This window comes from Rhizobium sp. SJZ105 (assembly GCF_007828365.1).
GTDB lineage: Bacteria > Pseudomonadota > Alphaproteobacteria > Rhizobiales > Rhizobiaceae > Agrobacterium > Agrobacterium tumefaciens.
Genome location: NZ_VIUP01000008.1, coordinates 1 through 114,645, shown reverse-complemented (window position 1 = coordinate 114,645; position 114,645 = coordinate 1). Strand labels below are relative to the sequence as shown.

107 protein-coding genes (1 of these 107 only partly in view) are annotated in these 114,645 nt (G+C 59.8%); 62 read left to right on the top strand and 45 right to left on the bottom strand.

Annotated features, from left to right (window positions below; translation table 11 throughout):
- The 6 genes in view from FB593_RS20830 to FB593_RS20805 are tightly spaced (at most 14 nt apart) and all read left to right on the top strand, a layout consistent with a single transcriptional unit that may run on beyond the window.
- Positions 1-904, top strand: the 3' end of a protein-coding gene (locus tag FB593_RS20830) for a hypothetical protein (RefSeq protein WP_145166879.1). Its footprint begins 1,622 nt before the window's first position; 904 of the gene's 2,526 nt are visible here — the last part of the coding sequence; the start codon falls outside the window, past its left edge; it ends in the stop codon at positions 902-904.
- Between the two features lie 13 nt (positions 905-917).
- Complete coding sequence (locus tag FB593_RS20825) at positions 918-2,012, top strand: glycoside hydrolase family 88 protein (protein ID WP_065663319.1); 1,095 nt, start codon at positions 918-920, stop codon at positions 2,010-2,012.
- On the top strand, positions 2,009-3,361 hold the full coding sequence (locus tag FB593_RS20820; protein WP_145166878.1) for a glycoside hydrolase family 28 protein: 1,353 nt from the start codon (positions 2,009-2,011) through the stop codon (positions 3,359-3,361). The genes FB593_RS20825 and FB593_RS20820 overlap by 4 nt, the downstream gene beginning before the upstream one ends.
- Positions 3,361-4,467, top strand: a complete 1,107-nt coding sequence (locus FB593_RS20815) for an ABC transporter ATP-binding protein (protein WP_111799931.1) — start codon at positions 3,361-3,363, stop codon at positions 4,465-4,467. Before FB593_RS20820 ends, FB593_RS20815 begins: the two co-directional genes overlap by 1 nt.
- A 1-nt stretch (position 4,468) precedes the next feature.
- A complete protein-coding gene (locus tag FB593_RS20810) occupies positions 4,469-5,464 on the top strand; it encodes a carbohydrate ABC transporter permease (RefSeq protein WP_004431062.1) in 996 nt (331 codons plus the stop codon).
- 14 nt (positions 5,465-5,478) lie between these two features.
- Complete coding sequence (locus FB593_RS20805; RefSeq protein ID WP_004431060.1) at positions 5,479-6,525, top strand: carbohydrate ABC transporter permease; 1,047 nt, start codon at positions 5,479-5,481, stop codon at positions 6,523-6,525.
- 10 nt (positions 6,526-6,535) lie between these two features.
- Here FB593_RS20805 and FB593_RS20800 read toward each other — a convergent pair whose 3' ends face one another.
- From FB593_RS20800 to FB593_RS20760, 9 genes are all read right to left on the bottom strand, one after another.
- The gene (locus FB593_RS20800; RefSeq protein WP_013762382.1) at positions 6,536-7,582 is read right to left on the bottom strand and encodes a LacI family DNA-binding transcriptional regulator; all 1,047 of its coding nucleotides are present in this window, start codon (positions 7,580-7,582) and stop codon (positions 6,536-6,538) included.
- A 220-nt stretch (positions 7,583-7,802) separates the two neighbouring features.
- Positions 7,803-8,588 (bottom strand): TIM barrel protein, encoded by a 786-nt coding sequence (locus FB593_RS20795; RefSeq protein WP_145166877.1) that lies wholly within the window; start codon positions 8,586-8,588, stop codon positions 7,803-7,805.
- Positions 8,589-8,597: 9 nt separating this feature from the next.
- Positions 8,598-9,608 (bottom strand): Gfo/Idh/MocA family protein, encoded by a 1,011-nt coding sequence (locus FB593_RS20790; RefSeq protein ID WP_145166876.1) that lies wholly within the window; start codon positions 9,606-9,608, stop codon positions 8,598-8,600.
- Positions 9,609-9,617: 9 nt separating this feature from the next.
- Positions 9,618-10,517, bottom strand: a complete 900-nt coding sequence (locus FB593_RS20785) for a sugar phosphate isomerase/epimerase family protein (RefSeq protein ID WP_004431052.1) — start codon at positions 10,515-10,517, stop codon at positions 9,618-9,620.
- A 142-nt stretch (positions 10,518-10,659) separates the two neighbouring features.
- Entirely contained in the window at positions 10,660-11,601 is a 942-nt protein-coding gene (locus tag FB593_RS20780; protein WP_013762379.1) for a sugar ABC transporter substrate-binding protein, read from the bottom strand.
- A gap of 282 nt (positions 11,602-11,883) precedes the next feature.
- On the bottom strand, positions 11,884-12,912 hold the full coding sequence (locus tag FB593_RS20775; protein WP_019567007.1) for a LacI family DNA-binding transcriptional regulator: 1,029 nt from the start codon (positions 12,910-12,912) through the stop codon (positions 11,884-11,886).
- A gap of 403 nt (positions 12,913-13,315) precedes the next feature.
- The gene (gene pcaF / locus FB593_RS20770) at positions 13,316-14,521 is read right to left on the bottom strand and encodes a 3-oxoadipyl-CoA thiolase (RefSeq protein ID WP_019567006.1); all 1,206 of its coding nucleotides are present in this window, start codon (positions 14,519-14,521) and stop codon (positions 13,316-13,318) included.
- 10 nt (positions 14,522-14,531) lie between these two features.
- The gene (locus tag FB593_RS20765; protein WP_145166875.1) at positions 14,532-15,227 is read right to left on the bottom strand and encodes a CoA transferase subunit B; all 696 of its coding nucleotides are present in this window, start codon (positions 15,225-15,227) and stop codon (positions 14,532-14,534) included.
- On the bottom strand, positions 15,224-15,931 hold the full coding sequence (locus tag FB593_RS20760) for a 3-oxoacid CoA-transferase subunit A (protein ID WP_145166874.1): 708 nt from the start codon (positions 15,929-15,931) through the stop codon (positions 15,224-15,226). Before FB593_RS20760 ends, FB593_RS20765 begins: the two co-directional genes overlap by 4 nt.
- Positions 15,932-16,067: 136 nt before the next feature.
- Here FB593_RS20760 and FB593_RS20755 point away from each other — a divergent pair, with 136 nt between their 5' ends.
- The gene (locus tag FB593_RS20755; protein WP_004431042.1) at positions 16,068-16,829 is read left to right on the top strand and encodes an IclR family transcriptional regulator; all 762 of its coding nucleotides are present in this window, start codon (positions 16,068-16,070) and stop codon (positions 16,827-16,829) included.
- On the opposite strand, the gene FB593_RS20750 is transcribed toward FB593_RS20755, so the two are convergent.
- Positions 16,799-17,722, bottom strand: coding sequence for a helix-turn-helix domain-containing protein (locus tag FB593_RS20750; protein ID WP_145166907.1), 924 nt, complete (start codon positions 17,720-17,722; stop codon positions 16,799-16,801). The two genes, FB593_RS20755 and FB593_RS20750, sit on opposite strands and share 31 nt — an antisense overlap.
- 119 nt (positions 17,723-17,841) lie before the next feature.
- On the opposite strand from FB593_RS20750, the gene pobA reads away from it, so the two are divergent.
- Complete coding sequence (gene pobA / locus FB593_RS20745) at positions 17,842-19,014, top strand: 4-hydroxybenzoate 3-monooxygenase (protein WP_145166873.1); 1,173 nt, start codon at positions 17,842-17,844, stop codon at positions 19,012-19,014.
- On the opposite strand, the gene pcaQ is transcribed toward pobA, so the two are convergent.
- Positions 19,011-19,952, bottom strand: coding sequence for a pca operon transcription factor PcaQ (pcaQ, locus tag FB593_RS20740; protein ID WP_019567002.1), 942 nt, complete (start codon positions 19,950-19,952; stop codon positions 19,011-19,013). The two genes, pobA and pcaQ, sit on opposite strands and share 4 nt — an antisense overlap.
- 95 nt (positions 19,953-20,047) lie before the next feature.
- Between pcaQ and pcaD the strand changes: the two genes are divergently transcribed.
- From pcaD to aroQ, 12 genes are all read left to right on the top strand, one after another.
- Positions 20,048-20,845 (top strand): 3-oxoadipate enol-lactonase, encoded by a 798-nt coding sequence (gene pcaD, locus FB593_RS20735; protein ID WP_145166872.1) that lies wholly within the window; start codon positions 20,048-20,050, stop codon positions 20,843-20,845.
- A gap of 3 nt (positions 20,846-20,848) precedes the next feature.
- Positions 20,849-21,271, top strand: a complete 423-nt coding sequence (pcaC, locus tag FB593_RS20730; protein ID WP_004431033.1) for a 4-carboxymuconolactone decarboxylase — start codon at positions 20,849-20,851, stop codon at positions 21,269-21,271.
- On the top strand, positions 21,268-22,008 hold the full coding sequence (pcaH, locus tag FB593_RS20725) for a protocatechuate 3,4-dioxygenase subunit beta (protein WP_004431032.1): 741 nt from the start codon (positions 21,268-21,270) through the stop codon (positions 22,006-22,008). The genes pcaC and pcaH overlap by 4 nt, the downstream gene beginning before the upstream one ends.
- Before the next feature lie 2 nt (positions 22,009-22,010).
- Positions 22,011-22,631, top strand: coding sequence for a protocatechuate 3,4-dioxygenase subunit alpha (gene pcaG / locus FB593_RS20720; RefSeq protein ID WP_025595017.1), 621 nt, complete (start codon positions 22,011-22,013; stop codon positions 22,629-22,631).
- An 18-nt stretch (positions 22,632-22,649) separates the two neighbouring features.
- Complete coding sequence (locus FB593_RS20715; RefSeq protein ID WP_065688498.1) at positions 22,650-23,711, top strand: 3-carboxy-cis,cis-muconate cycloisomerase; 1,062 nt, start codon at positions 22,650-22,652, stop codon at positions 23,709-23,711.
- A 368-nt stretch (positions 23,712-24,079) separates the two neighbouring features.
- Positions 24,080-24,748, top strand: coding sequence for an amino acid ABC transporter permease (locus tag FB593_RS20710; RefSeq protein WP_004431026.1), 669 nt, complete (start codon positions 24,080-24,082; stop codon positions 24,746-24,748).
- Between the two features lie 10 nt (positions 24,749-24,758).
- Complete coding sequence (locus FB593_RS20705; protein ID WP_004431025.1) at positions 24,759-25,409, top strand: amino acid ABC transporter permease; 651 nt, start codon at positions 24,759-24,761, stop codon at positions 25,407-25,409.
- 43 nt (positions 25,410-25,452) lie between these two features.
- The gene (locus tag FB593_RS20700; RefSeq protein WP_004431022.1) at positions 25,453-26,289 is read left to right on the top strand and encodes a transporter substrate-binding domain-containing protein; all 837 of its coding nucleotides are present in this window, start codon (positions 25,453-25,455) and stop codon (positions 26,287-26,289) included.
- Positions 26,290-26,323: 34 nt separating this feature from the next.
- Positions 26,324-27,163 (top strand): transporter substrate-binding domain-containing protein, encoded by an 840-nt coding sequence (locus tag FB593_RS20695; RefSeq protein ID WP_013762366.1) that lies wholly within the window; start codon positions 26,324-26,326, stop codon positions 27,161-27,163.
- Positions 27,164-27,192: 29 nt separating this feature from the next.
- Positions 27,193-27,954: an amino acid ABC transporter ATP-binding protein gene (locus tag FB593_RS20690; protein WP_004431018.1), complete on the top strand. Its 762-nt coding sequence runs from the start codon at positions 27,193-27,195 to the stop codon at positions 27,952-27,954.
- Between the two features lie 58 nt (positions 27,955-28,012).
- Positions 28,013-28,900 carry a shikimate dehydrogenase gene (locus tag FB593_RS20685; RefSeq protein WP_013762364.1) on the top strand — a complete coding sequence of 296 codons (888 nt, stop codon included), beginning with the start codon at positions 28,013-28,015 and terminating at the stop codon, positions 28,898-28,900.
- Positions 28,897-29,340, top strand: a complete 444-nt coding sequence (gene aroQ, locus FB593_RS20680; RefSeq protein WP_004431014.1) for a type II 3-dehydroquinate dehydratase — start codon at positions 28,897-28,899, stop codon at positions 29,338-29,340. The genes FB593_RS20685 and aroQ overlap by 4 nt, the downstream gene beginning before the upstream one ends.
- On the opposite strand, the gene FB593_RS20675 is transcribed toward aroQ, so the two are convergent.
- Positions 29,312-30,007, bottom strand: coding sequence for a TetR/AcrR family transcriptional regulator (locus tag FB593_RS20675; RefSeq protein ID WP_004431011.1), 696 nt, complete (start codon positions 30,005-30,007; stop codon positions 29,312-29,314). The genes aroQ and FB593_RS20675 overlap by 29 nt on opposite strands.
- A gap of 121 nt (positions 30,008-30,128) precedes the next feature.
- Here FB593_RS20675 and FB593_RS20670 point away from each other — a divergent pair, with 121 nt between their 5' ends.
- Entirely contained in the window at positions 30,129-32,030 is a 1,902-nt protein-coding gene (locus FB593_RS20670) for a bifunctional sugar phosphate isomerase/epimerase/4-hydroxyphenylpyruvate dioxygenase family protein (RefSeq protein ID WP_060642792.1), read from the top strand.
- 80 nt (positions 32,031-32,110) lie between these two features.
- Here the strand turns inward: FB593_RS20670 and FB593_RS20665 are convergent, their stop codons facing one another.
- Positions 32,111-32,404 carry a putative quinol monooxygenase gene (locus FB593_RS20665; protein WP_013762362.1) on the bottom strand — a complete coding sequence of 98 codons (294 nt, stop codon included), beginning with the start codon at positions 32,402-32,404 and terminating at the stop codon, positions 32,111-32,113.
- 523 nt (positions 32,405-32,927) lie between these two features.
- On the opposite strand from FB593_RS20665, the gene FB593_RS20660 reads away from it, so the two are divergent.
- From FB593_RS20660 to FB593_RS20640, 5 genes are all read left to right on the top strand, one after another.
- Entirely contained in the window at positions 32,928-34,748 is a 1,821-nt protein-coding gene (locus FB593_RS20660) for an ABC transporter ATP-binding protein (protein ID WP_145166871.1), read from the top strand.
- A 41-nt stretch (positions 34,749-34,789) separates the two neighbouring features.
- Positions 34,790-36,325 carry an ABC transporter substrate-binding protein gene (locus FB593_RS20655; protein ID WP_038495069.1) on the top strand — a complete coding sequence of 512 codons (1,536 nt, stop codon included), beginning with the start codon at positions 34,790-34,792 and terminating at the stop codon, positions 36,323-36,325.
- Positions 36,326-36,401: 76 nt separating this feature from the next.
- Positions 36,402-37,325 carry an ABC transporter permease gene (locus FB593_RS20650; protein WP_003499197.1) on the top strand — a complete coding sequence of 308 codons (924 nt, stop codon included), beginning with the start codon at positions 36,402-36,404 and terminating at the stop codon, positions 37,323-37,325.
- 6 nt (positions 37,326-37,331) lie between these two features.
- On the top strand, positions 37,332-38,180 hold the full coding sequence (locus FB593_RS20645) for an ABC transporter permease (protein WP_004430999.1): 849 nt from the start codon (positions 37,332-37,334) through the stop codon (positions 38,178-38,180).
- A 5-nt stretch (positions 38,181-38,185) separates the two neighbouring features.
- A complete protein-coding gene (locus tag FB593_RS20640) occupies positions 38,186-39,919 on the top strand; it encodes a M14 family metallopeptidase (RefSeq protein ID WP_111828794.1) in 1,734 nt (577 codons plus the stop codon).
- 193 nt (positions 39,920-40,112) lie between these two features.
- Here FB593_RS20640 and FB593_RS20635 read toward each other — a convergent pair whose 3' ends face one another.
- On the bottom strand, positions 40,113-40,484 hold the full coding sequence (locus FB593_RS20635; protein ID WP_019566989.1) for a hypothetical protein: 372 nt from the start codon (positions 40,482-40,484) through the stop codon (positions 40,113-40,115).
- A 379-nt stretch (positions 40,485-40,863) separates the two neighbouring features.
- Here FB593_RS20635 and FB593_RS20630 point away from each other — a divergent pair, with 379 nt between their 5' ends.
- The 11 genes from FB593_RS20630 (at position 40,864) to FB593_RS20580 (ending at position 53,458) form a co-directional block, all read left to right on the top strand.
- Positions 40,864-42,036: an ABC transporter substrate-binding protein gene (locus tag FB593_RS20630; protein WP_065688496.1), complete on the top strand. Its 1,173-nt coding sequence runs from the start codon at positions 40,864-40,866 to the stop codon at positions 42,034-42,036.
- Positions 42,037-42,118: 82 nt separating this feature from the next.
- A complete protein-coding gene (locus FB593_RS20625) occupies positions 42,119-42,982 on the top strand; it encodes a branched-chain amino acid ABC transporter permease (protein WP_013762353.1) in 864 nt (287 codons plus the stop codon).
- A gap of 1 nt (position 42,983) precedes the next feature.
- Positions 42,984-43,991: a branched-chain amino acid ABC transporter permease gene (locus FB593_RS20620; protein ID WP_065660228.1), complete on the top strand. Its 1,008-nt coding sequence runs from the start codon at positions 42,984-42,986 to the stop codon at positions 43,989-43,991.
- Positions 43,988-44,752 (top strand): ABC transporter ATP-binding protein, encoded by a 765-nt coding sequence (locus tag FB593_RS20615; RefSeq protein ID WP_065660227.1) that lies wholly within the window; start codon positions 43,988-43,990, stop codon positions 44,750-44,752. The genes FB593_RS20620 and FB593_RS20615 overlap by 4 nt, the downstream gene beginning before the upstream one ends.
- Positions 44,733-45,449 carry an ABC transporter ATP-binding protein gene (locus tag FB593_RS20610; RefSeq protein WP_065688495.1) on the top strand — a complete coding sequence of 239 codons (717 nt, stop codon included), beginning with the start codon at positions 44,733-44,735 and terminating at the stop codon, positions 45,447-45,449. The genes FB593_RS20615 and FB593_RS20610 overlap by 20 nt, the downstream gene beginning before the upstream one ends.
- Before the next feature lie 187 nt (positions 45,450-45,636).
- Positions 45,637-46,452 carry a MurR/RpiR family transcriptional regulator gene (locus FB593_RS20605; protein ID WP_004430982.1) on the top strand — a complete coding sequence of 272 codons (816 nt, stop codon included), beginning with the start codon at positions 45,637-45,639 and terminating at the stop codon, positions 46,450-46,452.
- Positions 46,453-46,622: 170 nt separating this feature from the next.
- Positions 46,623-48,539: a bifunctional 5-dehydro-2-deoxygluconokinase/5-dehydro-2-deoxyphosphogluconate aldolase gene (locus FB593_RS20600; protein ID WP_019566984.1), complete on the top strand. Its 1,917-nt coding sequence runs from the start codon at positions 46,623-46,625 to the stop codon at positions 48,537-48,539.
- Positions 48,536-50,362 (top strand): 3D-(3,5/4)-trihydroxycyclohexane-1,2-dione acylhydrolase (decyclizing), encoded by a 1,827-nt coding sequence (gene iolD / locus FB593_RS20595; protein ID WP_145166870.1) that lies wholly within the window; start codon positions 48,536-48,538, stop codon positions 50,360-50,362. The genes FB593_RS20600 and iolD overlap by 4 nt, the downstream gene beginning before the upstream one ends.
- Before the next feature lies 1 nt (position 50,363).
- The gene (gene iolE / locus FB593_RS20590) at positions 50,364-51,272 is read left to right on the top strand and encodes a myo-inosose-2 dehydratase (protein ID WP_065660225.1); all 909 of its coding nucleotides are present in this window, start codon (positions 50,364-50,366) and stop codon (positions 51,270-51,272) included.
- A gap of 100 nt (positions 51,273-51,372) precedes the next feature.
- Positions 51,373-52,185 (top strand): 5-deoxy-glucuronate isomerase, encoded by an 813-nt coding sequence (gene iolB / locus FB593_RS20585; RefSeq protein ID WP_065663300.1) that lies wholly within the window; start codon positions 51,373-51,375, stop codon positions 52,183-52,185.
- Positions 52,186-52,330: 145 nt separating this feature from the next.
- Complete coding sequence (locus FB593_RS20580; RefSeq protein ID WP_060642661.1) at positions 52,331-53,458, top strand: Gfo/Idh/MocA family protein; 1,128 nt, start codon at positions 52,331-52,333, stop codon at positions 53,456-53,458.
- Between the two features lie 139 nt (positions 53,459-53,597).
- On the opposite strand, the gene FB593_RS20575 is transcribed toward FB593_RS20580, so the two are convergent.
- Positions 53,598-54,554: a 2-hydroxyacid dehydrogenase gene (locus FB593_RS20575; RefSeq protein WP_065688492.1), complete on the bottom strand. Its 957-nt coding sequence runs from the start codon at positions 54,552-54,554 to the stop codon at positions 53,598-53,600.
- A gap of 48 nt (positions 54,555-54,602) precedes the next feature.
- On the opposite strand from FB593_RS20575, the gene FB593_RS27585 reads away from it, so the two are divergent.
- The gene (locus FB593_RS27585) at positions 54,603-54,821 is read left to right on the top strand and encodes a hypothetical protein (protein WP_162632988.1); all 219 of its coding nucleotides are present in this window, start codon (positions 54,603-54,605) and stop codon (positions 54,819-54,821) included.
- 33 nt (positions 54,822-54,854) lie between these two features.
- Here FB593_RS27585 and FB593_RS20565 read toward each other — a convergent pair whose 3' ends face one another.
- Positions 54,855-55,877 carry a LacI family DNA-binding transcriptional regulator gene (locus FB593_RS20565; RefSeq protein ID WP_004430963.1) on the bottom strand — a complete coding sequence of 341 codons (1,023 nt, stop codon included), beginning with the start codon at positions 55,875-55,877 and terminating at the stop codon, positions 54,855-54,857.
- A gap of 131 nt (positions 55,878-56,008) precedes the next feature.
- Positions 56,009-56,518, bottom strand: a complete 510-nt coding sequence (locus tag FB593_RS20560; protein WP_004430960.1) for a MarR family winged helix-turn-helix transcriptional regulator — start codon at positions 56,516-56,518, stop codon at positions 56,009-56,011.
- Between the two features lie 79 nt (positions 56,519-56,597).
- Here FB593_RS20560 and FB593_RS20555 point away from each other — a divergent pair, with 79 nt between their 5' ends.
- From FB593_RS20555 to FB593_RS20545, 3 genes are all read left to right on the top strand, one after another.
- Complete coding sequence (locus FB593_RS20555; RefSeq protein WP_060642662.1) at positions 56,598-57,398, top strand: creatininase family protein; 801 nt, start codon at positions 56,598-56,600, stop codon at positions 57,396-57,398.
- A gap of 115 nt (positions 57,399-57,513) precedes the next feature.
- The gene (locus FB593_RS20550; RefSeq protein WP_004430957.1) at positions 57,514-58,638 is read left to right on the top strand and encodes a CobW family GTP-binding protein; all 1,125 of its coding nucleotides are present in this window, start codon (positions 57,514-57,516) and stop codon (positions 58,636-58,638) included.
- A gap of 244 nt (positions 58,639-58,882) precedes the next feature.
- Positions 58,883-59,875, top strand: a complete 993-nt coding sequence (locus FB593_RS20545) for a WD40 repeat domain-containing protein (RefSeq protein ID WP_013762340.1) — start codon at positions 58,883-58,885, stop codon at positions 59,873-59,875.
- Between the two features lie 216 nt (positions 59,876-60,091).
- Here FB593_RS20545 and FB593_RS20535 read toward each other — a convergent pair whose 3' ends face one another.
- The 3 genes from FB593_RS20535 to FB593_RS20525 all read right to left on the bottom strand — a co-directional run bounded on the left by FB593_RS20535 (position 60,092) and on the right by FB593_RS20525 (position 62,883).
- Positions 60,092-61,273 (bottom strand): MFS transporter, encoded by a 1,182-nt coding sequence (locus FB593_RS20535; RefSeq protein WP_013762339.1) that lies wholly within the window; start codon positions 61,271-61,273, stop codon positions 60,092-60,094.
- Positions 61,274-61,463: 190 nt separating this feature from the next.
- Positions 61,464-62,111: an outer membrane protein gene (locus FB593_RS20530; RefSeq protein WP_145166869.1), complete on the bottom strand. Its 648-nt coding sequence runs from the start codon at positions 62,109-62,111 to the stop codon at positions 61,464-61,466.
- A gap of 484 nt (positions 62,112-62,595) precedes the next feature.
- The gene (locus FB593_RS20525) at positions 62,596-62,883 is read right to left on the bottom strand and encodes a hypothetical protein (protein ID WP_004430950.1); all 288 of its coding nucleotides are present in this window, start codon (positions 62,881-62,883) and stop codon (positions 62,596-62,598) included.
- Positions 62,884-63,153: 270 nt separating this feature from the next.
- Between FB593_RS20525 and FB593_RS20520 the strand changes: the two genes are divergently transcribed.
- From FB593_RS20520 to FB593_RS20510, 3 genes are all read left to right on the top strand, one after another.
- Positions 63,154-64,332 carry a hypothetical protein gene (locus FB593_RS20520; RefSeq protein WP_065688489.1) on the top strand — a complete coding sequence of 393 codons (1,179 nt, stop codon included), beginning with the start codon at positions 63,154-63,156 and terminating at the stop codon, positions 64,330-64,332.
- A 103-nt stretch (positions 64,333-64,435) separates the two neighbouring features.
- Complete coding sequence (locus FB593_RS20515; protein ID WP_065688488.1) at positions 64,436-65,077, top strand: DUF1007 family protein; 642 nt, start codon at positions 64,436-64,438, stop codon at positions 65,075-65,077.
- Positions 65,071-66,132 carry a nickel/cobalt transporter gene (locus tag FB593_RS20510; RefSeq protein WP_060642665.1) on the top strand — a complete coding sequence of 354 codons (1,062 nt, stop codon included), beginning with the start codon at positions 65,071-65,073 and terminating at the stop codon, positions 66,130-66,132. Before FB593_RS20515 ends, FB593_RS20510 begins: the two co-directional genes overlap by 7 nt.
- Here the strand turns inward: FB593_RS20510 and FB593_RS20505 are convergent.
- The 4 genes from FB593_RS20505 to FB593_RS20490 form a co-directional block, all read right to left on the bottom strand.
- A complete protein-coding gene (locus tag FB593_RS20505) occupies positions 66,123-66,362 on the bottom strand; it encodes a hypothetical protein (RefSeq protein WP_003516247.1) in 240 nt (79 codons plus the stop codon). The genes FB593_RS20510 and FB593_RS20505 overlap by 10 nt on opposite strands.
- A complete protein-coding gene (locus FB593_RS20500) occupies positions 66,349-67,041 on the bottom strand; it encodes a GNAT family N-acetyltransferase (protein WP_019566970.1) in 693 nt (230 codons plus the stop codon). The genes FB593_RS20505 and FB593_RS20500 overlap by 14 nt, the downstream gene beginning before the upstream one ends.
- A 100-nt stretch (positions 67,042-67,141) precedes the next feature.
- Positions 67,142-67,837, bottom strand: a complete 696-nt coding sequence (locus tag FB593_RS20495) for a tellurite resistance TerB family protein (protein ID WP_003516244.1) — start codon at positions 67,835-67,837, stop codon at positions 67,142-67,144.
- Between the two features lie 110 nt (positions 67,838-67,947).
- A complete protein-coding gene (locus FB593_RS20490; RefSeq protein WP_003516242.1) occupies positions 67,948-68,586 on the bottom strand; it encodes a 2-dehydro-3-deoxy-phosphogluconate aldolase in 639 nt (212 codons plus the stop codon).
- Positions 68,587-68,757: 171 nt separating this feature from the next.
- On the opposite strand from FB593_RS20490, the gene FB593_RS20485 reads away from it, so the two are divergent.
- The 3 genes from FB593_RS20485 to FB593_RS20475 all read left to right on the top strand — a co-directional run bounded on the left by FB593_RS20485 (position 68,758) and on the right by FB593_RS20475 (position 71,196).
- On the top strand, positions 68,758-69,246 hold the full coding sequence (locus tag FB593_RS20485; protein WP_003516240.1) for a CYTH domain-containing protein: 489 nt from the start codon (positions 68,758-68,760) through the stop codon (positions 69,244-69,246).
- Positions 69,230-70,138 carry a CHAD domain-containing protein gene (locus FB593_RS20480; RefSeq protein WP_065688487.1) on the top strand — a complete coding sequence of 303 codons (909 nt, stop codon included), beginning with the start codon at positions 69,230-69,232 and terminating at the stop codon, positions 70,136-70,138. Before FB593_RS20485 ends, FB593_RS20480 begins: the two co-directional genes overlap by 17 nt.
- A gap of 101 nt (positions 70,139-70,239) precedes the next feature.
- Entirely contained in the window at positions 70,240-71,196 is a 957-nt protein-coding gene (locus FB593_RS20475; RefSeq protein ID WP_065688486.1) for a rhodanese-related sulfurtransferase, read from the top strand.
- Between the two features lie 110 nt (positions 71,197-71,306).
- Here the strand turns inward: FB593_RS20475 and FB593_RS20470 are convergent, their stop codons facing one another.
- The 11 genes from FB593_RS20470 to FB593_RS20410 all read right to left on the bottom strand — a co-directional run bounded on the left by FB593_RS20470 (position 71,307) and on the right by FB593_RS20410 (position 87,018).
- On the bottom strand, positions 71,307-73,556 hold the full coding sequence (locus tag FB593_RS20470) for an EAL domain-containing protein (RefSeq protein WP_003516234.1): 2,250 nt from the start codon (positions 73,554-73,556) through the stop codon (positions 71,307-71,309).
- A gap of 196 nt (positions 73,557-73,752) precedes the next feature.
- Positions 73,753-74,532 carry a MetQ/NlpA family ABC transporter substrate-binding protein gene (locus FB593_RS20465; protein ID WP_003516232.1) on the bottom strand — a complete coding sequence of 260 codons (780 nt, stop codon included), beginning with the start codon at positions 74,530-74,532 and terminating at the stop codon, positions 73,753-73,755.
- Between the two features lie 53 nt (positions 74,533-74,585).
- Complete coding sequence (locus FB593_RS20460; protein WP_003516230.1) at positions 74,586-75,254, bottom strand: methionine ABC transporter permease; 669 nt, start codon at positions 75,252-75,254, stop codon at positions 74,586-74,588.
- Entirely contained in the window at positions 75,244-76,344 is a 1,101-nt protein-coding gene (locus tag FB593_RS20455; protein ID WP_025595046.1) for a methionine ABC transporter ATP-binding protein, read from the bottom strand. Before FB593_RS20455 ends, FB593_RS20460 begins: the two co-directional genes overlap by 11 nt.
- A 295-nt stretch (positions 76,345-76,639) precedes the next feature.
- Positions 76,640-77,269, bottom strand: a complete 630-nt coding sequence (locus FB593_RS20450) for an NAD(P)H-dependent oxidoreductase (RefSeq protein WP_025595047.1) — start codon at positions 77,267-77,269, stop codon at positions 76,640-76,642.
- A 285-nt stretch (positions 77,270-77,554) separates the two neighbouring features.
- Positions 77,555-78,934 (bottom strand): GH1 family beta-glucosidase, encoded by a 1,380-nt coding sequence (locus tag FB593_RS20445; protein ID WP_025595048.1) that lies wholly within the window; start codon positions 78,932-78,934, stop codon positions 77,555-77,557.
- Between the two features lie 769 nt (positions 78,935-79,703).
- Positions 79,704-81,014 (bottom strand): xylose isomerase, encoded by a 1,311-nt coding sequence (gene xylA / locus FB593_RS20435; RefSeq protein WP_003516221.1) that lies wholly within the window; start codon positions 81,012-81,014, stop codon positions 79,704-79,706.
- A gap of 235 nt (positions 81,015-81,249) precedes the next feature.
- A complete protein-coding gene (xylB, locus tag FB593_RS20425; protein ID WP_145166906.1) occupies positions 81,250-82,704 on the bottom strand; it encodes a xylulokinase in 1,455 nt (484 codons plus the stop codon).
- Positions 82,705-82,807: 103 nt separating this feature from the next.
- Positions 82,808-83,830, bottom strand: a complete 1,023-nt coding sequence (locus FB593_RS20420) for a LacI family DNA-binding transcriptional regulator (protein ID WP_145166868.1) — start codon at positions 83,828-83,830, stop codon at positions 82,808-82,810.
- A gap of 368 nt (positions 83,831-84,198) precedes the next feature.
- On the bottom strand, positions 84,199-85,782 hold the full coding sequence (locus FB593_RS20415; protein ID WP_013762324.1) for a DHA2 family efflux MFS transporter permease subunit: 1,584 nt from the start codon (positions 85,780-85,782) through the stop codon (positions 84,199-84,201).
- 30 nt (positions 85,783-85,812) lie between these two features.
- A complete protein-coding gene (locus tag FB593_RS20410; RefSeq protein ID WP_019566960.1) occupies positions 85,813-87,018 on the bottom strand; it encodes an HlyD family secretion protein in 1,206 nt (401 codons plus the stop codon).
- Between the two features lie 160 nt (positions 87,019-87,178).
- Here FB593_RS20410 and FB593_RS20405 point away from each other — a divergent pair, with 160 nt between their 5' ends.
- From FB593_RS20405 to FB593_RS20380, 6 genes are all read left to right on the top strand, one after another.
- On the top strand, positions 87,179-87,865 hold the full coding sequence (locus FB593_RS20405; protein WP_003516212.1) for a TetR/AcrR family transcriptional regulator: 687 nt from the start codon (positions 87,179-87,181) through the stop codon (positions 87,863-87,865).
- A 182-nt stretch (positions 87,866-88,047) separates the two neighbouring features.
- Positions 88,048-88,806, top strand: a complete 759-nt coding sequence (locus FB593_RS20400) for a TerC family protein (RefSeq protein WP_003516210.1) — start codon at positions 88,048-88,050, stop codon at positions 88,804-88,806.
- Positions 88,807-89,045: 239 nt separating this feature from the next.
- Positions 89,046-90,818, top strand: coding sequence for an SLC13 family permease (locus FB593_RS20395; RefSeq protein WP_003516208.1), 1,773 nt, complete (start codon positions 89,046-89,048; stop codon positions 90,816-90,818).
- Positions 90,819-91,030: 212 nt separating this feature from the next.
- A complete protein-coding gene (gene gltX, locus FB593_RS20390; RefSeq protein ID WP_035200649.1) occupies positions 91,031-92,488 on the top strand; it encodes a glutamate--tRNA ligase in 1,458 nt (485 codons plus the stop codon).
- A gap of 203 nt (positions 92,489-92,691) precedes the next feature.
- Positions 92,692-94,191: a lysine--tRNA ligase gene (lysS, locus tag FB593_RS20385; RefSeq protein ID WP_065663286.1), complete on the top strand. Its 1,500-nt coding sequence runs from the start codon at positions 92,692-92,694 to the stop codon at positions 94,189-94,191.
- Between the two features lie 496 nt (positions 94,192-94,687).
- The gene (locus FB593_RS20380; protein ID WP_414896265.1) at positions 94,688-96,388 is read left to right on the top strand and encodes a patatin-like phospholipase family protein; all 1,701 of its coding nucleotides are present in this window, start codon (positions 94,688-94,690) and stop codon (positions 96,386-96,388) included.
- Positions 96,389-96,417: 29 nt separating this feature from the next.
- Here the strand turns inward: FB593_RS20380 and FB593_RS20375 are convergent, their stop codons facing one another.
- Positions 96,418-97,296, bottom strand: coding sequence for a hypothetical protein (locus FB593_RS20375; protein WP_035200179.1), 879 nt, complete (start codon positions 97,294-97,296; stop codon positions 96,418-96,420).
- Between the two features lie 314 nt (positions 97,297-97,610).
- Here FB593_RS20375 and FB593_RS20370 point away from each other — a divergent pair, with 314 nt between their 5' ends.
- The 5 genes from FB593_RS20370 (at position 97,611) to FB593_RS20350 (ending at position 101,381) form a co-directional block, all read left to right on the top strand.
- Positions 97,611-98,501 carry a metal ABC transporter substrate-binding protein gene (locus tag FB593_RS20370; protein WP_013762318.1) on the top strand — a complete coding sequence of 297 codons (891 nt, stop codon included), beginning with the start codon at positions 97,611-97,613 and terminating at the stop codon, positions 98,499-98,501.
- Positions 98,498-99,406: a manganese/iron ABC transporter ATP-binding protein gene (locus tag FB593_RS20365; protein ID WP_186447943.1), complete on the top strand. Its 909-nt coding sequence runs from the start codon at positions 98,498-98,500 to the stop codon at positions 99,404-99,406. The genes FB593_RS20370 and FB593_RS20365 overlap by 4 nt, the downstream gene beginning before the upstream one ends.
- The gene (locus FB593_RS20360; RefSeq protein WP_003516197.1) at positions 99,387-100,247 is read left to right on the top strand and encodes a metal ABC transporter permease; all 861 of its coding nucleotides are present in this window, start codon (positions 99,387-99,389) and stop codon (positions 100,245-100,247) included. The genes FB593_RS20365 and FB593_RS20360 overlap by 20 nt, the downstream gene beginning before the upstream one ends.
- The gene (locus FB593_RS20355) at positions 100,244-101,098 is read left to right on the top strand and encodes a metal ABC transporter permease (protein ID WP_019566953.1); all 855 of its coding nucleotides are present in this window, start codon (positions 100,244-100,246) and stop codon (positions 101,096-101,098) included. The genes FB593_RS20360 and FB593_RS20355 overlap by 4 nt, the downstream gene beginning before the upstream one ends.
- A 109-nt stretch (positions 101,099-101,207) precedes the next feature.
- A complete protein-coding gene (locus FB593_RS20350; RefSeq protein WP_003516193.1) occupies positions 101,208-101,381 on the top strand; it encodes a DUF1328 domain-containing protein in 174 nt (57 codons plus the stop codon).
- A gap of 58 nt (positions 101,382-101,439) precedes the next feature.
- Here FB593_RS20350 and FB593_RS20345 read toward each other — a convergent pair whose 3' ends face one another.
- A complete protein-coding gene (locus FB593_RS20345) occupies positions 101,440-102,171 on the bottom strand; it encodes an SDR family oxidoreductase (protein WP_013762314.1) in 732 nt (243 codons plus the stop codon).
- A 216-nt stretch (positions 102,172-102,387) separates the two neighbouring features.
- On the opposite strand from FB593_RS20345, the gene FB593_RS20340 reads away from it, so the two are divergent.
- Positions 102,388-103,161 carry an IclR family transcriptional regulator gene (locus FB593_RS20340; protein ID WP_003516189.1) on the top strand — a complete coding sequence of 258 codons (774 nt, stop codon included), beginning with the start codon at positions 102,388-102,390 and terminating at the stop codon, positions 103,159-103,161.
- Between the two features lie 105 nt (positions 103,162-103,266).
- Here FB593_RS20340 and tal read toward each other — a convergent pair whose 3' ends face one another.
- Entirely contained in the window at positions 103,267-104,232 is a 966-nt protein-coding gene (tal, locus tag FB593_RS20335; protein WP_013762313.1) for a transaldolase, read from the bottom strand.
- Positions 104,233-104,438: 206 nt separating this feature from the next.
- Between tal and FB593_RS20330 the strand changes: the two genes are divergently transcribed.
- On the top strand, positions 104,439-105,425 hold the full coding sequence (locus tag FB593_RS20330; protein WP_003516185.1) for a sugar-binding transcriptional regulator: 987 nt from the start codon (positions 104,439-104,441) through the stop codon (positions 105,423-105,425).
- 66 nt (positions 105,426-105,491) lie between these two features.
- On the opposite strand, the gene FB593_RS20325 is transcribed toward FB593_RS20330, so the two are convergent.
- The gene (locus FB593_RS20325; RefSeq protein WP_003516183.1) at positions 105,492-106,364 is read right to left on the bottom strand and encodes a methylated-DNA--[protein]-cysteine S-methyltransferase; all 873 of its coding nucleotides are present in this window, start codon (positions 106,362-106,364) and stop codon (positions 105,492-105,494) included.
- A 131-nt stretch (positions 106,365-106,495) separates the two neighbouring features.
- Positions 106,496-106,975 (bottom strand): DUF2244 domain-containing protein, encoded by a 480-nt coding sequence (locus tag FB593_RS20320; RefSeq protein WP_003516181.1) that lies wholly within the window; start codon positions 106,973-106,975, stop codon positions 106,496-106,498.
- Positions 106,976-107,012: 37 nt separating this feature from the next.
- On the opposite strand from FB593_RS20320, the gene nth reads away from it, so the two are divergent.
- Entirely contained in the window at positions 107,013-107,795 is a 783-nt protein-coding gene (gene nth, locus FB593_RS20315; protein ID WP_035200173.1) for an endonuclease III, read from the top strand.
- Here nth and FB593_RS20310 read toward each other — a convergent pair.
- Complete coding sequence (locus FB593_RS20310) at positions 107,757-108,494, bottom strand: sulfate transporter family protein (RefSeq protein ID WP_003516176.1); 738 nt, start codon at positions 108,492-108,494, stop codon at positions 107,757-107,759. The two genes, nth and FB593_RS20310, sit on opposite strands and share 39 nt — an antisense overlap.
- Before the next feature lie 295 nt (positions 108,495-108,789).
- Between FB593_RS20310 and FB593_RS20305 the strand changes: the two genes are divergently transcribed.
- The gene (locus tag FB593_RS20305) at positions 108,790-109,623 is read left to right on the top strand and encodes a MurR/RpiR family transcriptional regulator (protein ID WP_025595058.1); all 834 of its coding nucleotides are present in this window, start codon (positions 108,790-108,792) and stop codon (positions 109,621-109,623) included.
- Positions 109,624-109,688: 65 nt separating this feature from the next.
- Here the strand turns inward: FB593_RS20305 and FB593_RS20300 are convergent, their stop codons facing one another.
- From FB593_RS20300 to FB593_RS20285, 4 genes are all read right to left on the bottom strand, one after another.
- Positions 109,689-111,263 (bottom strand): FGGY-family carbohydrate kinase, encoded by a 1,575-nt coding sequence (locus FB593_RS20300; protein WP_035200171.1) that lies wholly within the window; start codon positions 111,261-111,263, stop codon positions 109,689-109,691.
- Positions 111,264-111,323: 60 nt separating this feature from the next.
- Positions 111,324-112,043: an HAD family hydrolase gene (locus FB593_RS20295; RefSeq protein ID WP_003516170.1), complete on the bottom strand. Its 720-nt coding sequence runs from the start codon at positions 112,041-112,043 to the stop codon at positions 111,324-111,326.
- Between the two features lie 6 nt (positions 112,044-112,049).
- Positions 112,050-113,534: a mannitol dehydrogenase family protein gene (locus FB593_RS20290; RefSeq protein ID WP_145166867.1), complete on the bottom strand. Its 1,485-nt coding sequence runs from the start codon at positions 113,532-113,534 to the stop codon at positions 112,050-112,052.
- A 91-nt stretch (positions 113,535-113,625) separates the two neighbouring features.
- The gene (locus FB593_RS20285; protein WP_013761442.1) at positions 113,626-114,624 is read right to left on the bottom strand and encodes an ABC transporter ATP-binding protein; all 999 of its coding nucleotides are present in this window, start codon (positions 114,622-114,624) and stop codon (positions 113,626-113,628) included.
- Positions 114,625-114,645 lie beyond the last annotated feature (21 nt).

Below are 114,645 nucleotides of genomic sequence, written 5' to 3'. Positions count from 1 at the left end.
CGGGCCGCTGACGGAACTTGCACCTTTTGCGCAAGTTGCCTTCGGTCAGGGCTGGCTCAACAATGGCGTCGCCTCGCTGCCGATGTTCTGCTGTGGAGATTACCTGCCGCCTCCGCATCTTGCCGCCCTGTCGCAACTGGCAGGCGGCCGCATGGTCGAGGCGCGTTATGCGCAGGGACTGGAGCCGGGCAAACTCGTGCTTTTCAAGAACGAAGCAGCCCAGCTTTCCACTGTGGTGGACCACAAGACAGGTCGCAAGGGCCACCAGCAGCACGTCATGGACATCAAGCTTGCCGGCCATCCGATGGCGCGGCTGTGGGTCAACCATCCCGGCGAAGATGATCCGTGGGGCACACAGCGCCCCTCTTATTGGGCCGGCAGCGGCATCCTGCCGCGCGTGGCGCAGCACCGGGATATCGCCATGATGATCTTCGATACGGATGATCACCGCAATGATTGGACCCATGCCTATCTCGGTCGCGACGGGCTGGACGAGGTGGTGACGAAGGGTAACTGGCTCATCACCCGCGCGGGCCGCGGCTTCGCAGCACTTTACGCGACCAATGGGCTTGAACCTGTAACAGCGGGTGCCACCGCCGACCGCGAGATCAGATCACCTGGCCGCCGCGCTGGCTGGCTCGGCATTATCGGCTGCGGAGATACGAACGCATTCGCGCACTTCCGCGAAAGAATTCTCGCCACGCAGGTCATGTTCGACGCCGACAGGCGCCTGCTGTCTGTCACACCGCCCGGTGGCCCCGAACTCTCCCTCAACTGGGAGGGCACCTTCACCATCGGCGGGCAAGGCATGGCCTTCGACCACGAGCAGCCACAGCCACAGATCACCTTCGACAGTGCCAAAACCGCCGCAGGCAACGGCGTGGCGCAGCCATTTTACTCCTAAGCGGAATGACCAGATGAACCAGCAAAGCATCGAGAAAGACACTCTCAGAGCGACGATCGACAGCGTCGCCGCCGCCTTCAGCCGCCTCAAGGGCATACAGGAAGGCCTGGCAAGCGGTAGTTCCGACGGCAAGATCCAGTTCGATGAATGGGATTGGGAAGTGGGCGTTGGGCTTTACGGCTTCCTGCGCCGGGCGCTTGCCGCGAACGACCAGAAAGCTCTGGACGATCTCGTGACCTGGTACGGCTGGCAGATCGATCGTGGCCTGCCGCCACGCCAGATCAACAGTTCCGCGCCAATGCTGCCGCTCGTCATCCTCACGGAACATGTCGACCGGCCGGATTTCCGGGCGCTGGTGGAAGACTGGGCCGACTGGCTTGTGCACAAATTGCCGAAAACCGAAGATGGCGGCTTCCAGCACGTGGTCAAGGAACGGCTTAACGAGGGTGAACTCTGGGACGACACGCTGTTCATGGCTTGTCTGTTCCTTGCACGCGCCGGTGTGGTCTGCAAACGTCAGGACTGGATCGATGAGGCAGTCTACCAGTTCATGATCCATGCGCGTTACCTGTCAGACCCCGTGACCGGGCTGTGGTATCACGGCTGGACCTTCATCGGACGCCACAATTTTGCGCATGCCTTCTGGGCACGCGGCAATTCCTGGATCACCGTTGCAATCCCCGAACTCTTCGAACTGGTGCCGACGCTTGCCGAAAAGGACAAACGTTTCCTCGCCAATGTGCTTGCAAGCCAGGTGCGTTCGCTGCGCCAGTATCAGCGCGAGGATGGCATGTTCCACACGCTCCTCGACGATCCGACTTCGCCGGTCGAGACGTCGGCAACCGCTGGCATCGCCTACGGCATTCTGCGCGGCATCGAGGCAGGTATTCTCGGCGAAGAAAACCGCGCCCATGCCGAGCGGGCGCTGAAGGCGGTGCTGGGCAATATCGATGACGAAGGCGTCGTGCACGGTGTGTCGGACGGAACGCCCATGGGCCACGACCTCGATTTCTACCGCCGCATTCCCAATTTACCGACACCCTATGGGCAGGCGCTGACGATGCTGCTCCTGATCGACGTCTTTCTGAAAAGGCCGCAGGCATCATGAGTGCTCACACCAATATCACCATAGCCGCCGAGGGCCGTGACGCCACTGCCGATATCCAGCAGGCAATAGATACAGCATCGGCTGCAGGCGGCGGCGTCGTGTCGCTCTTGGCCGGACGGCATGTCAGCGGCGGCCTTCATCTTAGAAGCGACGTGGAACTTCACCTTGCACAAGACGCTGTGCTCGCGCCGATTTCCGACTACGACGCCTATGCCCATACGTCCGTTTCTGTCATCGCCGAGGATTCCGATCGCGGCATGATCGTCGCAAAGGGCGCGAGCAACATCGCCGTCACCGGCCCCGGCCGTATCGAGGCTGGCGGTGAGAACTTCATCATCGGTGACGACGAAGCCATGGGAACCTATGTGCCCGCGAAAAAGAGGCCGCGTGTCATGGTTCTGGAATCCTGCCGCGACGTTCGCCTTGAAAACCTCGTCGTCAGCGGTTCGCCAATGTGGACCCTGCACATGGTCGATTGCGAAGATCTGAGTTTCAGCAACATCCGTGTCGAAAACGATCGCCGCCTGCCCAACACCGACGGCATCGTGCTGGATGCCTGCCGGCGCGCACTGATCGAGGATTGCTCCATCTCCACCGCCGATGACGGTATCTGCCTGAAGACCAGCGCCGGACCGGATGGCAAGGCTGTTGGCGCCTGCGCCGATATCACGGTTCGCCGCTGCACTGTCTCAAGCATGAGCTGCGCCTTGAAGCTCGGCACGGAATCCTTCGGCGATTTCACCGATGTGGCGTTCGAGGACTGCAAAGTCATCGCATCCAATCGCGGCATCGGCCTTTTCTCCCGCGATGGCGGCGCCATGCGCAATATCCGCTTTTCGCGGATCGAGGCGGAGTGCCACGAAACACCCGGCGGGTTCTGGGGATCGGGCGAAGCCGTGACTGTCACCGTGGTAGACCGCCGGCCGGAACGTCAGGCCGGTAAGGTTGAAAACCTTGTGGTGGAAGACCTGAGCGGTTCGATGGAAGGGGCGATAAACCTCGTCGCCACCTCGAGCGCCGGCATCCACAATGTCACGCTCGCGCGCATTTCACTGTCGCAGCAGCCCGGCAAACTCGGCACCGGCCTGCAATATGATCTTCGCCCGACCAATGCGGACATTGCACCAAGCCCGGAAGCTGCCGGCCGCGCCAATGCCTGGACACGCAGCCCCGACGGCAGGATCGTCGGACTTGAAGATTACCCCGGCGGCATGCCTGCGGTCTATCTGTCCGGCGTTCACGGATTTTCTGCGCGCGACGTTGCCATTGGAAGAACGATGCCCTTACCCGAGGGCTGGAATGCAAAAGAGATCGTCGCAGAGACGACCTTGCCCGAAGGGAGCAGGTAATGGGAAGTCTAAAGCTGGAAAACCTCAATAAGGCATTCGGTGCCGTTCATGTCCTGCATGATATCGATCTTCAGATCGAGAACGGGGAATTCGTCGTTTTCGTCGGTCCTTCCGGCTGCGGAAAATCCACGCTGCTGCGCATCATCGCCGGCCTTGAGGATGTGACGTCAGGCACCATCGGCATTGGCGGACGCGATGTCAGCGCGCTCTCGCCGGCCGAGCGCAAGATCGCCATGGTCTTCCAGTCCTATGCGCTCTATCCGCATATGAGTGTGCGCAAGAACCTCGCCTTCGGCCTTGAAAACCTGCGTTTCAAGCGGGCGGAAATCGAAAGCCGCATCAACGAGGCAGCGCGCATGCTGGCCATCGAACCCTATCTCGACCGCAAGCCGAAACAGCTTTCCGGCGGCCAGCGCCAGCGCGTCGCCATCGGCCGTGCCATCGTGCGCGAGCCTGACATTTTCCTGTTTGACGAGCCGCTGTCGAACCTCGATGCAGCGCTGCGCGTGCAGACCCGCGCCGAAATCACAAGGCTGCATCGCGATATCAAGACGACAATGATCTATGTGACCCACGATCAGGTGGAAGCCATGACCATGGCCGACAAGATCGTGGTGCTGCGTGCAGGCCGCATCGAACAGGTTGGCAGCCCGCTCGAGCTTTTCGACAATCCGCGCAACCTCTTCGTCGCCGGCTTCCTCGGTTCACCGCGCATGAACATACTAAAGGGCACATTCGTCGCCGGCAGCGACGGCGGTTTCGCAATCGACTCCGGATACGGCGTGTCCCTGCCCTGCCTCGTCGATCCCGCCGTGGCTACCCCCGGACAGGCAGTTCTGGCGGGCATCCGCCCCTCGCATTTTGTCATCACGCAGGAAAAGGGCCTGCCCTTCGAAGTGCAGTATCACGAGAGCCTCGGCACCGAGACCTATCTCTACGGCAATCTTCAGGGCCAGAAAGAGCAGATCATCGTGCACCAGGCTGGCCACTTCGCACCCGCTTCAGGCTCAGTTCTGAACATCATGCCGGCGCGCGAAAGGGTGCATGTCTTCGACCCCGAAACCGAACTGGCGCTGCCGCGCCTTGACAGCCACGGGAGAGATTAGCATGGCCAATCCGACGCTTGCGAGACTGTCCGACCGCGTGCTCGACGCCGTGATGGCAATCGCCGAAGTGCCGCTCAACCTCATAGAGCGGCTGATCGGCAAAAGACGCATGCCCTATATTTTCCTGATGCCGAACCTCGTTCTCTTCGGCATCTTCACCTTCCTGCCGATTGCCATTGCCGTCGGTTACGCCTTTACCGGCGGCACCGAGCTGCTGATCACAGACCGCCCCTTTGTCGGTCTGGAGAATTTCGGCAAGCTACTCGATTGCCAGAGCTATATGGACCCCGGAAGCTGCCGGGAATCGCTGTTCTGGACAGCGATCTGGAACACGCTCTGGTTTGTCGGCTTCAACGTTGTCGCCACGCTGTTCGTCGCGCTGGTCACGGCCCTCATTCTTAACAGGGCGATTGCCGCGCGCGGCTTCTTCCGCGCCATGTTCTTTTATCCCGTGCTGCTGTCACCTGTCGTCATCGGCCTCATCTGGAAATGGTTTCTTGACCGCAACGGACTGCTGAACGCCTTCTTCCAGATGCTCGGCGTGCCGCCGGAAATCTTCCTGCTGGATGTCGGCTGGTCGCGCTTCTTCGTCGTGGTCGTATCCGTCTGGTTCCACATGGGCTTTTACACGCTCATCTTGCTGGCAGGGCTGCAGGCCATTCCCAAAGACCTTTATGAAGCAGCCGCAATCGACGCCGCTTCGCCCCGACGCACATTGCTGCGCATCACCCTGCCACTGCTGGCTCCCAACCTTCTCGTCGTACTGATCCTTTTGATGATCCGCTCAGTGCAAATATTTGATGAAGCATGGGTTTTGACCAATGGCGGCGGGCCGGGCACGGCCAATACATTCGTGGTGCAATATATCTACCAGATGGCCTTCGGCAGCGATCTCAGGCTCTTCGGCCTCGCATCCGCCGCATCGGTTCTGATGGGCCTTGTTCTTCTCGCGCTGACGCTCGTGCAACTGCGCCTCGGCAAAAAGATGGAGTCCTGATCATGTCCGGCAATATGAACGCAGTCACTTTCCTGACGCGAACCCGCCGCCCCGGCAGGATCGGCCTCACCGATATTCTCTCCTGGGTGTGGCTCATTGGCGGAACGCTCGCGGTGCTCATACCCGTTGTCTGGGCCGCCATGTCTTCGCTGAAGCCGGAAGCCGAGATCACACGGTTTCCGCCGAGCCTTCTGCCCCGCGCCGCCGTGCAGGTGGAAGTTCCAGGTTATGACAGGCCGCTCAGCCTCTGGACCGTCACCATCGACGGCATGGAGCGGGAGATGGCCATGGTCCGGCGCGTTGGCATCAAGGCGCAGATGGTGGATCCGGCCAATCCCGGCCCGCCGGTTAGCGTCGACACGCGCGAAATGTCGCCCGTCCAGAAACTGACGATCGCGACACAGAATTTCACCGATCCCTTGACCCAGTTCAACTTCCTGACTTTCCTTAAAAACTCGGTCTTCGTCACTGTTGTCGCGACGGTTTTAACCTTGATCGTCAACGCCATGGCGGCGTTTGCTCTATCGAAATACCGCTTCCGCGGCGAGAAGGCGATTTTCGTGCTGATCATCTCCACGCTAATGATCCCACTTACCGTCGTCATGGTGCCAGCCTATCTTGTTATCGTCGGTGTCGGCCTCGTCGACAATCTCTGGGGTGTCATCATTCCCACCGTCGCGACGCCAACCGGCGTGTTCCTGCTCAGGCAATATATGCTGACGATCCCGGACGAACTGATCGAAGCAGCGCGCGTCGATGCGGCCAGCGAATTCCGCATCTTCTGGCGCATCATCCTGCCGCTGACGGCACCTGCACTAGCGGTTCTCGCAATCTTCTCGGTGCTTTGGCGCTGGAACGACTTCCTCTGGCCGTTGATCGTCCTCAGCAGCCGCGAGAACTTCACACTGCAGGTGGGCCTGAACGCCTTCCAGGGCGAGTTCTCGGTGCAATGGCACTATATTCTCGCCATGACCTTCCTCAGCCTGGCGCCGGTTACCGTCGTGTTCCTTTTCCTGCAACGCTATATCACGACAGGCATTGCTGGGACGGGCATGAAGTAAAAGCTCGGTATCACTTGGGGGGCGGTGCGATGCTGCCCCTCAGCACAAGTCGACAGCCAAGTTCCAGCCGGTGCGCAGGCCGGGTCGGGTCGGCGGCGACAAGCCGCTGCTCCAGCAGGGAAAGTGCCGCACCACCCAGCCTGTCGGCGGGCAATTGAATGGTGCTGAGCGGCGGCGCACTGAAGGCCGCCGGCATGATATCGTCAAAACCCAATACCGAAACGTCATCGGGAACCCGGACACCGGCTTCCGTCAGTGCTTTCAGACAGCCGAGCGCCAGATTGTCGGCAGCGCAGAAAATCGCCGTTGCATTTCTGAGCGGGCGCTCCTCGGCCAGCAGGCGACGAATGGCGGTTTCGCCCCATTGGGGTTCATAACTCTCCACCTCAATGACCATATCCGCAGGCACGGGAAACCCCGCCGCAAGAAATGCGTCGCTATAGCCGTCGTAACGGCGGCGGATCGTCGTGCGCCCCTTCCAGGTAATGTGCAGAATATTGCGATGCCCAAGGGAAAGCAGGTGCTCGATGCCGAGGCGGGCGCCGAAACGGTTCTCGGCCGTAACGGTATCGACGATCATGGCCGGGTCCTCGCCATTGATCAGCACCACCGGTTTGCCGAGCGCCGAAAGCGCCTGAACCAGTTGCGACCGGTCATCGTTCAACACCACGATGCCATCCACATTGTCGGCATCCGCCGCCTGCGCCACCGCGACAGGGTCAAGCCGGCTTGTGGCGCTGACGAAGGGCACGATGCGAATGCCGCGCCGTTCGCATTCGCGCCGGAAGCCGTTCAGCATCGTCCAGCTGACCATGTTGAGATCACTTTGCGGAGCCGCATCGTTGGTCATTGCCAGCAACACCACGCGCAGGGTCGCAATCGTCGCCTTCTGTCGGCGGTTTTCGAGATAACCGAGCGAACGAGCCGCTTCCAGCACCCGCTCGCGCACCAGCGTGGTCAGGGGGGCCGTGCCGTTTAGGGCGTGCGAAGCGGTGCTAAGCGAAACATTTGCCTGCTGCGCCACATCCTTAAGCGTCGTTTTCCTGTCTATTTTCATAAAAGGGAAATTCACCCACTCTTTTAAGGATGGGGCGGGCAAGAAACCGGCACAAAGCAGTTGATTTCAAGAATACCCGAGCCCGATTGCTGCTCTGTTCTGTCATGCAAAGATTACAGCATCATCCGTAAAAGCGGAATTGATTTCTCCGTGTTTTCTACCAATCAGCCTGTATTCGAACGCAAGCACCGCCTGCAGCAAACCGCAGGCGGTGAGGCGGTCATAGCGCCTTGGAGATATGGTCGATACTGTCTCTGACGGCAGCAGCCGGGTCTTTCAACTCATGCACCTCAGCCGCGAAAGGCTCGAAGCTGTAAGGCCCCTTGTAGCCAGCTGCCTCCAGCGTCCTGATCTGGGCAAGATTCTCCAGCCGGTCGTCGCTATCCACCAGAACGCGGTGGGCGTCCAGCATGTCGGCGACGGAGACAGCGGGGTCTGTCACGCCTGATATGTGGACGAGGCCGGTGCGTTCGGGGAAAAACACCGTCTCTCCTGCCAGATGATGATGGAAAGTGTCGTGCACCAGCCTGTAGACATCACCTCCATCTGCCGCGTCGATGGCCTTGACGGCCTCAGCCTTGGTGCGCAGCGACGAGACGGGGAAACCGAGTGGTTCGACAAGGCCGGTCAGCCCACGTTCCTCGAGGATGGGCTTCATGGCCTTCAGCGCGGCCACGAGATCGTCGAAGGGTACCTGTCGTCCCTCGTTGAGCGGGCACATGACAAGCGCCTTCGCGCCACTTGCGGCGGCGTAATCAGCCATCACGACTGCCCTTTTTGGCAGATCACCCGACCAGACGTTGAAGGGATAAAGCGCGTTGATGGAGATGATCGTCACACCGGCCTTTTCGGCCGCGGCCTTCACGGCAGCCGGGTTCACCGTGCCGACGATGTCAGGCAGGTCGTTGCGGATTTCGACTTCGCTAAGGCCAAGATTGCGCGCTGTCGCGAAGAAGTCCTCGAGGGAGAGTTTTGGTGCGGTGATGTGGTTGATGGCAAAACGCATGAGATATCCTCACTTATAAAGGGCAGGACGCGCGGGAAGGTCGATGGCGACCGCAGCGCCACCGGTTTCCTGCGCGGCGACGCAGGCATCGGATGTGATGGCGGCCACGTAACCGTCCCAGGAATTAGGTCCGGCCGCGGTGCCCTTCGCCGCCGCATGGATGAAATCCTGCAGCTCGACATCATAGCTCGCGATAAAGCGATCCTTCCAGTCTGTCAGGATATCGTTCTGTAGCTTGGCGCCAAGGCGGGTCTGGACGGACATCGGCTCCGGCAGGCTGGCGATGCCATCCTCTCCCACCACCTGGCACTGAATATCATAGCCATAATGGCAATTGACGAAAATTTCGACGTCGATGAGCGTGCCCCTGGTGGTCTCCAGAATGACGATCTGCGGATCCTTCAGCCGCGCATGGCTTCTGGCCGCCGAGCGGGGAAAGAGGACCCGCGCCGAAACATAGTCATCGTCGAGCAGCCAGCGCAGCACGTCGATCTCGTGGATCATCGTGTCGTGGATGGCCATAGCAGTCACATATTGCTCCGGAACCGCCGGATTGCGATGGGCGGCGTGCACCATGATCGGCGCGCCGATCTTGGTGTCGACGGCCTGTTTCAACGCCACATAACCGGCGTCATAACGGCGCATGAAGCCCACCTGAACCAGCCGCTTGCCCTGCGCCACCTCGGCGTCAACGACGCGTTTTGCCCCTTCCGCCGTTGTCGCCAGCGGCTTTTCGCAAAAGCAGGGCTTGCCGGCGGCAATGGCGGCCAGCACATATTGCTCATGCGTTGCACCCCAGGATGTCACCAGAACGGCGTCCACATCCGGCGATGCAATCAGTTCCTCGCCGGTGGCGAAAATGACGGCGTCTGGAGCAATGTCGTTCTTCACCGCCTCGGCGGATGCAGGGTTGAGGTCACTCAGCGCCACGACCTTTGCGCCTCCGAGGACCTTGTTGATGCGGCGGGCATGGTCACGGCCAATCGCGCCGGTGCCGATGACACCAATTCTCACAGTCATGGGAAAACCTCACTTGCGGTATTTTTCGATATAGTTGTTGATCTCGGCGCACATGAACCTGCCCGATTCATCGGCCCTGTCCTCCCAGGCAAAAACACAGGAGGTCATGATGCCGTCGAAGCCGATTTCGGAAAGCGTGCCGAAGAAGTCGTCCCACGGCACCTCACCCTGGCCGATGTTCAAGTGCTGGTGCACGCGCGCCTGCGTGCCGGGCGGGTTGAGAATGTAGCGCAGCCCTGAACTGGCCTTGTGATTGAAGGTGTCGCCGACATGCACGTGGGCGAGCACATCCTTCGCTTCGCGCAGCATCGCCTTGGTGTCGTCGCCGAAATAGAAGGTGTGCGGCGCGCAATAGAGAAACTTCACATTCTTCGAATTGACGGTGCGGATGATGTCGAGCGCCGGCTGAAGCGTCTCGCACCAGTCTTCCGGATGCGGCTCGACATGCAGATTGATGCCTTCGCGCTCGAAGATCGGCACAAGTTCTTCCATTGAACGCCACCAGGCATCCTCGCAGGCCTCGATCATCGAGCCGGTATGGCAGCAATAGCAGGAACCCTTGTCGGGATGCGGTCCACGGCCAAATTCGGAGTTCATCGTATCGACCTCCAGTTCGACGGCGATCTCGATGGCGCGTTTCCAGTGCTTCACTGCCGCCTGCCGCTCGGTCTCGTCATTGGAGGCCCAGCGATACATCGGCAGCAGCGAGGCAATCTTGACGTTTTCGGCCGCCAGCGCCTTCTTGAACGAGCGGATCCTCTCGGGAAACACGCGTGGCGCCTTGAACCATTCGAGGAAATCGGCGCGCGGGCTGAGTTCGATCCAGTCGTAGCCGAGCTCCCTGACTTTGGCGGGAAGGGCTTCGAGGCTGAGATGGCGGTGCATGAACGGGTCGATGGCGATGCGCATTTACGCTTCCTTGTCGTCGGTATCTGTTGAGGTCGTTGCGGACAGGTTAGGCCGCGGTCCGGGAGAAGAGACCGCGGCCTTGGGCCGGCTTTTCCATGAGCGGCCCCTGGTTTATTCCTGGCATTCCCAGTGAATGCCGGCCTCAGTTCTTCGCCTGATAATCCTTGAGGTTGGCGGGCGTGACGAGTTCGAAGGGCACGAAGACCTTCTTGTCGATCGTCTCGCCCTTGGCGAGTTTCAGCGCGGCATCCACCGCGCCCTTGCCCTGGCCGGCGGCATTCTGGAAAACACTGACATCCAGTTCGCCCGCCGCCATCGCGGCAAGTGCATCCTGGGTCGCGTCGATGCCAGCGATGATGACGCCATCCATCGGCCGGCCGGTCGCCTTCAGCGACTGGATCGCGCCGATCGCCATCTCGTCATTGTTGGAAATCACCGCATCGAACTCAACGCCAGCCGAGAGCCAGTTGGTCATCAGGTCCGACCCCTGCGTGCGCGACCAGTTGGCTGATTGCTCCTCAACGAGCTTAATGAAGCTGCAATCCGGTGTGGCGACGACCTCCTTGATGTCCTCAGTCCGCATGCGAGCCGCCTGGTTGGAGAGTTCGCCCATCATCACCACTGCCTTGGCTTCCGTCTTGCCGGCAGCTTTCAGAAGCCGGCAGACTTCCTGCGTCTGCAACGTTCCCGACTGTTTTTCATCGGAAGCGACGAAGGCCTGCTTGTCCGGCAGATTGTCGAGATTGACCGGCTGGCGGTTGACGTAGACAAGCGGAATGCCGGCTGCGGCAGCCGCCTGCGAAAGCGCCACCGTCGCATCCGTATCGACGGGATTGACGATGATGGCGTCGACGCCAGCGGCGACAAAGTTCTGCACCTGGCTCAATTGTTTGCCGACATCGTTCTGGGCGTCCTCGATCTGCAGCGAGACACCGTTCATGCCCTTCGAATAGTCGATCATGCCGTTACGCAGCACGGTCAGGAAATTGTCGTCGAACAGGGCCATCGAAACGCCGATGGTCTGAGCCGAAGCCGTGGTCGCCAGCATGGTGGCCAGAGCCGCAATCGCAAAATGTCTTTTCATGTCATCCTCCTCCGAAACTCTTGAAAAGAAACCGGTCGCACAGCCGCAAGTGCATCGCGCCACAGCCGATCGCCGGCAAAAGGATACCAGTCGCCGAAGATGGAAATCTGCGGCGTTTGGCAACCTTGAAACATCGTTATTGTCGTGGATCAGCCTCCTGCCCGCTCCACATGCCGGCAACATGATCCTAGTCCGGGGCCGGCGTCAACGCGTCTTCGGCGGGCAAAACCATCATGGCTGATAGAAATAGACGCGGCATTTATGATAGAATCTATCAAACCATCAAAGGCTCTCAGGAACCCATAGATGAGCGGGCACAAATCTCTGTCCCGGCGTTTCCGCCATGCCGTGTTCGATGGTGTGAACCATCGTGGCAACGAGGTCCGTGCATAGTTCGCGAAGCGGTGTCTGGAACACGCCGGTAATACGCCGCTCAAGCAGCGCCTGACGGGATTCCGGCGTCAACTCGTTGACGAGGCAGACGATGGTTTCCTGGCGGTTCTCCTGCTGCAAGGCCTCGATCACACCTTCCATGCCGCCGCCGATGCAATAGATGCCGACGAGATCTTGGTGTTTGGCGATGGTGTCCATGACAAGCTCGTAGGTCAGCCGCCGCGTTTCCAACGTGATCAGCGCGTCCATCACCTCGAATTCCGGCGCATATTCCCTGATATAGCTCCGAAAGCCGGTTTCCCGCAGCGAATGACCGTGAAAACGGTGGCCACCGAGCAATAGCAGCACCTTGCCCTTGCTGCGCGCCAGCCGCGAGATCATCCACGCCGCCGTGCGCCCGACCTTCATGTTATTCGCGCCAAGATAGGCCTCCCGCACACCCTGCGCGAAATCGGAAAGCAGCGAAAAGGTGGGAATACCCTTCGCCTTCAGCGCCTCAACGGCCGCCGTAACGTCATGATGGTCAGGCCCGGTCGCTGCAACGGCCTGCACCCGACCTTTCATGCCGGACAGAAGGCCCGCAAGCTCGCTCGGCTCGCCCGACTGCGCAAATTCGATGCGCAGGTTCAGATGGCGATCCCTCACGTTGCGCGCCGCAAGCTCCAGCTCGTCGGCAAATGTCTGGTAAAAGGAGTGCCGTTCTTTCCGCAGAATGATTCCGAGATTATATGACGGCAGATCGGCCAGCATGCGCTGGCGGATAATGTTGGTGGCATGAAAACCGATCTTTTCCGCCGCCTCGAACACCCGCCGCGAGGTTTCCTCCCGCACCGGCAGGCGACCATTCAATACCCTGTCGACAGTCGCAACGCTGACGCCGGCGGCGTTTGCAACATCTGTGATTGTCGGACGCTTCATGAAGACACCCCTTACACGGAAAGAATCCTGTCATACCCCGCAAAACATGTCACGGATCATGATAGAATCCAACGCAAACCGAGATTTCGGCGAGGGGTGCCATAGCACGCGGCATAAATATTGATGGCTGGGGTGTCTGGTGCGAGGCCTGCTTTTCCACGTCCCTCATCTTTGTGCTTGTCACAGAGATCCAGCCAGCCCAAGTCCTTGGGCCGAAAAGACTCCCTCCGTCGCGCAGGCGCGCGTCGGCTGGATTCCTGTGACAAGCACAGGAATGAGGGGAGTTGGAATGCACCAACGCGAGAAAATCATGCGTGGAGTTCCTGAGCACTTGCCGACATATGTGAGGACACGGCGGCAGCGGCATCCGGACCGTTCAACAGAACCGAATGCCGCGGTCCCGTCAGACCCGCTCGAGCGCCACGGCAATGCCCTGCCCGACGCCGATGCACATGGTCGAAAGCGCATAACGCTTGCCGGTCAGAGAAAGCTCGAGTGCTGCTGTGCCGGCAATGCGCGCACCGGACATCCCAAGCGGATGCCCAAGCGCAATCGCGCCGCCATTTGCATTCACCCGCGCATCGTCATCGGCAATGCCGAGCTGGCGAAGCGTTGCGAGACCCTGGCTAGCGAAGGCTTCGTTCAGCTCGATCACGTCAAGCTCTTCCTGTTTCAGGCCGAGACGCGCCAGAAGCTTGGCTGAGGCAGGCGCGGGGCCAATGCCCATGACGCGCGGCGGAACGCCGGCAGTTGCTCCGCCGAGAATGCGGGCAATCGGCGTCAGGCCGTATTTCTTTGCGGCTTCAGCCGAAGCGATGATGAGAGCCGCCGCACCGTCATTGACGCCGGATGCATTGCCCGCCGTCACTGTCGCACCGTCGCGCTTGTTGACCGGCTTCAGCTTTGCAAGGGCTTCAAGGCTCGTCGCGCGCGGATGTTCGTCTTTAGACACCACCAGCGGATCGCCCTTGCGCTGCGGGATCGTGACCGAGACGATTTCCTTGTCGAGGCGGCCATTGGCCTGCGCGTCGGCTGCCTTTTGCTGGCTGCGAACGGCAAAGGCGTCCTGATCTTCGCGGGAGACCTGATAATCGACGGCGACGTTATCACCGGTCTCCGGCATGGAATCGACGCCATATTGCGCCTTCATCAGCGGGTTGACGAAACGCCAGCCGATGGTCGTGTCGTAGATTTCGGCGTTGCGTGAAAAAGCGCTTTCGGCCTTGGGCAGCACGAAGGGCGCGCGGCTCATGCTTTCCACGCCGCCTGCGATCATCAATTCCGCCTCGCCGGATTTGACGGCGCGGGCAGCGGCGATGACAGCGTCCATGCCCGAACCGCACAACCGGTTGATCGTGGTTCCGGTCACCGAAACTGGCAGGCCGGCCAGCAGCAGCGACATGCGGGCAACATTGCGGTTATCTTCGCCCGCTTGGTTGGCGCAGCCGAAGATCACGTCCTCGACGGCTTCCCAATCCACGGACGGGTTACGCTCGACAAGCGCCCGCAAGGGCACAGCACCGAGATCGTCAGCCCGCACTGAAGACAATGCACCGCCGAAACGGCCGATCGGTGTGCGGATATAGTCGCAGATGAATGCATCGGTCATCGGTTGTTCCTCAAAGTTCCGGGGCGACAAGATCAGCGACTTCGCCATCGACATGGAGAGGCGCGCCGGTCATTGCCTGCAATTCATCGAACCTCATGTCAGCCAGCTTTTCGCGCAAAACGAAACGGCCATCCACGACGTCAATCACCGCATGGCTGGTATAGATGCGGGTGATGCAGCCGACGCCGGTCAGCGGAAAGGCGCATTTTTCGACAAGCTTCGGCTCGCCGTTCTTCGTCACATGTTCGGTGATGACGAAAACCTGCTTGGCGCCATGCACCAAATCCATGGCGCCGCCAACGGCGGGCACGCCCTTGGAGCCAACGCGCCAATTGGCGAGATCACCATTCTGCGCCACCTGATAGGCGCCGAGGATCGCAACATCCAGATGCCCGCCGCGCACCATGGCGAAGCTGTCGGCATGGTGGAAGAAGGAGGCACCCGGCTTCAGCGTCACGGCCTTCTTGCCGGCATTGATGAGGTTCCAGTCCTCTTCACCTTCCGGCGGCGCTTCGCCGAAATTCAGGATGCCGTTTTCGGTGTGGAAGATAGCCTGACGGCCGGGCGGCTGGTAACGGGCGACCATTTCGGGAAAACCGATACCGAGATTGACGTAAGCGCCATCCTCGATGTCCTGCGCCGCGCGCCAGGCGATCTGGGCGTTGGAAAGCTTGATATCGTCGCGAGTGTTGATTGGCTGGGTCATGCGTAGGCTACTCCCGCGCGAATGAGGACTTCTTCCTGTTGCGGATTGGCGATTTCCACGACGCCATTGACGAAAATGCCGGGCGTGACGACATGCTCGGGGTCGATCTCGCCGGCAGCGACGATCTTGGAGACCTGGGCGATGGTGGTGGCTGCCGCCATGCACATCAGCGGGTTAAAATTGCGCCCCGCCTTGTTATAGGTGAGATTGCCGTAGGTATCGCCAAGCTCAGCCTTGACGATGGCGAAATCCGCCTTCAGCCAGCGTTCCTGAACATACGACCGGCCGTCGAATTCGGCGATCGGCTTGCCATTGGCAAGCTCCGTGCCGAAGGCAGTCGGAGTGTAGAATGCCGGGATGCCCGCGCCACCGGCACGGATGCGCTCGGCAAGCGTACCCTGCGGTACAAGTTCCAGCTCGATTTCGCCGGCCAGATATCTGTCGGTGAAAGCGCGCGGATCGGAAGAGCGCGGAAACGAGCAGATCATCTTCTTGACCATGCCCGCATCGATCATTGCGGCAATGCCGATACGGCCATTGCCGGCGTTGTTGTTGATGACCGTCAGGTTTTTCGGTCCCTTGTCGATCAGGGCGTGGATCAGCTCGATGGGCGCGCCGGAGCCGCCAAAACCGCCGATCATCACCGTCGCGCCGTCGCCGATATCGGAAATGGCATCAGTCGCGCTCTTGATTGTCTTGTCCATATCAATCCTCCATCCAGCCCAGCAATGGGAACTCGCAAGGCTGCTTGGCGCAGAGCTAAATCCGAATCCGCCTCGACGGCAACAATTTTGTGCGTTATATGATTTTTGTTCGTATATCGCACAAATGGAGCGTGACATGGCCGTCAATGAAAGAGACATGATGGGCGGTCTCGCCAAGGGGCTGAAGGTGATCGAGGCGTTCAGCGCCGAGCGCCCGCGCCTGTCCATATCCGATGCCGCTGACATCGCAGGCCTTGACCGCGCCACCACGCGGCGCTGTCTGCTGACACTGTCGGAAATGGGTTACGCCGCCTATGACGGCAAGTTCTTCACTGTGACGCCCAAGGTTCTGCGGCTTGGAACCGGCTGTCTTGCCACCATGCCGCTGCCGCGCATCGTCCAGCCCCTTCTCGACCGTCTTTCGGAAGAGATCGGCCACAGCACATCAGTCTCCATTCTGGACGATACCGAAATCGTCTATGTGGCGCGCGCCGCCCAGCAGCGGGTCATGTCCATCGCCCTCATGCCCGGCTCGCGCCTGCCCGCCTATTGCACCTCCATGGGCCGCGTTCTCCTCTCAGCCCTTACACCGGAACGGCAGCGCGAGGTCCTGGAACACTCGCGGCTGGTGGCACGGACGGAAAAGACGATGACCGGTATCGACGCCCTGCTCGACGAACTCGAGGCGACCCGCAATCGTGGTTATGCCCTGATCGATCAGGAGGTGGAGATCGGCCTTCGCTCCATTGCCGTGCCGGTGAAAACCGTGCGCGGGCAGACGGTCGCAGCACTCAATGTCGGGCTTGCCGCCTCGGTAGCGTCGATGGACGATCTGGTGGAGCGTTATCTGCCGGCACTGCTTTCCGTTCAGCGTGAACTGGGAAGAATGCTTGCCTGAGGTGAGGCCGAAGCCGCACCGTCATCTCCCATTTTCCGCCGTTCAGCCAATCGCCATGCCCGCGGTGTCATGCCTGTTTCCCGCTTGAAGAAGCGGTTGAAATAGGCCGGATCGGCAAAACCGAGATCTTCCGCAATCATCTGCACGGTCGATACGGTGAAGATCAGTTCCTGCTGGGCGATCTCGATCTGGCGCCTGGCGACAAGCCGTTGCAGGCTGAGGCCGGAAACGGAACGGACGAGACGGTTGAGATGGGTCTCGGAAAGGCCGAGCTTCTGCGCATAAAACGCCGCCTTGCGCGGCTCGCGAATGTGTCGGGCGATCAGTGACAGCAGGAGTTCGAAGCGCTGTTCCGCAGGGCCTTCCCCGGTTCTTTCCAGTAGAGGCCGCGCCGCTCGTGCAAGAAGTGCAGCCACGGTGGCAAGCTGACCTTCGATCATGGCCTCCCGGCCTATCTCGTGGCTTTCATACTCCGCGGAGATATGTTCGAAATCCCTGCGCAATCGCTCGCCCTCGGAGAAATCCTGCAACGGCAACAACACGGGCTGCTGGAAATTCCGCAGCAGCAGCGCCTGTACGGATGCGGCAAGCGCGCCGGGCAGCACGGTGACGATCACCCCGCCAATATCGCGCGAAAAACGAAAGCCATGCTCGAAACCCGGCGGCACGACAATGGCGACCGGTGGGCGGATAGCCTCGGTGCGGCCATCCAGCAATGCATCGCCCTCGCCGCCCCAAATGTACAAGATTTGCAGGAACGCGGCATGCCGGTGCAGGCCGATTTCAAAGCGATGCAGGCTGCTTCTGGAAAAAAGCGTCTCGCAATGAAAGCGGAAAGCGGTTCCTTGCGCTGTCTCCTCGCCATATAGGCCTTCATTCGCCGCAACCCGCATGTCACCCCCAGCTCCCCGCATCATGGTCGAATTGTGCAATTTACGGATCAGAAAGTCCATTGAGCTTGTCGCGCGCTTTGGTCAATTTCCTGACAGGAGACAATTCCGGGAGGAAAATAATGCGCACCAAGGTCGCCATCATCGGCTCCGGCCCTTCGGGTCTGCTGCTTGGTCAGCTGCTTGCCAATGAAGGCATCGATACCGTCATTCTCGACCGGGCCGGCAAGGACTACATCCTCGGTCGGGTCCGCGCCGGGGTGCTGGAAGAAGGCACAGTGCACCTTCTGAAAAAGGTTGGCGCCGACAAACGCCTGCACAAGGAAGGTCTGCCGCATGACGGTTTCTCGCTGGCCTTTGACGGGCGCGATCACCGTATCGACCTCTTCGATCTTACCGGCGGCAAACGGGTAATGGTCTACGGTCAGACGGAGGTGACGCACGACCTGATGGATGCCCGCGAAAAAGCGGGGCTTACCACAATCTATGAAGCCTTGAATGTGGAGCCTCATGATTTCGATGGTGCCAGCCCCTATGTCACCTATGAAAAAGACGGCGTAAGCCATCGGATAGATTGTGATTTTATTGCCGGATGCGATGGGTTTCACGGCGTCAGCCGCAAATCCGTGCCTGAGCGCTCGATCAAGGAATTCGAAAAGATATATCCCTTCGGCTGGCTCGGTATTCTGGCCGAAGTGCCGCCTGTCAGCCACGAACTCATCTATGCCAACCATCCCAGTGGTTTTGCGCTCTGTTCCATGCGCTCGCACACGCGAAGCCGCTATTACCTGCAATGTTCGCTGGAAGACCGGCCGGAGGACTGGAGCGATGAGCGCTTCTGGGATGAAATCCGCCGCCGCCTGCCGGAAAACCACGCCGATGCCCTGGTGACCGGACCGTCGTTTGAAAAATCCATTGCACCGCTTCGGTCCTTCGTGTGCGAACCTATGCGCTTCGGGCGGTTGTTTCTGGCGGGCGACGCCGCCCACATCGTGCCGCCGACCGGCGCCAAGGGCCTCAACCTTGCTGCCAGCGACGTGCATTATCTCAGCGAGGCGCTCATCGAATTTTATCGTGAAGGGTCGGAAGCGGGCATCGATTCCTATTCGCAGAAAGCGCTATCTCGCGTCTGGAAGGCCGTGCGCTTTTCCTGGTGGATGACGACAATGATGCACCGCTTTCCCGATACCGGCGAATTTGGCCAGCGCATCCAGGAAGCGGAGCTGGATTACCTCGTGCATTCCCGCGCGGCCTCCACGGCGCTTGCGGAAAACTATGTCGGGCTTCCCTATTAGGAAACAGTTTCGGGCTTCGGGTCGAGCAGTTCGCGCGCAGCTTCGCGAATGGCCTGTATCAGTAGCGACAGCGGCAGTGAGGGCTGCGTATCGGCCCGCACCGTCAAGCCGACCGGACCGCTGGTATCGCCGGTATCGACCGGCAGGATCGCCAGAGTTCCATCAGCCACATCGCCTGCGACCACGCCTTCCGAAATGATCCAGACGGCATCACTGGTGCGCAGGAACGCGCGGCCAAACGCATCCGATACCGTTTCGATGCGGATCGGCAAGGCCGGCACCCCATTGGCGATCAGGAACTGCTCGACGATGGGACCGATTACCGACTGGCGGGTGGGGATCAATACCGGGAATTCGTGCAGGTGATCGAAAACCGAAATGCCCGGCGACAGCAGCGGATGGCCGGCGCGCACGACGAACCGCACCTTTTCGGAATAGAGATGCTCGAAGGAAAAGCCCGCCATCTTTTCCGGCGCAGCCAGGCGCCCGACGACGAGATCCAGATCGCCGACGCGCAACTGCTCCAGAAGAACGGCATTGTCACCGGTGACGATCTTGACCGGGCTGCCGGTTTTTTCCGAAAGAAACCCAGCCATGGCTTTCGGCATGATCCTCACCGATACGGTCGGCAAGGCACCGACGCGAACCGGCGGGCCGGCACGCGCCGCCTCCTGCGAGACGGAATCGACCGCATGGCGAAGTGCCGTCATCGTCGCCCCGGCATGGCGCAGGAACACCTCGCCATAGCGGCTGATGCGGATGCCGCGCCCCTCGCGGTCGAACAGCGAGACGCCCAGAATCTCCTCGAGTTCGCGGATGGTTTTCGTTACCGCCGGCTGGCTGACATGCAGGATTTCTGCCGCACGAATGACGCTTTTCTGGCGCGCCACCTCCACAAAGGTCTGAAGATGCCGGAACTTTATACGCTGCTCGACCATCGAACATATAATCCATTGGTTATACTTTTCACCGATAATGTCATTTTACTTAACCGGAACGTGCTTGCAATATCGTCAACAGGAGGACGTACATCATGCATTTTCTGCGCTGTGGCGAAAACGCGATCCATTATCGTGCGCACGAACTGGAAAGCGGCAAGCCGGTCATCGCCTTTATCAATTCGCTTGGCACCGATTTCCGTATCTGGGATGCGGTGATTGCGGAACTTGGCGACAAATATGCTTTCGTCCTGCACGACAAACGTGGCCATGGCCTGTCCGATATCGGCCGCCCTGGCTATTCGATAGACGATCACGCGGACGACCTGATTGCCATCCTCGATCATCTTTCCGTTAACAATGCGGTCATCTGGGGTCTGTCGGTCGGTGGACTGGTTGCACAGGGAATTTATGCCCGGCGTCCCGATCTCGTGCGTGCCCTTGTGCTCAGCAATACCGCCCACAGGATCGGCACCGCCGAGATGTGGAACGCGCGCATCGACAAGATCGCCGCTGACGGCCTTGCCTCGCTGATCGATCCGGTGATGGAGCGCTGGTTCACACCAGCCTTTCGCCAGCCGGACAACGTGGTTTATGCGGGCGCGCGCAACATGCTTTCCCAACAGCCGGAGGCCGGTTACAGCGGCACCTGCGCCGCCATACGCGATGCCGATTTCACGCACGAAGCGGGCCGCATCGCTGTTCCGACGCTCTGCGTGGCGGGCGATGAAGACGGGTCGACACCGCCAGCACTGGTGCAATCGCTGGCGGACCTCATTCCCGCAAGCCGTCTCGCCACCATTGCACGCTGCGGCCACATTCCTTGCCTTGAACAACCGCTCGCCTATGCGCAGGCGGTCGGCGATTTTCTGAAGACCTTGCCGGAGCACTGACAGATGGCGGACAATATCGACAAGAACGAGAGATTTGAGCAGGGCATGAAAACGCGCCGCGCCGTGCTCGGTGACGCGCATGTCGACCGCGCGCAGACGGTGACGACGGGGTTCGATCAGCCGTTTCAGCAGCTCATCACCGAAGCGGCCTGGGGCACGGTGTGGTCCGGTAACCACTGGACGAAGCGCGAGCGCTCTATGGTCACCATCGCCTTGCTTGCCGCACTCGGTCAGGACGAGGAGCTTGCCATGCATGTGCGCGCCACCGCCAATACCGGCGCCACCGAAGCGGATATTCGCGAAGCGCTGCTGCATGTCGCAATCTATGCCGGCGTGCCCGCCGCCAACCACGCTTTCAAGACCGCCAAGCTTGCTCTGGCCGGCATGAAAGCCGATAGTTCCCGCGACGAGGAGGAGACGAAATGAGTAATACAAAGCCCGAAACCGGGCCGTTCTTCGCACGCGACCGCGACATTCATCCGCTGGCCTATGCTCCCTGGTACAAGACCTCTATCCTGCGTTCTCCGCAGCGCGCCCTGATTTCGCTGGAAGGCACCAAAAGCGAGATCACCGGGCCGGTTTTCGGCCACAGCCTGCTGAACGAGCTGGATAACGACCTGATCCTCAATTATGCCCGCCCTGGCGAAATGCCGATTGGCCCGCGCATTCTGGTCCACGGCCGGGTGCTGGACGAGCGCGGCCGCGGCGTGGACGGTGCGCTCGTGGAATTCTGGCAGGCCAATGCCGGCGGGCGGTATCGCCACAAGAAAGAAACCTATCTCGCCGCCATCGATCCGAATTTTGGCGGCGTCGGCCGCACGATCACGGATGAGAACGGTTATTACTGGTTCAAGACCATCCAGCCTGGCGCTTACCCCTGGCCGAACGGCGTCAACGACTGGCGGCCTGCCCATATCCACTTCTCGGTCTTCGGCCACGGTTTTGCCCAGCGGCTGATAACTCAGATGTATTTCGAAGGCGATCCGCTGATCTGGAAATGTCCGATCGTCAAAACCATCCCGGACGAGGATGCGATCAAGCGGCTGATCGCGCCACTGGATATGAATTCAAACATTCCCATGGACATGCTGGCATACAAGTTCGACATCGTGCTTCGCGGCCGCCGCTCCACGTTTTTCGAAAATCGCAAGGAAGGCAACTGATCATGGTCCAGCCGCTCGGTTATCTCAAGGAATCAGCGTCGCAGACGGCAGGTCCATATGTCCATATCGGCTGCACCCCCAATTTCGTTGGCATCGAGGGCGTGTTCGAAAAGGACCTGGGCTCCGGCGCGCTCTATAACGACAAGGCTCGCGGCGAACGCATAAGCGTGCGTGGCACGGTCTACGACGGCGCTGGCATGCCGCTTAAGGACGCCCTGATAGAAATCTGGCAGGCGGATACGGACGGTTATTACAACAGCCCCAGCGAAACACGCGGCAAGGCGGATCCGAATTTCACCGGCTGGGGCCGCTCGCCCGGCGACATGGATACCGGCGAATTCATCTTCGACACCATCAAGCCCGGCAAGGTGCCCTTCCGCGACGGCCGGTGGATGGCGCCGCACATCACTTTCTGGATCGTGGCGCGCGGTATCAATATCGGCCTGCAAACCCGCATGTATTTTCCCGAGGAGCAGGAGGCCAATGCGGCCGATCCGGTCCTTGCCCGCGTCGAGCAGAAAAGCCGCATCGCAACCCTTGTCGCCAAAAAGGAGGAAGGAAACATCTATCGTTTCGATATCCGCCTTCAGGGCGAGGGCGAAACCGTGTTTTTTGATATCTGAGCGGAGCCGTAACCTGAGATGAGCCTTTCCCCCTTCGAACATCCGTTTCTCTCCGGCCTTTTTGGCGACAGCGAAATCGTTGAGCTGTTTTCGGCCAGGGCGGATATCGATGCCATGATCCGTTTCGAGACGGCGCTGGCGCAGGCGCAAGCCGGGGCGGGCGTCATTGAAGCGGATGCGGCGGATGCGATCGTCTCCCGCCTTTCCGATTTTGCCGCTGATACCACCGCGCTTCGCCATGGCGTCGCCAAGGACGGCGTTGTGGTGCCGGAACTTGTCCGGCAGATGCGGGCGGCGGTTGCCGGTACTGCGGCGGAAAAGCTGCATTTCGGCGCCACCAGTCAGGATGTCATCGATACCAGCCTGATGCTGCGGCTGAAGGCGGCAGCGGAAATCATCGCGGCACGGCTCGGCCGCCTCATCGATACGCTGGGTGATATTGCGGCCCGCGATGGCAGCAACCCGCTGACGGGATATACCCGCATGCAGGCCGCCATCGCCATCACGGTCGGCGACAGGGTGGCAAGCTGGATCAATCCGCTGGAACGGCATCTGGTTCGGATCGACACGTTTTTGCAGCACGGTTTTGCCGTCCAGTTCGGCGGCGCGGCCGGCACGCTGGAAAAGCTCGGCGACAATGCCGGCACTGTCCGCGCCGATCTCGCAAAGCGTCTCGGCCTTTCTGACAAGCCGCAGTGGCACAGCCAGCGCGACGGTATCGCCGAGCTTGCCAATCTGCTGTCGCTCGTCACCGGCACGCTTGGCAAGTTCGGGCAGGATATCGCGCTTCTGGCCGAAGTCGGCGCCGAAATTCGCATGAGCGGCGGGGGTGGTTCCTCGGCGATGCCGCACAAGCAGAACCCGGTCAATGCGGAAACGCTGGTGACGCTGGCACGCTTCAACGCCGTGCAGATTTCGGCGTTGCACCAGTCTCTCGTTCACGAACAGGAACGTTCGGGCGCGGGCTGGATGCTCGAATGGCTGTCGCTGCCGCAAATGGTGACGGCAACGGGGTCCTCACTCCTGATCGCCGAGCGCCTCGCGGGGCAGATCGACCGGCTGGGAGCAAGCGAAGAATAAAGAGGGAATGACAGATTTTCGCGAGGACTGAGCGGCCTTCGGGCGCTTTTGCCAGCGAGATGGGAATGGCGCGGGCGCGCGATGAAAACGCTTGCGCCCAATCACATTAGTCGTTGATAAAAAACGACTTTCTTGAACAAGATGAATGAAGAAAAAGTGATCTTTAAGCTGTTTCTAACCGGAGTTGGCGCTTGACACAAAATTGAACTAACTGGTACAAACATTCAGGTTAACGCTATGCTGGCACAGAAGTGTGGAGCTTCCCCGGCACGGTAAAAACAAACGGAGGGCTTTGGAGCCACAGGGTTTCCAAAGCGATGCGAACAAGGCGAAACGTCTGTTCGGACCCGAACGGGTTGGGAGGAAATATGTCTTACAGTCTCGATTTTTCGGCGGTCATAGACCGTCTGCCCGAGCTGCTTCTGGCCTGTCTTGCAACGATCGGCCTTGCAATCGCCGGCATGTCGCTTGCCACCGTCATCGGGGTTCTCGGCGTCGTGGCCCGCCGCTCGCGCTTCAAGCTGCTGCGCGGTCTGGTCATCGGGTTCGTGGAAGCCATTCGCAACACGCCGTTTCTGGTGCAGATATTCTTCATCTTCTTCGCCCTGCCGCAAATCGGCATCAAGCTTAACCCCACGGTCACGGCCATCATTGCGCTTGCGTTGAACGGCGGCGCCTATGCCATTGAAATCATTCGCGGCGGCGTCGATTCCATTCCCAAGGGTCAGGTTGAGGCGGGATTGGCGCTTGGCCTGCACCGGGCGCAGATCTTCCGGCACATCATTCTGAAGCCGGCGCTTCGGGCGGTCTATCCGTCACTCACCAGCCAGTTCATCATGCTGACGCTGACCACTTCGGTCTGTACCTCGATTGCGGCTTACGAGCTGACCTCGGTGGCCCAGCAGATCGAAGCGGACACCTTCCGCTCCTTTGAGGTCTATTTCTCGATCACGCTGCTTTATCTGGTCATTTCCTCGCTGATGATGGGGGTATTTTCCCTCATCTCCCGCACATCGTTCAGCTATCCGGTCAAGTGAGGAAAAGACAATGGCATCCATCGGTTCCAACGAATTGTTCTTCCTGCTGCAGGGCCTGAAATGGACCCTTGCGCTGACCCTGATCGGCTTCATCGGTGGCGGCATTTTCGGCCTTTGCGTCGCGCTTGGCCGCGTTGCCGAAACCCCGGCGATCCAGCGCGCCAGCACCGGCTTCATCGCGATTTTCCAGGGCACACCGCTCCTGATGCAGCTTTTCGTCGTCTATTACGGCGTGGCGCTTGCGGGCCTGAATGTCGATGCCTGGATTGCGGTCGCCATCGCATTCACCCTGCATGCCAGCGCCTTTCTGGGTGAAATCTGGCGCGGTGGCATCCAGGCTGTGCCGAAGGGTCAGACCGAAGCCGCCAACGCGCTTGGCCTGCACTACGTGTCGCGAATGAAGGACGTGGTTCTGCCGCAGGCCTTCAAGATTTCGCTGCCCGCCACCATCGGTTTTCTGGTGCAGCTCATCAAGGGCACGTCGCTTGCCGCCATTGTCGGCTTCGTCGAACTGTCCCGCGCCGGCCAGATCGTCTCCAACCAGACGTTCCGTCCGCTGACGGTCTTTGCCATCGTCGGCATCATGTATTTCCTGATCTGCTGGCCGCTTTCCCTGTGGGGCGCCAGTGTAGAAAAGCGGATGCAAGCCGCTTCCCGCTAATACCCATCAACATGTCATCAAGCTTTGTAAGGAGGAGCAAAAGATGAAATCCAACGGTAAATTCTCACGTCGCACCCTGCTCGCGCTCGCCGCAGCAACGGTCGCCCTGCCCTTTATCGCACCGGTCGACGCCTTCGCCGGCACGGTGGATGAGGCCAAGGCCAAGGGCAAGGTCGTAATCGGCATTCAGGGCGACAATTCGCCATGGGGCTTCGTCAATTCGAGCGGCGTTCAGGACGGCCTCGATGCCGATATCGGCAAGGCGTTTGCCGAATATCTCGGCGTCAAGGTCGAATTCGTACCGCTTGCCGTGGCAAACCGCATTCCGGCCCTTCTGACGGGCAAGGTCGACCTGCTGTTCGCAACCATGGGCATGACCGCCGAGCGCGCCAAGACCATCCAGTATTCCAAGCCCTATGCCGGTAACGTGCTTTCCGTCTACGGCCCCAAGGACAAGAAGATCGGCAACTATGACGATCTGACCGGCGTTTCCGTCGGCGTTCCGAAGTCCAGCGCCATGGACACGGCGATCACGGCAGGTGCAGGCTCCAAGGCCAAGATCCTGCGCTTTGACGACGATGCCGCCAACATTCAGGCGCTGATTTCCGGCCAGGTCGAGGTTGTCGGTGGCAACCAGTTTTATGGCGACCGCCTCAATCAGGCTGCCAACGGCAAATACGAGCCGAAGTTCGACCTGACGACGCTTTACAACGGCGCCGGCACCCGTCCGGGTGAAAAGGACTGGAACGAGACCGTCAACGCCTTCCTCGACAAGATCAAGTCGGATGGCCAGCTTGCCAAGATCTACGACAAGTGGATGAAGCGCGAAGTTCCCGCTTTCCCGGAAAGCCTGCCGGATATTCCTTTCACCGTGAAGTGAAGACCGGAAGAGGCTGGATTGGGAGGAGTAACCAATGGGAATCTTTAACAAACAGACGCGTTGGCGAACAGCCATCGCCGTCGGATTGGCAGCAGCTTTGCTGCCAATCCTGACACCCGCAGGCGCAGAAGCCAGAACACTTGAAGAAGCAAAGTCCAGCGGCAAGATCATCATCGGCATTCAGGGCGACAACGCGCCCTGGGGCTTCATAAATTCCTCTGGTGTTCAGGAAGGTTATGATGCGGATTTGGCCCGCGGGTTTGCGGACTATCTTGGACTGAAAGTGGAGTTCGTACCGCTTGCAGTCGCCAACCGCATCCCGTCGCTTCGCACCGGAAAGGTCGATGCCCTGTTCGCGTCGATGGGGATGACGCCGGAACGCGCGAAAAACGTACAATATGCGCAGCCTTACGCGCATAACGTCATGTCGGTCTATGCCACCAAGGACAAGAAGATCGCCAACTTCGACGATCTCACGGGAATGACCGTCGGCGCGCCGAAATCCAGTCCGATGGACACGGCGTTGACCGCAGGTGCCGGTACCAAGGCAAAAATTCTGCGTTTCGACGATGACGCCGCCACCATTCAGGCGATCCTGTCGGGCCAGATCGAGGCAATCGGCGGCAACCAGTTTTATGGTGACCGTCTCGCAGCGGCTGGCGGCAAGGATTACGAGGTGAAGTTCGACCTCGTGACCCTCTACAACAGCGCCGCCACGCGCCCCGGTGAAAAGGACTGGAACGAGGCACTCAACGCTTGGCTCGACAAAGCCAAGGCCAATGGCGAGCTCGCAAAAGTCTATGCCAAATGGATGAAGCGCCCGGTTCCGGACTTCCCGGCCTCGCTTCCTGACATTCCCTACACCGTTAACTAACGCTGCTTCCCAGCATGAAGGAAAGTTCCATGTCGCAATCCTCCGCCGCACAGGCTCCGCTGATCGCCCTTGAAGGGGTTGGAAAGTGGTATGGAGCCTTCCATGCGCTGAAAGGCGTCAACATGACGGTTCGCAAAGGCGAAAAAATCGTTCTTTGCGGCCCGTCCGGTTCAGGAAAATCCACCCTTATCCGCTGCATCAACCATTTGGAAGAAATCCAGGAGGGCAAGATCACGGTCGAAGGAACCACGCTTTCGGATTCGACCCGCGCCATCGATGCCGTTCGGCGTGAAGTGGGCATGGTGTTCCAGAGCTTCAATCTCTTCCCGCACAAGACCATCATGGAAAACTGCACCCTGGCGCCCATGCGGGTGAAGGGCCTGTCGAAAGCCGATGCGGAAGCGACCGCGCGCAAATATCTGGAGCGCGTGCGCATTCTCAATCAGGCCGATAAATATCCGGCGCAGCTTTCCGGCGGCCAGCAGCAACGCGCAGCGATTGCCCGTGCGCTCTGCATGGAGCCGAAAGCCATGCTGTTCGATGAGCCGACTTCGGCGCTTGATCCGGAAATGGTCAAGGAAGTGCTCGACACGATGATCGGTCTTGCCCGCGACGGCATGACAATGATCTGCGTGACCCATGAAATGGGCTTTGCCCGGCAGGTTGCCGACCGTGTGGTCTTCATGTCGGAAGGCGAAATCATCGAGGAAGGCCCGCCGGACGAGTTCTTCCGCGATCCCAAGCACCAGCGTACCCGCACATTCCTCGGCGAAATTCTCGCCCATCACTAAGGCTCACCCGGAGCCGACAGGCAGGCGGGGATGACCCCCGCCTCTCCCACCACGTTCGATGAGCGATGACCTGATCATGACAGACACCAAATCCTTCAAGGTCGGCCTGATTGGCGCCGACATCCAGCTTTCCAAATCTCCCGCGCTGCACATGCGCGAAGGGGCTGCCCACGGCCTCGATTATTCCTACGAGCTTGTCGATGTCGTGGCGCGCAAGCTGCCGGAAAGCGCGCTTCCCGATCTGCTCAATGAGCTGGAATCGCGCGGCTTTGCCGGCACCAACATTACCCATCCCTTCAAGCAGGCGGTCCTTCCGCACCTGCATGAATTGTCTGATGATGCCCGCATGCTCGGCGCGGTCAACACCGTCGTCTTCAAGGACGGACGTCGCATTGGGCACAATACGGACTGGTACGGATTTTACGAGAGCTTCATGCGCGGCCTGCCGGATGCGAAACGAGACCGGGCGCTGCTGGTCGGTGCTGGTGGTGCAGGCGTTGCGGTGGCCCATGCGGCGCTGAAACTCGGCATTACCCATCTCGATATCTGCGACCGCGATTTCAGCCGCGCCGAGCATCTGGCTGCCGAACTCAACGCCCGTTTTGGCGAAGGCCACGCCTTTGCCGTGAAAGACCCGGCAGATTCCCTGCCCTTCGCGGATGGGTTGATCCACGCCACACCGATGGGCATGCCCGCCCATCCCGGCATGCCGGTCAAGGCCGACCTCCTTGAACAACGGCACTGGGTGGCCGATATCGTTTATATGCCGCTGGTGACCGAGCTTCTGGCGACGGCGGCCCAAAAAGGCTGTCGCACCCTGCCCGGCGGCGGCATGACGGTGTTTCAGGCTGTTGGCGCGTTTCGGCTGTTCTGCGGCCGTGAACCTGATGCAGAGCGCATGACGGCACATTTTACCGAAATTTGCACGAAAGAGGGTGTGGCGTGAGCCTTTTCACCATACTTAACGGACCGAACCTCAACCTGCTCGGCCAACGCCAGCCGGAAATCTACGGCTACGAGACGATGGCCGATGTGGAGGCCAATTGCCGCGCGATTGCCGAGGCGGCGGGGCACGAGATATTCTTTGCCCAGAGCAACCGGGAATACGAGCTGATAGACTGGATCCATGCGGCGCGCGGCACATCGGCAGGCATCGTCATCAATCCCGGTGCCTTTACCCATACCTCGGTGGCGATCCTCGATGCACTCAATACCTTCGAGGCACCGGTGATCGAGGTTCACATTTCCAACATCCACAAACGGGAGATCTTCCGCCACCATTCCTATATCTCGACGCGCGCCGAAGGCGTGATCGCCGGTCTCGGCATCGAAGGTTACGGGGTGGCGCTCAGCCACCTCATCGGCCGTCTTTCCCGATCTTCGTGATATGGTCCGGGCTCAGCACATATCGCAACACCATGTCGCTGACGTGATGCGACAATGTTTGCTGACCCTTCTCGGTAAACAGCCCGTCGCCGAAGATGAAAGAGAAGGTTGCGACGTTCGAGACGTTGAAAAAGGACAGCGCGCTGATCTGCCAGTGCAGTTCCAGCGCATTGATGCCGTTGCGGAAAATGCCGCTCTTCTGGCCGCGCAGCAGCACGCTTTCCAGGGCATCGATGGCCGGCCGGTTGAGCTGGCGGATCGTTCCGGACGATTGCATGTGCCGGCCGTGATGAATGTTCTCGATCATCACCATGCGGATGAAAGCCGGGTTGCGGCGATGGTGATCGAAAGTGAACCGACAGAGCTTTTCGAGCGCCGCAACCGGCTCCAGACCATCCAGCTCCAGATCGCTCTCGCCGCCACGCACCTTGGCATAGGCTTCTTCAAGAACGCGCTGGTAAAGCCCTTCCTTGTCGGTAAAATAATAATAGATCATCCGCTTGGACGTGCGCGTGCGGGCGGCGATCTCGTCGATGCGCGCTCCCGACAGGCCGTTTTGCGAAAACTCCTCCATCGCAACGGAAAGAATGTCTCGGCGCACGCCTTCCGGATCGCGCTTCGCCTGCCGGGTTTCGCTGGTGCCGTTCGAAGTTGCGCTTTTTGTCATGATCCATCCATCAGCAGGGTATACGGCTTGCCGCCGCACCCCTATTATTAACCAATTAGTACATAACGCTGAAAAGGAACGCAATATGGCGAGCTATGACACAGGCAAACAGGGCGTGCCAATGCGTACTTCCATCGCCACCGTCTCCATCAGCGGCGAATTCCCGGAGAAACTGGCGGCCATTGCGAAAGCCGGTTTCACCGGCGTGGAGATTTTCGAGAACGATTTCCTGACCTACGACGCCTCGCCGCGCGAGGTTAGGGCCCTTGCGGCGGATCATGGGCTGGATATCACGCTTTTCCAGCCGTTCCGCGATTTCGAAGGCATGCCGGAACCGCACCGCGCCCGCGCCTTCGAGCGCGCAGGGCGTAAATTCGACATCATGGGCGAACTCGGGACCGATCTGATGCTGATCTGCTCGAATGTCTCGCCGGTGTCGCTGGGTGGAATAGACCGCGCCGCCGCCGATTTCCACGAGCTTGGCGAGCTTGCGGCCAGGCATGGTGTTCGCGTGGGTTACGAGGCGCTGGCCTGGGGCCGGCACATCAGCGATCATCGCGATGCGTGGGAAGTGGTGCGCCGCGCCGATCACCCCAATGTCGGTATCATCCTCGACAGCTTCCACACGCTGTCGCGCAAGATCGATCCCAACTCCATCCGCTCCATTCCCGGCGACAAGATCTTCATCGTGCAATTGGCCGACGCACCGCTGATCGACATGGACCTGTTGTACTGGAGCCGGCATTTCCGCAACATGCCCGGCGAAGGTGATCTGCCGGTGGTGGATTTCATGCGCGCTGTCGCCGCAACCGGTTATAGCGGCCCGCTGTCGCTCGAAATCTTCAACGACCAGTTCCGCGGTGGCTCGGCGCGCCTTTTGGCTGAGGACGGCCATCGTTCGCTCATCAACCTCATGGATCAGGTGCGCCGTCTGGAGCCCGACATCCGCATCGAGGCGCCCGCCATGCCTGAGCGGGTGCAGACGGAAGGCGTGGAGTTTGTCGAGTTCACAACGGCACCGGAGGAAAAGGCCAATCTGGAAGCGCTGCTCGCCACACTTGGTTTTGATAAAACCGCGAGGCACCGCAATCGCGATGTCGATCTCTACACGCAGGGCGACATTCGCATCGTCATCAATACCGGCGGTACCGGTGAGAGTTTCGCCGGTGCATCCTACTCCATCCACGGCACCAATGCCTATGCATTCGGCCTGAAGGTCGATGATGCGCAGGCAGCGCTTGCGCGTGCGGCAGCTCTGGGCGCGCCGACATTCGCCGAACCGCGCAAATCCGGCGAAGTCGCGGTTCCAGCCATTCAGGGCGTGGGCAATGGCGTCATCTATTTCCTCGACGGGTCCACGGCGCTCGCCTCCATCTGGGACAATGAATTCGCACCGGTAGATGCGACGGCACCGGCAGGCAATACCGGATTGACCCGCATCGACCATCTTGCGCAAACCACGCATTACGATGAAATGCTGACCTGGCTTCTGTTTTACACATCGCTGTTTTCAACGCGCCGCACTCCGATGGTGGATGTGGTCGATCCCGGCGGTCTGGTGCGCAGCCAGGCCATAGAAAGCGTGCCCTCCCCGCGTTTCCGCCTGACCATGAACGGCGCCGACAACCGAAAGACCTTCGCCGGCAAATTTCTGGCGGAAGGTTTCGGCACCAGCATCCAGCACATCGCGTTCGCCACGGACGATATCTTCGCCACCGCCAAGGCTCTGCATGCGCGCGGCTTTCACGCCCTGCCGATCTCGCGCAATTATTATGACGATCTGGAGGCCCGCTTCGGGCTGGAACCGGAATTCTCCGACGCACTCCGGGAAGCAAGCATCCTCTACGACAGGGACGACAACGGCGAATATTTCCAGATCTACAGCCGCACCTTCGGCGAAGGGTTCTTCTTCGAAATCGTCGAAAGGCGCGGTGCCTACGGCGGATATGGCGCGATGAACGCCCCCTTCCGCATCGCTGCGCAGCGGCGTCTTGCGCCACCGATCGGCATGCCGAAGGAATAGGCGCAGACACCAGTCCACTGGTGCTTCAAAAATCCAAACAGGCCGCAGCCGGCAGGAATGCCGCTGCGGCCTGTCTTTATTTACGCCAGCGTCACTATCTCATAGTCCCGTGGAATGGCGGAGGTGGCCACAAACCACTTAGATGCGCGCGTGCGCTGCTGATGAAAATCGAAAGCAGCGCGGTCCACAAAAAGCTCTTCCACCCTCCAGATCAGGGGGTCTTCGGTCTGCGATACCTCAAAAGAAATACAGCCCGGCTCCGCTCTGGTCAGGCGAATGTGATCGGGTAGATGGCTTTCCACAAGTTGGACATCCTGCACCGATGCGCAACGGAGGAAGCCGGATAGCCTGACCGCACCCGTTCTATTCGTCATACCCGGTATCCTTTTTCAATGGTCTTCGTCCGGCCTGTATCACGGGCAGCGGCACCCACAACCACTGAAATCGATACATCCTCAATACAGACTAAAAACATCCCTTAATCGGGGTCCGGCCCTTCGGCACACCCGCGCCCAAAATAAAAGCACTTGCGTATTTGTAGAGCAGTATACAAAAATTGTTCAACACTCTGGACATGATTGTCCTGTTTTGTTAGCTTTTTTGTAAAACAAGGGGTGGGGAATACAAGTTCATGCGCATCATCGATTCTGAGACTGGCAACAGGCATTTTACCGGCACCGGTGAGGTCGCCCGTAGCACTTCGACCAGGTCGCAATTTCCGTATCGACCGGCAGCAGCCAATCTACATCGCGCCTGAAACGCCATGCGCTTTCTTTTTGACACTCCCATCCTCCGGCACAGCGTTTCATCCCGCGCGCCTGCCCCACGCCCTTGCCCCCTCACTATTTCAGATGGCCGCGCCGGCATTGCCGCGCATGCCAAGCCGGAGACGCTGACATGACTGCCGCAAACCGCAACGCCCTCCTCTCGGTTGAAAACCTGAGCGTTGAGTTCGGCGACAGCCGCGTCGTGGACGATATTTCCTTTGCCGTGGAAGCCGGCAGGACGGTGGCGATCGTCGGCGAATCCGGATCGGGCAAATCGGTCACGTCGCTCTCGACCATGCGTCTTGCGGATATGATGGGCGCGACTTACCCCGCCGGTCGCATCATGTTCGAAGGCAAGGATCTGCTGAAGGCATCGCAGAAGGAAATGCGGTCGATCCGCGGCAAGGAGATCGCCATGATCTTCCAGGAGCCGATGACGTCGCTGAACCCGGTCTTCACCATCGGTGACCAGATCTGCGAAGTGCTTGTCCTGCACGAGAAAATGGGCAAGGCGGCGGCCATGGCCGAGGCAAAAAAGTTGCTCGACATGGTGCGATTGCCGGATGCGGCCGAGCTTCTGCACCGTTATCCGCATCAGCTTTCCGGCGGCATGCGCCAGCGCGTGATGATTGCCATGGCGCTTGCCTGTCGGCCGAAGCTGCTGATCGCCGACGAACCGACGACGGCACTTGATGTCACCATTCAGGCGCAGATCCTCAACATCATGCGCGACCTGCAAAAGAAGCTCGGCATGGGCATGGTCTTCATCACCCATGACATGGGCGTGGTGGCGGAAATGGCCGATGACGTCGTCGTGATGTGGAAAGGCAGGAAGGTTGAGGAAGGCCCGGTCAAGGACATCTTCGCCAATCCGCAGCATCCCTATACGCGGGCGCTGCTTTCCGCCGTTCCGCGCCTCGGCAGCATGACCGGCGAAGAGTTTCCCAAGCGCCTTCCGCTCACCGTCCTGCAGGATGGCCAGCCGGTCGTGGTGGGCGAGGAACGGGTGCAGAATACCGCAAAATACGACGAGAAGCCGCTGCTTTCGGTTCGCGACCTGTTCGTTCGCTTCGATATTCGCAAGAACCTGTTCGGCAAGGCGACGCACCGTTGCAGCGCCGTGCAGAAGGTCAGCTTCGACATCCATGCCGGAGAGACACTGGCGCTGGTCGGTGAATCCGGTTCGGGCAAATCCACCATCGGCCGCACAATCCAGCAGCTGCAATCGGCGGTATCAGGCGAAATATCCTTCAACGGCCGCAGCTTTTCTGAGATGTCGGCAGCGGAACGTTTCCGCATGCGGCAGGAAGTGCAATATATCTTCCAGGACCCCTTCGCCTCGCTCGATCCGCGCAAGACGGTAGGTTTCTCGATCGCCGAGCCGATCAATACCCACAGCCTGATCAACGATGCCAAGGCGGTGCGCCGCCGGGTGGATGAGCTGCTGGAACGGGTGGGTCTGAGTTCGGAACATGCATCGCGGTATCCGCACGAGTTTTCGGGCGGCCAGCGGCAGCGTGTCTGCATTGCCCGCGCGCTCGCCTCCGATCCCAAGCTCATCATCGCCGATGAAGCGCTGTCGGCGCTCGATGTCTCCATCCAGGCGCAGATCATCAATCTGTTCATGGATTTGCAGGCGGAACGTGGTCTTGCTTACCTGTTCATCAGCCATGACATGGCGGTGGTGGAAAAGATGAGCCACCGCGTCGCGGTGCTTTATCTCGGCCAGATCATGGAAATGGGCAGCCGCCAGCAGGTCTTCGAAACGCCCACGCATGATTATACGCGCCGGCTGCTTTCCGCAGTGCCGGTTGCCGATCCCCTGATCGAGCGCCGCATCGCCATGATCGAGGGCGAAATTCCCAATCCCGTGCGCCGCGTCGGCGATGAGCCCGCCATTCTCGCCCATGAGGAAATCAATCCAGGCCACTTCATCGCGAAGAGTGCCTGAACAATAACCAAAACCGTAACCATCTGAAGAGGAACAGGTAGATGACAAAAATCAAAAAGGGGATGACGGCAACGTTCGTCGCGCTTGCGCTGGCCGGCACGGCCTTCACCGCAGCGCCGGCTTTCGCCGCTGGCAAGATGACCATTTCCAGCCCGCAGGACCCCGGCAGCTGGGATCCGATCGACACCTTCCTGGTGCAATGGGCAGCTGTAGCCACCAACATCTTCGATGGCCTGACCTATCGCGGTCCGGACCTGAAACTTGTGCCCGGCCTTGCCGAATCCTGGGAAGAGCTGGATGAAGGCAAGCGCATCCGCTTCAAGCTGCGCCAGAACGTCAAGTTCCATAATGGCGAGCCCTTCAACGCCGCCGCCGTCAAGTTCACCTTCGAGCGCCTTCTCGGCGAACAGGGTGCCAAGGGCCCGCAGCGCTCCAACTATGTCGCCATCGAAAGCGTCGACGTCATCGACGACTACACCGTCGACATGAAGCTCAAGGCGCCCGATCCGGTGCTTCTGACCAAGCTTGCCGGTTATGGCGGCATGATCGTTCCGCCGAAATACATTCAGGAAAAGGGTGAGGACAACTTTAACCTCAACCCGGTCGGCACCGGCGCGTTCAAATTCGTCTCCTATGCGCCGAAGACCAACATCAAGCTGGAAGCCAACCCGGATTACTGGGGCGGCGCACCGAAGCTCTCCGAACTGGAATTCCGCTTCATCGCCGAGCCGGCGACCGCAGTTGCCGAATTGCAGGCCGGCCGCGTCGATCTCGTCATTCCGCCCACCATCCCGATCGGCATGATCCCGGTCATCGAAGGCGATTCCAAGCTGGAGATCGTCAGCGTTCCAGGCCCGACGGTGGATGCGCTGCGTTTCAACACTCGTGACGGCATCACCGCTGATCCCAAGGTGCGCAAGGCCATCATCATGGCCGTTGATCGCGGCACGATCGTCAAGTCGATCCTTGCCGGTCAGGCCTCGGAAATCGCCAGCTTCCAGAGCGCGCTGTCCTTCGGTTACGACGCCGATCTGAAGCCGCTGCCTTATGATCTGGAAGGCGCAAAGAAGCTGCTCGCGGAAGCCGGCGTCAAGCCGGGTGCGGCGCTGCAGATCGATATCAGAGGCAACGATGCGACGATGAACGAAGTCGCGCAGGTCATCTCCAGCTATCTGTCCATGGTCGGCATCACCGCCACCATCAAGCCCTATGAGACCAACGTTCTCCTGAACGACATCATCCCGCAGGGCAAGACCGGCGCCATGTTCCAGCAGAAGTGGGGCGGCTGGACCTTCGATTACGACAACACGGCCTATTCCATGTACCACTCGGGTGAAAAGTGGAATCCTTACGACAAGGACGAGAAGCTGGACAAGCTGCTGGAATCGCAGCGCCCGCTGACTGACCGAGCCGAGCGCGAAAAGATCCTCAAGCAAGTCGGCGCATATGCCGCTGAGCGCGCGCTGGAAATTCCGCTTTACAACACCAATGCCATTTACGGCATCAACAAGCGGGTCAAGGGTTTCGTGGCACCGCCGGATAACCGCCTGAAGCTGACCGACGTCACCGTCGAATAATCAGGCTTATCCTCCCTAAAAGCGCCTTGCCCGCCATCCCGCGGGCAAGGTCGGGTCTCTCTTCAAGGTAAAAAACGTGGCCGGTTTCCTCATCAAGCGATTGCTGCAGGCGATTTTCGTCGTCATCGCCATCACCCTTCTCGTTTCCTTCGCCATCCGCCTGACGGGCGATCCGGCTGTCACCATGTTCCAGGGCGGCGGCAGCATGACGGAAGACGATCTGGCGCGCATTCGTGCGGCGCTTGGAACCGACCGGCCGTTCTTCGTGCAATATTTCAGCTTCCTGAAAGGCCTGGTTACGCTCGATTTCGGCCGCAGCTTCACTGGCAGCACGCCGGTATCGCGGCTCATCGCCGATGCCCTGCCCGCCACGCTGCTTCTCGCCTTCATCTCCATGGCGGTGTCGATTGCGCTTTCCATTCCGCTCGGCATCAAGGCCGCGACCTCGCGCGGCAAGACGGCCGATCAGGTGATCCGTATCTTCTCGCTCGTCGGCCTGTCATTCCCCAATTTCTGGCTGGCCACCATGCTGGTGCTGCTTTTCTCCATCACGCTCGGCTGGCTGCCGCCAAGCGGCATGGGCGGCTTTGCAAGCTACATCATGCCATCGGTCACCATGGGCGTTATCCTGACGGCTACCAATGTCCGCCTGGTGCGCACGGCCATGCTCGATACGCTGCGCTCGCAATATGTCATGGTGGCGCGCGCCAAGGGCCTCAGCGAAAACAAGGTGCTTTACAAGCATGCGCTACGTAACTGCGCCATTCCGCTGATTACCTATTTCGGCCTGCAATTCGGCGGACTTCTCGGCGGCATCGTCGTCATCGAGCGCGTCTTCAACTGGCCGGGTCTCGGCACGCTCGCCTTCGATGCGGTGGGCGCGCGCGACTATCCCGTGCTTCAGGCCGTCATCACCGTGCTGTCGCTGATGATCGTCGGCATCAACCTTCTGGTCGATATCGCCTACGGGCTGGTCGATCCGCGCATCCGCACGGAGTAATTGACGATGGCTGCTAAAACCTCGCGCCTGTCGCGCTTCAACAATCTCGAATTCATCCTCGGCGCCCTGCTTACCGTCGTCATCTGCCTTGCCGTTCTTCTTTCCGACGTGCTGTTTCCGGGCGGTGCCGAAAAGATCGACCTGATGGCGCGCCTTGCCAAGCCCTTCACTAGCGCCGCCCATCCGCTCGGCACCGATCCGCTCGGCCGTGACGTACTGGCCCGTGTCGTGGCCGGCGGCAAGATTTCGCTGCTCGTCGGTTTCACCTCGGTGATCGGGGCCGTGGTCTTCGGCGTGATCGTCGGCCTGGTCGCCGGTTATTATCGCGGCTTCTGGGACATGCTGGTCATGCGCTTTGCCGATATACAGCTCGCCATGCCCTTCATTCTCTTGGCCATCACCTTCATCGCAATTGTTGGCGGTAGCCTCACCAACACCATCATCCTCCTGATCGTCTCGCAATGGGTACAATATGCCCGTCTGGTGCGCGGCTCGGTGCTGACGCTGCGGGAACGGGAATTCATCCTGTCCGCCCGCGCCATTGGCGTGAAGGACTGGCGCATCATCCTCCAGCACCTTCTGCCGAACCTGATCGGCCCGGTCATCGTGCTGATGACGCTCAACGTCGCCAACAACATCCTGCTGGAAAGCAGCCTCACCTTCCTCGGCCTCGGTGTCGATCCGACCATTCCGAGCTGGGGCGGCATGCTGGCGGATGGCCGCACCTATCTGCAAACGGCATGGTGGGTCAGCGTCTTCCCCGGTCTTGCCATCCTTCTGACCGTGCTTGGCCTCAACCTTCTCGGTGACTGGCTGCGCGACAGCCTCGACCCCACCGGCAGAACCTCAAGGTGATCGTGATGAGCCAGATTTTCGACCAGACCTTCAAGCGTACTCTGGATGTGCTTCTCGCCAACTCCGCGCCCGGCCAGTCCTTCGAGGCATGGACGTTCGATGACGCCAAAAGCCGCCGCGAGGCCGAAGAAAGGCTGAAGAAAAAAGGCGTCAGTGCCCGCATCCGCAGCGCCTACAAACCGCTTCTCTTCACCTTTCTGGAAGAGATCAATCTTGGTGGCGTCGATGCCATCGAGGTGCATTACCCGGTGCACGCCAATGCACCCGCCAATCGTTTCCGGCTGGAGGCCTATCCGCTGGCGGCACTAGCCGGCGACGCGAAGATCGATTTTATCGCCCGCGACGACGACGCCCTTCATTATGACGTTACGCTGAGCCGCAACGGCAAGAAGGAAACCCTGAAGGTTCTCGCTCCCAACCGGGTTCATACCGATATCGTCGGCGAAACCAATGTCTCGCCAACCGGCTGGTTCCGTCCGGCCGGTGACGCTACGGGCGAGCGGCTGGAGACGGATTACGAGCAGCTTTTCGAAGCGGCAATCAATGCCGTCGCCAACCACGGCTGGGGCGATGAGGAACCCTATTTCGAGGAATTGAACATTCACGTCACGCACCCGTCCGAAGACATGGCGCTGCCGGTCGGGGACGAGGTGATCAGCCTGCGTGAAGCGCTGCACGAGGATTTCTATTTCTCCCTCCTGGAATTCTTCCAGAAGAAATCCGGCCGGCCGCTGGGCGACCGGGGCCTGAAACCCGGCCAGATCGTTCCGGAAGTCGTCAAAAGCAACGGCGACGTTTCGGTCCGCATCGAGACCCGTGCACTCACCACCACTTTCCTGGATGGCGGCGAACAGCGGATCGACGAGGCCCGCGAACCGGTGGCGGCGGGTCAGATCGCGCGGATGCTTGCCGAGATCGGCGGCGAGGCGTTCGAGGCCCACTCGCGGTCGGGCCGCGTTCTTGCCGCCCGTTATGTCGCGGGCAGCGATGCCGCCGTGATGATCAGCGGCGGCCAGCATCCCAATGAAACCACCGGCATCGTTGGCGCCGTCCGCGCCGCCCGCAAACTTGCGGAAAGACAGGGCGCGCATTTCACCATTTCGCCGCTGGAAAACCCTGATGGTTATGCCCTGCACCAGCGCCTGCGCGCCGACAATCCACGCCACATGCACCATGCGGCGCGGTACACGGCGCTCGGCGACGATCTCGAATATCGCACGCGGGAAAATTCGGGCGTCCATCTCAACGAGAAGGCAATCCGTTTCAGCGCGCAGGAGATGAGCGGCGCGAGCCTGCATGTGAACCTGCACGGTTATCCCTCGCACGAATGGACCCGTCCGCTTTCCGGTTATGTGCCGCGCAATTTCGCCATGTGGACGCTGCCGAAGGGTTTCTTCCTCATCATCCGCCACCATGCGGATTGGGAAAAGCAAGCGGAAGCCCTGCTCGACCGGGTTACCCGCCATCTCGGCGCCATTCCGGGCCTGCTGGATTACAACAACCGCCAGATCGCGCTTTATGAGATTCACGCCGGTGAAACCGGTTTCCGCATCATCAACGGTTTCCCGTGCCTGTCGTCCATCGACGACCGCCACACAGTGCCGATGACGCTGATTACCGAATATCCTGATGAGACGATCTACGGCGATGACTTCATCACCGGCCACACGGCGCAGATGGAAACGGTTCTTTCCGCTTACGACGCCTGGCAGGATATTTTCGTCGCGGACGTTGCCTGATTTCGAAGCGCCCCCGATTGGGGGCATCAGAATGATGACGAAGTCCCGAAGCCCTCGTCCGTCATGCTTGGGCTTGTCCGGAGCAGCTGCAACGTCTTGGTCTAGTTGGACGTGATTGGATCCTTGGGGCAATCCAGCGATGACGCCGGGTGTGAGGGAGCTTTGTCATCACCCTCAGTTGCCCTTGTACGGCTTACTTCTCAGCCGTGGCGGCAAGCTTCTTTTCCTGCTGCTTCTGCAAAAGCCGCTTGCCCTTGCTCAAAATATGCAGATTGGCGGCATCAAGTTTGTTATATCCGGCCTGGATAATATCGAGATCGGCGACGTGACCGATTGCTGCCAGTTCATGCATCACGTCGCCAACAGCGACATCGACGCTCGGCTTCGGCAGGTGCACAACATCTTCCACCGCGGCGCGCATGCCATCCGCCTCGCCGCCCATGACGTGATACAGCGCCAGCGCCTTGCGGAGAAAAGCTTCGCGGCGCTCGATCTTGTTGTTGAGTATACTGTCGCCAACGCGATTCCGCATAAGATCAACGGCTTTATTCTGGTATTCGCCCATCAAGACACCAAATGAAATTCAAAATATGCTTCGGGAGACTACGGACAATCCCCTTAGAACTGGTTAAGGCACCGGGATTACGTGCATATTATCGTCATTTTCCGGCCGCGTGGCGCAGGGCATTTTTCATAACGGCGACATTTGGAAGCAGCATGCTGAAACGGGACCATTCGTGATGGCTGCAGCGGCTGCGGCAATTGAGAATCGCCAGACTATCCATATTGTATGATCCAATATCGGGCAGAACCGGATAAGGCGGCGATCCATAACCATCAGGTTATTTATTGCCCCCTTTTTTTCATTTTACTTTGGCCATCGCACTTACCAGTTTGACTGGCTGGATCGGTGGAGGGAGCCACGGATCAATTGGGAGGAAATCATGAAATTACGGATCACCGCCGCAATCGCGGCCATCTGCTTCAGTTCCGTTGCCTATGCCGAGACGATCAAGGTCGGCGTGGTCGGCCCGTTCTCCGGCCCCTTCGCGCTGCAGGGCAAGAACTTCAAGGCTGGCATAGACGCCTGGTTTTCGCTTCACGGCAACAAGGTGGGCAATGACACTGTCGAAGTCGTCTACCGCGATGTGCCGCAGGCCGATCCGGCGCAATCCAAGGCGTTGGCGCAGGAGCTGGTTGTAAAGGAAGGCGTGCAATATCTCGCGGGCTTCTATTTTACGCCCGACGCCATGGCGGTTACGCCACTGCTGAAACAAGGCAATGTGCCCATGGTCATCATGAATGCGGCCACATCGGCCATCGTTACCAAAAGCCCCTACGTGGTGCGCACCTCGTTCACGACATGGCAGACATCCACGCCCATCGCCAAGGTGGCTTTCGATGGCGGCGTCAAGAAGGTTATTTCGCTGGTCAGCGATTACGGCCCGGGCGTTGACGCGGAGAACGCCTTCAAGGCAGCCTTCACCGCCGCTGGCGGCGAAGTTGTGGAAAGCATTCGCATGCCGCTTTCCACCAATGATTTCAGCCCCATCATGCAGCGCGTGAAGGATTCCGGCGCACAAGGCGTCTTCGCCTTCCTGCCCTCCGGCCCGACGACGCTCGGCTTCGTGAAGGCCTTCAACGACAACGGCCTGAAATCATCAGGCATCAAGCTTTTCGCGCCGGGCGATCTTACACAGGAATCGGATCTGCCGGCCCTTGGCGAAGCAGCGCTCGGCATGCAGACTACCTTCCACTATGCCGTCTCCCACGATTCACCCGAAAACAAGAACTTCGTGGAGGCCGCAACCAAGGCCATTGGCAATCAGAAGGAACTGTCCTTCCCCGCAGTCGGCGCGTTTGACGGCATGTATGTCATCACCAAGATGATCGAGGCGACCGGCGGCAAACAGGATGCGGAAAAGGCTGTCGAGGCGGTGAAGGGTCTTTCCTGGACAAGCCCGCGCGGCCCTGTCAGCATCGATCCGCAGAGCCGTCACATCACGCAGAACATCTACCTGCGCGAAGTCTCCAAGGGCGATGACGGCAATTATTACAACAAGGAAGTCCAGACTTTCGAAAAACAGGGCGATCCGGGCCTTGCCGCCGCCAAGTAAGCATTGAGACGGAAATGACCGGCGCCGCCTTTTGCGGGCGGCTCCGGCACGGGTGCAATTGCATCAGGAGGAGCTTTCGAACATGCAGACGGTCTTCAGCATCCTTGTCGATGCGCTTGCCTATGGAATGGTGCTTTTCATCATCTCCATCGGCCTATCCGTGACAATGGGGCTGATGCGTGTGGTCAATCTCGCCCACGGCGCCTTCGCCATGATCGGCGGGTATCTCGCCTCCTATGCCGCCCATGGCCTCGGCCTTGGTTACGCGGCGGCAATCCTCGTTGCGATTGTCGGCACCATCGTGATCGCCATACCGCTCGAACGGTTTCTCTACCGGCGCATCTACGGCGCACCCGAACTGACGCAGGTGCTGATGACCATCGGCATCACCTTCTGCATCATCGGCATAGCCAATTTCGTGTTCGGGCCAACGCTCAAAACCATTCCGCTGCCGCAGGAACTGGCCGGTCCTACCGATCTCGGTTTTCGCACCATCGCCACCCACCGCATCTTCGCCATCGTCGCTGGCCTCGTGGTGGCGGCGGCACTTTGGTTCACGTTCGAAAAGACCGCCTTCGGCATCAAGTTGCGGGCAGCGGTGGACAATGCGGCCATGGCAGCAGCCCTCGGCGTGCGCACCGAAATCATCTATGCCGTAAGCTTCGCCATCGCCGTCGGCCTTGCCGCAATGGGCGGCGTCATCGGCGCAGAATTGCTGCCGGTCGAACCCTATTATGCGCTGCGCTACATGGTCACCTTCCTGGTGGTCGTATCCGTCGGCGGCGCAGGCTCGATCCCCGGCGCGCTGATCGCCTGTCTGCTGCTCGGCGCCATCGATACGACTGGGCGGTATCTTGCCCCCGAATACGGCGAATTCTTCTTCTATCTGGCGGTCATCGTGATCATCACGCTGTTTCCGCGCGGCCTTCTTGGAAGGGCGAAATGAGATGGCGGTGCTCATGAACGACCTCACTGAAACGGCAAAACCGCCGAAGGCCCGCTCGCCCATGCGCGCGATTGGCGGTCCGCTGCTCATCATCATCGCCGCCATCGCCGGTTACTTCCTGTTCCCGGATAATCTGGCGCTGTTGACGCGTATCATCGCGATAGCGCTTCTCGTGCTCTCCATCGATCTCGTTACCGGCTATTGTGGCGTGGCGACACTTGGCCATGCGGCCCTGTTCGGTGCCGGCGCCTATGCCGCCGGCATTGCCGCTGCCCACTACGGTATCACCGACCCGCTTTTCATGACCCTCATCGGCGCAGCAGTGGGCGGCATCGCGGGATTGCTGTCCGGCACCATTCTGTTGCGCGCGCACGGCCTGCCGCAACTGGTGCTGTCCATCGCCGTCGTCCATCTTTTCCATGAGGCGGCCAACAAGGCGTCGGACTGGACGGGCGGCAGCGACGGGCTTGCCGGCGTCTCGCCCGATGCGCTGTTCGGCACCTTCGAATTCGATCTTTACGGCCGCACCGCCTATATCTACGGCGTCTGCCTGCTGCTTCTGGTTTTTCTGGCACTTCGCGTCGTCGTCAATTCGCCCTTCGGCATGCTGTGTCGCGGCGTCAAGCAGGACAGCATCCGCATTCAGGCCATGGGCGGTTCGGTCAATGGCACGATTTTGAAGATGTTCGTGATATCAGGCATCGTTGCCGGCATCGGCGGCGCGCTGAACGCCATCTCCACGCAGGTGGTCGGCCTCGACAGCCTCAGCTTCACGCTGTCTGCCGAAGCGCTGGTCATGCTGGTTCTCGGTGGCGCGGGCTCGCTTTATGGCGCGCTGATCGGCACCGTCACCTTCATGTGGTTCGAGGACGTCGTTTCCGCCGCCAACCCGTTCCACTGGCTCACAATCGTCGGCCTGCTTCTGATCGCCGTCGTGCTGTTTGCGCCGCGCGGCCTTTATGGCGCGGGCGAACAAATCATCGCGCGCCTGAGGGGAGATCGCAAATGAGCGCCATTTTCGAAGTTTCCGGCCTGCAGAAAAATTTCGGCGGTCTCGTCGTTACCAACAATGTCTCGCTGTCGCTTTCGCCCGGAGATCGCACCGTGCTGATCGGGCCCAACGGCGCCGGCAAGACCACCTTCGTCAACCTCGTTACCGGAAACATCAAGCCATCCGCCGGAACCGTGCGGATTGCCGGAGAAGACGTGACGGGGCTCAGCGCCAGTCAGCGCGTGAAGCGCGGACTTGTCCGCTCGTTTCAGGTGACGCGACTGTTCCAGGACATGACGCCGGAGGAACATGTCGCACTCGCCATTCTGCAAAGGGAAGGCAGGACGGGCCGGATTTTCGGCCGTTACCGCTCCATGCCAACGGTGATGAGCGAGGCGCGCGACATTCTCGGAACGCTTGGCCTGCTTGCCATCGCCGAAACCCGCGTCCGTGAAATCGCCTATGGCCAGCAGCGGCTCATCGAGATCGCACTTGCCATGGCGCTCAAGCCCAAAATCCTGCTGCTTGATGAACCTGCCGCCGGCGTTCCCTCGACGGAAACGGCGCGTATCGAACAGGCGCTCGATCGCCTGCCCGCCGACCTCGCCATATTGATGATCGAACACGACATGGATCTGGTCTTCCGTTTCGCCAGACGTGTGGTCGTGCTCGCCGCAGGCGCCGTCATATTCGACGGTTCGCCTGGCGAAGTCACCAGCAACGCAGAAGTCCGCCAAGCCTATCTCGGAAGTTACGCCAATGCCCGCAGCGCCGCTTGAAATCGCCAACCTGACCGCCGGTTACGGCCCCACCCGTGTCATCGAGGGTCTGTCGCTCTCCGTTCCCGCCGGTTCGCGTTTCGCGGTGCTCGGACGTAACGGCGTTGGCAAGACAAGCCTGTTTTCCACGCTTGCCGGGCAGACGAAACGATTTGCCGGTGATATCCATCTCGGCGGGCAGGACATCACCGCCCTGCCGAGTGCTGCCCGCGCCCTCGCCGGTCTCGGTTACGTGCCGCAAACCCGCGATGTCTTTCCGACACTCACAGTCGAAGAAAACCTCTTCGTCGGCCTCAAGGGCCGGCCGAAATCGGCCATCGAGGAAGCCTACACGCTGTTTCCGCGCCTGAAGGAAAGACGCCGCAATCTCGGCTCGCAACTCTCCGGTGGCGAGCAGCAGATGCTTTCCACCGCCCGCACCATCCTCGGCCAGCCGCAGGTGCTGCTTCTCGATGAACCCCTCGAAGGTCTCGCCCCTGTTATCTGCGAGGAACTGATGGCGGCCTTCTCGAAACTCGCGCAATCGGGCGAAATGACCATTCTTCTCATCGAACAGCGCATCCAGATGGCCATCGACTTCGCCGACCACGCCATCATCATGGAACGCGGCCGCATCGTCTGGTCAGGACCGTCCGACGATCTTGCGGCGAACCCGGATATTGTTGATACGCATCTTGGCGTGGGTGGATTGCACTGACCCAAAAGCGTCAATCATCCCCTCTTCGTCGTTCCGGCCTCGAGCCGGAATGACGAAAGTTAACCCGATCACACACCGCAACAAACCCCGATCCCGCTTCATTGATCCGTTCGTAAAAAACACAATGGAATAAAAATTCCATTGCAGTTAAAGTGCACACGATTTCAATCTGCACAAAGGAACGACAATGACGGCAATCGATGCGCCAGACTCCGTGAAGGCTTTTGAGGAGCGGTTGCTTCAGGTCGCGGAAGGCCTGCCGAAACGATTACGTCAATGTGCAGATTATGTCGCGTCCAATCAGGATCGCATTGCCGTTTCCACCGTCGCCGAAATGGCAGAAGGTGCCGGCGTGCAGCCGTCTGCATTCATGCGCTTTTGCCAGATCATGGGTTTTTCCGGCTTTTCGGAGATGCAGCGCCTGTTTCGCGATTCCTATGTCGGCGGCTGGCCGGATTATGCGACCCGGCTGGACCACCTGCGCGAAAAGGGCGACGAGAGCGCGTCGGGCCTGTTGGCGGAGTTCGTGGAGGCTGGCCGGTCCTCATTGGAAATGCTGCTGAAATCGGTCGATACACGGCAGCTTGACGAGGCGGTCTCGGCGCTGGCACAGGCGCGCACCGTGCATATCATCGGTTTGCGGCGCTCCTTCCCCATTGCCAGTTACCTCGCTTACGCCTTCGAGAAAATGAAGGTACCTGCGGTTTTGCACAGCGCCGTCGGTGGCCTCGGCAACCTCAGCGCCATCTCCCGCGACGATGCGCTGATTGCGATCACCTTCTCCCCCTATTCGGCGGAAACGCTGGAATTGGCCGAGATGGCCCGCGCCAACGGCATTCCCGTTGTCGCCATGTCCGATTCGGCCGTCAATCCGCTGCGCAAGTCCGGCGCGACGCTACTCACGGTAACGGAAATCGATTTTGGTGCATTCCGCTCGCTTTCCGCCACGCTCTGTCTCGCCATTACACTCGCTGTCGCTGTGGGAACACGCAAAACAGCCTGAATATTTTTATTGAAAACATAAAAAATAGAATTTATGATCCAAATTCATGAAACGGGCATTCCATAATTGTCCGTCTCGTGAATGCACCCGAAGGTGGTGAGACAGAAAGTGGGCGGAGGAGGCCCACTGGCATCAGGCTCCCTCAATGCGGGGTCCGAAGGAGGAAGCTTTTGAAAAAACTTGACCTTATCACGATCGGGCGCTCGTCGGTCGACCTTTATGGTTCACAGGTCGGCGGCCGGCTGGAGGACATGGCCTCCTTTGCCAAATATATTGGCGGCTCTCCCACCAATATTGCGGCCGGCGCCGCGCGGCTCGGCCTTGCCAGTGCCGTCATCACCCGCGTTGGTGACGAGCATATGGGCCGCTTCATCCGTGAACAGCTGGTGCGCGAAGGCGTGGACGTACGCGGCGTGAAAACCGACCCGGAGCGGTTGACTGCGCTGGTGCTTCTCGGCATTCGCGACCAGAACCAGTTTCCGCTGATTTTCTATCGCGAGAACTGTGCCGACATGGCGCTCAGCGAAGACGACATCGATCCCGCCTTTATTGCCGAAGCAGGCTGTGTCTGCGCCACCGGCACGCATCTGTCGCATCCGAAGACGGAAGCGGCCGTGCTGAAGGCGCTGAAACTTGCCCGCGAAAACGGTGCGAAAACAGCGCTCGACATCGACTATCGACCCAATCTCTGGGGTGTTGCCGGCCATGGCGATGGCGAAAGCCGCTTCGTGGAATCGCAGAAGGTCACCGCCAAGCTGCAATCCACCCTGCATCTCTTCGATCTGATTGTAGGCACGGAAGAAGAATTCCACATTGCCGGCGGCTCGACCGATACGCTGGCCGCACTGAACGCCGTACGCAAGGTGTCGAACGCGACGCTGGTGTGCAAGCGTGGCCCGATGGGTGCTTCGGTTTTCGCCGGCGAAATTCCGGCAAGCCTGGACGATGGCGAGACGGGCGAAGGTTTCCCGATCGAGGTCTTCAATGTTCTCGGCGCGGGCGATGGTTTCATGGCCGGGCTTTTCCGCGGCTGGCTGCGCGGCGAGGACTGGCCGACGACACTGAAATACGCCAATGCCTGTGGCGCCTTTGCCGTTTCCCGCCACGGCTGCACTCCCGCCTATCCGAGCTGGGAAGAGTTGCAATATTTCTTCAAGGCCGGCATCCGCAACAAGGCGCTGCGCAAGGACGAGGCGCTGGAACAGGTGCATTGGTCAACCAATCGCAAGGGCGAATGGGACACCATGCGCGTCTTCGCCTTCGACCATCGCATGCAACTGGAAGCGATCGCCGACGAACTCGGCATTAAACATGAGCGCATCGGCGCCTTCAAGAAGCTCTGCCTTGAGGCCGCGCAAACGGTCGCCGGTGGCAAGGCGGGTTACGGTATCCTCTGTGACGGACGCCTCGGACGCGATGCGCTTTTCGCAGCCAGCGGCTCCGGTCTGTGGATAGGCCGGCCGGTGGAATGGCCGGGTTCGCGCCCGCTGACGCTGGAACCGGAACTCGGCAAGGATTTCGGCGGGCTTTCCGAATGGCCGCTGGAAAATGTCGTCAAGGTTCTGTGCTTCTATCACCCGGATGATACCGACGAAATGCGCGCCGCGCAGGAGGAGACGGTGATGCGTCTGTTCCAGGCGACACGCCGCAACCGGTTGGAAATGCTGCTCGAGGTCATTCCCTCCAAGGTCGGCCCGACCGACGATCTGACCGCCGCGCGCATCATCGAACGCTTCTACGAGATCGGCGTTTATCCCGACTGGTGGAAACTGGAGCCGATGAAAACCAGAGCCGCCTGGAAAAATGCCTGCGACGCCGTGCATCGCAACGATCCTTACGTGCGCGGCATCGTCGTTCTTGGTCTCGACGCGCCGCAAAGCGAGCTGGAGGAGAGCTTCCGCCTTGCCGCCGGTTTCGATCTGGTCAAAGGTTTCGCGGTTGGCCGCACGATTTTCGCCGACGCCGCGCGGGGTTGGCTCGGTGGCAAGATCACCGATGAGGAAGCGGTGAAGGACATGGCGCAGCGCTATACCAGCCTGTGCCGCATATGGGATGAGGCGCGCGCCAAAAAGGGAGAGGCAGCGTGAAGACAATCAGATTGACGGCTGCGCAGGCTATGGTTCGTTACCTCGCCGCGCAGATGAATGAGCATGGCGAGACCTATATTGCCGGTGTCTGGGCCATCTTCGGCCATGGCAATGTCGCCGGCATCGGCGAGGCGCTTTATGGCATTCGCGAGGAACTGCCGACATATCGCGGCCAGAACGAGCAATCCATGGCGCATGCGGCGATTGCCTATTCCAAGCAGCTGCGTCGCCGGCGGGCAATGGCGGTCACCTCCTCTATCGGCCCCGGTGCTGCCAACATGGTAACGGCGGCAGCGCTCGCCCATGTCAACCGCCTGCCGGTTCTTCTCATCCCCGGCGATGTCTTCGCCAATCGCGGTCCCGACCCCGTGCTCCAGCAGCTGGAGGATTTCGGCGACGGCACGATGACGGTGAACGACTGCTTCCGCCCGGTTAGCCGTTATTTCGATCGCATCATGCGCCCGGAACAGTTGCTGACCGCCCTTCCCCGCGCCATGCGCACCATGACGGACCCGGCCGATTGCGGCCCGGTAACGCTGGCCTTCTGCCAGGACGTGCAGGCGGAAGCTTATGATTATCCCGTCAGCTTCTTTGAAAAGCGCGTCTGGCGGCAACGCCGCCCGGAACCGGATGTGGTGGAATTCGAAGAGGCCGTCGCAGCGCTGAAGGCTGCGAAGAACCCCGTCATCGTTGCCGGCGGCGGTGTGCATTTTTCCGGCGCCACCGAAACGCTGAAGCGTTTTGCGGAAACCCATTCCATCCCGGTCGTCGAAACCCAGGCCGGCAAATCGGCACTGGCTTGGGATCACGATCTCAACTTCGGCCCGGTCGGCGTCACAGGCGCCGAAAGCGCCAATATCATAAGCGAGAAAGCCGATCTGGTGTTCGGCGTCGGCACCCGCTTTCAGGACTTTACCACCGGTTCCTGGGCGCTGTTCAAGAACCCGGACCGCAAGATCCTCGCCCTCAACGTGCAGCCCTATGACAGCGCCAAGCATGATGCGATCAGCCTGACGGCGGATGCGAAGATCGGTCTCGAAAAACTGTCGGCCGCCCTTGGCAGCCACCGCTTCACGGCACCGGATGCCAAGCTCAAGGCGGCATGGTTCGAGAAGGCCGATGCCGATACGGCGGCACCGGGTGAGGACAACGCCAACAGCCTGCCCACCGACATGCAGGTGATCGGCGCCGTGCAGCGCCAGTCGCGCGACAATACCGTCGTCATGTGCGCGGCGGGCACCATGCCGGGTGAGCTGCACCAGTTGTGGAAATCCAAGCTGCCGCTTTCCTATCACATGGAATACGGCTTCTCCTGCATGGGCTATGAGGTTGCCGGCGGCCTCGGCATCAAGATGGCGGAACCGGACCGGGACGTGATCGTCATGGTCGGCGACGGCTCCTATATGATGATGAATTCCGAGCTTGCGACATCGGTTGCCATGGGCGTCAAAATCACCCTCGTCATCACCGATAACAGGGGTTACGGCTGCATCAACCGGCTGCAAATGGAAACCGGCGGCGCGGAGTTCAACAACCTCTACGCCCACACCAACGTCAACCCCATCGCCATCGACTTCGTCGCCCATGCCGGCTCTATGGGCGCGGATGCGCGCAAGGTTTCGAGCATCGCCGAGCTGGAAGCGGCGCTTGCGGCCGCTCGCGAATCCAGCCGCACGACTGTCATCGTCATCGATACCGACCCCTATCCGACCCCGCAGGCCCGTGGCCACTGGTGGGATGTGGCGGTACCCGAAGTTTCCGATCGCGCCGAAATCGGACCGGCGCGCGCGCGCTACGAAAACCATATCAAGGAAAGACAGTAAGATGATCCGTTACGGAACCAACCCGATTGCCTGGTCCAACGACGACGACCGCACACTGGGCGCCAATATCAGCCTTGAACAATGCCTCGACGAAACCGCCAAGATCGGCTTCGACGGCATCGAGAAGGGCCACAAGTTCCCGACTGACCCGGAAGGCCTGAAGGGTGTGCTTGCGCCGCGTAGCCTTTCCTTCGTCTCCGGCTGGCATTCGCTGAACCTTCTGACCGACAGCATCGAATCCGAAAAGAAGGCCATGCAGCCGGCGCTCGATCTGCTGAAAGCCATGGGCTCGAAAGTCATCATCGTCTGCGAGACCTCGAACGCCATTCACGGTGCCGACGACACGGCGCTGGTTGACCGTCCTCGCCTTGCGGCCGAGGACTGGGCGAAGTTCGGCGCGGGTGTGGAGGCGCTGGCGGCCTACGCTGCCGAACAGGGCATCACCCTCGTCTACCATCACCACATGGGAACCGTGGTCGAGAGCGAAGACGAGATCGACCTTCTGATGAAGCATACCGGGCCGAAGACCCATCTGCTGCTCGATACCGGCCATTGCCTGTTCGGCGGCGGAGATCCCGTGCGCGTCGCGCAGAAATACATGCACCGCGTCGGCCATATCCACGCCAAGAACGTGCGGCCGGTGATTGCCGATCAGGTTCGGAACGAGCGGCTTTCCTTCCTCGAAGGCGTTCGCCGCGGTGTGTTCACCGTGCCGGGTGACAGCGAGGGCGGCGTGAACTTCCCGCCGGTTCTGAAAATTGCCGCCGAGCACAATTACAGCGGCTGGCTGGTCATCGAGGCCGAACAGGACCCGGATGTGCGCAACCCCTTCGAATATCAGAGCCTCGGCCTGAAATCGCTGAAGGCGTTTGCCCGTGAGGCCGGACTGGACAAGGCTCAGGCGGCTTGAGGCCCTTTACTCCCTCATCCCTGTGACAAGCACAGGGATGAGGGAAACGCGGGAATAGCCGCCCGATAAATTGAACGACTGACCAAAAAGGAACACCACCATGACCTCACTTCTGCGCAAGCCGGTCGCGACAAGCGGCAAGGTGCACGACATCACGCCCCAAAGCGCGGATTGGGGTTATGTCGGTTTCGGCCTTTATCGTCTGAAGCCGGGCGAGACGGCGGCAGAAAACACCGGCGATACGGAAGTCATTCTGGTGCTTGTCGAAGGCAAGGCGAAGATTTCCGCCGGGGGCAAGGAGTTCGGTGAACTCGGCGACCGCATGAACGTGTTCGAGCGCAAGCCGCCGCACTGCGTTTATGTCCCCGCCGGCTCCGAATGGTCGCTGACGGCCACGACGGATTGCACCGTCGGTGTCTGCACCGCACCGGGTGAAAAAGGTAGCCGCGAAGCGCAACAGATCGGTCCCGATGGCGTGCAACTGACCGAGCGCGGCAAAGGCGCCAATACGCGTTACATTTTCCCCATCGCCATGGAAGAGCGCGATGTCGCCGATAGTCTCCTGGTGACGGAAGTGTTCACCCCGTCGGGCAACTGGTCGTCCTATCCGCCGCACCGGCATGACGAAGACAATTACCCCGATATGACCTATCTGGAAGAGACCTATTATCACCGGCTCAACCCGGCGCAGGGTTTCGGTTTCCAGCGCGTTTTCACCGAGGATGGGTCGCTGGACGAGACCATGGCTGTGGCGGACGGCGATGTCGTGCTGGTTCCCAAGGGACACCACCCCTGCGGCGCGCCTTATGGCTACGAGATGTATTATTTGAACGTGATGGCCGGGCCGATGCGCAAATGGCGCTTCAAGAACCACCCCGATCACGACTGGATTTTCAAGCGCGACAATCCCTGAGGCATGCCAGCGTCCACGGCACCCTCCTCATCCCTGTGCCTGTCACAGGAATGAGGGGCGAGGAAAGTCCGCGTCGCGATTGCCGTAGAGAAAAAAGCAATCGAACGTATTGATTTCATCGTAATGATTTAGGGGAGAAGAGACCATGGCCGCTCTTGGCGTTGGCCTTATTGGCACGGGTTACATGGGCAAGTGCCACGCTTTGGCGTGGAACAACGTCACCAGCGTTTTCGGCGATGTGGAGCGTCCACGACTGGTCACACTGGCAGAGGTCAATCCCGAGCTTGCGGCGAAGAAGGCCGCCGAGTTCGGTTTCGCCCGCTCGACCGGCGACTGGCACGATCTGCTTGCCGACCCTGAAATCGATGTGATCTCGGTCACCACACCCAATGCCTTTCACCCCGAAATGGCGATTGCCGCCCTTGATGCCGGCAAACACGTCTGGTGCGAAAAGCCGATGGCGCCTGCCTTCACGGATGCCGTGAAGATGCGCGATGCGGCCCGCCGTTCGGGCAAGGCGGCGGCCATGGGCTACAACTACATCCAGAACCCTGTCATCCGCCATATGCGCCGCCTTATCGACGAAGGCGCGATCGGCAATGTCTACCATGTCCGTGCGGAAATGGATGAGGACTTCATGGCGGATGCCACCCAGCCCTTCTACTGGAAGAGCGAAGCCTCCTCCGGCTATGGCGCGCTGGATGATTTCGCTGTTCATCCGCTGTCACTTCTGTTTTCCCTTTTCGGCCATGCCGAAAGCGCGATCACCGATATGGTGAAGCCTTACGAGACGCGGCCGCTAAGTGGCGGCGGCGAGCGCGCTGTGGAAACGCATGATCTTGCCAGCGTGCTTCTGAAGCTCGAAGGCGGCATTTCGGCGGTGCTGATCGCCAACCGCTCGGCCTGGGGTCGCAAGGGCCGTATCGCCATCCAGATTTACGGCTCCACCGGCTCGATCCTTTTCGACCAGGAGCGGATGAACGAATTCCAGCTCTACACCACGGACGGGCGCCCGGAGGAGCAGGGTTTCAGAACCATTCTCGCCGCCCCTCACCACAAGCCGTATGACCGCTTCATCCCCGCACCCGGCCACGGGCTCGGCTTCAACGATCTGAAGGTCATCGAGTGCCGGGAACTGATCGCGGCCATCGAGGGCAAGACGGCGCATATCATCGACTTCGAGGAAGGCCTGAAGATCGAGCGCAGCATTCATGCCATGGCCCGGTCCTTCGCCGAGGGACGATGGGTCGCGACGAGTGAGATTGCGGAATAGGCAGAGGCGGGGTTAGCGCGGAACTTTGCCTCTTTCGTCATGCTCGGGCCTGTCCCAAGCATCTGCAACCGATTGATTTAACGCTACGTAGTTGGATCCTCGGGACAAGCCCGAGGATGACGGCGGAGAGGTGTTATCCCTAAACCGGCGTTTCCGGCACCGGCGTCAGCACCTTGCCATCCCTAAACCAGCCGAGAATATTGTCGGCCACCAGATCGGCCATCGCATTGCGCGTCGGGATGGACGCAGAGGCGACGTGCGGCAGCAGGGAAACGTTCGGCAGTGACAGGAACGCTTCCGGCACCTTCGGTTCAGCGTAGAACACATCGAGACCGGCAGCACCCACCGCACCGCTCTTGAGGGCCTGCAAAAGCGCATCCTCATCGACGCTGGAGCCGCGTCCGACATTGATGAACACGCCCTGCGGACCAAGTGCCGAGAGGATTTCCGCGTTGATCGCCTTGTGCGTTTCAGGGGTGCCGGGCACGATGCAGATCAGCGTGTCGACAGCCTGCGCCATCTCCTTTAGCGAACCGTAATAGGTATAGGGCAGGCCGTCGCGCTTGCTGCGGGTATGATAGCCGATCTCCACCTTGAATGGCTCCAGCCGCTTGGCGATTTCCTGGCCAATGCGGCCCATGCCGAACAGGCCGACCTTGCGGCCGCGCAGGGAAAACGGCGAAAGCGCGAAGGGGCCTTCGCCAACCCATTTTCCCTCACGCAGCCAGGTTTCGGCCTGATAGAGACGGCGAACCGTGTTGATCAGCAGCGCAATCGTCGTGTCCGCAACTTCGTCGTTCAGCACATCGGGCGTATTAGTCACCACGATACCGCGCGTGGCGGCATGTTTGGCATCAACGCCATCATAACCGACGCCGAAATTGGCGATGATCTCGAGTTTCGGCAGCGCATCGATCCATTTGGCGTTGACGACGCCTGAAACGGCGATGGCATTAATGCGCTCAGCCGCACCATCAGGCAGAACCGGCTCAGCACCGGCGGGCACTGTCACGATCTCGACTTTGCCTTCGAGGCGTTCGAGCACGCGCGGGTTGATCTTGCCGGGAACGAGAACGACGGCTTGTCTGTCAGACATGGGTGGATATTCCTCCTGATTGCATTCCGATATCGTCAGAGCGGATTCATGGGCGAACCACTCGCCATCCCGCTCTTCTGGGCCGCGATCTTTTCAAACAACGGCGGCCGTGAAAAGGGCAATAAGGGGAAGCTATGGGGGCAGACGGAAGTTTCATGCCGTTTTTTTAACGCGCCCGCCTCCGTGATGCCGGACTTGAGGCGCGCGTCGGCGGGGCGCAAAGAGTCTTTCCAGCTCAAGGGCTTGAGCTGGCTGGCTTTAGGCTGAAGGCCGTAATGACGAAAGAGAGGGAAACGCTGCTCAAACCCTCGGACGCACCGGCCCTGTCGACTGGCGGATGCGCATTTCCGGCTTGATGAGGTGCACGCCATCCGGCTCGTGGCTGCCCGCCAGCCTGTCCAGAAGCGCGCGCGCCGCAAGGCGCCCCACCTCGGCCTGTCCGTTGGACACCGTGGTCAGCGCCGGCGTGGCGATGGCCGCCTCCTCCAGATCGTCGTAACCCGTCACGGAAATATCCACGCCCGCCACCAGTCCGGCGCGCGAAATGCCGTTCATCAGGCCGATGGCGACCAGATCGTTCCAGCAGACGGCAGCGGTGGGCTTCTGCGGCAGCGACAGGAAATGCACTGCGGCCTCGAAACCGCCCTGCTTGGAGCGTGGGCCGGGAATACGCAGGTTCGGATCGACCTCGATTCCCGCCTTGCGCAGCGCGTTGACATAACCCTGATAACGATCGCGGCCGGTCGAGGTCTGGTCGGTACCACCAACCATGGCGATGGTGCGATGGCCAAGGCTGATCAGATGATTGGTCGCAAGCGAAATGCCATAGCTGTCATCGCCGCGATAGGTCGGCATGTCGACGCCCTCGAGCGAGCGGGCCACCAGAATGGCGGGCATGCCGTTTTCCTCAGCCAGCGTCATGTCCTCGATCGGCGTGCCGATGGCGGGCGACATGATGATACCATCAGAACCTAGTTGCAGCAGCGTTTCGATGAAGGTGCGCTGTTTTTCAACCGAATCATAATGGTTGGACAGAATGAAGGTCTGGCGGCTGCGATCCAGCTCGGTTTCGATGGCCTTGAGAATTTCCCCATAAAACGGGTTCATCACATCGTGGAACACCACGCCGATAATGCCGGAGCGCGAGGTGCGCAGGCTGGCGGCCCGGCGGTTGTAGATGTAACCGAGCGCCCGGGCCTGTTCCTTGATCTTGTCGCGAGTGTCGGAGGCGACCAGCGGACTGTCGCGCAATGCAAGGGAGATGGTGGCAGTCGATAGACCGAGGCTTTCGGCGATTGTCGACAGTTTGATCTTTTGTGCCACGGCATTTCTCCCCAAACCCATGTCATTGACAGACGTTTCTGTTTAAATCGCAATTAAACAATTTAAACAAAATCCGCAACCGGTTTAAGGAATATCAACAAAAAGACAGTGGTTTTTAAAAACTCAACAAATTATTGAAGGTTGGTATCGATCACCTTGAGAAGTTTAACCACCGTCCTGATGTCCTTGGCCGAAAGCCCCTCAATCGCCCGCGCACCGCAATTTGCGATGGATACGTTGATATGTTCGACGCTTTTCAGGCCCGTCTCCGTCAGTTTCACCAGTGTTACGCGGCCATCCTCGTCATCGCCACTGCGCTCCACGAAGCCCTGGGCTTCCATGCGGCCGATGGTTCGCGTCATGGTCGGCGCCTTGACACCAAGTTTCTGGGCGATCTGCCCAGGCGTGAGGCTGCCTTCCTGCGCCAACGCCAGAATAACGCCGTCCTGCCCGGCATAAAGGCCGCTTTCGGCAAGGCTGTGGCTCAGCGCCGTGCGCATGGAACGGGCGGCCTGGGTGATGGATTGCGCCAGTTCCTCAGGGTTGAAATTCTCATCCCTCTTTTTGGCGTCCTTTACTTTCTTGGTGCCCTTGTCCTTTTTGGCGCCCTTGTCCTTATGCCCAGTTTTGTCCTTGCTCATATGCGAGTGCCTTTTACCCTGTGGCGGAACCGATATATGTTGCTGGAAATCCTTACCGAATGCACGCGCGGACTGCCAGATGCCAAACTCATACACGCATTATCACGACGAAAACGTAACAGACCCTCATCTTCGCGCAACAGGTGCAATTTCAGTGCTGCCGCTCGGTGCGCACGAACAGCACGGGCCGCACCTGCCCTTCGAGACAGACACGCTGATTGCGGCGGGCATTGTCTCCCGTTTGGCTGCTGTTTTGCCCGCCAGTCTGCCGGTCTCCTTCCTGCCGGTGGAGCCCGTTGGATATTCCATCGAGCACATGAATGTGCCGGGCACGAAGTCGTTGCGTTACGATGAGGCCGTTGAGCGCTGGCTCGGCATTGCTAAGGCCGAATATGAAAAAGGCGTGCGCAAATTCGTGATGTTGAACGCCCATGGCGGCAATTCGCCATTGATGACCATCGTCGCCACCGAGGCGCGCGCCCGCTTCGGTATGCTGGCGGTCGCCACCAGCTGGACTCGTTTCGGCGTGCCGGTGGATATCGTGAAGCCTGAAGACAAGGCGATCGATATCCATGGTGGCGATATCGAGACGTCGGTCATGCTGGCGCTTTGCCCGGAGCGGGTGGCGATGGAAAAAGCCGCCAACTTCCCCTCCCGCCAGAGCGATTTCGCCAGCCGTTTCAGGCATCTGCGTGCCTATGGTCCACACGCTTTCGGTTGGCTTATGGGCGACCTGAACCCGGATGGCGTTGCCGGAAACGCCGCCGCCGCCTCAGCCGAGAAAGGCGAAAGGATCATTTCCCATGCCGTTTCGGGCCTTGTCGAACTGCTTGAAGACGTCCACGCTTTTGACATAACGTTATTTCATAACAAAATTTGAAAAACTGCGCCGAAACCAGCCAGAATCCCTTTGAACTGCCCGAACGTCGCGCCTATATGGACGTCGACACTTATTCCTTGAGGCCTCAACCGGCCTTTCTCCACGCGAGGTTTCCATGACCGAAACAGCACCAGCCAAGCCCATTCCAGTCACCGTCCTGACGGGATATCTAGGCGCCGGCAAGACGACGCTTCTCAACCGTATCCTGTCCGAGAACCACGGTAAGAAATACGCTGTCATCGTCAACGAATTCGGCGAGATCGGCATCGACAACGATCTGATCGTCGAATCCGACGAAGAAATCTACGAAATGAACAATGGCTGCGTCTGCTGCACGGTGCGCGGCGACCTCATCCGCGTGGTCGAAGGCCTGATGCGCCGGCCCGGCCGATTCGACGGCATCATTGTCGAGACCACTGGCCTTGCCGATCCCGTTCCGGTCGCCCAGACCTTCTTCATGGATGACGACGTGCGCGCCAAGACCGAGCTTGACGCGGTGGTCGCACTTGTCGATGCCAAGCACCTGCCGCTGCGCCTGAAGGACAGCCGCGAAGCCGAAGACCAGATCGCTTTTGCCGATGTCGTTATCGTCAACAAGACCGATCTCGTTTCGCCGGAAGAAGTCGCCCGCATCGAGGATATCGTGCGCGCCATCAATCCCTCTGCGCGCATCTACAAGACCACCCGTTCCGGCGTCGATCTCGCCCGCGTTCTCGACCAGGGCGCCTTCAATCTGGAACGTGCGCTCGAAAACGATCCGCATTTCCTCGAGCACGGCCACGAGGATCACGCATGCGGTCCTGATTGCGACCACCACCACCATGATCATGGGCACGATCACGGCCATGACCACCATCATCACGACCATGATCACGCGCACCACGATCATGACCACGGCCACGATCACCACCACCATGGCGCCGCCTCCCCGATTCATGACGTAACGGTGCAGTCGGTGTCGCTGCGCGGCGGCGAAATGAACCCTGAGCGCTTCTTCCCGTGGATCCAGAAGGTCACCCAGACGGACGGCCCGAACATCCTGCGCCTCAAGGGCATCATCGCATTCAAGGGCGATGCGGAACGTTACGTGGTGCAGGGCGTGCACATGATCATCGAGGGCGATCACCAGCGCCCGTGGAAGGAAGGCGAAAAGCGCGAAAGCCGCCTTGTCTTCATCGGCCGCGAACTCGACCGCGAAAAGCTGGAAAAGAGCTTCAACGCCTGCCTTGCCACGGCTTGACATCCTTGACGGGGCACCGTGTCACCCTTGGTGTTTTCGGTGCCCTTCCTCACTTTCGACGTCATCCTCGGGCTTGACCCGAGGAGCCATTGCGGCCAGCATATGGATGGTCGAGTGATCCCCGGGTATGACCCGAGGACCGACCTTGACGCCACGGGTTGAAACCGCACCAACGGGTCTTCCCGACCTGGTCTGCGACCGAAATCCATCAATGACAAACACATAGACGAAAGACCGATGCCCCATGCCGACTGTTGCCCCGCTTGATATCGAAGGCCACGTGGTCTCGACCCATTTTCTCGGCGACATTCCGCTGTTTGCCACCGCCGCCGGCACCATTCACCGGCTGGATGGCGGCGAGAAGGTCACTGAGGCGCATGAGGGTCTGCTGACCTGCATCCGCGATCCCTATAGCGCCACGCTGCTTTCCGGCGGCGAGGACGGGCGCGTGCTGCGCATTGGCCATGATGGCAGCCTCAGCGAGATCGCCAATGTGCCGCGCAAATGGGTGGGCGTCGTTGCGGGCGGACCGCAGAAGGCGGTCGCTTATGGTGTCGGCAAGTCCAGCTTCGTGCGCCTCTCGGACGGCACGGTCAAGGAATTCAAGGAAGAACGCACGGTGGAGGCAATAGCCTTCGCGCCCAAGGGCCTGCGCATTGCCGTTGCACGCTATAACGGCGTGACGCTGCATTGGGTGGCGAGTGCAGGCGATCCGGTCGATCTGGAATGGAAAGGTGCCCATACCGGCGTCACCTTCTCGCCTGACGGTAAGTTCCTCGTCACCACCATGCAGGAAAACGCCCTGCATGGCTGGAAGATGGAGGCCACCAAGGGCGGCATGGAAGCCCGCCATATGCGCATGACGGGTTATCCCGCCAAGGTGAAATCCGTTTCGTGGTCGGCAAAGGGCAAGTGGCTCGCCTCATCAGGTGCCCCGGCCGCGATCGTCTGGCCGTTTTCTGGCAAGGACGGCCCGATGGGCAAGGCACCCGAAGAACTCGGCAGCCGCGCCAACATCATGGCTACCAATGTCGCTTTTCACCCGCTGGAAGATGTGCTGGCCATTGGCTTCATTGACGGCATGATCCTTGGCGTGCGGCTTGCGGATGGCAAGGAAGCCCTGCTTCGCCGCCCCGGCAAGGGCGCCATTACCGGCATGGACTGGAGCGCCACCGGCAAACTGCTCGCATTTGCCTCCGAGGCAGGCGACTGCGGCATTGTCGATATTTCGGCGTAAGGACAGCAACAGGCGCACGTCCGGTTTCGACGGATGGCTCGATACGGCTCAATATCCGCCCTCATTCCTCTGTTCGTCACGGGAATCTAGCCAGCCCAAGTCCTTGGGCTGAAAGGGGCTCTTTTCGGACGCAGACGCGCATCGACTGGATTCCTGTGACAAGCACAGGGATGAGGGCTGATAGGTGTCAGCGCCAGAAACCTCGGCGTTGTCTCGCTATTCGCTGACCTGACGCCGCGTCAGGAACAGCAGCAGCAGGGCTGCCCCTGCACCAACCGAAGCAAGTCTGATCGACGTACCGAAGCTTGCATATTGCGACACAAACCCCATAAGCGGCACCGCAAACAACCCGGCAAGGAAAATGGAATTCATGTAGAGCGCGGTCGCCCGCGCGGTGCGTCCGCGCGCAAAGCCCTGCACGAAGGTGAGGCACGTGCCGGCGCAAAGCCCGTAATAGGCCCCTTCAAGTGCTGCTCCGAACAACATGGCCGGAAGGGTCTGGACCGAGGCTATGACGTTGAAGGCGACGATTGCCATCACCGCAGAGATGCAAAGAAGGATGCGGGCGCTGACCCGGCGCATGATCCTTGGCGCAAGCAGGATCAGCAGAACCTCCATCGCGCATTTGACGCTGAGCGACAGGCCCGGCACGTAATCCGGCAGGCCCACCTCGCGCACCAGAAATACCGGCAGGGCCGAGGCGCACAGGGCGTGGGCGAAAGACATGCAGAAGCTGGCCGCTGCCGCCATCAACAATGGCAGGTTGCGCCGCGTATCGTTGTCGCCCTCTTTCCGTCGTTCCATCGGGCACGTCTGGCCGCGCGGCACGAAGGCAAGGGCAAGACCGCCCCAGATGGCCGCCATCAGCATGGCATTCATGAACACGGCCTGCGCACCGGCAAGATCGAGGATCAGATAGGCGGCGGCCGGAAGCAGCATCCATGCCAGCGACACCATTGTCCGCAGAAAGGCGTTATAGGCAGGTGCATCCAGTGCTTTTACCCGGCCATAATAGCGACCATAACTGAAAATCAGGGTACTGGCGGCGTTGGAAAGCCCCATTCCCGTTGCCGTCACCGCCACGAGCAATGCCAGATGCCCGGAGGTCGCCGCCGCCGCTGCGATAAAAGCACCAAACACAGAGAGCAGCAGCAATGGCCGCACCCGCACACCGGCATCGACACGTTCGCCATAAGTGCGGCTGGCGATGATCGAAGCAACCATTGCCGTCACGCTGTAGAGACCAAGCGTGGCCGGCGGGTGACCAAGGACCTGTATGATGTAAAAACCGATAAATGGCACAACAGCCGCATTGGTGCCGCCGGCGATGAAGACCAGCACGGCAATCATATAGGCCTGACGATCAAAAACGCCCGGCGAGGTGTTTTTCTGTAGCATGGGAGAATCGACTGGAGATCGGCAGCGGGAAGTGGATTGATGCCACCATCACACCAAAAGGGTATGCTGTTCAAGCCCGAGCGGAAGGCGATGTGTGTTTTCGTTCCTCACGAAGCACACCACCCCTGTTTCCTTAAGCACCGGGGCGTCGCAGCGCTTGCGCCGCCCCTTGTCGAAGACGGAAAAACCGTCAGAACTTCACGCCAAGGCCAACCTTGACGACATGTTCGCTGACATCGCCGGTCGAAGTGATCGGACCGGTATGGTAGGTTGCCTTGCCGAAGTCGTTGTAACGATATTCGACGCGTCCAAACAGGTTGTTGGTAAAGGCATAGTCTACACCCGCGCCGACCGTCCAGCCGTGCAGCACCTTGCTGTCCTCACCGAAGGGCGCCTTCACTTCGCTGTCCGTCGCGGTGTAGCCGGCAGCGGTGTAGATCAGCGCCCGGTCGATCGCATAACCGCCGCGCAGACGCGCGGAGCCGTTCAGGCCTGCGGAAACCTCGCTGGTGACGATGGTCTTGTCGCCCCAGGCATAACCGAGATCGCCCTCGACACCCAGAATGATGGAGGGGGCCACTTCAGCGTTATAACCAGCGAAACCGGAAAAACGGCCGCCGTCAAATTCATGCTTCGTGGTGACACCGAAAGTGGTCGACTTCACGCGGTTCCAGCCATAACCGGCGGAGGCACCGACATAAACACCGTCCCAGGAAAAGGCAGGCGCAACATCGTTGACGACCGGTGCCGCTGGAATATCGCCGACGGCGTCGGCGGCAACGGATGCGTCAGAAAGAATGCCGAGCAGGCCGAGGGCGAGAAGAGATTGTTTCAACATGCGATAGCTCCTTGAAAATACCATCCCGGCACCTGCGTGATGCGAGTTTTCGCGACCAGAAACGCAGCGTAATGACGGGGTTGACGCACCCCTAGATTGAAGAACATCGTGGTTAAAATCGAGTAAACGGCACGGACAAAAAGGCCCTTGCAGAACGTATTCCCGTTAATATTGCCAATATTTATCAAATATAAATCAGAACTCACGCGGATGATCCCGAACCGTGAGTCCCGACATATGACGACAGCGATCGCGTCACAAAACCCTCATGAGTAGTGGCCATCCCGCAGTTTTGTGTGTGCAGTCATTGGCGGCCACACAAAAAAAAGGGAGCCCGAAGGCCCCCTTGCAGTCATGCGATGCGCCGTTTGTTATTTCCGGAAGCACCGTGTGTCATACACACGTAGCTGGAGGACAGCTTCCGGCTTATATCCTGCGCGCATCGTTCACGCCGAAAATCCCTGTCGATTTTCGATCTGCACCATTAGTGGCGACGCTTTTTGCCGCCATCGTTCTTGTTGTCGATGACATCGACGGAAGTCTTGTTGCCGTTGAGAAGGCCATTCAGGATACCGGTCTTGTTGCCGTTCAGAATCCCGTTATTGGACAGGATACCGCTGACACCCAGATCGATGCTTGGCGACACGACGACGAGTGCGCCGCCCTTGTTACTGTTTCCGGACAGGATACCGCCCAGCAGACCACCGGCATTGGCTTGACCAACGGAAGCGACAGTAAGAACAGCGGCTATGCAAGCAAATTTGGCAATCATTTCTCTCTCCTCTTATGTTTGATCACGCCCCATGGCGTAGTCGAACTGTATATTTAGAGGATTCTAATTCAAGCAAAGCCTAATATTACAATAAACAATTAACTTTAATACTGGTGATTTTAATCAAGTTTTACGCGATTGGCGCCGGTCTATTCTCCTGGAATTTCCGTGGAATACACCATGAATTCCGGCCTCGACAATATATCGCCCCTGAAACTTTATTAACCATCCAAATATAAGATATTGCTTAATTAGAGACCGGAGATGCAAATGCGGCTGGGAGGATACATCGCGCTTGTTCTTGGGCTTGCCTGCACCTGCGGTGCGCAGGCGGGGGAAAACGCCGATGATCACAATATCACCTATAAAACCGGCATCGGCTACGACACCAATTACTTCGGCGATACCAACCGGCTGAAGGCGATTTCGCTGCGCGCCGGCTTCGGGCTTAACGGAAAGTTCGTGCTTGATGGCACGGAACTGCGTTATTCGCTCGAGCATGAGGAGGTTCGCCTCCCCCGTTACCGTTTTGCCAATGAACACAACACCATTGCCAGCCTGGGGCTGACCAGGCGTCTGTCGGAGCGGCTGGAATGGGCCGTGGAACTGCGTGGCACACGCAGCGATGCCGGCGATATCTTCCTGCATCTGCCGGAAGAAGACATCGGTTACCGGCGACTGGACCACAAGCTGGAGGCATCGACACAGCTCGGCATCCTTGCTCTTGGCGGAAAGAACACGCTGACGGCGGGTTTTGCCAGCCTGATGAAAGGCAGGGCGCGTTTTCGTCCGGCCTATTTCGAGCCCACCCGCCTGGAGGCCAATGAAGCGCTCTTGTCGCTCAAGGCCGAACATGTGCGCCCGCTGGCCGGCGGCGAGGCCGGACTGACAATTGCTTATGACCGCATTGTCGTGCCGGAAAGCCAGCAGGAGAAATACGAGCGTTTTCCGGCCAGCACGTTGCGGGGATCACTTGCCTACGGTTACAAGTTCTCCGAACGCTTCGCCGTTCTGGCCGAAGGGGGCCTGACGACCATTTCCGGCGACGATATCAGCGACAAGGTGAAGCGCACCCGGCCCTATCTCAGGGCCGAAGCCGAGGTGAAGGCTACCGACCGCATCGCCTTCGGTGCTGGCTTCTCCCAGGATTACGCGCTTTTCGACCCTGATGATCCCATTGCCGAGTTCCACCGCCGTTGGCAGTTCGTGGTTAAAAGCAAGCTCACCGACAAGGTGGGGCTGGACCTGGCGCTGCAGCGTGTCCACAAGGACTGGATCTATTACAATTACGACACCAGCGAACGAAGGCTGGTGGCCACACTGTCCTTCGACACCGGCAAGAACAGCAAGCTGGAGGTGGAATTCAACCGCCTTCTGCATGGCGAGCGCGACACCGACCTGTCCTATAGCGGATCGAGCGTCACCTCGCGTTTCACCGGCACCTTCTGAAACATAGGGCAGCCACATCACCAAAGCGCATATCAGGTCGAAATTCGGTCCCAATTTCTGCTAGAATCCAGCTCCGAGATTCGAAGGCAGGACAGACCGGATAATGAACAGACGACTTTTGCTCCTTGCGGCTGGCCTGACCTCCATTCCCGTTGCCGCCGCGGCACATCCGCATATTTTCGCCGAAGCGCGCATGGAAATCGTCGAGGGGCCGAACGGTACCATCCAGGAGGTGCGCAACATCTGGCGTTTCGACGAGATGTTCTCGGCAAGCGTGGTGATGGATTACGACAAGAACGGCGACCTGAAGCTGGACAAGAATGAGCTGGCCGAAATCGGCAACACCGTGCGTGAATCGCTCGGCGAATATTCCTATTACACCTTCATTACCGCCAACGGAAAACAGGTGGATTTCGCAAAGCCCGACACCATTCATGTGGACTACAAGGACAAGCAGATCCTGATGTTCTTTTCCGTCAAGCCAAACACGACGCTTTCCATCAAGGGCAAGCTCAGCTTCGGCGCGTGGGACCCGACCATGTATACGGCGATCGATTTTGCGAAAGACGGCGATCTGGCGACCGTCGGCAAGGATCTCGCCGCCTGCAAGCACCATGTCGTGCGTCCCGACCCGGACGAGGTGATCTCACAAAACCAGAGTTCGCTCACCGACGCCTTCTTCAACGACCCGACCGGCACCGACATGACCAAACTCTTCGCCACCCGGCTGGAGGTGACATGCTGAGCCGAAACGGGCGCCTTTGCGGACACCTGACCATCGTCGCGATCTGCGTGCTGGCTGTGGCAGGTGCTGCCCATGCGCAATCGCCGCTCGGCATAGGCTCGGCCGAGCCGTCCTTTGCCCCTGGCGGGCCGTTCGCGCCGCTGATGCAATGGATCAACGTGCACCAGCAGATGTTCTACCGGGCGCTGACCGGTGCCCTGAAAGCCATGCGCGAAGACAATTGGGCGATGGCATCGCTGGTTGGCCTCTCCTTTGCATACGGGGTCTTTCATGCCGCCGGTCCTGGCCACGGCAAGGCTGTCATCTCTTCCTATATGATCGCCAATGAAACGCAGCTGAAACGCGGCATTCTCATTTCCTTCATTTCAGCACTCATTCAGGGCGCAATGGCCATCGGCCTCGTTGTCGCAGCCTGGCTCGTGCTGCGCGGCACCTCCATCACCATGACGAAAGCCACGCAGGCAATGGAGATCGCCAGCTTTGCCATGGTGGCGCTGTTCGGCGCCTGGCTTCTGCTACGCAAGCTCTGGTCGCTGCGCATCCGGCGCGTACCGGTTGCAGCCTTCGCGGTTGCGGGGGAAGCAACAGCAGTCAGAACCACGGGCATGGGCACGGGCCTCAGGTTTCAGGGCAAGCCGGTTTTCGCGGACCACGCCCATAGCGGCACAGGTGATCTTTGCGTCTCCTGCGGAAAATCGCACGCGCCCGATCCGCTGCTTCTCAAAGGCAAGAATTTCAGCCTGCACGAAGCGTGGTCGGCGATCATCGCAGTTGGCCTGCGGCCATGCTCCGGTGCCATCATCGTCATGAGCTTTGCGCTCTTGAACGGGATTTTTCTCGGCGGCGTGCTTTCCGTGCTTGCCATGTCGCTGGGTACCGCCATCACCGTATCGCTGCTTGCCATCATGGCCGTCTCGGCCAAGGGGCTTGCCGTGCGCTTCGCCGGCCCCGGAAGCCGCAGGGCAGCGGGCATCAGCCACGCGATCGAGATTGCCGGTGCGCTGTTCGTGCTTTTGATGGGCCTTATGCTGCTTGGTGCGTCGCTTCAGTTCTGACTGTCGCGGCGGCGCTGGTAGCGGGCGCGCAGCCAGAACAGCAGGAAAAAGCACAGCACCACCACCGAGCCAAAAGCCGCGGCAAGAAAGGGCGAATAATCCCCCAGCCACAGCATGATTTTCGGCATCACGTAAAACACCAGCCCAAAACCAAGGATGATGCCAGCGGCGGCAAGGCCCGGCGACCAGTCTTTACGGCCAGAGCCAGCCTTCTTTTCAGGCGTGGTCATGGGCGAGCTCCGCGCGGATATCCTCAAGCTTGCGCTTCTGCGCGCCATCGGCCGTGAAATTCTCCGGCGAAAGCCAGATTTCAAACGCCTTGCCAATCAACGGCCATTCGCCGTCGATCATGGAAAACCACGCCGTATCGCGGTTGGCACCCTTGGAGATCATGTGCTGGCGGAACACACCCTCGAAGGTGAAGCCGTAACGCTTCGCCGTGATCTTGGAGGGTTCGTTTTGATTGTGGCATTTCCACTCGTAGCGGCGGTAACCCAGATCCTCGAAAACGTGTTTCGCCATCAGATAATGCGCTTCGGTCGAAAGCGGCGAGCGCTTCATCCTGGCGCCATGGGCAACCGAACCGACCTCGACCACGCCATTGGCGGGATCGGGCCGCATGTAGCTTGCCATTCCCACGACGTCACCGGTGGCATTTTCAACGAAAACCAATGTCACCCAGTTGAGTTTATCACCCGCGTTGACAAGCCAGTCACCAAAGGCTGCAGCATCGGCAAAGCCGCTTTGCGGGAAATATTTGAGAAGCGCATTGACCCCCTCACCACCAAGCGCAGTCCAGAGCCTTGCAAGATGCCTGTCGCGATCAAACGTTTCCGCCGTCACATAACGGCCCTTCAGCGTCACCGGCTGCGGCGCCGGACATCCCTTAAAATCACTCAGATCGCGCATTCTCTTCCCCGTTGTCTGGGAGAAGGATTAGGCCAAGCGGGGCTGGATGACAACAGTGCATATACGGCAGGGGGGCGTGGTTCACCCCCCTGTTCTAACCTCAAACCTTCGCCGCCACCACCGTCGACTCGATATGATCGACCAGCGCATCGGGCAATCCCAACCGCCCGGCAAGCAGATCGAGATAACCGCGCTCAGCCCGCGTATCGGCCTCTATGGCAAGACGCGAGGCGGTGTAGATTTCCACCTTCTGCTCCTCTGTGCGGGCAGCAGCCACCAGTGCGTCGATATCCAGCGGATCGGCCAGTTCCTTTTCGAGGAACCGCTCGGCTTCAGTGTCGAGGCCGGACACCTGCACCTTATCCATGATGTTGGCGCGCTCTTTTTCGTCGATATGGCCGTCTGCCTTGGCAGCGGCAATCATCGCCTGGATGAGTTTCAGCGCAAAATCGTTGGAAAGGGCGGGGGACTGCGGATGGAAGGCGGAATCGGCGGGCGGGGCGAGAAGCTCCGGCTCGGGTTTTGGAGCTACTTCAGGCGCCTGCCCGGATTTGTAATTCTTGTAGGCGAGATAACCGAGACCGGCGATGGCCGCTACGCCGCCGATGGTGGCGACATTGCCGGCGAGCTTGCGGCCGGTCTTGGTGCCTAGAATGGCGGCGGCAAGCGCACCGGCCTTCATCGGATTGTTCTTGGCGATATCGGCGGCCTGCCCGGCTCTGTCACGGACGCTTCCCGAAAGGCCCGGCACCTGTGAGCCGAGGAATTGTTCAAGAAGCTTCTTGGCGTCGAACATCAAAATCTCCTGTGAGGGTAAAGTCTACACGGGAAGATAGGGAGCCATGGCACGAATACAAATGACAAACCCGCTCACGCCTTCGTGAACGGGCTTGAAGAAGTAGTAGATCAGCCGCGCAGTGCTGCGGCTTCGGCGGCGAGCCTGGTGATGCCGGCCCAGTCAGCCGTTGCCACCAGTTCGCGCGGAGCAACCCAGGAACCGCCGACACAGACGACGTTCGGCAGGGAAAGATAGTCATTGGCATTCTTCAGCGAGACGCTGCCGGTCGGGCAGAACACCGTGCCGGCGAGCGGCGAGGACAGTGCCTTGAGGTATGGCGCGCCACCGGCCTGTTCCGCCGGGAAGAACTTCAGCACCTTGTAGCCTTCGTCGCGCAGCGCCATGACTTCGCTTGCCGTGGCGGCCCCAGGAAGAAGCGGCACGTTGGAGGCGCGCGCAGCTTCCAGCACGCTTTTGTTGATGCCTGGGCTGACGATGAAGGTGGAACCGGCTTCGGCGGCCGCCTCGAAATCTTTGGCGTTGAGGATGGTGCCGGCGCCGACATGGGCGCCCTCCACTTCCGCCGCAACCGCACGGATGGCATCGAGTGCCGCCGGCGTGCGCATGGTGATCTCGATTGCCTTCAGGCCACCTGCGACCAGAGCGCGCGCGAGCGGCACGGCGGAGGCAGCATCATCCACGATCAGCACCGGCACGACCGGCTGCAGCTTGAGGATGGAGAGCAGTTTTTCGGAGTCCTGGGCCAAGATAAGCCTCCCTTGCGCGATTGAAACGATTGAAATCCGGTTTATCGATTAGCCTGCCCCGGCCTTGATGTCGAGGCATGGCAAGACCATTTTTATCCAGATACTTCAATCTATTCGCTTCTTTATGACGTCTTCATGCGATAATCTGGCGCACCGGTTTACGGAGACAGCATGGCCAAGGAAATCGAGCGGAAGTTTCTGGTTGCAGGCGATGAATGGCGTAATGAAGTGACGCGTAGCATGGCTTTCCGGCAGGCATATGTCGCCTCGCTGGAAAATCGTTCGGTCCGGGTCAGGATCGTCAACGGGCTTGACGCGACACTGACCATCAAGATCGGCGCGAGTTCGCTCGTCCGTGATGAATATGAATATTCCATTCCACTGAATGACGCGGAAGAATTGATGGCCAGCGCCCCCGGCGTGGTGATCGAGAAGATGCGCCACACGGTTGATCACGGTGGATTCACTTGGGAAGTCGATGTTTTCGAGGGTAAATACAAGGGGCTGATCGTGGCGGAGGTAGAGATGGACGACGAGAACGCCAACCCCGATCTGCCCTCCTGGCTTGGCAAGGAGGTAACGGGCGACCGTCGCTTCTCCAACCAGTCGCTCGCCATGGACTGTCCCCACGGAGACTTGGCGGATGCCCTTCAGGATTGACCCGAACAAACCGTTCGACGATGAAATCCGCCGCGCGGGACTGGAACTCATCGAAGAGGCGATAATCAGCCTTCGCGACCAGCCTTCCGGGCGCCATGAGGCGGTGCACGATGCCCGCAAGCGGTTCAAGCGGCTGCGCGCCCTCTACCGCCTCGTCGCCAGGGCAGCACCCGATTTCAGCAAAGAGGAAAACGCCCGCTTTCGCGACATCGCCCGCTCGCTCGCTTTTGCGCGGGAAGCGACGGCGCTCGTGGAGACGGTGGAGTATCTCGAGACTTTCGCGGCCTCCACGACGCAAGGAAAGGCGCTGCGATCGATCGCGACAGTCCTGCGCAAGCGCCGCGACCACGCCATCGAACATGAGGCAGGTCTCGACGAGGCCATTGCGGCCGCCATCGCCGGCTGCGAGGAAGCAAGCAAGAAGCTGAAGGCAGTGTCGCTGCCGGACGAGCTTAAGGATGTGACAAGGCTGGTGAAGACCGGGTGGGCGAAGCAGAGGAAGAGGGCGCGTAAAGCACTTGCCGACTGCCATGAGCAGGCCGACGTCGAACATTTCCACGAATTGCGCAAGGCGGGCCAGGCCTACTGGATGCATCTCGGCCTTCTGCGCCGCCTCTGGCCATCGGCCATGCGCGCCAAGCGGGCCGACACCAAGCGGCTGGTCGACATCCTCGGCCACGAGCACGATCTTTCGGTCCTTGCAGCCTTTGCGGACCGGGAACCGGAGCGTTTCGGCAATGGCGAGCGACTGGCTCTGCTTCTCGATGCAATCATTCAGAGGCAGCAGGCGCTGCGCGGAGATGGCCTTGAGCTGGCAAACGAAGTCTTCTCCGAATCCGCCAGAACCGAAAGCCGCATCGTCGGCCTTTTATGGCGGCAGGCGGCGAAGTAGACCGGAAAGCCCGAAGAGACTGAGAATTTGACGATTTTCAAAATACCGGCAGCGGCGGATAAATATTGATTTGCGGCCGCCGCCGCTGTATTTCAGCGCCCATGACCGACACCACCATTCTCCCCCGCCCGGAAGCCGTCCCTCACCCCACTGGCGATTTTCTCGTGGCTGCGCTTTACCATTTCGCCCGCCTGCCGCGGTTTGAAAGCCTGCGCGACGAGCTGTTTCAGCTTTGCCGGGAAAACGGCGTCAAGGGCACGCTGCTTCTGGCGGCGGAAGGCATCAATGGCACCATTGCCGGGCCGGATGCGGGTGTGCGCGCCATACTTGCCTTCCTGCGTGCGCAGCCGGAATTTACGGCGCTGGAACATAAGGAAAGCCGGGCATCGAACATGCCCTTCGTGCGCATGAAGGTGAAGCTCAAGAAAGAGATCGTCACCATGGGCGTGCCGGATATCGATCCCAACCGCATCGTCGGCACCTATGTCGATCCGCGCGACTGGAACTCGCTGATCTCCGACCCGGACACCATCGTCATCGACACCCGCAACGACTACGAGACCGCGATCGGTCTCTTCAAGGGCGCGGTGGACCCGAAGACCAAGACCTTCCGCGAGTTTCCCGACTGGGTAAAGAACAATCCCGGCCTGCACAACAAGCCGAAGATCGCCATGTATTGCACCGGCGGCATCCGCTGCGAAAAGGCGACCGCCTTCATGAAGGAACAGGGGTTCGATGAGGTCTTTCACCTCAAGGGTGGCATCCTGAAATATCTGGAAGAGGTGCCGGAAGAAGAGAGCCTGTGGGAAGGCGCCTGCTTCGTGTTTGACGAGCGCGTCTCCGTCGTCCACGGTCTTGCCGAAGGCGATCACAAGCTCTGCCACGCCTGCCGCAACCCGATCACATCGCAGGTGCGCCAATCCCCGTTGTTCGAGGAAGGTGTGTCCTGCCCAAGCTGTTACGACGACCGGACAGAAGAGGACCGCCAGAGGTTCCGCGACCGGCAGCAGCAGATCGAACTGGCAAAGAAGCGCGGCGAGCGCCATCTGGGGCGCTAAAGCGGATCGGCATCCAGTCACGGCACGTCTTCACGGTTAGAAGGCTCTTACGCGATTAACGACTTGATCGCTCTGGCCCCCGGATGAGGTCCGGGGTGACGGAGTGTGGATCACCCTTTTGCCCCTGCCCGAAGCGCAAACAGCGGTGCCGTCTGCTCCTCCAGCATGGCGGTAATCTCTTCAGCGGCGACGGGTTTTGAGAACAGGTAGCCCTGCAATTCGTCACAGCCACACAGATGCAGGATAGCCGCCTGTTCTTCGGTCTCGACGCCCTCCGCCGTGACCGGAATATCGAGAGATTTCGCAAGCGCCACGGTTGCCTGCAACATTTCCAGCGACCGCCCGCCCTGTTCCAGGGCCATGACCAGCGACCGATCGATCTTCATGCGGTCGAAACCAAAGCGGCGCAGATATCCGACGCTGGCGAAACCGGCTCCGAAATCGTCGAGCGCTATATGCAGGCCAAGCTGTTTCAGCTTGTCGATTGCCGCACTTGCCCGCTCCGGATTCTGGATGAAATAGCCCTCGGTCATTTCCAGCCGCAGCCTTGCGGTCGGCGTCTGCGTGGCGGCGAGAATATCCGCCACGTTGCCGGAAAAGGCCGGATTGCGGAACTGAACGGGTGAAATATTCACCGAGAGCTTGATGGAGGGCCATTGACCTGCCGTCTCGCAGGCCTTGCGCAGCACCAGCAGGCCGAGTCGCTCGATAAGGCCACTGGTTTCGGCAGCGGCGATGAAGATATCCGGGGGCACGAAGCCGTATCCCGGCCTTTGCCAGCGGGCAAGCGCCTCCACCCCGGTGATACTGCGCGTGGCGGCATTGACGACCGGCTGGTAGACCACCGATATCTCGTCATTCAGGATGGCATAACGCAGATCGGCCTCAAGCTGCAGCTTTTCCTCGCGCAGCGCATCCATTTTCAGCTCGTAGGCGACATAACGCCCACGCCCGTTTTCCTTGGCCTGATACATGGCCATGTCGGCGCGGCGCAGCAGTTCCTCACCGTTGATATCACCGGCTCTGGAGACGGAAGTGCCGATGCTGCAACCGATGCTCGCCACCCGCTCGCCGATGCTGAACGGCTCGGTGAACAGTTCGAGCAGCGCCTGGCAGAGCTTGCGGCCTTCCGACCACACGTCGTTGCCCTGAATGGCGATGGCGAATTCGTCGCCGCCGAGCCGCGCGAGCACGGCATCTTCCGGCACAAGCACCCTGAGCGCCGCCGCAACGCCCTTGATCAGCCGATCGCCGGCAGCGTGACCGTAGGAATCGTTGATCTCCTTGAAACCATCAAGATCGAGGTAAAGCAGCTTGATATCGGTCTTGTCGTGGCGGGCCTTGCCCACCATGCGGTTCAGCTTGGAAAACAGCCCGGCGCGGTTGCTGAGCCCGCTCAGACGATCGCGCAGCGCCTCTTCCCTCGCCGCCGCCTCGTCGGCCTTCAGCCGGTCGAGCGTCGCCGAACCGATGATGAGAAGTACGAGAAAGAACGTTCCGGCAATGCCGAGTGCCGTGAAGACGACCGGCCGGGCCTCATGGAAGCTCACGTCCCCCGGCAGCTGGGAGCGCCAGACGAGCCGCGCCAGCACATCACCAAGCGGATTGACGACATCCACATGGTTGGTCGCCGGTCCGTCGCCATATTGCAGTTGCAGACCATCGATGACGTAATTGCGGGCCAGCTTGTCTACCGTCGCCTGTTTGAGATGACGGGCGAAAATCAGATATCGCCGCTCGGATCCAACCGGAGGCAAGACCCCGGATTTGAGCCGCACCAGCGCGACCCCCGTAGCCGCGACGCCGTCGCGGGTTTTCACGAAACCGGTGACCTGCGACGCGATGCCGGGACGCATGGAGCGCACCCGTTCGATCATCTCCTTGAGGCCTTCTGCGAAATAGTCATGGGGCTTCCAGGCAACCGGCTTGCCGTTCTGGTAGGCCATGCGGACCTTGCCGTCTTCGTCGAGGACGACGGCGGTATCGAAAAGATCGCTGTTGACCGTCATCTCGCCATAATTGCTCGCCACCCAGTCGAACCTGTCGGGGGCGTAGACATAGTCGGCAGCATCGTCCCAGGCGGCGTAGTCGTTCAGCGTCGCGCCAAGCTGGTCGCGGAAGGTGACAAGGGCGCCCGCCGTTGTCTCGCGCGAGCGGGCATTGTCGAGCGAGTTCGCCCTTTCCCTGACCTGGCTCAGAGCAGACAAGACCAGCGCGGTGACAATGAGAAGCACCAGCGCAAATGTGGACAATACGACGCCGACGGCGGTTCTACGCCCGACCGGCAAATATTCCCCAATGTTTCGCGGCGCAATCCGCATAAAATCCCCTTCGAAAGCATCATCTTGCGAAGGAAACATTCAAAAGCCGTTAAGTTGGATTGTGGCGACGCCACAAAAAACAACGGGTATAAAACGACAGTAGGGGTGAAAAAGAGAAAAATTCTCCCCACAATGGTGGGGGATTTTCATAAAAACCGCGGATGCGTTCGCCCCGCAAACAAAAAACCTCCCCCGCGAACGGGAGAGGCTGCAACTTCAATCGTGTCAGGCCTGATTACCAGGATGGAATGACCGTGCCGTTGAACTTCTCCAGAATGAAGGCCTTCACTTCCGGGCTGTGGTAGGATTCCACCAGCGTCTTCACCCACGGCTTGTCCTTGTCCTGCGCACGAACGGCGATGACGTTTGCGTAAGGGGACTTTTCGCTTTCGATGGCGATGGCGTCCTTCTTGGGGTTCAGGCCTGCTGCCGTGGCATAATTGGTGTTGATGACCGACGCGTCGGTGTCATCCAGCGAGCGCGGCAACTGCGCAGCGTCAAGTTCGACGATCTGGATGTTCTTCGGGTTTTCGGTGATGTCGGCAGGCGTTACCTTCAGACCGGCTTCTTCCTTGACCTTGAGCACACCCTTGGAAGCGAGAACGAGAAGCGCACGGCCGCCATTGGTCGGGTCGTTCGGAATACCGACCGTCGCGCCGTCCTTCAGCTCGTCAAGGCTCTTCACCTTCTTCGAATAAACGCCCATCGGGGTGGTGATGGTGGTGCCGACGCTGACGAGATCGAACTTGCGGTCAGCGATCTGGTTGTCGAGGTAAGGCTGGTGCTGGAAGGAGTTGGCCTGAAGCTCACCGTCTGCCAGTGCCTGGTTCGGCACGACGTAGTCGGAGAACTCGACGATATCGATGTCCAGTCCCTTGGCGGCGGCGATCTTCTTGACCTGTTCCATGATCTGCGCGTGCTCGGCAGGTGTAACACCAATCTTGATGGTTTCGGCCAGCGCCTGACCGGCGGTAAAGAGAGCGGCGAGCGAAGCCGCGAGGATGATTTTCTTCATGGATGTCTCCTTGGGTTTGTTGTTCTTGGGTTTGTTGTTCTTGAACGGTTTTATCAGTTCTTGCGGGTGCGCTTGTCGAAGCTGCGGGCAAGCCGGTCGCCGGCGCTCTGCACGAGTTGCACGAGCACGATCAGCACCAGCACCACGACCAGCATCACGTCAGGCATGAAGCGCTGGTAGCCGTAGCGAATGCCGAGATCACCCAGCCCGCCGCCGCCGACAGCACCGACCATGGCCGAATAACCGATGAGGCTGACGAGCGTGAGGGTAAGCGCCAGCGTGATGCCCGGCTTTGCTTCCGCAAGCAGGACCTTGGTGACGATCTGCAACGGTGTTGCGCCCATGGCGCGGGCCGCTTCGATCAGGCCCTTGTCGACTTCGCGGATCGCCGCTTCCACCAGCCGCGCGATGAAAGGCACGGTGGCAACCGTCAGCGGCACGATGGCCGCACTGGTGCCGATGGAAGTGCCAGCGACCAGCCGCGTGAAGGGAATGATCGCCACCACCAGAATGATGAAGGGCGTGGAGCGCGCCGCATTGACGACAAGGCCGAGGATGCGGTTCGTCATCGGCGCGGGGAAGAGTTCGCCTTTGCCGCTGGTGGCAAGGAAAACGCCCATCGGCACGCCGATGATGGAGCCGACGATGCCGGCGACCGCGACCATGTGCAGCGTCTGCAGAAGACCCTTCGACAGAAGGTTGAAAAGCATATCAGGCGACATAACCGAGCACCTCCGTGTGAAGACCGGTCTCAGTATAAAAGCGGCCGGCGCGGGCGGTGGTTTCCGCCGTGGCCGGATAGGACACAACCAGCGAGCCGAATGGTTCGCCGGAAATTTCCTCGATGGTGCCGGCAAGGATGTTCACGTCAGGACCGATTTCCGCAACAAGACGCGCGGTCAGCGGCTGGAATGCCGTTTCGCCGAAGAACACCAGCCGCACGAGAACGCGGTCACCCTCCTCGGCTTCCGGCTTCAACCCTGATGTAACCCAGTGCGGCAGCTTAACCCCGACCGAGGACGACAGCAGGCTGCGGGTCGTCTCGTGTTTCGGCGCGGTGAAAATATCGAAGGTGCGCCCCTCCTCCACGATCAGGCCCCTGTCGATGACGGCGACCTGCGAGGCGATGGTCTTCACCACCTCCATCTCGTGGGTGATGAGCAGCACTGTCAGCCCAAGTTCGGCATTGATGCGCTTCAGGAGTTCAAGGATGGACTGGGTCGTCTCCGGATCGAGCGCGGACGTCGCCTCGTCCGACAACAGCAGCTTGGGTTGCGTCGCAAGCGCTCGGGCGATGCCGACACGCTGCTTCTGCCCACCCGACAGTTCCGCCGGATAACGCTTCGCCTTGTCGGAAAGGCCGACGAGTTCGAGCAGCGGCGTTACCCGCGTTTCGATCTCTTTTTTACCGAGACCGGCAATTTCTAGCGGCAGCGCCACATTGTCGAAAGCGGTGCGCGACGACAGAAGATTGAAGTGCTGGAAGATCATGCCGACGGAACGGCGAAGGGTCCTCAGACTCTTCTCATCAAGGGCGGCAACATCGACGCTGTCGACGACCACCCGGCCGGACGACGGTTTTTCAAGGCCGTTGGCGAGGCGGATGAGGGTGGATTTGCCGGCACCAGAGCGGCCGATTATGCCGGTGATGGAACCCTTCGGCACGACATAGTCAATGCCGGCGAGGGCTGCGAAGCCCGGCTTGCCATCGCTGCCGCCAAAGGTCTTGGTCACGCCTTCAAACGTTACCATCGCGTCCTTGGCAGTCTGCGGTGCGCGCGCGAGCGATGTCGCGTTGGATGAAAAACTCATTGGGAACTCTGCGAAAACTCTTGACGGATCGGGTCTCAAAAAATCCTGTTGCGGTGCTGAACCGCTCTCTTCATGCAGCCTTCCGGCACATTCGATGACAGCTGATTTTCCGGGTCATTTCGTCAGGCTTTCACTCAGAAATGCCGGGGATCGGCAATTCGATGGCGCATACTTGCCCGCAGGCGCCATCTTTTAACAGGGATGATTTTTCAATTATCTGAAATCAGAGAAAAAATCTACCGCAAAGCCGTCTGTGCGGCCCTGCGGCAGTCAAGACTTCGCGAGTGCGTGGAAATCAGACGCGGCTGACGAATTCCTCAAGCGGGCGGCGGACCTTCTTCAGGTTCACCAGCCAGTCGCCTTCCGGCTCGCGGTATCCGAGCGGCAGGATGGTGACGGAGCGCAGGCCCTTTTCACGCAGGCCGAGGATTTCATCCAGCTTGGCCGGATCGAAACCTTCCATCGGTGTGGAATCCACACCCTCGAAAGCAGCCTGCGCCACCGCCATGCCGAAACCAATATAGGCCTGACGGGCTGCGTGTTCGAAATTCACCTGCTCATCACGCTGCGGATAGGAGGAGAGAAGCTTCTGACGATACGCTTCCCAGCCCTCGTTCTTGACGCCACGCTCTTCGTTGACCAGATCGAACATATGGTTGATCCGCTCTTGCGTGTAGTTATCCCACGCCGCAAACACCAGAAGATGCGAGCCTTCAGTCACCTGCGCCTGGTTCCAGGCGATCTCGCGGATCTTTGCGCGAACTTCCGGATCGGAAACGACGATGACTTCGAACGGCTGCAACCCGCTGGAAGTCGGCGCCAGCCGGGCGGCTTCGACGATGCGCTCGACCTTGTCTTCCGCAACAGTCTTGGAAGGATCCATTTTCTTGGTGGCATAACGCCAGTTGAGTTTTTCGATAAGCATGTTCGTTTTCCCTGGGAGGACCAGCCCGCACCGCTCCGGATGAGGCAGCAGCAGGCGCTACGTCTGCGTAGCCTGCCTGACATAGGAGACAGGATGGCAGGCGCAAGCAGGCACCGCCGGGTAACTGGCAAAAAAGTTTGGAAAACTGATAGTAAGGTGGAAGAACTTTATTGGGGAGAGCGATCGTGTGCTTTCCTGGTGAGGAATACGGCAGGTAAAGTTCACACACGAGCCAGCCTTTCCACCCTCATCCCTGTGCTTGTCACAGGAATGAGGGAGAAAGCCTCACCCCTTCATCACACCGTGGTTCCCCTTCGGAAAACCCGATGCCAGCGCGCTGTACCATTTGCCGCTGTTCTTCAACGTACGAACCTGCGTTTCGTAATCCACGTGCACAAGGCCAAAGCGCATGCGGTACCCTTCCGCCCATTCGAAATTGTCCATCAGGCTCCAGGCGAAGTAACCCCGCATGGGGTAACCGTCCTTCACCAGATCAGCAACGATACCAAGATGTTCGGCGTAATAGTCAAGACGGGGTTGATCATCCACCTCGCCGTTTTCGACGCCCATATTGTAGCAGGCGCCATTTTCGGTGATGTAGCAATCGGGCAGCTCGTAGCGCTCGTAGAGCGTCTCCACCAGGGAATGCAGCGCCGGCGCATAGACTTCCCAGCCGATATCGGTTTTGACATCGCTGACGGCCGGGGCTGGTTTGGTGGCAGGGAATTCCGCACCTTCGGTGGCGTCGTCGGCAACGCGCATCGGTGTATAATAATTCAGGCCCCACCAGTCGAGCTTCTGGCTGATGATGGACAGGTCTTCCGCCTCCACCACCGGCATGCGGCTGCCCAGGGCCTCCATCATTTCGGCCGGATATTCGCCCTTGAAGACCGGATCGAAAAACGCGCCGTTGTGGAACTGGAATGCCCGTTCAGCTGCCTTCAGGTCGGCGTCGCTATTGGAGGCCGGGATGACGGAATGGGCGTTCAGCACCAGTCCGACCGGCACCTTGGGCGCAACATGGCGGGACGCCTCGACGCCGAAACCATGGGCAAGGTTGATGTGGTGCATGGCCGCAAGGGCTGCTTCCATGTTGCGCTCGCCCGGCGCATGAATGCCATAGAGATGGCTGAGCCAGACCGCACACCAGGGCTCATTGAAGGTCGCCACCGCATCCAGCCGGTCGCCCAGCCGTGCCATGACGGTCTTGGCGTAACGCTGGAAGGCATGGGCGGTGGAACGCGAGGCCCAGCCGCCGTCGCCCATCAGTGTCAGCGGCAGGTCCCAATGGTAAAGCGTCGCATAGGTCTTGATGCCGCGCGCCTTGCAGCCATCGACGAGGCGGTCGTAGAAATCCAGCCCCTTCTCGTTGATCGGGCCGAATCCATCGGGAATGATGCGCGGCCAGGCAATGGAGAAACGATAGGCCTCGACACCCATTTCCTTTATGAGATCGAGATCATCCTCCCAGCGATTATAGTGATCGCAGGCAACGTCGCCATTGTGGCGCCCGAAGACATGTCCCGGCATGTTGCAGAAGGCATCCCAGATGGATGGCTTGCGGCCGTCAACCTTGGTGGCACCCTCGATCTGGAAGGAGGCGGTCGCCACGCCGAACAGGAAATCGCCGGGGAAACGGGCTGCGAGCGCTTTGTGATCGGTCATCGGATAGGCCCTTTCGTCATCCATCGAGCGTCAAAAGATGGAGAGCGGTTTAGACCAAGTCAGCAATGAGGTACAGCCGCAGGCACGCAAAATCTGCAACGTTTCAGCAGCGCGGTTAAGATATCCAAAGCGCTTTAGGCACGCGAAAGTCGCCGCAACGGTTTCCCGGCGGCGGGAGAAACGACAGCCCGGCAAATGCGGATGGGAGTTGAGTGTGGTGGAAAGTCTTGCATCTGCCGGGCCGCGCCTTGTTTGACCGGAATGCCGGTCGATCGGTGACAGCCTTTTCACGACACCTACCGGATCGGCCCTTCCCGCTGCTGGCAATTGCGGGACGCCTTTCCGGAACGCGGTTTGCCAGAACCACGCTTGTCGATGCCGGCAGCCGGTCCGCGAAAGGCGCCGCGCGTATCGCCCTTCCGTTCCGGTTGCAGGGGAATGATGCAGCGAAATGGACGGGTGGGGACATGCGGGGAAAGGTTTTGCGGTAAGTGACTGGAAAGAAAGGAGGGGTGGCGCGGAATTGTTCTCGCCTTTGGCAGCAGACGGCGAGCATGCCCCCTAATCCGGCTATCGCAACCTTCTTAGTCTCACTTTATGGAATGTTATCTGCAGCATCGGGCCCGGAGACCGCACGGGGGCCGTACACCGCAGATACGACGTCATCCTCGGGCATGTCGCGAGGATGACGGAGGAGAGGTTTGCGGCTTTAACCAGCCTCTAGACGGGGGATGCTCCCCCGTCCTTTGTTTATGAACGTACCAGCCCGTCAAACGTAACGATTGACGACGTTCTCCAGATATTCCTGACGACCGGACTTCGGCTCGGGGTTGATATCCTGGCGCTCGACCAGCGCTGCGATTTCTTCGAGCTTCAGCTCGCCGCGCAACATCTTCTGGGCTTCCGGTGCGTCCCACTTCGCGTAACGCTCCGAAAGCGGCTTCGACAGCGCGCCGTCCTCGATCATCTTCGCCGCCGCCTTCAGACCGCGGGCGCAGCAATCCATGCCGCCGATATGGCCGATCAGCAGGTCCTGCGGATCGAGCGACTGGCGACGCAGCTTGGAATCGAAGTTGGTGCCGCCATTGGTGAAGCCGCCGCCGGCCAGCACGTGGTAATAGGCCAGCGCCATTTCAGGTACGTTGTTGGGGAACTGGTCGGTATCCCAGCCAGACTGGTAATCGTTGCGGTTCATGTCGATGGAGCCGAAAATGCCGAAGGCATTGGCCATGGCCAATTCGTGTTCGAAGGAATGGCCGGCGAGGATGGCGTGACCCTGCTCGATATTGACCTTCACTTCCTTTTCGAGACCGTTCTTCTGCAGGAACGCATAAACGGTTGCGACGTCGTAGTCGTACTGGTGCTTGGTCGGCTCCTGCGGCTTTGGCTCGATCAGGATCGTGCCTTCGAAACCGATCTTGTATTTGTATTCCACAACCAGATTGAGGAAGCGGCCGAGCTGGTCCAGCTCGCGCGAAAGATCGGTGTTGAGCAGCGTTTCGTAACCTTCACGACCGCCCCATAGCACGTAATTGGCGCCGCCGAGCTTCTTGGTGGCATCCATGCAGGTCTTCACCGTCGCAGCCGAGAATGCGAAGACATCCGGATCCGGATTGGTCGCGGCACCCGACATGAAGCGGCGGTTGGAGAACAGGTTCGCCGTGCCCCACAGAAGCTTTACGCCGGTATCAGCCTGCTTCTGCGCGAAATAGTCGACGATCTCGTTGAGGTTCCTGGTGTTTTCGGCAAAGTTCCTGCCTTCCGGGCGCACATCGGCGTCGTGGAAGCAATAGAACGGCGAACCGAGCAGCGAGAAGAATTCAAAGGCGACATCGGCCTTCAGCTTGGCGGCCTGCATGGTGTCTTCAAACCACGGACGCTGGAACGTCTGCCCACCGAATGGGTCGCCGCCCGGCCAGGTAAAGGTGTGCCAGTAAGCCACGGCAAAGCGCAGGTGATCTTCCATACGCTTTCCGGCAACGATCTCGTCGGGGTTGTAGTGGCGGAAGGCGAGCGGGTTGGTGCTGTCGGGGCCTTCATATTTAATCTTGGCGATATCGCCGAAGAAGCCTGTGCTCATTGGATGGTTCCTCCTCTGGGGTGGGTTTAGGTAGTGTTCAAAAATTCGAGGTCTGCGCGGGCCGCTTACCCCCCTCTGTCGTGCCGGACATCTCCCCCACAAGGAGGGAGATCAGCAAGTTGCGCTCAACCGCTTCGATCGCGACCTCACAGGAGGACGTGACCTAGCCGCTTGTCGATCTCCCCCGGGGAGATGCACGGCAGGGCAGAGAGGGGTGAACGGCGCACGCAAAACCTCAATGCGAAAGCGGCCGAATGGCGGGATAAAGCGCGTGATACCGCTTGTAAGCCTCCTCATAAGCATCGCCAAGCGCCACTGCCGGCTCGATCGTCCGCGCCGTTTCCGGCTGCGTGCAGACTGCAACCGGATCTGCACCTGTTGCAGCGATGAGACCGAGTCGGGCGGCGCCGAAAGCGGCGCCGAAATCGCCCTCGGCCGGAATATCCACGGGCACACCGAGCGAAGTCGCGATCGAGGCCAGCCAATAGGCCGAGCGCGAACCGCCGCCGATGGCGGTGACGCGGGAAATGGAGGTGCCGGCCGACTTCAGCGCTTCGAGATTGTCACGGATGGCGAAAGTCACGCCTTCCAGCACAGCCTGTGTCAGCGCCCTGCGGTCACTTTCATGCGAAAGGCCAATGAAAGAGCCGCGAATGGCGGCATCGTTATGCGGCGTGCGCTCGCCGGAAAGATAGGGTGCGAAAGTGACGCCGCTCGGCGCCAGAAGCTCGTCGCCCAGTTCACCCGTCAGTTCGGCTGCGGACTTGCCGGTGAGGCGCGAATACCAATTGAGTGCATCGGTAGCGGACAGGATGACGCCCATCTGGTGCCATGTGTTGGGAAGCGCGTGGCAGAACGCGTGTACGGCGCTTTCCGGCTTCGGCAGATAGGAGGCGTTGGCGGCAAACAACACGCCGGAAGTGCCGAGCGAAACGAACGCGTGGCCCTCTTTCACCGTACCCATGCCGCAGGCGGAAGCGGCATTGTCACCCGCACCGCCGGCCACCACGGCCTTGCCCACAATGCCCCATTGCGAGGCGAGCTCGGCACGCAGCACACCTGCCTCCTCGGTGCCTTCAACCAGCGACGGCATGTGTTTTTCTTCAAGGCCGGTCGCCGCCAGAAGATCGGCAGACCATTTGCGCGCACCGGTATCCAGCCACGATGTGCCGGCGGAATCCGACATTTCCGAGATATATTCACCGGTCAGCCACAGTCGCAGGTAATCCTTCGGCAGCAGTACCTTGGCCACCTTTGCGAAGATTTCAGGTTCGTTCTTCGCGACCCAAGCCAGTTTCGGTGCGGTAAAGCCTGGGAATACGATGTTGCCGGTGATCTTGCGGAAGCGCGGATCGGCATCGAGTTCGGCAGCCTCGGCATAGGAGCGCGTGTCGTTCCACAGAATACACGGCCGCAGCACATTGCCGCTCGCGTCTATCAGCGTCGCGCCATGCATCTGGCCGGAAAGGCCGATACCTTTCACGGCAGCGAGTTCCTTCGCAAACTTCTGCTTCAGACCTTCGACTGCGGTTTTCGTGGCGGCGATCCAGTCCGCCGGGTCCTGTTCCGACCAGCCGTGATGCGGACGCGAGACCTCCAGCGAGCCGTTGGCCGAGCCGACGATCTTCTGATCGCCGTCCATCAGCAGGGCTTTGACACCGGATGTTCCAAGATCGAGACCGAGATACATGTAATTCTCCATTCCGGCGCTCCTTGCGCCACTTCAGCGGTTTTAAGGGTCACCGCATTTCCGGACGGAAAACCGGCGGCCACTTTTCCTGGAAATGCTCTCCTCAGGGCAGATTGTCCCTGAGGAATATGTCGATACGGATACGCTCCTGCGCGGCGATGACAGCGAGACCATCCGCGCGCGCTTTCAACACGCGAATGGCGCTGCGCACCTCATGCCCTGCATCCTGGTTGAGCACGGCATCAAGCACGCCTTCCCGCAGCGCATTGGCCGTGTTTTCGGTGAGCTCATGGGCGATGACGGATGGCGACCTTTCGCCCGATGACGCTCTGAGCGCCCGGATGAGGCCGCGATTACCGGCGCCGAGACTGTAGATGCCGGACAGCGCGTCGCTCGCAAGCGCCTTGGTGACCAGCGCCTCGACGGTGACGGGATCGTCCCGGCCTTCGAGGACCGGCAATAGTCGCAGGTCCGGAAATTCGCTTTCGATGACGGAGCGGAAGCCGTCTAGGCGTTCGCGATGGTCGCGCACCAGCATCGAGCCGGCAACGACCGCAATATCGCCGCCGCGCCCGGACAGGAAGCGCCCCAAGAGGCTAGCCGCCGTGCGCCCGGCCGCAACGTTGTCGACGCCGGCATAATGGTCGCGGCGCGAACCGGAGAGATCGGAAACCAGCGTGACGGTGGCGATGCCATCTTCGGCCAGCCGGTCTGCGGCTTCAGCAACATCCTCAGAATCGGTGGCGACGAAGGCGACGCCCGACGGCTTTTCCCGCCGCGCGACTTCCAGCGCCTCCGTCAGTGCCGCGGCATTGAAGGGCGGCACCTCGATAACGCGGATCGCCGTGCGCTCCAGATGGGCACGGGCGGCTGCGGCACGAACTTCGGCTCGCAGCGTCGCCATGAAGGAATTGTCGTTGCCGGGAAGGATGAAGACCAGTGAATAATTGCGACCTTTGGCCAAATTGGCGGCGGCGATATCGCGCACATAACCAAGCTCGGCAATCGCCGCCTCTACCCGCGCGCGAGTAGCGGCGTGAACGCCGGGGCGCATGTTCAGCACCCGGTCGATGGTGGCAAGGCTGACACCCGCCCGCTCGGCGATATCGTGAACTGTAGGCTTCATGTTTCCTCCCGTGCCATTTGAATATCCAGCTTTGCCGCCGTCGTAAACCGAAAAATGATGTACGTACCTCACATTTTCAGCAAGACGATGATTTCACTTTATTTCTACCTTTGCACTACGGGTGCGCGCCTTTGCCCGGCGTCATCCCTCGGCTTTTCCCAAGGATTTAGACACGTCAATAAAATCAACAGGCTGCAGAATATCGGGGCTGACCAACAACTTCCGTCATTTTAGCCCTGGGCCAAGGACTTGGGCTTACTGGATACCGGCTCAAGGACGGCATGACGGAAAAGTATCGCGAAGCACACAAAAAAGGGGCCGTCATTTCCGACGGCCCCAGCTCTGCGGTGGATGGGAGGGGATTTTGTTCAGTGCGCCGCGTCTGGTGGCGGCGCTGCCTTGGGTTTCTGGATCAGCACGGTCATGAAGATCAGGCTGCCGAACAGCAGCGTCAGCGCGAAGAACACATCCGCAAAGGCGAGTATCCACGCCTGCTGCGAGACCATGCCGACCAGCTTCTTGATCGCGACGGAAGCACCGTCCAGCCCGTAGGAATCATAGTTCGCGCCGACATTGTTCAGCCACTCCAGCGCTTGTGGATTGGAATAGCTGACATGTTCCGCCAGCCGCACATAATGATCGTCGGTGCGCTGCGACAGCAGGGTGTTGATGACGGCAAGGCCAACCGCGCCGCCGAGGTTGCGGGTGAGGTTGAACAGGCCCGAGGCATTGCGGATGCGCGCGGGCGGAAGCGTGCCGAGCGCGATGTTGTTGATCGGCACCATGCACATCATCAGTCCGAAACCGCGCAGGACCTGCGGGATCAGCAGCTCGTAGAAATCCCAGTCGGTGGTCACATGCGTCATGATCCACGTGCCGCAACCGAAGCTGATGAAGCCGATGGCCATCATGATGCGCGGATCGAGCTTGGTGGACACCTTGCCGGCAATCGGCGCGGTGAAGAACATGGCAAGACCGGAAACGAACATGGTCTCGCCGATCATCAGCGCATCGTAACCGCGCACGCGACCGAGATAGAGCGGGTAGAGATAGGTCAGCCCGTAAAGCCCTATGCCCATCACGAAGGAAAACAGCGAGCCGATGGAAAAATTTCGGTCCGCAAAGGCGCGGATGTCCACAACGGGGAAGTCCACCTTGAAGGCACGCCAGAAGAATACCACCGCACCGATGACCATGGCCACCGAACCGATGACGATATGCTCGTCGTTGAACCAGTCCTTGTTGTTGCCCTCTTCCAGCACGTATTCCAGAGAGCCGAGGAAGACGGCCATGGAGATCAGCCCCCACCAGTCGAACTTCTTCCAGAGCGAGGTTTCAGGCTTGTCGAAATCGATCAGGCTCCATGTCAGGATGGTGACGATGATGCCGGGAATGATATTGACGAGGAACAGCCAGTGCCAGGAGAAGGCGTTGGAAAGATAACCGCCGACCGTGGGACCGATGGTGGGCGCAAGCGTGGCGACGAGACCGATGATCGGCGAGACGACCGAACGCTTGGAGGGCGGGAAAATGGTGAAGGCGGCCGCAAAGACCGACGGGATCATGCCGCCGCCGATAAAGCCCTGGATCGCCCGGTAGACGATCATCTGGTCGATATTGGTCGCGGTGGCGCAGAGCGCGCTCGACAGGGTGAAGCCGGCGGCGCAGGTGGCAAACAGCACGCGCGTGGACAGGATGCGCGCCAGCGTGCCCGACAGAGGGATCATGATGACTTCTGCAATCAGATAGGATGTCTGCACCCAGGCGATCTCGTCGGAGCCCGCCCCGAGACCTGCCTGGATTTCCGCAAGCGAGGCGGAGACGATCTGAATATCGAGAATGGACATGAACATGCCGAAGACCATCGCGAAGAACGCGATGAGCCTGCGCTTGTCCATGGGTGGATCGACGGGGACAGATACCCCGCCTGTGCCGACAACCGTAGCCGCCATGATCTTGCCCTCAACGACGCCCTGGTTGGCCTATGGGTTAACGTGCGCCGTTTTCGTGTTTTCCGGCGCCGTGCGGGTATCCACATCGACGACGACGCTCAGGCCCGCACGCAGATTGTGCTTGGCGAGATCTTCCTTGGAGAAGACGATACGCACCGGTACGCGCTGGATGACCTTGGTGAAGTTACCCGTGGCGTTTTCCGGCGGCAGCATCGAGAAGACCGAACCGGAACCGGGCGAGATCGACTGGACCGTGCCCTCAATGGTCTCGTCGTCGAAAGCATCCACATGGACGCGGACCTTCGAACCGGGCACCACGCGGGCCAGCTGCGTTTCCTTGAAATTGGCGTCGATATAAAGCTCGTTCAACGGCACCAGCGAAGCAAGGCGCTTGCCGACCGAAACGAGATCGCCCGTCTGCACCGCCAGATTGCCGATAACGCCGTCATAAGGCGCTTTCAGCACGGTGAAGGCCAGATCGCGGGCCGCCTTGTCCTTGGAAAGCTGCAGCGAACGGATGGTGCTTTCGGCTTCCTCGCGCTGGGCGCGAAGAAGCTCGACATTGGCTTTCGCGGACGAGATCGCCGCCTCGCCGGCTACGACATTCGCCCTGGCCTGATCGAGCGCGACCTGCGCGCTGTCGGAAGCGGCAACGGTGCCGACATCCTTCGCCTGCAATTCGGTGGCGCGCTTCTGGGTGATTTCCGCGCCGCGAAGGGCCGCATCCAGAGCGCCCTTCTGGGCAACGGCCTGTTCCTGCGCTGCCTCGCCACCGATGATCTGCGCGTCGATGCGCTTCAGCGACAGTTCCTCGGTGCGGATCTGCGCGTCGGCCTGTTCAAGCGCGATACGATAGTCGCCGTCATCCAGAGTAACCAGCGGATCACCCGCCTTGACTTCCTGGTTTTCGACAACGTTCACCTTGGCGATGTAACCCGAAACCTTGGGCGCGATGACCGCGATATCACCCTGTATATAGGCGTCATCCGTCGAAACCATGAAGCGACCGTCGATCCACCAGTTATAACCGTACCAGCCGGCGCCGGCGAGAAGGGCGATCGCAAAGATCGGCAGAAGTGGCGAACGCTTCTTCTTCTTCGGTGCGGCAATTGTCTGTGGCGGCTGTTGCGGCGGGGCCTCCACCGGCTTTGCCGGAGAGGTCTCAGCCTTGGCGGAAACGTCCGCCTCTTCCGCATCGTTGACGGCGCGAACCGCGCTATTCTTCTGGGCCGACATGAGATTGTACCGTGATAAATTGAAGAAAGTTTTTCGAACTGAACCGTTCGGTTCGATTGACATAATCCCTTTCCTGACACATATCAAGTGTAATCGAACTGATTGGTTCGACGTTCGGTTAATTTTTTTTACGCCATTGCAGTGCTAGGAACCGGTAACGATGGCAGGTGAAGACATGGATATGGAGACGGAAACCGAAACGGGCTGTCCGGGAAACCCCGCCGGGCGTTTTGCTGCGGGCGAAGACCCGGCCAAGCGTGAGCAGATTGTTGCGGGCGCCTGGCGCGTGTTCAAGCGCAAGGGCTTCGATGCCGCCAGCATGAACGACATCACGCGGGAAGCCGGCGTTTCCAAGGGAACGATCTATGTCTATTTCTCCAACAAGGAAGACCTGTTCGCCGCCCTTGTCGATCATCACCGGCAGGAATTCGCGACCTCCATGCGCAACATTCTGGCCGGCACCGAAGAGGTGCGCGACGGCCTGAAACAGTTCGGCAAGGCCTTCGCCAACAAGATGATCTGCTCCGAAATGATACCGGCAATGCGCTCGGTGATCGGCGTCATCGACCGCATGCCGAAGCTGGCGCAGCGTTTCTTCATCGCAGCACCCAACAACGTGCGCACCGTTCTTCAGGATTTCATCGAGCATCAGGTCTCGCTCGGCCATCTCAAGGTCGATGACGTCGAACTTGCCGCCCGGCAATATATCGAGCTTTCCACGGGCACTTTCTTCAAGCTGCGCCTGTTCGGAGAACTCGAAGGTCCGGTTCCCGAAGAGGAGCTGGACCGGGTGATCGACAGCGCCATCATGGTGTTCATGGCGGCTTACGGAACCGACAAGGCCTGAAATCATTCAGCAACGGGCGACCGGACCGGCAACGGCACGGGGCCTGATACGCGGTTTGCGCGAAATTTCGATGAAATCTTGCCTATCACAGGCGCGGTCTCCTTGTTTCTCGCGTATTGCGCTATAAATTCCACGAACCGAATGTTTCGGGTGGCCTTGTTGCTGAAAGGAAAAATTCCCTGATGGAGTCCGTTCTCCCTCTTCTGTCCGACCCCGCTGCCTGGGTGGCGCTGGTCACCCTGATCGTCATGGAGGTCGTGCTTGGCATCGACAACCTGATCTTCATCTCGATCCTCACCAACAAGCTTCCGCCTGAACAGCGCGAAAAAGCCCGCAAGATCGGCATCGGGCTTGCCTTGATCATGCGTCTCGGCCTTCTCGGCACTGTGGCCTGGATCGTGCAGCTCACCACGCCGGTCTTCGAAATCTTCGGCCACGCCTTCTCGTGGAAGGACATGATCCTCATCGCCGGCGGTCTCTTCCTGATGTGGAAGGCCACCAAGGAAATCCACCACAATGTCGATCCTGAAGATCACAAGGAAGACATGGTAGGCGGCCCGGTTGCGATGAATTTCGGCGCCGCCATCGGCCAGATCCTGCTGCTCGACCTCGTGTTCTCTGTGGACAGCATCATCACCGCCGTTGGCATGACACCGCATCTGCCGATCATGATCGTGGCCGTGATCTTTGCCGTTGCGGTGATGCTGCTCGCCGCAACGCCGCTCGCCAACTTTATCGAGCGCAACCCCACAATCGTCATGCTGGCACTCGCCTTCCTGATGATGATCGGCACCACCCTGATCGCCGAAGGCATGGGCTTCCATGTTCCCAAGGGCTACGTCTATGCCGCCATGGCGTTTTCGGCGCTGGTGGAACTGCTCAACATGCTGGCGCGTAACGCCAGACAGCGCAAGAAAGCACAGGCGGCCAAACCGCACTGATTGCCCCGATCCGTCATGCCGGACTTGATCCGGCATCCCTTCAGCCCAAGCCCTTGGGCTGAAGGGACACTTTCCGCCGCGCCGACGCGCGGCGGCTGGATTCCGGCTCAAGGCTGGTATGACGCGAACGTGTGGAACGCGCCGGCCACTCCGGAACCGCTTCACCCCGCCTCGCGTTCTTCGACATCCCTACCGGAAGAGTCCGTCCCGCCGTCTCTCCTTCGAAAGCATAAGCAAGCATGACGACCGACCAGATCCTCGCCTTTACCGTGATCGCCGGCATGATGGTCGCGTTCATATGGGACAGGTTCCGCTATGATGTGGTCGCGTGCAGCGCGTTGCTGGTGGCGGTGGCGGTTGGGGTCGTGCCTTTCGACAAGGCGTTCTCCGGTTTCTCGGACGATATCGTCATCATCGTCGGCAGCGCGCTGATCGTCAGTTCGGCCGTGGCGCGTTCAGGGGTCGTCGATATGACGATCAAGAAATATTTCCCGGAGATGCACTCCAAAACCCTGCAACTGGCCTTTCTGATGATCGTCGTCGCCATCATGTCGGCCTTCATCAAGAACATCGGCGCGCTTGCCATCATGATGCCGGTTGCTTTCCAGTTCGCCCGCAAATCCGGCAGCCCTGTTTCCTATTATCTGATGCCCATGGCCTTCGCCGCCCTTCTGGGCGGGCTCATGACGCAAATCGGCACCTCGCCCAACATCGTCGTTTCCAGGCTGCGTGAGGAAATGACCGGGCAGAGCTTCTCGATGTTCGATTTCACCCCGGTCGGTGCCGGGCTGACCGTGATCGGCATCATCTTCCTGACCTTCGGTTACCGCCTGCTGCCGGTGCGCAACCGCCAGCAGGCATCGATGGAAGATATTCTGGACCAGTCGGCCTATACCGCCGAGGCGACGCTTCCCGCCGACAGCACCTACGCCGACAAGCCGCTGCGGGAGCTGTTGAAACAGGCGGATGGCGACGTAATCGCCAGCACGATCCTGCGCGGACCCCGGCGTATCTCCCCCTTCCCCGATGTCAATCTGAAGCCGGGCGACACCATTCTTCTCGAAGGCAACCCGGAGGGCCTCGACCGCATCGTCTCGCAGGCCAAGCTGCTGCTGTCAGGCAAGCCGCTCACCGAGAACGGCCAGAAGACCGCCGACCTTATTTCCATGGAAGCGGTTATCAGCAACGAATCCGTTCTTAACGGGATTTCCGCGCGCGAACTGGCGCTATCCTACACCCGCGGCGTCAATCTGATTGCAGTCAGCCGTCGCGGCCAGCGCGTCAGCCAGCGGCTCTCCGACCTGACCTTGCAGGCGGGCGACGTCATTCTCCTGCAGGGCAGCCGCAAGAACCTGCCACAGGTCTTGCAGGAATTTTCGCTGCTGCCCCTGGCGCAGCGGGAGATCCTGCTTGGGGTGCAGCGCCGCGCGCTTTTGCCCGTCATCGTGCTTGCCGCGGCCATGATTGCCGCCGGCAGCGGGCTTGTGCCGGTATCCGTCGCCTTTTTCGCCGCCGCCTTCCTGATGATCGTCGTCGGCGCGATACCGCTCACCGAAGTCTATAAATCGATCGACGGGCCGATCCTCGTCATGCTCGCCGCCCTCATTCCCGTCAGCGACAGTCTGCGCACCAGCGGCGCCAGCGAGCTGATCGCCGCCTGGCTCGGCCACGCCGCACAAGGACTGCCGCCCTTCGCAGCACTCGGCATGATCCTGTTGACTGCCATGGCGGTAACGCCCTTCCTCAACAATGCTGCAACCGTGCTGGTCATGGCACCCATCGCCGCCGGTTTCGCCACCACGCTCGGCTTTCGGCCGGAGGCCTTTCTGATGGCGGTGGCGATCGGCGCCGGCTGCGATTTCCTCACGCCTATCGGCCACCAGTGCAACACGCTGGTCATGGGTCCGGGCGGTTATCGCTTCAGCGATTATCCGCGCCTTGGACTGCCGCTGTCGATCATGATCGTCATTGCCAGCATTCCGATGCTGCTTTATGTCTGGCCGGTGAATTAGGGGCGGTTTACGTCCGGGCGAAGACAGCGCAAGCGCCATATTTCCTTGACGCCTGCGGCATAATATGGCCTAAGCCGATGCCGAACGGAAATATGCAAAAGTGCGTTCAACACGCCTTTCCGCACCCTTTCCCGCCGCATTCAAACGAAAACTTCGTGATAGAAGGGTGAAGCCGCCCCGATGTCACCACCCCGTCACGACGAGTGAATTTCATGACCACTTCCGGCGTTCGCGTCCGCATCGCACCTTCCCCCACCGGCGAGCCGCATGTCGGCACCGCTTACATCGCGCTGTTCAACTATCTCTTCGCCAAGAAACACGGCGGTGAGTTCATCCTGCGCATCGAGGATACCGACGCCACCCGCTCGACGCTGGAATATGAGCAGAAGGTTCTGGAGGCGCTGCGCTGGACCGGCCTTACCTGGTCGGAAGGCCCCGACGTCGGTGGCCCCTACGGTCCCTACCGCCAGTCCGAGCGCAAGCTGATGTACTGGCCCTATGCCGAAGAATTGCTGGAAAAAGGCCATGCCTTCCGTTGTTTCTGCACGCCCGAGCGGCTTGAGCAGATGCGCGAAGCGCAGCGCGCCGCTGGCAAGCCGCCAAAATATGACGGTCTCTGCCTCCACCTGAAGGCTGAAGAAGTGACCACCCGCGTCGCCGCCGGCGAAGCCAACGTCGTGCGCATGAAAATCCCGACCGAAGGTTCGTGCGATTTCCATGACGGCGTTTACGGCGATGTCTCGATCCCCTGGGATTCGGTTGACATGCAGGTGCTGATCAAGGCCGACGGCATGCCGACCTATCACATGGCAAACGTCATCGACGACCATCTGATGAAGATCACCCATGTGGCGCGCGGCGAAGAGTGGCTGGCTTCAGTGCCCAAGCACATCCTGCTTTACCGTTATTTCGGATGGGACCAGCCGACGTTCATGCATCTTTCGCTGATGCGCAACGCCGACAAATCGAAGCTTTCCAAGCGCAAGAACCCGACGTCGATCTCCTATTATTCCGCGCTCGGCTACCTGCCGGAAGCGCTGATGAACTTCCTCGGCCTGTTCTTCATCCAGATCGCCGAAGGCGAAGAGCTGCTGACCATGGAAGAGCTGGCCGCGAAGTTCGATCCGGAAGCACTTTCCAAGGCCGGCGCCATCTTCGATATCCAGAAGCTGGACTGGCTGAACGGCCGCTGGCTGCGCGAAAAGCTCACGCCTGAGGACTTCATTGCCCGCACGCTGGAATGGGCGATGGAAAATTCCCGCCTGACCGAAGGCCTGAAGCTTGCCCAGAGCCGCATTTCCAAGCTCGGCGAATTGCCAAACCTGGCCGGCTTCCTGCTTTCGAGCGACGTTGGCCTGACGCCCGCCTCCTTTGCCGGTCTCAAAAGCAAGCCCGAGGAAATCCACGAAATCCTCACCACGGTTGCCACCGATCTGGAAAAAATGCCTGATTGGAACGTTGAAGCCATCGAGGCCGAGCTGCGCGACATTGCCGAACGCACGGGCAAGAAACTGCGCGTCGTCACGCCGCCGCTCTTCGTCGCCGTCTCCGGTTCCTCGCGCTCGCTGCCGCTGTTTGACTCGATGGCGCTGCTCGGCCGCTCCGTGGTGCGCCAGCGCCTGAAGGTCGCTATTGCCGTTGTGGCCACGATGGTTGGCAGCGGTGCTTGATGCCTGCCGGGGCGGGTTTTAAATCCACCCCTCATTCCTGCGCTTGTCACAGGAATCCAGCCACGGCGCGTCGGCGCCGTGAAAGAATGAATTGAGGTCTCCCGCGCCAAGGACTTGGGCGCACTGGATTCCTGTGACAAGCACAGGAATGAGGGATACGGGAGGCAATTGTCGCCGCGGCAACGCCGCAACAGGATTGAACAATGAACGACAAGACAACCGAAACCACCGCCCTTTCCTCCGACGCCACCGAAGTGCGCCGCCAGAAACTTGCGCTGCTGCGCGAGCAGATCGGCGATGTCTATCCGGCGCATTTCCATCGCACGCTGACCAATGCGGAGCTGGCGGAAAAATATGCCGATATCGAACCGGACACGGAAACCGGCGACACGGTAACGGTGGCGGGCCGCGTTTATTCGTCGCGCAATTCCGGCATGTTCATGGATATCCATGACGCCTCGGGCAAGGTGCAGATCTTCTCTCACAAAGATACGACGCCGGAAACGGCGCGCAATCTTCTGCCGATGATCGACATTGGCGACATCATCGGCGTAACCGGCAAGGTGCGCCGCACCAAGCGCGGCGAGCTGACGATCAACGCCGAAGAAATCACCATGCTCACCAAGTCGCTGCTGCCGATGCCGGAAAAATGGCACGGTGTCTCCGATATCGAGCTGCGTTACCGCAAGCGCCATCTCGATATTCTGGCGAACGAGGACTCCAAGCTGCGCTTCCTGCAGCGCTCCAAGATCCTGTCCGGTATCCGTCGCTTCATGGAGGCCGAAGGCTTCCTCGAAGTGGAAACGCCGATGCTGCAGACAGTTTATGGCGGTGCGACGGCCGATCCGTTCAAGACCTTCCACAACACGCTGAAGATGGACATGTATCTGCGCATCGCGCCGGAACTGTTCCTGAAGCGCACGCTGGTATCAGGCCTTTCCGACAAGGTGTTCGAAATCAACCGCAACTTCCGCAACGAAGGCGTCTCCACCCGGCACAATCCTGAATTCACCATGATGGAGTGCTATTGGGCCTATGCCGACTACGAAGACATCATGGGTCTCGTAGAGCGTCTGTTCGAGACGCTGGCGATTGCCCTGCACGGCACGACCGAGGTGGAATTCCAAGGCCAGACAATTTCCTTCAAGGGTCCGTTCAAGCGCGTCCCCATGCCTGATGCGGTGAAGGAAGCGACCGGCATCGACTTCCTTGCGATCAAGACTGACGAGGAAGCCCGCGCCGCCGCCAAGGCTGCCGGTTTTGCCGTCGAGAAGGACTGGACCTGGGGCGAATGCCTTGCCTTCATCTTCGAAGAGAAGGTCGAAGGTATGCTTATCCAGCCGAGCCACGTCACGCATTTCCCGAAGGATATCTCGCCCTTCGCCAAGGAAGTGCCGGGCGAACCGCGCCTCGTTGAGCGTTTTGAGAGCTATTGCAATGCCTGGGAAGTGGGCAATGCCTTCTCCGAACTCAACGATCCCGAAGAGCAGCGCCGCCGCATGGTGGAGCAGCTTGAGCAGGCCCATGCCCGCGGTGAAAAGGACAAGCAGCTGGACGACGAATTCCTCGACGCCATCGATCAGGGCATGCCACCCGCCGGCGGCCTCGGCATCGGTGTCGATCGCCTGATCATGCTCCTGACCAACGCCCCCTCGATCCGAGACGTCATCCTCTTCCCGGCCCGCCGCAACAAGGCGGACTGATCGGACGAAACCCGAGGCGGCCCCATGGCCGCTTCGGCGTCCGATTTTTCGCCATGCTCCATCTTGTCCAACTGCTATCCAGTTTAAACGATGGGACACTAGGCATGACATTGGAAGTTGGTGGCAACGAAGGGTGCGTATTTCTCAACGTCATCCTCGGCCCTGTGCCGAGGATCTAATCACGTCCAATAAGGTTAATCCGTTGCATATCCTCGGGACAAGCCCGTGGATGACGTCAGAGTGTGTGGCGTGATTTCACTCAATTCCCTTGCCGGTTATCCCCTTGAGACGAAGACGCACCGAAGTAGTTATCCGGTTCCCCGGCCTGCGGATCGCGTAGATTCATTTAACCCTTAGTAGAATATACTGGCGATATCGCCTCAACTTGTGATACCCATTCCCCATCATTTCGAATTGTGTTTGACGGCTTTCCGCTAACGGGGCTGTCGGGGAGATACGCATGCCCGAGAATGAGCTTCCCAAGTACCGGCCCGATATGTTCGCAACACCGGAAAAGGAATGCGACGTGGTGATGAAGGGCGGCATCACCTCCGGCGTCGTTTATCCCTATGCCGTTTTGGAACTGGCGCGCCGATACCGCTTCCGCTCGATAGGCGGCACGTCAGCCGGGGCGATTGCCGCCGCCTTTGCGGCTGCGGCTGAATATTCCCGTACCGTGAGGGACGATCCGGATGGCTTCGTCCGCTTGCAGGCTCATTGCGATACGATACCCAATATTCTGGGCAAGCTTTTCCAGCCGGAACGCCGTTTTCGCCCGCTGATGCGTTACCTGCTGTGGGCGCAGGCCGGCGGTTGGCCAGGCAAGATCCTGGGGCTCCCCATGGCTTTCCCGCTGGCCTCGATAGCCGGCATCGCCATCGGCGCCAGCCTGTTGTGGGCCACAGGCGGAGGCTACGCCGGGTCAATTCTCGGCGGGCTGGTGGGGCTGTTGATTGGAATCCTTAGTCAAATCCTGTGGCTGGTTTTCTATCGGTTACCGCAGGAGGGGTTCGGTTTCTGTTCGGGACTAACGGTTTCAGATGCGGATGGTCCGGGCCTGACGGAATGGCTTCATTCGTCGATCCAGGACATCGCTTTCGGTAACGAGGCCGCGACAGCGCCGCCGCTGACCTTTGGCCACCTCGCCAGCGACGACCCGAAAAAAAGCATAAACCTGAAGATGGTTACGACGAACCTGTCGATGCGGCGGCCGCACACGCTTCCGACCACGAATCTCATGGTGGCTTACGACCCGAAGGAATGGAGCCAACTGTTTCCGGCTGCCGTGATGAACTGGCTGAAGCAGGTCGCAACACCAGGCGGCCCGTTTCCCGAACTCAAGGCATTTCCGGAGCCTACCCAGTTACCGGTCATTATCGCCACGCGCATGAGCCTGAGTTTCCCGGTGCTGTTCAAGGCTATTCCGGCCTATACCAATGATCGCGGCACGCTGGATATTGTGCAGCGTATCAGTGGTGAAGCGCGGCCCGTCATGAAGGCGAAAATCTGGTTCTCCGATGGCGGGATCAGCAGCAACTTTCCCATTCACCTTTTCGACGCCCTGCTTCCGTCGCGTCCCACTTTCGCACTCAGCCTCGATGAACTGCCGAAATCCATCGCCAGCAGCAGCAAGCGCGTCACGATTCCGCAGGCGGCGGGCGAAGGGATAGGCGTGCCCGTTCACAAGATGGAAAAGATGAGCGGTTTCTTGGGCAGCATTCTCAGTTCGGCAAAGGACTGGCAAGATCAATCCCTTGCCACCATGCCAGGCCAGAGAGAGCGCATTGCCCGCGTCTTTCTCTCCAAAGAGGAAGGCGGGCTAAACCTTACCATGCCACCGGAGCGATCGGCGAAGCTCATGAGTTACGGCCTTGAGGTCGGATCGCTCTTCGCAAATGGCGCGCTGGATTTTGACGAGCATCGCTGGCGACGAACGCTTGTTGCCTATGATCGGCTGGAAGACACGGTGTTTGCGACGCAGCGCCTGTGGAGCGAGGGCAAATACGAAGAATGGCTGACGGGTTACATCGACAGGGTCGACAGCTACAAAAACGTGACGAAGGCTGAGCGGGAAAAACTGATTGCTCGAATTGCCGCCTTTGCCGCTCTATCGCAAAGCTTCTCGCCGGAGATTGTCAACAAGCGCAAGAAATTTCCAAATCCGGCCGGCCGCTTGCGCATCGGGCCGGACACCTGACCAAAAGGCTTAGGGGAAACGGCGTGCTCCTAATGCCCCGTCTTCCCCGCAGCCGGCTCTTCCGCAGGCGCGCTCTCGGCCAGCTTCTCTTCCGCGGCCTGCGCGGTCGTTGTGCCTTTTCCGAAGATCAGTGATTTCAGATAGCTGATGCTGAAGATGCTGCCGCCATCGGCTTCCGGGGTCGAGGTCAGAAGTTCTTCGTCGGCTACGGGTTCGCCGTGGGCTTCCGCACCGGGTCCGCCCTCATGCGTTTGTGCCGGTGCAGCGTCGTGGCCGCCGCCGCCTTCGCCCTCGGCTTCGCCGTGTCCGCCGGCGCCTTTTGCGGCTTTTCCGCCATGCCCTTCGGGTGCGGCGTCCGAAGCGGGGGTTGCGCAGTCGGCGGCATCGCTCAGGCTTGCGGCCATTGCTTCGGCATCTTCCAGCGGCAGATCGATGCGCAGCCCGTAAAACTGGCCGCTGCCGTTTGATGCACCATCGTAATAAAAGGCGGAATAACGCTGGGCATCGGCGCCTTCGGGAATTTTCGCCGGATCGGCAATGAAGACCACCTGGGCCGCGATGGCGCGGCCGCGCATTTCCGAGCGCAATTGCGGGCCATTTTTATCCAGCACGGAAACCTGGACCAGATCGGGCTTTTGTTTGTCGTAAACTGCCCTGGCGACACGCAGCGCCGTTTTCAACCGGTCCGTGCCGTTGCCGCCGTCAGTACGAATGAATTTGCGGACCCACAGGGAACCGTTCTTGCGGATGTTGACTGTCTGGACTGCGTCGCAGGAAAGCCCGTTGGCGGAGGCATAGGTGGACCCGAGCAGCCGCTCGCTGCCGATAAACACGGCAGCAGAACCGGTCGCACCCGCCAAAAGCAGGATCCCGCCTCCGATCATAACGAGTTTGCGCGAAAACCGCATTCGTCCGAATACAGCCTTCACGCGCAAAATCCTGACATTCAGTACCCCGCCTATCGCCCTCACCCCGGAACGTGGCTCGAAGGATGAGGAACACACGCGGGATAAGCTCGGGACCTCGTTGTCCGAGCCTTGCGATAGTGCCGCTTTCTCATTGAAAAAAGTTTAATCCCCCCGGCGCCGTGCGGGCAAAAGCGCACCATTTTCAGACATTTTTGAAATCCGCTAAATTGCGAATGATTTGCAATAGCGTTGACAAGTGTGATTCCATGACAGATGGTGTTGCGAGTTGATCGCAACAAAAATCGGTGACAGACGTGAATCTCCATAAAATCCGCCATGCCCTTTTTGCTTTTTCGCTTTTCCTGCCTGCTGCGGCTGTCGCGCAGGAAAAACCGAAGGTGGTGACCACCTTCACGATCATTGCCGATATGGCGCGCAATGTGGCGGGCGATGCGGCAGAGGTGGAGAGCATCACCAAGCCAGGCGCTGAAATTCACAACTACCAGCCGACGCCTCGCGACATTCTCAAGGCCCGCAAGGCCGATCTGGTGCTGCGCAACGGCCTCAATCTGGAATTGTGGTTCGAGAAGTTTCTGGCCAATCTTTCAGGCGTGCCTGATGTGACTGTCAGCGACGGCATCGAACCGATGGCGATAAATGGCGGGGCGTATCAGGGGAAACCGAACCCGCATGCCTGGATGTCACCCGATAACGCCTTGATCTATGTGGAAAATATCCGCAAGGGACTCGCTGGAATAGATCCCGCCCACGCCGAGATTTACGCCGCCAATGCCAAGGCCTATTCCGACAAGATCCGTGCCACCGTGCAGCCCATCCGCGATGAGCTTTCCGCGCTTCCTGAGAACAAGCGCTGGTTGGTAACGAGCGAAGGGGCGTTCTCTTATCTCGCCCGGGATTTCGGGCTGAAGGAACTGTTCCTGTGGCCGGTCAATGCCGACAGCCAGGGTACGCCGCAACAGGTGCGCGGCGTGATCGACGCCATGCGCGAACATAATATTCAGGTCATCTTCAGCGAAAGCACGGTTTCCGCCGATCCCGCCCGGCAGGTGGCCAAGGAAACCGGAGCTGCCTATGGCGGCATACTCTACGTGGATTCGCTGAGCGAGGCCGACGGCCCTGTTCCGACCTATCTCGACCTGCTGCGCGTGACGAGCAGCACCATCGCCAAAGGACTGTCTTCATGAGAATGGGCAGCAAAAAAAGCGGCGGCGGCCTGACGGTTCAAAATGCGACAGTGACCTATCGCAACGGCCACACCGCATTAAGAAATGCCAGCTTTTCCATTCCACGCGGTACGATCACTGCACTTGTCGGCGTCAACGGCGCCGGCAAGTCCACGATTTTCAAGGCAATCATGGGTTTTGTGCCGCTGGCCACCGGTTCTGTCTCTATTTTCGACCTACCCGTGAAGGATGCACTCAGAAAAAACCTCGTCGCCTATGTGCCGCAAGCTGAAGAGGTGGACTGGAGTTTTCCCGTACTGGTTGAGGATGTGGTGATGATGGGCCGTTACGGCCACATGAACTTCTTCCGTATTCCGTCGAAACACGATCACGAGATGGTCGAGAGAGCGCTGACGCGCGTCAATATGCTTGATTATCGCAAGCGGCAGATCGGCGAGCTTTCCGGCGGGCAGAAGAAGCGGGTGTTTCTGGCCCGCGCGCTGGCGCAGGAAGGTCAGGTTATCCTGCTGGATGAACCCTTCACCGGCGTCGACGTGACGACGGAAGAACAGATCGTCGCGCTGTTGAAGGCACTGCGTGACGAGGGCCGCGTCATGCTGGTTTCCACCCATAATCTCGGTAGCGTACCGGAATTCTGCGATCGCGCCGTCTTCGTCAAGGGTACTGTTCTCGCGTCGGGCAAAACAGCGGACACGTTTAACGAAGAGAACCTGCAAAAAGCCTTTGGCGGCAGCTTGCGCCACTTCGTTCTCGGCGGGGCCGAACTGCATGATGATGCCGATCCGCGCCGGGTGAAGGTGATTACCGACGATGAGCGGCCTTTCGTAATCTACGGAAAGAACGGCCAGAACGGACAAAATCCGCAGGCTCCGAAGGAAAAAGCCGATGATAAACAGCCTTCTTGAGCCTTTCACCTATGGCTACATGCTGAACGCCATCTGGGTCAGCGCACTTGTGGGCGGCGTCTGCGGCTTTCTTTCCGCTTATCTTATGCTAAAGGGCTGGTCGCTGATCGGCGACGCGCTCTCGCACGCCATCGTTCCCGGCGTTGCGGGCGCTTATATGCTGGGGCTGCCCTTTTCGCTCGGCGCCTTTCTTTCCGGCGGGCTTGCGGCTGGCTCGATGCTGTTCCTAAATCAGAAAACCCGGCTCAAGGAAGACGCAATCATCGGCCTGATCTTCACCTCGTTCTTCGGGCTGGGGCTGTTCATGGTGTCGCTGTCGCCCACCTCGATCAATATCCAGACCATCGTGCTTGGCAATATTCTGGCAATTACCACCGAAGACACGATACAGCTTGCCCTGATCGGCGGCATCAGCCTCATCGTACTGGCGCTGAAATGGCGCGACTTCATGGTTGTGTTCTTCGATGAGAACCATGCGCGCACAGTAGGGCTGAAACCGGAAGTGCTGAAAGTGATCTTCTTCACCCTGCTTGCCGCCTCCACGGTTGCAGCCCTTCAAACCGTCGGCGCCTTCCTTGTCGTTGCCATGGTGGTGACCCCAGGCGCGACTGCCTATCTTCTGACCGACCGTTTCGAGCGGTTGATCCTGATGAGCCTCGTGATCGGCGCGACCACCAGCTTCGTCGGCGCTTATCTCAGCTACTTCCTCGACGGCGCCACCGGCGGCGTTATCGTCGTACTGCAAACAGCGATCTTCCTTTCCGCTTTCGTGTTTGCACCCAAACACGGGCTGCTCGCTTCGCGCGCCAAAGCCCGCAAGGCACTGGGAGAAGCGCAATGAGCGAATATCTCGAACTCGCCATACTGCCGTTTCAGCTGCCCTTCATGCAATATGCCTTCATCATCACCCTGATGATTGCCGTGCCGATGGCCATGCTCTCGTGTTTTCTGGTGCTGAAGGGCTGGTCGCTGATGGGGGACGCAGTTTCGCACGCCGTGCTGCCCGGCGTGGTGATTGCCTACATTGCCGGAATTCCCCTTTCCATCGGCGCCTTCACCGCCGGTATGATCTGCGCTCTCGGAACCGGTTTCATCAAGGAAAACAGCCGCATCAAAGAAGACACTGTGCTCGGCATCGTCTTTTCCGGCATGTTCGGGCTGGGGCTGGTGCTTTACGTGAAGGTGCAGAGCGACATGCATCTGGATCACATCCTCTTCGGCGACATGCTGGGCATTGCGCCTTCAGACATGCTGGAGACCGGGCTGATCGCGCTTTTTGCCACCCTGTTTCTCGGGGTGCTGCGCAAAGACCTGCTGGTCAATGCCTTCGATCCGCAGCATGCCAAGGCAATCGGCCTGCCCGTTCGCATCCTGCATTACGGTCTGCTGATGGTTTTGTCGCTTGCCGTGGTCGGCGCGCTGAAGGCTGTGGGTATCATCCTCTCCGTCGCAATGCTGGTCACCCCCGGCGCCATCGCCTTCCTGCTGGCGCGGCGCTTTTCCGCCATGCTCCTGGTCGCCATCTCGGTTGCGGTTCTCTCTTCGCTTGCAGGAATATGGCTAAGCTTCCTGATCGACAGCGCGCCGGCCCCGACCATTGTACTGTTCATGAGCCTGGCATTCGTCGCGACATTCATTCGCACCAGCCTCAAGGCCCGCCGGATCGACGCCGCCAATGAAACGGTAGTGTAAAAGAACGATTTTTGCGGGCGCGTGGAACATTTTCGCCTTTTGCGCGTCATTTTCATGAGCTTGCCCTCAAGCGGCAAACTCATGAAAATTAAGCGAAAGGGGAAGCTCCATGCTGAAATGGGCTCTTATTTTCTTTGTTATTTCGTTGATCGCGGGCGTATTCGGCTTTACCGGCATTTCGGCAGCGGCGTCGGGCATTGCCCGTATCCTGTTCTTCATCGCCGTCGTGATCTTCCTGGTCTTCCTCGTGCTTGCACTGATCGCTGGAAGCGTGGTGGCGTAATAAAAAAGGCGACCGGCTTTTGGGCCGGTCGCCTTCTCCTCTCTCCCGTATAGAATTATCAGCCTGTCCAGCCACCGTCGATCACATGGATCTGGCCAGTGGTGAAACCTGCCTCATCAGAAGCGAGATAGGTGACGAGTGCGGCGATTTCTTCCGGCGTGGCAATGCGGCCCATAGGCTGGCGGGCAATGAAGTCGGCCAGGGCCTGTTCGTAATTGCCGGTGGCGCGCAGGCGGTCGTGCAAGGACGGGCTATCCACTGTGCCTGGGCAAATGGCGTTGCAGCGAATACCCTTGGTGACGAAATCAGCAGCAATTGCCTTGGTCAGACCGACAACCGCCGCCTTGGAGGCGGTGTAGGCGAAACGGTTCGGCACGCCCTTCACGCTGGATGCGACGGAGGACATGTTGACGATTGCGCCCTTACCCTTTTCCAGCATGCCTGGCAGAAAGGCGCGGCAGGTGCGGTACATGGCCTTGGCATTGAGGTCGAAGGAGAAATCCCAGTCCTTTTCCTCGCAATCGAGAATGGTGCCGGAATGAACGAAACCGGCGCAGTTGAACAGAACATCCGCATGGCCGATATCGGCAGCAAAAGCCTTCACACCATCGCCATCCAGCACGTTCAGAACCCGCGTTTCCGCACCTTTCAGGGTCGAGAGCGCCTGCTCGTTGATATCAGTGGCGATGACGCGCGCGCCGAGCGATATGAATCGCTCCGCCGTCGCACGGCCGATACCCTGGCCGGCTGCGGTGATCACCACTGTCCGCCCGTTAAAATCCTGCACCATGAATAGCCTCCCGCTACGGCGCACCCGCCCGCTGGGGCCGAGCCGCTGAATTTCGCCAGTGAATTTCATTGATCTCAAATATGGATCGACAATTCATATGTAAACGCGGTATTCATGTAACGTCAAGCAGGCTTGCGCAAAAGGGCAGCGTGCGGCAACGGTATTTAAAAAGTGCATTTCCCGCCAGGCAATCCTGCAAAACGCCACCGAGGCAAGATGACCGAAGACGACAGCGAAAGATATCGCGCCCCCGCCCTCGACAAGGGTCTGGACATTCTCGAGCTTCTCGCCCGCACGGATGGCGGGCTGACGCAGATCGAGATTGCCAAGGCCATAGGCAAAACCCCGAACGAGCTTTATCGCATGCTGGACCGCCTGGTGCGCCGTGGTTACGTACAGCGGCTGGAGGGTGACCGGTTTTCGCTGACGCTGAAAATGTTCGGGCTCGCACATTTTCACGCGCCGGTGCGCCGGCTGGTCTCTTTCGCAGCCCCGGTGATGCGCGATTTTTCCGCAAGCGCCGAGCAGGCCTGTCATCTGGCCGTTTACGACCGCGGCAGTGTTGTCGTCATCGCCCAACAGGAGTCCTCCACCTATTGGGCGATGTCCATGCGGGTGGGCGCGCAGATGAGCCTCTTCCAGACCGGTTCCGGCCATGTGCTGCTGGCCTTCCAGAACGAGGTACAGCGCAAGATCATGATCACCGAGCAGGTGCGCGGTGGCGGGGAAACCGAGCCTTCAGACCTTGAGGAGCGGCTGGCGGAAGTTCGCAGGAATGGTTTCGAATCCATGGACAGCATGCAGACCGCAGGCGTGCGCAATATTTCCGCCCCCGTGCTGACACTTGATGGTACCGCACTTGCCGTCATCACCTGCCCCTATATCACCCCGCTTGGCGGCAAGGCCCCGACGCGCGAGGCCTGCGAGGTACTGATCCGCGATGCGGCAAGGCGCATTTCCGAAGTGGCGACGGGTCAGGGAACCATCTGAGACGCACAAAAAAACGCGACCGGCAGGGACCGATCGCGTTTAAAGTGACTGGAGATTTCTGTATCTTAAACGCAAAGGGGACCGGGATGGTTCCCCTTTTTGTTATCAGGCGGCAGCCAGCGTCAGTTCCTTGCGGACCATTTCGCGCAGCGTTACCAGATCCTTGGCGAACAGGCGGATGCCTTCCGAGAGCTTCTCGGTTGCCATCGCGTCTTCGTTCATTGCCCAGCGGAACGCCTTTTCATCGAGCGACTGCAGCGGCTCGGCCTTCACATTGTCGGGCGAAAGCTTGCGCTCAAGCGTGCCGGTGTCCTTGTCCAGTTCTTCCAGCAGCGCCGGGCTGATCGTCAGGCGGTCGCAACCGGCAAGCGCTTCGATCTCGCCGACATTACGGAACGATGCGCCCATGACGACGGTGCCGATGCCATTGGCCTTGTAATAATTGTAGATGCTGCGCACCGAAACGACGCCCGGATCGGTCTCGGCAGTGTAGGTCTCGCCGGTCGACTTCTTGTACCAGTCGAGGATGCGGCCGACGAAGGGCGAGATGAGGAAAGCTTTCGCTTCCGCGCAGGCGATGGCCTGTGCCTGCGAGAACAGCAGCGTCAGGTTGCAGTCGATGCCCTCGGACTGCAGCACTTCCGCAGCCTTGATGCCTTCCCATGTGGAAGCCAGCTTGATGAGGATGCGTTCACGCTCGATACCGCGCTCCTTGTAGGAGGCGATGATGTGGCGTGCCTTGGTGATGGAGGCCTGTGTGTCGAAGGACAGGTCGGCATCGACTTCCGTCGATACGCGGCCGGGAACCAGACCTGCAAGGGCCGCACCGACGGAAATGGCAAGACGGTCGGCAACGGCCGCAACGACAGCGTCAGACTGGCCGCCCTGTTTCTTGCCCCAGGCAACGGCTTCCTTCACCGCATCCGCGAATGCGGGGGTGCCGAGCGCCTTCAGAACGATGGTGGGGTTGGTGGTGCAATCCACCGGCTTCAGGCGCGCAACCGCCTCGATGTCGCCGGTATCGGCAACGACCGTGGTGATAGCGCGAAGTTGTTCGAGTTTGGACGTCATGGCGAATGATCCTTCATGATCTCTTGTAAACTTGCACAGCCGTCTTTTCGTTCCCGCACCATGGTGCGCCCAAGGCCGAAATCACGGTTTTGTCCGGCTCCGACTATCGCAAGCGGCAAGGTCGAAAGTCAAGACATTTGCGCATCGCAATTGACATAAGTTTCATGCCTGCGATACTCCGCCCCATAAAGAGAGTGACAGAAACCGTGGCGAAACTGAGAAGAGAAACCCATACGGCCTATTCGGAAGCGGCTTCGCTGAGGCTGCGTGCCGCATGGCTCTACTATAATCAGGGTTTGACGCAGAAAGATGTCGCCGAGAAGCTCGGCATCAGCCGCTCCACCGTCATACGCCTTCTGGACGAGGCGATGAAACGCTCCGAAGTACAGATCTGGATCAACGAGGGCATCGAGGATTTCGTCGAACTGGCCGGCAGGCTGGAGGCAGCTTATGGGCTGGATGAGGCGGTGATCATTCCCTCCCCCGGCCCATCCCCCGGCAAGGCGAATGCCGAAGGCACGGCCAAGGCCGTTGGCCTGGCGCTCGGGCAATTCCTCTCCGAAGCGGTGCCGAACGACGCCACCATCGGCGTCGGCTGGGGCCGCACCATGACCGCCTCGCTATCCAGCTTTCGCCCGCCGCGCCGGGAAAACTGCAAGGTCGTCTCGCTGCTCGGCGGTATCGTCGCCGTGCACCAGACAAACCCGCTTGATTACACCTGGCGGCTGGCAAGCGCGCTTGGGGCGGAATGTTACATGTTCCTTGCACCGCTGCTGGTGGACTCCGTCGAGACCAAACGGGCGCTGATTGAGAAATGCGGACTTGCCACACTTTATGATCTGGCCGAAACGCTCGACCTCGCCATCGTATCCTGCGGTGATATCGGCCCGCATTCCACTTCGCTGTCGGAAGGTTTCATTTCGAAGGAAACGCTTCAGGAACTCATCGATGCCGGCTGCGTCTGCGACACCATGTTCAACTTCATCGACGCGGAAGGCCGTTCCGTCGATCACCCGATCAACGAGCGCGCCATGGCGATCGATCTAGACACGCTGCGCAAGGCCAAACACATCGTGCTCGCCTCCGGCGGCGCCCACCGCGCCATCGCCATCCGCGCCACCATCAAGCGCATCGGGTGCAATACGCTGATTACAGACGAGGCGGCGGCAAGAGCGTTGATGGAACTGGTTTAGGCCTCGACAGGCGACCCAGGCTGTTCCTCATTTCTGCGCCTGTCACAGGGATGAGGGAGAGCTGCCTCACACCTTCCCCGTTTCCCATCCCAACATCGCCCGTTTGCGGGTAAGGCCCCAGTGATAACCCGTGAGCGCCCCGCTTTTTCCCACAGCGCGATGGCAAGGAACGACGAAGGAGACCGGGTTCGCGCCAACAGCTGCACCGACCGCACGGGAGGCAGTTGGCTGGCCAATATCGCAGGCGATGTGCGAATAGGTAACGGCGCGGCCCATGGGAATTTTCAGAAGGCTTTCCCATACCCGCACCTGAAAATCCGTGCCGAGCAGCACGACCCGCAATGGCCGGTCCGCCGACCACAGCGTCGGTTCGAAAATACGTGCGGCATAGGGCGCGGTGGCTTCACGATCCTCGACATAATCCGCATTCGGCCAGCGACCTGCCATGTCCTCGAAACAGGCTCTTTCCTCGCCGGGATCGGCGAAAGCGCAGCCGGCAAGGCCGCGATCGGTCACCATGACCAATGCAAGACCGAAGGGTGAAACATGGAAACCGTACCGGATCGTCAACCCACCGCCCTTGGCCTTCCATTCGCCTGGAGACATGGCCTCGTGGGTGACGAACAGATCGTGCAGGCGGCCGGGCCCAGACATGCCGACCTCGATCGAGGTTTCCAGCAGCGGCAGATCCTCTTCGCGCAACAGCCTTTTGGCATGATCGAGCGTTACGGCCTGCAAAAACGCCTTGGGGGAAAGACCGGCCCAGCGGGTGAAGGTCTTCTGCAATTGCGTCGGCGACTGGCCGAGCCTTGCGGCAATGGCTTCAAGGGAGGGCTGGTCGCGATAATCCAGCGTCAAAAGCTCGATAACCCCGCGCACCGTATCGTAATCCGAACCGATGGGGGTGATGTCTTCATTCAGCATGATATTGGCGTTCATCGCATGTCTCCTAACGCCTCACAGAAAACCATCAAAGCGCGTCGGTCTCCACCCGTTTCTTGCGCCGTACTCAGTTTCTGCCGAGATACCGGCCTCGAGCCGATTGACGGGTTTTAAGCGGAATTATCCGCTCACATCCGCCGCACCGTCGCCAACGCACCGCCGAAAGCCTTGGCGAAGCTTTCCCGGTCATCCGGATTGAGAAACGAGCCGATATCCGTTGCCTTGCCTTCACCCGTTACATGCATGGAGACGATGCCGATTTCCTCGTGCCGCTGAACCCTGAAGCGGGCCCAGAAGGGGTTGAAACGATGCTCGACGACGCGGCCAGTCGGGGAGAATTTGCGGATAGACAGGCTGGTGCGCGAGACGCTCACCTCTTCCCGCGCCTTCGCTGCCCGGTAATTGGCGCGGAAGGCGACATAAAGCAGCAGAAAATCCAACCCGAGGAACAGGCCGACGGGCCATGCGCCAGTGGTGAGGAAAAAGCCGCCATGGAGGAGGCAGGCAAGCCCGGACAAGGCGAGAAGCAGCCGGAAACCCCTTCTTCCGAGCGAACGGTGCGGAACGAGTTCCGCCGCAAAAATCGGCTGATCGTTGAGCGTATCCACGTTGATTTCCTCAGGGCGGGCTGGCTATAGATAGGTCATGACAGTCGCCAAAAAACGATCCAGCACCCAAACATTGAAAAAGTCAAATGCGACATCCGCCCGCAGACCGGCGCGTGTGAAGACGATCTATTCGAAGGACGAGTTGAACGAGATCTTCCGCCGTTTCTCCATTCAGCGGCCGGAGCCGAAAGGCGAGCTGGAACATACCAACCCCTTTACCCTGCTGGTGGCCGTGGCGCTTTCGGCGCAGGCGACCGATGTGGGCGTAAACCGGGCGACGCGGGCGCTGTTCAAGGTAGCCGATACGCCGCAAAAAATGCTGGCACTTGGCGAGGAGGAGTTGATCGGCCATATCAAGACCATCGGGCTTTACCGCAACAAGGCCAAGAACGTTATCGCTTTGTCACAGATGCTGATCGACAATTTCGGCGGTGAGGTGCCGAGGACGCGCGAGGAGCTGGTGACCCTGCCCGGCGTCGGCCGCAAGACGGCCAATGTGGTGATGTCGATGGCCTTCGGTGTGCCTACACTCGCCGTGGACACCCATGTTTTTCGTATCGCCAACCGGCTCTGTCTTGCGCCGGGGAAAACCCCGGATGAAGTGGAAGACCGGCTCGTCCGCATTATTCCCGAAGAATATCTGTTCCATGCCCATCACTGGCTGATCCTGCACGGGCGTTATTGCTGCAAGGCGCGCAAACCGGAATGCGAGCGCTGCGTGATTGCCGATATCTGCAAGTCACCGGAAAAGACCTTCGATATTCCAGCTCCGCTGGTGGAACTACCCGCGCAATTGTTCGGTGCGACCAGCGGCGAATGACGGATCGCGCCGGCTGACGGCCTTGTGCAGATGCACCATCATCGAAGCCGCAAAAAGCGGCGTCAGAAGGTTGAGGAAGGGGATTGCAAGGAACGCTGCAATCACCAGCCCGGCCATGAACACGGTTGTGCGGTGTTTCAGCCGGAAAAGCCGCGCGTCAGCGGGCGAGCGGAAACGCATGGCTGCAAATTCGAAGAACTCCCGGCCCAGCAGATAACCGTTCACCAGAAAAAAGGCGATGAGGTTGACGCCCGGCACCAGCAGCAACAAAAGCGCAATCAGGTTGCCGGCAATGACGACGCCAAAGAACTTGATCGATGACACCACGGCCTCACCGATGGGCATCGCCTTGCCCGGTGGATCATCGGGATAGGTCTTTTTCTCCACGACTTCGGCGACATCGTCGAGAAACAATCCGGCAATAACGGCAGTGACCGGCGAGATCAGCAAGGCCAACGCCAAAGCCAGCCCGATTCCGGCGAAAATGGCGAAAACGAAAGTCAGCCATCCCGCCCAGTCCGGCACGCTGGGGATCAGCGTATCCACCCACGGCAAGGCGAAATAGATGAAGACAGAGCGGATGGCGAACCACAGCGCTGCCAGCACCAGAAGCGTCAGCCCCAGAACCTTCCAGAACACCGACCGGGTCTCGGTGGCAAAAAGATTGCTGAAGGCAAGCCTCGCCGCATTAAAAATCATTCGGAACTCCTGTGACGCCTCTCGCGTTTTAAACTGGCGTTCAGGAGAGATAGGCGCCGCCCATCCGCTCCGCAAGACAGGAATGAAGACGTCGCTGTTGGGAATTAAACCGCTGATGGAATTTCCCTTGAATAAAAGACGTCTCTAAAATATAATAATCTATCTATTAGAATTCGCATTCCGGTCCGGTGGAGGACAAGGCCGGAAAAGCTCGCCCCCACCGACAAGTCGCGGTTCGCACGCTCGCCCGGGCGCGCGGATGCATCATCATTCATAAATATAAAAGAATGAGGCGTTGGTGGAACAGCTACTGTTGAATCTGACCCGTGCCATGAAGGCCGGTACGCCTTCAGAGCGCAAGATCGCCAAATATCTGATCGAGCATCTGGACGAATTGCCGTTTGAGACGGCGCAGACGCTGGCTGCCAAGCTCAGTCTCAGTCCGATGACGGTTGGCCGTTTTCTGCGCTCTCTCGGATACAGGCAATTCAGCGATATTCGCATCGATCTGCGCCACGCCGAAGAGACCGCGGGCGTGGACCAGCCCGCTATTGTTGAAAGCGGCGATCAGAAGTCCAATCCGTTTTCGCAACTCCTTTCCCAACAGATCCAGGCCATTCAGGCTGCTTTCGAAATGACGGACCAGCCGATATGGCGCGTCGCCATGAGCGAGATCGCTTCGGCGGCAGATGTTTTTCTGGCAACGTCACCGGAAGGCCTTGGCACAGGAAGGCACTTTCACGGGCGGTTGCTGGAGTATCGCAGACGCGTGCACTTCCTCGGCAGCGACAGCGCCGCCTATATCGCCCTTTGGGACTTCGATCCCGCAGAAGCGCTTCTCATCCTCATGGATTGCGGCGGCAGCATCACGCCCTTGCAGAGCCTTTCTGCGACGGCGCGAAAGAGCGGCTACAGAACCCTGTTGATCACCACCCGGTTCTATGAATGGGGACCGGAAAGCGCCGATATCTGTCTTGCCATGCCGCACACCCAGACCGGCGGACAAGGCCTGCTGCAGCTCGTTGCGCTGATGGAATTCACCCTCTGCAGCCTGATTGCCGGAGCCGACGAGCAGCGTACGGCACGCATGAAAAACCTGACCGGCCTGAAACGCTCGCTTGGCATCTGACCATCGGCGGGAGGAAACGGATCGCGCCCGTCCGCCACGACCTTACCTGCCGTTGTAGGCAAAGATCAGAGGCTTTCCAGCTCCTGGCGATGGCGGTGCATGGCGAGAAAACGGCGATAATCCCGCTCGTAAAGCGGTGTGAGCGCCGGATTGCCTGGGATTTCCGTATTGCCCGGATACATGGCGGCACCCGCCGCTGCAAGGCCCGCATGCACACCGCCGGCGGCTGCCGCCGTCATCGCCGTGCCGAGAAGAACGGCGTCGGCTGTGGCAGGCACGACGATGCGCTTGCCAGTCACATCAGCGTAAAGCTCCATCAACAGCGGGTTCTTCACATGGCCGCCGGTAACGTGCAGGCTTTCGATGGCATAACCGAAACGCTCCATCGCATCGAGCACATGGCGCGCGCCAAGCGCAATCGCCACGGCGGTGCGCCAGTAGAGCCGGCAGAGACTGTCGAAGGATGTATCGAGCGTCAGCCCGCTGATGACGCCCACCGCATGCGGATCGGCGAGCGGTGAGCGGTTGCCGTGGAAATCCGGCAGTATATGCAGCCGTTCGGCAAAGGCCGCGCCCTCGAGCGCGCGCAATTCGGTAACCCGCGCAACGATGCGGGCGTGCAGCGCCGTATCCGGCTCTCCGCCCGCCGCGTGCATGCGCACGATATGATCGAGCAGCGCGCCGGTGGCAGATTGCCCGCCCTCCACCAGCCAGTGGCCGGGCAGCACCGCCTGCCAATAGGGACCCCACAGGCTGTGGCCTGGCATCTGCCGCTCGGACATGGCAACAAGGCAGCTGGAGGTGCCGGCGATCAGCGCCACATGTTTACCCACATCATCGGAAAGGCATCCGCCAAGCGCACCCAGCGTGCCGGCGTAAGCATCGATCATGCCCGCCGCCACCTGACAGCCGGTGTCAAGGCCGAGTTCGGCGGCAGCCTCGGGCGAAAGCGGGCCGATGGCTGTCCCCGGCATCACCGTCGTTTCGGGCAGGCCTGCCCGCTGTTTCAGATCGCCAAGCCCGGCAAGATTGAGATAATCCGCCTGCCAGCCGGGATTTTCCTGCGCCAGAAAATTCCACTTCGCCGTCTGCGTGCAATTTGAACGCTTGGTGGAACCGGTTGCCTTCCATGTCAGAAAATCCGCCAGATCGAAGGCGAAAGACATGCGCGCCCAGCTTGCCGGCAAATTCGCCTTCAGCCACATCAGCTTCGGCATCTGCATTTCCGGTGACACGCTTTTACCGGCGAAATCCAGCACGCGGTGGCCGGATGCCGTCAGCCGGTCGGCCTCGCCGATTGCCCGATGGTCCAGCCAGACGATGGTGTCGAACCGGTCTTTGCCCGTGACGGAGACAGAAACCGGTTCCCCACGCTCATCACGGATAACGAGCGAGCAGGTAGCATCAAAACCAATGGCCGCTATGCTGTCCGCTAACACACCCGCGTCGGCAAGCGCTGCTCTCACCGCAAGGCAGACGGCGTTCCATATATCGGTGGAATCGTGTTCGGCGTGGTTTTCCTGCGGCCTTTGCATCAGGATGGGATGGGTTGAGCGGGCGAGAAGCCTGCCGGTCGGGTCGAAAATCCCGGCGCGGGCGCTCGCCGTTCCGACATCGACAGCGACGAGATTTTGACGCATCAAGACTTCAGTTCCATCCCTTGCGTAACGACCTCCGGGCGGTGGCAGGCATGGTTTCCTTCAGCCTGCGTCACGTTCCACCTGGCTGTCAAAACCGCCCTTCCCCATATAATCGCCGACAAGTTGAACCAAATCTTCCATGGCGTCAAACGTGGCATTGGCCCCGAGCTCCGCGATCTTTTCGCGAAATGCCGGAAACCGCGCATGCGAGCCGCCGGTGAAGGCAAAAACCGCCATTCCGGCTGCCTTCGCCGCCGCAATGCCCGCCGGGCTGTCCTCGATCACGATGCACTGACGCGGATCAGTGCCCATCTGCCTCGCCGCATGCAGGAAAAGGTCGGGTGCCGGCTTGCCGTTCTTCACCATGGTGGCGCTGAAAACATGCGGCTCAAATTTATCGATGAGGCCGGTCAGCCCCAGCGAGTAACGGATGCGTTCCGGTTGACTTGAGGAGGCAACGCAGCGTTTGAAGGCCACCAGCCTGTCCAGCGTTTCGGCAATGCCGTCGATGGGACGCAACTCGGTGCGGAAACGCTCAAACAGCGTCGCGCGCATATGTTCGAGAAAATCGATGTCGGTCTCGATACCGTATTCCTCAAACAAAGTCGTCGTCATGCTGGCAACGCTGCGACCGAGAAAGCGGTTGTAGGCCTCTTCCTCCCCCATCTCCACGCCAAGATGGGAGAGCATGTCGAGAAGAACCGAGATGGAGACCGGCTCGCTGTCGACCAGAACGCCGTCGCAGTCGAAAATCAGAAGAGGTCCGGTCCCGTCTCGCATCTCACGTCACTTTTCAGCCAGCTTGTCATCCAGATAAAGCTGCAAGGTCTTCGCCGTGCCTTCGTGCCACAGTGTCGTCAATGCATGAGAGAAGCGTTTACGGAAAAGCTCCGATTCGGCAACCTCGCCGAAGATATCGTCAAGCGAAAGGAAGGCCATCGGGTCGTCCTTGGCCTTTGTGGCTGCCGCCTGTAGCCGCTCGGCGCTGGCGTCGTTGAAGGTGATTTGCCTGCCGCTGTCGGAGGTGCCGTAGAAATAACGGCACCACAGTGCTGAAACCAGCGACAGACCGACGATATCTTCACCGCGCGCCAGACGGTCGGCGGTGGAGGGCAGGATGAATTTCGGCTGGCGGTTGGAGCCATCCTGCGCGAGGCGCGGAATGGTATCGCCGATTTTCGGGTTGAGGAAACGCCGTTCGATCAGGCCGAAATATTCGCCAAGATCGGTATCGGGCACGGGCGGAATGACCGGGATGATCTCTTCCTTTTCGAGCTTTGCCAGAAACGCCCGGATCAGTGGATGCTCCATCGCCTCATGCACGAAATGGATGTCGAGCAGCGCTGCCGGATAGGCGATCGCCGCATGGCCGCCATTGAGGATGCGGATCTTCATGTGCTCGTAAGGCGCAACATCCTTGACGAACTGAACGCCCGCCTTTTCGAGCGCCGGTCGGCCCGCCGGGAAATTATCCTCCATCACCCATTGCTTGAACTCTTCGCAGAAGACCGGCCAATTGTCCTCGATGCCGAAATCGTCACGGGCGATATTGCGTTCGCGCTCTCCCGTGGCGGGGGTGATGCGGTCGACCATCGAATTGGGGAAAGCGACGTTGTCGCCGATCCAGTTGGCGAAGGCCGGATCGAACAAAGCGGCGAGACCGACCACCGCGTTTTTGGTGACCTTGCCATTATGGGGAATGTTGTCGCAGGACATGACGGTGAAGGGTGGAAGCCCCTTGTCGCGCCGCGCCTTCAGCCCGGCAACGATAAGGCCGAACACGGTTTTCGGGGAAGACGGGTTCCTGCCATCCTCGGCTATCGCGGGATGCTGCGGATTGAAGGAGCCGGAAGCATCGATGAAATAACCGCCTTCGGTAATCGTCATCGAAACAATTCGGATTTTCGGATCTGCGAGCGTGTCGATAATGCCTTGGGTATCGCCAACCTTCAGAATGTCGATCATTGGCCCGGTGACGCGCGCACCGGTGCGATTATTGTCCTGCTCCACGACAGTGGTCAGGAAATCCTGTGCGGCAAGTTTTTCGCGCATTACCGCGTCCGATGGCAGTACACCCGCACCAATGATGGCGAAGTCGTGGTCCGCGCCGGTATTGAACAGGTCGTCCAGATAGACCGCCTGATGGGCGCGGTGGAAATTGCCGACGCCGAAATGCACGATTCCGGCGGAAAGATCGGCCCGGGAATAGGCCGGAATCGCCGCGGTTTTTTTGGCTTCATCAAGCGTGGCGAGGGAGAGTTTGCATGTCATGTCACGATCCTCGAAGGGGAAACGTTGTTTGTGCCAGGACCGGATGACAGGTACCCGGCACGCAGCGCGGATTTGCCTTCCGGTCTTCGCGTCATATCGCGATGCCCTTGTCATCGAACCTGTGGATTTTGGCATCATCTGGTGTGATGAAGACGGTATCGCCGTGTTTGCATTCGAATTCACCGTCGGTTCTGGCGGTGATGGGGCCGATGCCGGGGACGTCGAGGTGGAGGAAGGTGTCGGAGCCGAGATGTTCGGCAACCGTGACCTTGCCCTGCCACAGGCCGGTTTCCTTCGACAGCGTCAGGTGCTCGGGCCGCACGCCGGCGGTGGTTGCACCCTTTTGCCGGGCGTAATCGCCGGTCACCAGGTTCATGCGCGGCGAGCCGATGAAGCCGGCGACGAAGAGGTTGGCGGGCGAGCGGTAAAGCTCCATCGGCGAGCCGACCTGCTCGATATTGCCGCGGTTGAGGACCACGATCTTGTCGGCCATGGTCATGGCTTCCACCTGGTCGTGGGTGACGTAGATCATCGTCGTCTTCAACGTGTTGTGCAGCTCGGAGATTTCCAGCCGCATGGTGCCGCGCAGCGCCGCATCGAGGTTGGAGAGCGGCTCGTCAAACAGGAACGCCTTCGGTTCGCGCACGATGGCGCGGCCGATGGCGACGCGCTGGCGCTGGCCGCCGGACAGTTGCGAGGGCCGGCGTTCGAGATAATCGGTGAGGTTGAGGATACGGGCGGCATCGTCGACCTTCTTGTCGATGACAGCCTTGTCGAGCTTGGCCATCTTCAGCGGGAAGGCGATGTTGTTCCTGACGCTCATATGCGGATAAAGCGCATAGGACTGGAACACCATGGCAAGGCCGCGCTCGGCCGGGGCCTTTTCGGTGGCATCGTTGCCGTCGATGACTATTCTGCCGCCGGAGACGTCTTCCAGCCCGGCAATCAGGCGCAGCAGCGTTGACTTGCCGCAGCCGGAGGGGCCGACGAAGACGACGAACTCGCCGTCATGGATATCGAGATCGATCGACGGGATGACTTTTGCCTCGCCGAAGAGCTTGGACACGTTCTGAAGGGAAATGCTGCCCATTATTGTCGTTCCTTATTTCAC

Excerpts from the sequence above, each read along its gene's own strand:
- FB593_RS20550 (WP_004430957.1), top strand. The coding sequence starts at position 57,514 with ATGACCGAAACAGCACCAGCCAAGCCCATTCCAGTCACCGTCCTGACG.
- FB593_RS20800 (WP_013762382.1), bottom strand. The coding sequence starts at position 7,582 with ATGAAAATAGACAGGAAAACGACGCTTAAGGATGTGGCGCAGCAGGCA.
- FB593_RS20670 (WP_060642792.1), top strand. The coding sequence starts at position 30,129 with ATGCGTACTTCCATCGCCACCGTCTCCATCAGCGGCGAATTCCCGGAG.
- FB593_RS20410 (WP_019566960.1), bottom strand. The coding sequence starts at position 87,018 with ATGTCGGCCCAGAAGAATAGCGCGGTTCGCGCCGTCAACGATGCGGAA.
- pcaF (WP_019567006.1), bottom strand. The coding sequence starts at position 14,521 with ATGACCGATGCATTCATCTGCGACTATATCCGCACACCGATCGGCCGT.
- FB593_RS20575 (WP_065688492.1), bottom strand. The coding sequence starts at position 54,554 with ATGTCTGACAGACAAGCCGTCGTTCTCGTTCCCGGCAAGATCAACCCG.
- FB593_RS20535 (WP_013762339.1), bottom strand. The coding sequence starts at position 61,273 with ATGCTACAGAAAAACACCTCGCCGGGCGTTTTTGATCGTCAGGCCTAT.
- FB593_RS20655 (WP_038495069.1), top strand. The coding sequence starts at position 34,790 with ATGACAAAAATCAAAAAGGGGATGACGGCAACGTTCGTCGCGCTTGCG.
- FB593_RS20810 (WP_004431062.1), top strand. The coding sequence starts at position 4,469 with ATGGCCAATCCGACGCTTGCGAGACTGTCCGACCGCGTGCTCGACGCC.
- FB593_RS20420 (WP_145166868.1), bottom strand. The coding sequence starts at position 83,830 with ATGAAGCCTACAGTTCACGATATCGCCGAGCGGGCGGGTGTCAGCCTT.
- lysS (WP_065663286.1), top strand. The coding sequence starts at position 92,692 with ATGAACGACAAGACAACCGAAACCACCGCCCTTTCCTCCGACGCCACC.
- FB593_RS20345 (WP_013762314.1), bottom strand. The coding sequence starts at position 102,171 with ATGGTGCAGGATTTTAACGGGCGGACAGTGGTGATCACCGCAGCCGGC.
- FB593_RS20340 (WP_003516189.1), top strand. The coding sequence starts at position 102,388 with ATGACCGAAGACGACAGCGAAAGATATCGCGCCCCCGCCCTCGACAAG.
- FB593_RS20380 (WP_414896265.1), top strand. The coding sequence starts at position 94,688 with ATGTTCGCAACACCGGAAAAGGAATGCGACGTGGTGATGAAGGGCGGC.
- nth (WP_035200173.1), top strand. The coding sequence starts at position 107,013 with ATGACAGTCGCCAAAAAACGATCCAGCACCCAAACATTGAAAAAGTCA.
- FB593_RS20295 (WP_003516170.1), bottom strand. The coding sequence starts at position 112,043 with ATGCGAGACGGGACCGGACCTCTTCTGATTTTCGACTGCGACGGCGTT.
- FB593_RS20555 (WP_060642662.1), top strand. The coding sequence starts at position 56,598 with ATGCCAAACTCATACACGCATTATCACGACGAAAACGTAACAGACCCT.
- FB593_RS20755 (WP_004431042.1), top strand. The coding sequence starts at position 16,068 with ATGGCCGTCAATGAAAGAGACATGATGGGCGGTCTCGCCAAGGGGCTG.
- pcaQ (WP_019567002.1), bottom strand. The coding sequence starts at position 19,952 with ATGGTCGAGCAGCGTATAAAGTTCCGGCATCTTCAGACCTTTGTGGAG.
- FB593_RS20645 (WP_004430999.1), top strand. The coding sequence starts at position 37,332 with ATGGCTGCTAAAACCTCGCGCCTGTCGCGCTTCAACAATCTCGAATTC.
- FB593_RS20640 (WP_111828794.1), top strand. The coding sequence starts at position 38,186 with ATGAGCCAGATTTTCGACCAGACCTTCAAGCGTACTCTGGATGTGCTT.
- FB593_RS20750 (WP_145166907.1), bottom strand. The coding sequence starts at position 17,722 with ATGCGGGTTGCGGCGAATGAAGGCCTATATGGCGAGGAGACAGCGCAA.
- xylA (WP_003516221.1), bottom strand. The coding sequence starts at position 81,014 with ATGAGCACAGGCTTCTTCGGCGATATCGCCAAGATTAAATATGAAGGC.
- FB593_RS20475 (WP_065688486.1), top strand. The coding sequence starts at position 70,240 with ATGACCGACACCACCATTCTCCCCCGCCCGGAAGCCGTCCCTCACCCC.
- FB593_RS20615 (WP_065660227.1), top strand. The coding sequence starts at position 43,988 with ATGAGCGCCATTTTCGAAGTTTCCGGCCTGCAGAAAAATTTCGGCGGT.
- FB593_RS20520 (WP_065688489.1), top strand. The coding sequence starts at position 63,154 with ATGCGGCTGGGAGGATACATCGCGCTTGTTCTTGGGCTTGCCTGCACC.
- FB593_RS20310 (WP_003516176.1), bottom strand. The coding sequence starts at position 108,494 with ATGATTTTTAATGCGGCGAGGCTTGCCTTCAGCAATCTTTTTGCCACC.
- FB593_RS20675 (WP_004431011.1), bottom strand. The coding sequence starts at position 30,007 with ATGACAAAAAGCGCAACTTCGAACGGCACCAGCGAAACCCGGCAGGCG.
- FB593_RS20515 (WP_065688488.1), top strand. The coding sequence starts at position 64,436 with ATGAACAGACGACTTTTGCTCCTTGCGGCTGGCCTGACCTCCATTCCC.
- FB593_RS20480 (WP_065688487.1), top strand. The coding sequence starts at position 69,230 with ATGCCCTTCAGGATTGACCCGAACAAACCGTTCGACGATGAAATCCGC.
- FB593_RS20805 (WP_004431060.1), top strand. The coding sequence starts at position 5,479 with ATGAACGCAGTCACTTTCCTGACGCGAACCCGCCGCCCCGGCAGGATC.
- FB593_RS20465 (WP_003516232.1), bottom strand. The coding sequence starts at position 74,532 with ATGAAGAAAATCATCCTCGCGGCTTCGCTCGCCGCTCTCTTTACCGCC.
- FB593_RS20560 (WP_004430960.1), bottom strand. The coding sequence starts at position 56,518 with ATGAGCAAGGACAAAACTGGGCATAAGGACAAGGGCGCCAAAAAGGAC.
- FB593_RS20300 (WP_035200171.1), bottom strand. The coding sequence starts at position 111,263 with ATGCGTCAAAATCTCGTCGCTGTCGATGTCGGAACGGCGAGCGCCCGC.
- FB593_RS20695 (WP_013762366.1), top strand. The coding sequence starts at position 26,324 with ATGGGAATCTTTAACAAACAGACGCGTTGGCGAACAGCCATCGCCGTC.
- xylB (WP_145166906.1), bottom strand. The coding sequence starts at position 82,704 with ATGTATCTCGGTCTCGATCTTGGAACATCCGGTGTCAAAGCCCTGCTG.
- FB593_RS20715 (WP_065688498.1), top strand. The coding sequence starts at position 22,650 with ATGAGCCTTTCCCCCTTCGAACATCCGTTTCTCTCCGGCCTTTTTGGC.
- pcaH (WP_004431032.1), top strand. The coding sequence starts at position 21,268 with ATGAGTAATACAAAGCCCGAAACCGGGCCGTTCTTCGCACGCGACCGC.
- FB593_RS27585 (WP_162632988.1), top strand. The coding sequence starts at position 54,603 with ATGGGCGAACCACTCGCCATCCCGCTCTTCTGGGCCGCGATCTTTTCA.
- FB593_RS20705 (WP_004431025.1), top strand. The coding sequence starts at position 24,759 with ATGGCATCCATCGGTTCCAACGAATTGTTCTTCCTGCTGCAGGGCCTG.
- FB593_RS20530 (WP_145166869.1), bottom strand. The coding sequence starts at position 62,111 with ATGTTGAAACAATCTCTTCTCGCCCTCGGCCTGCTCGGCATTCTTTCT.
- iolB (WP_065663300.1), top strand. The coding sequence starts at position 51,373 with ATGACCTCACTTCTGCGCAAGCCGGTCGCGACAAGCGGCAAGGTGCAC.
- FB593_RS20485 (WP_003516240.1), top strand. The coding sequence starts at position 68,758 with ATGGCCAAGGAAATCGAGCGGAAGTTTCTGGTTGCAGGCGATGAATGG.
- pcaD (WP_145166872.1), top strand. The coding sequence starts at position 20,048 with ATGCATTTTCTGCGCTGTGGCGAAAACGCGATCCATTATCGTGCGCAC.
- FB593_RS20815 (WP_111799931.1), top strand. The coding sequence starts at position 3,361 with ATGGGAAGTCTAAAGCTGGAAAACCTCAATAAGGCATTCGGTGCCGTT.
- FB593_RS20290 (WP_145166867.1), bottom strand. The coding sequence starts at position 113,534 with ATGACATGCAAACTCTCCCTCGCCACGCTTGATGAAGCCAAAAAAACC.
- FB593_RS20505 (WP_003516247.1), bottom strand. The coding sequence starts at position 66,362 with ATGACCACGCCTGAAAAGAAGGCTGGCTCTGGCCGTAAAGACTGGTCG.
- FB593_RS20775 (WP_019567007.1), bottom strand. The coding sequence starts at position 12,912 with ATGAAGCGTCCGACAATCACAGATGTTGCAAACGCCGCCGGCGTCAGC.
- FB593_RS20405 (WP_003516212.1), top strand. The coding sequence starts at position 87,179 with ATGGCAGGTGAAGACATGGATATGGAGACGGAAACCGAAACGGGCTGT.
- FB593_RS20545 (WP_013762340.1), top strand. The coding sequence starts at position 58,883 with ATGCCGACTGTTGCCCCGCTTGATATCGAAGGCCACGTGGTCTCGACC.
- FB593_RS20700 (WP_004431022.1), top strand. The coding sequence starts at position 25,453 with ATGAAATCCAACGGTAAATTCTCACGTCGCACCCTGCTCGCGCTCGCC.
- FB593_RS20510 (WP_060642665.1), top strand. The coding sequence starts at position 65,071 with ATGCTGAGCCGAAACGGGCGCCTTTGCGGACACCTGACCATCGTCGCG.
- FB593_RS20445 (WP_025595048.1), bottom strand. The coding sequence starts at position 78,934 with ATGACCGATCACAAAGCGCTCGCAGCCCGTTTCCCCGGCGATTTCCTG.
- iolE (WP_065660225.1), top strand. The coding sequence starts at position 50,364 with ATGATCCGTTACGGAACCAACCCGATTGCCTGGTCCAACGACGACGAC.
- FB593_RS20450 (WP_025595047.1), bottom strand. The coding sequence starts at position 77,269 with ATGCTTATCGAAAAACTCAACTGGCGTTATGCCACCAAGAAAATGGAT.
- FB593_RS20760 (WP_145166874.1), bottom strand. The coding sequence starts at position 15,931 with ATGGACAAGACAATCAAGAGCGCGACTGATGCCATTTCCGATATCGGC.
- pobA (WP_145166873.1), top strand. The coding sequence starts at position 17,842 with ATGCGCACCAAGGTCGCCATCATCGGCTCCGGCCCTTCGGGTCTGCTG.
- FB593_RS20455 (WP_025595046.1), bottom strand. The coding sequence starts at position 76,344 with ATGAGTTTTTCATCCAACGCGACATCGCTCGCGCGCGCACCGCAGACT.
- FB593_RS20710 (WP_004431026.1), top strand. The coding sequence starts at position 24,080 with ATGTCTTACAGTCTCGATTTTTCGGCGGTCATAGACCGTCTGCCCGAG.
- FB593_RS20415 (WP_013762324.1), bottom strand. The coding sequence starts at position 85,782 with ATGGCGGCTACGGTTGTCGGCACAGGCGGGGTATCTGTCCCCGTCGAT.
- FB593_RS20355 (WP_019566953.1), top strand. The coding sequence starts at position 100,244 with ATGAGCGAATATCTCGAACTCGCCATACTGCCGTTTCAGCTGCCCTTC.
- FB593_RS20790 (WP_145166876.1), bottom strand. The coding sequence starts at position 9,608 with ATGACTGTGAGAATTGGTGTCATCGGCACCGGCGCGATTGGCCGTGAC.
- FB593_RS20610 (WP_065688495.1), top strand. The coding sequence starts at position 44,733 with ATGCCCGCAGCGCCGCTTGAAATCGCCAACCTGACCGCCGGTTACGGC.
- pcaG (WP_025595017.1), top strand. The coding sequence starts at position 22,011 with ATGGTCCAGCCGCTCGGTTATCTCAAGGAATCAGCGTCGCAGACGGCA.
- FB593_RS20635 (WP_019566989.1), bottom strand. The coding sequence starts at position 40,484 with ATGGGCGAATACCAGAATAAAGCCGTTGATCTTATGCGGAATCGCGTT.
- FB593_RS20365 (WP_186447943.1), top strand. The coding sequence starts at position 98,498 with ATGAGAATGGGCAGCAAAAAAAGCGGCGGCGGCCTGACGGTTCAAAAT.
- FB593_RS20400 (WP_003516210.1), top strand. The coding sequence starts at position 88,048 with ATGGAGTCCGTTCTCCCTCTTCTGTCCGACCCCGCTGCCTGGGTGGCG.
- FB593_RS20780 (WP_013762379.1), bottom strand. The coding sequence starts at position 11,601 with ATGAAAAGACATTTTGCGATTGCGGCTCTGGCCACCATGCTGGCGACC.
- tal (WP_013762313.1), bottom strand. The coding sequence starts at position 104,232 with ATGACGTCCAAACTCGAACAACTTCGCGCTATCACCACGGTCGTTGCC.
- FB593_RS20605 (WP_004430982.1), top strand. The coding sequence starts at position 45,637 with ATGACGGCAATCGATGCGCCAGACTCCGTGAAGGCTTTTGAGGAGCGG.
- FB593_RS20795 (WP_145166877.1), bottom strand. The coding sequence starts at position 8,588 with ATGCGTTTTGCCATCAACCACATCACCGCACCAAAACTCTCCCTCGAG.
- FB593_RS20580 (WP_060642661.1), top strand. The coding sequence starts at position 52,331 with ATGGCCGCTCTTGGCGTTGGCCTTATTGGCACGGGTTACATGGGCAAG.
- FB593_RS20765 (WP_145166875.1), bottom strand. The coding sequence starts at position 15,227 with ATGACCCAGCCAATCAACACTCGCGACGATATCAAGCTTTCCAACGCC.
- FB593_RS20470 (WP_003516234.1), bottom strand. The coding sequence starts at position 73,556 with ATGTTTCCTTCGCAAGATGATGCTTTCGAAGGGGATTTTATGCGGATT.
- FB593_RS20375 (WP_035200179.1), bottom strand. The coding sequence starts at position 97,296 with ATGCGGTTTTCGCGCAAACTCGTTATGATCGGAGGCGGGATCCTGCTT.
- FB593_RS20500 (WP_019566970.1), bottom strand. The coding sequence starts at position 67,041 with ATGCGCGATCTGAGTGATTTTAAGGGATGTCCGGCGCCGCAGCCGGTG.
- FB593_RS20620 (WP_065660228.1), top strand. The coding sequence starts at position 42,984 with ATGGCGGTGCTCATGAACGACCTCACTGAAACGGCAAAACCGCCGAAG.
- FB593_RS20460 (WP_003516230.1), bottom strand. The coding sequence starts at position 75,254 with ATGTCGCCTGATATGCTTTTCAACCTTCTGTCGAAGGGTCTTCTGCAG.
- gltX (WP_035200649.1), top strand. The coding sequence starts at position 91,031 with ATGACCACTTCCGGCGTTCGCGTCCGCATCGCACCTTCCCCCACCGGC.
- FB593_RS20665 (WP_013762362.1), bottom strand. The coding sequence starts at position 32,404 with ATGACGAATAGAACGGGTGCGGTCAGGCTATCCGGCTTCCTCCGTTGC.
- FB593_RS20820 (WP_145166878.1), top strand. The coding sequence starts at position 2,009 with ATGAGTGCTCACACCAATATCACCATAGCCGCCGAGGGCCGTGACGCC.
- FB593_RS20630 (WP_065688496.1), top strand. The coding sequence starts at position 40,864 with ATGAAATTACGGATCACCGCCGCAATCGCGGCCATCTGCTTCAGTTCC.
- FB593_RS20825 (WP_065663319.1), top strand. The coding sequence starts at position 918 with ATGAACCAGCAAAGCATCGAGAAAGACACTCTCAGAGCGACGATCGAC.
- FB593_RS20685 (WP_013762364.1), top strand. The coding sequence starts at position 28,013 with ATGAGCGATGACCTGATCATGACAGACACCAAATCCTTCAAGGTCGGC.
- FB593_RS20495 (WP_003516244.1), bottom strand. The coding sequence starts at position 67,837 with ATGTTCGACGCCAAGAAGCTTCTTGAACAATTCCTCGGCTCACAGGTG.
- FB593_RS20625 (WP_013762353.1), top strand. The coding sequence starts at position 42,119 with ATGCAGACGGTCTTCAGCATCCTTGTCGATGCGCTTGCCTATGGAATG.
- FB593_RS20660 (WP_145166871.1), top strand. The coding sequence starts at position 32,928 with ATGACTGCCGCAAACCGCAACGCCCTCCTCTCGGTTGAAAACCTGAGC.
- FB593_RS20690 (WP_004431018.1), top strand. The coding sequence starts at position 27,193 with ATGTCGCAATCCTCCGCCGCACAGGCTCCGCTGATCGCCCTTGAAGGG.
- FB593_RS20350 (WP_003516193.1), top strand. The coding sequence starts at position 101,208 with ATGCTGAAATGGGCTCTTATTTTCTTTGTTATTTCGTTGATCGCGGGC.
- FB593_RS20285 (WP_013761442.1), bottom strand. The coding sequence starts at position 114,624 with ATGGGCAGCATTTCCCTTCAGAACGTGTCCAAGCTCTTCGGCGAGGCA.
- FB593_RS20360 (WP_003516197.1), top strand. The coding sequence starts at position 99,387 with ATGATAAACAGCCTTCTTGAGCCTTTCACCTATGGCTACATGCTGAAC.
- FB593_RS20325 (WP_003516183.1), bottom strand. The coding sequence starts at position 106,364 with ATGAACGCCAATATCATGCTGAATGAAGACATCACCCCCATCGGTTCG.
- pcaC (WP_004431033.1), top strand. The coding sequence starts at position 20,849 with ATGGCGGACAATATCGACAAGAACGAGAGATTTGAGCAGGGCATGAAA.
- FB593_RS20785 (WP_004431052.1), bottom strand. The coding sequence starts at position 10,517 with ATGCGCATCGCCATCGACCCGTTCATGCACCGCCATCTCAGCCTCGAA.
- FB593_RS20525 (WP_004430950.1), bottom strand. The coding sequence starts at position 62,883 with ATGATTGCCAAATTTGCTTGCATAGCCGCTGTTCTTACTGTCGCTTCC.
- FB593_RS20395 (WP_003516208.1), top strand. The coding sequence starts at position 89,046 with ATGACGACCGACCAGATCCTCGCCTTTACCGTGATCGCCGGCATGATG.